Origin of the sequence: Gilliamella sp. Pas-s25 (genome assembly GCF_009795885.1) — a bacterium.
Classification (GTDB): Bacteria; Pseudomonadota; Gammaproteobacteria; order Enterobacterales; family Orbaceae; genus Gilliamella.
Map to the genome: position 1 here is coordinate 1 of NZ_WTEV01000004.1, position 115,343 is coordinate 115,343.

General features: G+C 35.9%; 112 protein-coding genes and 1 riboswitch. Of the genes, 50 read left to right on the plus strand and 62 right to left on the minus strand.

Features of this window, described 5'->3' with window-relative positions:
• The first annotated feature begins 620 nt into the window (after positions 1-620).
• On the plus strand, positions 621-2,741 hold the full coding sequence (gene rlmKL, locus GQ593_RS02780) for a bifunctional 23S rRNA (guanine(2069)-N(7))-methyltransferase RlmK/23S rRNA (guanine(2445)-N(2))-methyltransferase RlmL (protein ID WP_160430522.1): 2,121 nt from the start codon (positions 621-623) through the stop codon (positions 2,739-2,741).
• 230 nt (positions 2,742-2,971) lie between these two features.
• Here rlmKL and GQ593_RS02785 read toward each other — a convergent pair whose 3' ends face one another.
• Entirely contained in the window at positions 2,972-3,400 is a 429-nt protein-coding gene (locus tag GQ593_RS02785; RefSeq protein ID WP_091346196.1) for a universal stress protein, read from the minus strand.
• A gap of 133 nt (positions 3,401-3,533) precedes the next feature.
• On the opposite strand from GQ593_RS02785, the gene GQ593_RS02790 reads away from it, so the two are divergent.
• Positions 3,534-3,938: a GNAT family N-acetyltransferase gene (locus GQ593_RS02790; RefSeq protein WP_091346198.1), complete on the plus strand. Its 405-nt coding sequence runs from the start codon at positions 3,534-3,536 to the stop codon at positions 3,936-3,938.
• A 1-nt stretch (position 3,939) separates the two neighbouring features.
• The gene (locus tag GQ593_RS02795) at positions 3,940-4,521 is read left to right on the plus strand and encodes a Maf family protein (protein WP_160430523.1); all 582 of its coding nucleotides are present in this window, start codon (positions 3,940-3,942) and stop codon (positions 4,519-4,521) included.
• A gap of 24 nt (positions 4,522-4,545) precedes the next feature.
• On the opposite strand, the gene GQ593_RS02800 is transcribed toward GQ593_RS02795, so the two are convergent.
• The 10 genes from GQ593_RS02800 to GQ593_RS02845 form a co-directional block, all read right to left on the minus strand.
• Positions 4,546-5,211, minus strand: a complete 666-nt coding sequence (locus GQ593_RS02800; protein ID WP_091346202.1) for an ABC transporter ATP-binding protein — start codon at positions 5,209-5,211, stop codon at positions 4,546-4,548.
• 2 nt (positions 5,212-5,213) lie between these two features.
• A complete protein-coding gene (locus GQ593_RS02805) occupies positions 5,214-6,425 on the minus strand; it encodes an ABC transporter permease (protein WP_160430524.1) in 1,212 nt (403 codons plus the stop codon).
• An 85-nt stretch (positions 6,426-6,510) separates the two neighbouring features.
• Positions 6,511-7,044: a DUF4418 family protein gene (locus tag GQ593_RS02810; RefSeq protein ID WP_160430525.1), complete on the minus strand. Its 534-nt coding sequence runs from the start codon at positions 7,042-7,044 to the stop codon at positions 6,511-6,513.
• 20 nt (positions 7,045-7,064) lie between these two features.
• Positions 7,065-7,724 (minus strand): ABC transporter ATP-binding protein, encoded by a 660-nt coding sequence (locus tag GQ593_RS02815; protein ID WP_091346207.1) that lies wholly within the window; start codon positions 7,722-7,724, stop codon positions 7,065-7,067.
• 10 nt (positions 7,725-7,734) lie between these two features.
• Positions 7,735-8,877 carry an ABC transporter permease gene (locus tag GQ593_RS02820; RefSeq protein WP_160430526.1) on the minus strand — a complete coding sequence of 381 codons (1,143 nt, stop codon included), beginning with the start codon at positions 8,875-8,877 and terminating at the stop codon, positions 7,735-7,737.
• Between the two features lie 17 nt (positions 8,878-8,894).
• Complete coding sequence (locus GQ593_RS02825) at positions 8,895-10,181, minus strand: ABC transporter permease (RefSeq protein WP_160430527.1); 1,287 nt, start codon at positions 10,179-10,181, stop codon at positions 8,895-8,897.
• 22 nt (positions 10,182-10,203) lie between these two features.
• Positions 10,204-11,463 carry a Fe-S-containing protein gene (locus GQ593_RS02830; RefSeq protein ID WP_160430528.1) on the minus strand — a complete coding sequence of 420 codons (1,260 nt, stop codon included), beginning with the start codon at positions 11,461-11,463 and terminating at the stop codon, positions 10,204-10,206.
• A gap of 102 nt (positions 11,464-11,565) precedes the next feature.
• Positions 11,566-12,129, minus strand: a complete 564-nt coding sequence (locus GQ593_RS02835) for an iron transporter (protein ID WP_091346214.1) — start codon at positions 12,127-12,129, stop codon at positions 11,566-11,568.
• Positions 12,130-12,251: 122 nt separating this feature from the next.
• The gene (locus GQ593_RS02840) at positions 12,252-13,454 is read right to left on the minus strand and encodes an FTR1 family iron permease (RefSeq protein ID WP_202115358.1); all 1,203 of its coding nucleotides are present in this window, start codon (positions 13,452-13,454) and stop codon (positions 12,252-12,254) included.
• Positions 13,455-13,470: 16 nt separating this feature from the next.
• Positions 13,471-14,103, minus strand: coding sequence for a nitroreductase family protein (locus tag GQ593_RS02845; RefSeq protein WP_160430529.1), 633 nt, complete (start codon positions 14,101-14,103; stop codon positions 13,471-13,473).
• 207 nt (positions 14,104-14,310) lie between these two features.
• On the opposite strand from GQ593_RS02845, the gene GQ593_RS02850 reads away from it, so the two are divergent.
• The 13 genes from GQ593_RS02850 (at position 14,311) to thiD (ending at position 26,374) form a co-directional block, all read left to right on the plus strand.
• Complete coding sequence (locus GQ593_RS02850) at positions 14,311-15,753, plus strand: LTA synthase family protein (RefSeq protein WP_160430530.1); 1,443 nt, start codon at positions 14,311-14,313, stop codon at positions 15,751-15,753.
• A 9-nt stretch (positions 15,754-15,762) separates the two neighbouring features.
• Positions 15,763-16,386 carry a LysE family translocator gene (locus GQ593_RS02855; RefSeq protein WP_160430531.1) on the plus strand — a complete coding sequence of 208 codons (624 nt, stop codon included), beginning with the start codon at positions 15,763-15,765 and terminating at the stop codon, positions 16,384-16,386.
• 201 nt (positions 16,387-16,587) lie between these two features.
• Complete coding sequence (gene gutQ, locus GQ593_RS02860) at positions 16,588-17,550, plus strand: arabinose-5-phosphate isomerase GutQ (RefSeq protein WP_160430532.1); 963 nt, start codon at positions 16,588-16,590, stop codon at positions 17,548-17,550.
• Positions 17,551-17,738: 188 nt separating this feature from the next.
• Entirely contained in the window at positions 17,739-18,260 is a 522-nt protein-coding gene (aroK, locus tag GQ593_RS02865; RefSeq protein ID WP_065638066.1) for a shikimate kinase AroK, read from the plus strand.
• Positions 18,261-18,327: 67 nt separating this feature from the next.
• Entirely contained in the window at positions 18,328-19,170 is an 843-nt protein-coding gene (locus tag GQ593_RS02870; RefSeq protein WP_160430533.1) for an SPOR domain-containing protein, read from the plus strand.
• Between the two features lie 48 nt (positions 19,171-19,218).
• Complete coding sequence (locus GQ593_RS02875) at positions 19,219-20,040, plus strand: Dam family site-specific DNA-(adenine-N6)-methyltransferase (RefSeq protein WP_160430534.1); 822 nt, start codon at positions 19,219-19,221, stop codon at positions 20,038-20,040.
• Between the two features lie 38 nt (positions 20,041-20,078).
• Entirely contained in the window at positions 20,079-20,756 is a 678-nt protein-coding gene (gene rpe, locus GQ593_RS02880; RefSeq protein WP_160430535.1) for a ribulose-phosphate 3-epimerase, read from the plus strand.
• A complete protein-coding gene (locus GQ593_RS02885; protein WP_160430536.1) occupies positions 20,749-21,444 on the plus strand; it encodes a phosphoglycolate phosphatase in 696 nt (231 codons plus the stop codon). Before rpe ends, GQ593_RS02885 begins: the two co-directional genes overlap by 8 nt.
• A gap of 23 nt (positions 21,445-21,467) precedes the next feature.
• A complete protein-coding gene (gene trpS, locus GQ593_RS02890; RefSeq protein WP_160430537.1) occupies positions 21,468-22,463 on the plus strand; it encodes a tryptophan--tRNA ligase in 996 nt (331 codons plus the stop codon).
• 108 nt (positions 22,464-22,571) lie between these two features.
• On the plus strand, positions 22,572-23,933 hold the full coding sequence (gene trkA / locus GQ593_RS02895; protein ID WP_160430538.1) for a Trk system potassium transporter TrkA: 1,362 nt from the start codon (positions 22,572-22,574) through the stop codon (positions 23,931-23,933).
• A gap of 39 nt (positions 23,934-23,972) precedes the next feature.
• Positions 23,973-24,074, plus strand: a riboswitch (TPP riboswitch).
• A 54-nt stretch (positions 24,075-24,128) separates the two neighbouring features.
• On the plus strand, positions 24,129-24,914 hold the full coding sequence (thiM, locus tag GQ593_RS02900) for a hydroxyethylthiazole kinase (protein ID WP_160430539.1): 786 nt from the start codon (positions 24,129-24,131) through the stop codon (positions 24,912-24,914).
• Positions 24,915-24,926: 12 nt separating this feature from the next.
• Positions 24,927-25,583 carry a thiamine phosphate synthase gene (gene thiE / locus GQ593_RS02905; protein WP_160430540.1) on the plus strand — a complete coding sequence of 219 codons (657 nt, stop codon included), beginning with the start codon at positions 24,927-24,929 and terminating at the stop codon, positions 25,581-25,583.
• Complete coding sequence (gene thiD, locus GQ593_RS02910; RefSeq protein ID WP_160430541.1) at positions 25,580-26,374, plus strand: bifunctional hydroxymethylpyrimidine kinase/phosphomethylpyrimidine kinase; 795 nt, start codon at positions 25,580-25,582, stop codon at positions 26,372-26,374. Before thiE ends, thiD begins: the two co-directional genes overlap by 4 nt.
• Before the next feature lie 71 nt (positions 26,375-26,445).
• On the opposite strand, the gene GQ593_RS02915 is transcribed toward thiD, so the two are convergent.
• The 3 genes from GQ593_RS02915 to GQ593_RS02925 all read right to left on the minus strand — a co-directional run bounded on the left by GQ593_RS02915 (position 26,446) and on the right by GQ593_RS02925 (position 28,372).
• Positions 26,446-26,901, minus strand: coding sequence for an STY0301 family protein (locus GQ593_RS02915; protein WP_160430542.1), 456 nt, complete (start codon positions 26,899-26,901; stop codon positions 26,446-26,448).
• A 630-nt stretch (positions 26,902-27,531) separates the two neighbouring features.
• Positions 27,532-27,990: an STY0301 family protein gene (locus tag GQ593_RS02920; RefSeq protein WP_160430543.1), complete on the minus strand. Its 459-nt coding sequence runs from the start codon at positions 27,988-27,990 to the stop codon at positions 27,532-27,534.
• 178 nt (positions 27,991-28,168) lie between these two features.
• Entirely contained in the window at positions 28,169-28,372 is a 204-nt protein-coding gene (locus GQ593_RS02925; RefSeq protein WP_160430544.1) for a heavy-metal-associated domain-containing protein, read from the minus strand.
• A 143-nt stretch (positions 28,373-28,515) separates the two neighbouring features.
• Between GQ593_RS02925 and GQ593_RS02930 the strand changes: the two genes are divergently transcribed.
• The 4 genes from GQ593_RS02930 (at position 28,516) to GQ593_RS02945 (ending at position 33,336) form a co-directional block, all read left to right on the plus strand.
• Complete coding sequence (locus tag GQ593_RS02930) at positions 28,516-29,454, plus strand: hypothetical protein (RefSeq protein WP_160430545.1); 939 nt, start codon at positions 28,516-28,518, stop codon at positions 29,452-29,454.
• Between the two features lie 594 nt (positions 29,455-30,048).
• Positions 30,049-31,137, plus strand: coding sequence for an RNA ligase RtcB family protein (locus GQ593_RS02935; RefSeq protein ID WP_160430546.1), 1,089 nt, complete (start codon positions 30,049-30,051; stop codon positions 31,135-31,137).
• Entirely contained in the window at positions 31,137-31,757 is a 621-nt protein-coding gene (gene prfH / locus GQ593_RS02940; protein WP_160430547.1) for a peptide chain release factor H, read from the plus strand. Before GQ593_RS02935 ends, prfH begins: the two co-directional genes overlap by 1 nt.
• 547 nt (positions 31,758-32,304) lie before the next feature.
• Positions 32,305-33,336, plus strand: a complete 1,032-nt coding sequence (locus GQ593_RS02945) for an AI-2E family transporter (RefSeq protein ID WP_160430548.1) — start codon at positions 32,305-32,307, stop codon at positions 33,334-33,336.
• A 277-nt stretch (positions 33,337-33,613) separates the two neighbouring features.
• Here the strand turns inward: GQ593_RS02945 and GQ593_RS02950 are convergent, their stop codons facing one another.
• Complete coding sequence (locus tag GQ593_RS02950) at positions 33,614-34,042, minus strand: four helix bundle protein (protein ID WP_160430549.1); 429 nt, start codon at positions 34,040-34,042, stop codon at positions 33,614-33,616.
• On the opposite strand from GQ593_RS02950, the gene GQ593_RS02955 reads away from it, so the two are divergent.
• Positions 34,037-34,372: a hypothetical protein gene (locus GQ593_RS02955; RefSeq protein WP_160430550.1), complete on the plus strand. Its 336-nt coding sequence runs from the start codon at positions 34,037-34,039 to the stop codon at positions 34,370-34,372. The genes GQ593_RS02950 and GQ593_RS02955 overlap by 6 nt on opposite strands.
• 105 nt (positions 34,373-34,477) lie before the next feature.
• Here GQ593_RS02955 and GQ593_RS02960 read toward each other — a convergent pair whose 3' ends face one another.
• The 5 genes from GQ593_RS02960 to GQ593_RS02980 all read right to left on the minus strand — a co-directional run bounded on the left by GQ593_RS02960 (position 34,478) and on the right by GQ593_RS02980 (position 40,659).
• Positions 34,478-35,383 carry a hypothetical protein gene (locus tag GQ593_RS02960; RefSeq protein ID WP_160430551.1) on the minus strand — a complete coding sequence of 302 codons (906 nt, stop codon included), beginning with the start codon at positions 35,381-35,383 and terminating at the stop codon, positions 34,478-34,480.
• An 883-nt stretch (positions 35,384-36,266) separates the two neighbouring features.
• Positions 36,267-37,340 (minus strand): hypothetical protein, encoded by a 1,074-nt coding sequence (locus GQ593_RS02965; protein WP_160430552.1) that lies wholly within the window; start codon positions 37,338-37,340, stop codon positions 36,267-36,269.
• Between the two features lie 646 nt (positions 37,341-37,986).
• On the minus strand, positions 37,987-39,348 hold the full coding sequence (gene mnmE / locus GQ593_RS02970; protein ID WP_160430553.1) for a tRNA uridine-5-carboxymethylaminomethyl(34) synthesis GTPase MnmE: 1,362 nt from the start codon (positions 39,346-39,348) through the stop codon (positions 37,987-37,989).
• 146 nt (positions 39,349-39,494) lie between these two features.
• A complete protein-coding gene (locus tag GQ593_RS02975) occupies positions 39,495-40,085 on the minus strand; it encodes a YdcF family protein (protein WP_160430554.1) in 591 nt (196 codons plus the stop codon).
• 4 nt (positions 40,086-40,089) lie between these two features.
• Positions 40,090-40,659 (minus strand): DNA-3-methyladenine glycosylase I, encoded by a 570-nt coding sequence (locus GQ593_RS02980; protein WP_160430555.1) that lies wholly within the window; start codon positions 40,657-40,659, stop codon positions 40,090-40,092.
• Positions 40,660-40,903: 244 nt separating this feature from the next.
• Here GQ593_RS02980 and GQ593_RS02985 point away from each other — a divergent pair, with 244 nt between their 5' ends.
• The gene (locus GQ593_RS02985; protein WP_160430556.1) at positions 40,904-42,256 is read left to right on the plus strand and encodes an MFS transporter; all 1,353 of its coding nucleotides are present in this window, start codon (positions 40,904-40,906) and stop codon (positions 42,254-42,256) included.
• A 98-nt stretch (positions 42,257-42,354) separates the two neighbouring features.
• Here the strand turns inward: GQ593_RS02985 and gorA are convergent, their stop codons facing one another.
• The 11 genes from gorA to ribH all read right to left on the minus strand — a co-directional run bounded on the left by gorA (position 42,355) and on the right by ribH (position 52,279).
• Complete coding sequence (gorA, locus tag GQ593_RS02990) at positions 42,355-43,707, minus strand: glutathione-disulfide reductase (RefSeq protein ID WP_160430557.1); 1,353 nt, start codon at positions 43,705-43,707, stop codon at positions 42,355-42,357.
• A gap of 289 nt (positions 43,708-43,996) precedes the next feature.
• A complete protein-coding gene (hldE, locus tag GQ593_RS02995; protein ID WP_160430558.1) occupies positions 43,997-45,421 on the minus strand; it encodes a bifunctional D-glycero-beta-D-manno-heptose-7-phosphate kinase/D-glycero-beta-D-manno-heptose 1-phosphate adenylyltransferase HldE in 1,425 nt (474 codons plus the stop codon).
• Between the two features lie 54 nt (positions 45,422-45,475).
• Positions 45,476-46,237, minus strand: coding sequence for a twin-arginine translocase subunit TatC (gene tatC / locus GQ593_RS03000; RefSeq protein WP_160430559.1), 762 nt, complete (start codon positions 46,235-46,237; stop codon positions 45,476-45,478).
• Positions 46,234-46,572, minus strand: a complete 339-nt coding sequence (gene tatB / locus GQ593_RS03005) for a Sec-independent protein translocase protein TatB (protein WP_160430560.1) — start codon at positions 46,570-46,572, stop codon at positions 46,234-46,236. Before tatB ends, tatC begins: the two co-directional genes overlap by 4 nt.
• A gap of 3 nt (positions 46,573-46,575) precedes the next feature.
• The gene (tatA, locus tag GQ593_RS03010; RefSeq protein WP_085248606.1) at positions 46,576-46,797 is read right to left on the minus strand and encodes a twin-arginine translocase TatA/TatE family subunit; all 222 of its coding nucleotides are present in this window, start codon (positions 46,795-46,797) and stop codon (positions 46,576-46,578) included.
• 72 nt (positions 46,798-46,869) lie between these two features.
• Complete coding sequence (gene ubiB / locus GQ593_RS03015; protein ID WP_160430561.1) at positions 46,870-48,411, minus strand: ubiquinone biosynthesis regulatory protein kinase UbiB; 1,542 nt, start codon at positions 48,409-48,411, stop codon at positions 46,870-46,872.
• A 14-nt stretch (positions 48,412-48,425) separates the two neighbouring features.
• Entirely contained in the window at positions 48,426-49,202 is a 777-nt protein-coding gene (ubiE, locus tag GQ593_RS03020) for a bifunctional demethylmenaquinone methyltransferase/2-methoxy-6-polyprenyl-1,4-benzoquinol methylase UbiE (RefSeq protein WP_160430562.1), read from the minus strand.
• 61 nt (positions 49,203-49,263) lie between these two features.
• Positions 49,264-50,193 carry a multifunctional transcriptional regulator/nicotinamide-nucleotide adenylyltransferase/ribosylnicotinamide kinase NadR gene (nadR, locus tag GQ593_RS03025; protein ID WP_160430563.1) on the minus strand — a complete coding sequence of 310 codons (930 nt, stop codon included), beginning with the start codon at positions 50,191-50,193 and terminating at the stop codon, positions 49,264-49,266.
• A gap of 114 nt (positions 50,194-50,307) precedes the next feature.
• Positions 50,308-51,363 (minus strand): TrmH family RNA methyltransferase, encoded by a 1,056-nt coding sequence (locus tag GQ593_RS03030; protein WP_160430564.1) that lies wholly within the window; start codon positions 51,361-51,363, stop codon positions 50,308-50,310.
• A gap of 21 nt (positions 51,364-51,384) precedes the next feature.
• A complete protein-coding gene (gene nusB / locus GQ593_RS03035) occupies positions 51,385-51,804 on the minus strand; it encodes a transcription antitermination factor NusB (RefSeq protein ID WP_160430565.1) in 420 nt (139 codons plus the stop codon).
• A 4-nt stretch (positions 51,805-51,808) separates the two neighbouring features.
• Positions 51,809-52,279, minus strand: coding sequence for a 6,7-dimethyl-8-ribityllumazine synthase (gene ribH / locus GQ593_RS03040; protein ID WP_160430566.1), 471 nt, complete (start codon positions 52,277-52,279; stop codon positions 51,809-51,811).
• A 390-nt stretch (positions 52,280-52,669) separates the two neighbouring features.
• Here ribH and lpcA point away from each other — a divergent pair, with 390 nt between their 5' ends.
• Together lpcA and GQ593_RS03050 are read left to right on the plus strand one after the other, a co-directional pair.
• On the plus strand, positions 52,670-53,248 hold the full coding sequence (gene lpcA / locus GQ593_RS03045) for a D-sedoheptulose 7-phosphate isomerase (RefSeq protein ID WP_160430567.1): 579 nt from the start codon (positions 52,670-52,672) through the stop codon (positions 53,246-53,248).
• Between the two features lies 1 nt (position 53,249).
• Positions 53,250-54,029 carry a class II glutamine amidotransferase gene (locus tag GQ593_RS03050; protein WP_160430568.1) on the plus strand — a complete coding sequence of 260 codons (780 nt, stop codon included), beginning with the start codon at positions 53,250-53,252 and terminating at the stop codon, positions 54,027-54,029.
• Here the strand turns inward: GQ593_RS03050 and mdtH are convergent.
• The 6 genes from mdtH to pncB form a co-directional block, all read right to left on the minus strand.
• A complete protein-coding gene (gene mdtH, locus GQ593_RS03055) occupies positions 54,007-55,218 on the minus strand; it encodes a multidrug efflux MFS transporter MdtH (RefSeq protein WP_160430569.1) in 1,212 nt (403 codons plus the stop codon). The genes GQ593_RS03050 and mdtH overlap by 23 nt on opposite strands.
• Positions 55,219-55,677, minus strand: a complete 459-nt coding sequence (locus tag GQ593_RS03060) for a methylglyoxal synthase (RefSeq protein WP_160430570.1) — start codon at positions 55,675-55,677, stop codon at positions 55,219-55,221. It abuts the gene before it with no gap.
• A 133-nt stretch (positions 55,678-55,810) separates the two neighbouring features.
• Positions 55,811-56,953 carry a porin gene (locus tag GQ593_RS03065; RefSeq protein WP_160430571.1) on the minus strand — a complete coding sequence of 381 codons (1,143 nt, stop codon included), beginning with the start codon at positions 56,951-56,953 and terminating at the stop codon, positions 55,811-55,813.
• A gap of 306 nt (positions 56,954-57,259) precedes the next feature.
• Positions 57,260-58,459, minus strand: coding sequence for a porin (locus GQ593_RS03070; protein WP_160430572.1), 1,200 nt, complete (start codon positions 58,457-58,459; stop codon positions 57,260-57,262).
• A 287-nt stretch (positions 58,460-58,746) separates the two neighbouring features.
• On the minus strand, positions 58,747-60,150 hold the full coding sequence (gene asnS / locus GQ593_RS03075; protein WP_160430573.1) for an asparagine--tRNA ligase: 1,404 nt from the start codon (positions 60,148-60,150) through the stop codon (positions 58,747-58,749).
• A gap of 162 nt (positions 60,151-60,312) precedes the next feature.
• Positions 60,313-61,506: a nicotinate phosphoribosyltransferase gene (pncB, locus tag GQ593_RS03080; protein WP_160430574.1), complete on the minus strand. Its 1,194-nt coding sequence runs from the start codon at positions 61,504-61,506 to the stop codon at positions 60,313-60,315.
• A gap of 157 nt (positions 61,507-61,663) precedes the next feature.
• Between pncB and pepN the strand changes: the two genes are divergently transcribed.
• The 15 genes from pepN (at position 61,664) to citG (ending at position 77,994) form a co-directional block, all read left to right on the plus strand.
• Entirely contained in the window at positions 61,664-64,297 is a 2,634-nt protein-coding gene (gene pepN / locus GQ593_RS03085; RefSeq protein WP_160430575.1) for an aminopeptidase N, read from the plus strand.
• A 125-nt stretch (positions 64,298-64,422) separates the two neighbouring features.
• Positions 64,423-64,752, plus strand: coding sequence for a rhodanese-like domain-containing protein (locus GQ593_RS03090; RefSeq protein WP_160403266.1), 330 nt, complete (start codon positions 64,423-64,425; stop codon positions 64,750-64,752).
• A gap of 214 nt (positions 64,753-64,966) precedes the next feature.
• Positions 64,967-65,785: a phospholipid ABC transporter ATP-binding protein MlaF gene (mlaF, locus tag GQ593_RS03095; RefSeq protein ID WP_085248644.1), complete on the plus strand. Its 819-nt coding sequence runs from the start codon at positions 64,967-64,969 to the stop codon at positions 65,783-65,785.
• Positions 65,785-66,564 carry a lipid asymmetry maintenance ABC transporter permease subunit MlaE gene (gene mlaE / locus GQ593_RS03100; protein ID WP_194240573.1) on the plus strand — a complete coding sequence of 260 codons (780 nt, stop codon included), beginning with the start codon at positions 65,785-65,787 and terminating at the stop codon, positions 66,562-66,564. The genes mlaF and mlaE overlap by 1 nt, the downstream gene beginning before the upstream one ends.
• An 11-nt stretch (positions 66,565-66,575) precedes the next feature.
• Positions 66,576-67,166, plus strand: coding sequence for an outer membrane lipid asymmetry maintenance protein MlaD (gene mlaD / locus GQ593_RS03105; protein ID WP_160430576.1), 591 nt, complete (start codon positions 66,576-66,578; stop codon positions 67,164-67,166).
• A 9-nt stretch (positions 67,167-67,175) separates the two neighbouring features.
• Positions 67,176-67,820 carry a phospholipid-binding protein MlaC gene (gene mlaC / locus GQ593_RS03110; protein WP_160430577.1) on the plus strand — a complete coding sequence of 215 codons (645 nt, stop codon included), beginning with the start codon at positions 67,176-67,178 and terminating at the stop codon, positions 67,818-67,820.
• Positions 67,821-67,826: 6 nt separating this feature from the next.
• Positions 67,827-68,099 carry an STAS domain-containing protein gene (locus tag GQ593_RS03115; RefSeq protein WP_160430578.1) on the plus strand — a complete coding sequence of 91 codons (273 nt, stop codon included), beginning with the start codon at positions 67,827-67,829 and terminating at the stop codon, positions 68,097-68,099.
• Positions 68,100-68,191: 92 nt separating this feature from the next.
• Entirely contained in the window at positions 68,192-68,449 is a 258-nt protein-coding gene (locus GQ593_RS03120; protein WP_160430579.1) for a BolA family protein, read from the plus strand.
• Between the two features lie 95 nt (positions 68,450-68,544).
• Entirely contained in the window at positions 68,545-70,572 is a 2,028-nt protein-coding gene (prlC, locus tag GQ593_RS03125) for an oligopeptidase A (protein ID WP_160430580.1), read from the plus strand.
• Positions 70,559-71,290, plus strand: coding sequence for a class I SAM-dependent methyltransferase (locus GQ593_RS03130; protein ID WP_160430581.1), 732 nt, complete (start codon positions 70,559-70,561; stop codon positions 71,288-71,290). Before prlC ends, GQ593_RS03130 begins: the two co-directional genes overlap by 14 nt.
• Positions 71,291-71,311: 21 nt before the next feature.
• The gene (gene rsuA, locus GQ593_RS03135) at positions 71,312-72,001 is read left to right on the plus strand and encodes a 16S rRNA pseudouridine(516) synthase RsuA (RefSeq protein WP_085248661.1); all 690 of its coding nucleotides are present in this window, start codon (positions 71,312-71,314) and stop codon (positions 71,999-72,001) included.
• 133 nt (positions 72,002-72,134) lie between these two features.
• Positions 72,135-73,376 (plus strand): Bcr/CflA family multidrug efflux MFS transporter, encoded by a 1,242-nt coding sequence (locus GQ593_RS03140; protein WP_202115359.1) that lies wholly within the window; start codon positions 72,135-72,137, stop codon positions 73,374-73,376.
• 5 nt (positions 73,377-73,381) lie between these two features.
• Entirely contained in the window at positions 73,382-73,903 is a 522-nt protein-coding gene (locus GQ593_RS03145; RefSeq protein WP_160430582.1) for a gamma carbonic anhydrase family protein, read from the plus strand.
• A 105-nt stretch (positions 73,904-74,008) separates the two neighbouring features.
• A complete protein-coding gene (locus tag GQ593_RS14165; RefSeq protein ID WP_160430583.1) occupies positions 74,009-76,999 on the plus strand; it encodes a DNA translocase FtsK 4TM domain-containing protein in 2,991 nt (996 codons plus the stop codon).
• Positions 77,000-77,100: 101 nt separating this feature from the next.
• The gene (gene citG / locus GQ593_RS03155; RefSeq protein WP_160430584.1) at positions 77,101-77,994 is read left to right on the plus strand and encodes a triphosphoribosyl-dephospho-CoA synthase CitG; all 894 of its coding nucleotides are present in this window, start codon (positions 77,101-77,103) and stop codon (positions 77,992-77,994) included.
• A 142-nt stretch (positions 77,995-78,136) separates the two neighbouring features.
• Here citG and GQ593_RS03160 read toward each other — a convergent pair whose 3' ends face one another.
• The 11 genes from GQ593_RS03160 to GQ593_RS03210 form a co-directional block, all read right to left on the minus strand.
• Entirely contained in the window at positions 78,137-79,279 is a 1,143-nt protein-coding gene (locus tag GQ593_RS03160) for an AAA family ATPase (RefSeq protein WP_160430585.1), read from the minus strand.
• The gene (locus GQ593_RS03165) at positions 79,276-80,139 is read right to left on the minus strand and encodes an RNA ligase family protein (RefSeq protein ID WP_202115360.1); all 864 of its coding nucleotides are present in this window, start codon (positions 80,137-80,139) and stop codon (positions 79,276-79,278) included. Before GQ593_RS03165 ends, GQ593_RS03160 begins: the two co-directional genes overlap by 4 nt.
• Before the next feature lie 814 nt (positions 80,140-80,953).
• Complete coding sequence (locus GQ593_RS03170) at positions 80,954-81,901, minus strand: hypothetical protein (protein ID WP_160430586.1); 948 nt, start codon at positions 81,899-81,901, stop codon at positions 80,954-80,956.
• Positions 81,902-82,565: 664 nt separating this feature from the next.
• Positions 82,566-83,144, minus strand: a complete 579-nt coding sequence (locus GQ593_RS03175; protein ID WP_160430587.1) for a hypothetical protein — start codon at positions 83,142-83,144, stop codon at positions 82,566-82,568.
• A gap of 391 nt (positions 83,145-83,535) precedes the next feature.
• Positions 83,536-84,357, minus strand: a complete 822-nt coding sequence (locus GQ593_RS03180; protein WP_160430588.1) for a transporter substrate-binding domain-containing protein — start codon at positions 84,355-84,357, stop codon at positions 83,536-83,538.
• A 68-nt stretch (positions 84,358-84,425) separates the two neighbouring features.
• Complete coding sequence (locus GQ593_RS03185) at positions 84,426-84,851, minus strand: GNAT family N-acetyltransferase (protein ID WP_160430589.1); 426 nt, start codon at positions 84,849-84,851, stop codon at positions 84,426-84,428.
• A gap of 14 nt (positions 84,852-84,865) precedes the next feature.
• Positions 84,866-85,624, minus strand: a complete 759-nt coding sequence (locus GQ593_RS03190) for an amino acid ABC transporter ATP-binding protein (RefSeq protein ID WP_160430590.1) — start codon at positions 85,622-85,624, stop codon at positions 84,866-84,868.
• Positions 85,621-86,361 (minus strand): amino acid ABC transporter permease, encoded by a 741-nt coding sequence (locus GQ593_RS03195; protein ID WP_160430591.1) that lies wholly within the window; start codon positions 86,359-86,361, stop codon positions 85,621-85,623. The genes GQ593_RS03190 and GQ593_RS03195 overlap by 4 nt, the downstream gene beginning before the upstream one ends.
• A 22-nt stretch (positions 86,362-86,383) precedes the next feature.
• Positions 86,384-87,355: a glutathione S-transferase family protein gene (locus GQ593_RS03200; protein WP_160430592.1), complete on the minus strand. Its 972-nt coding sequence runs from the start codon at positions 87,353-87,355 to the stop codon at positions 86,384-86,386.
• 166 nt (positions 87,356-87,521) lie between these two features.
• Entirely contained in the window at positions 87,522-88,223 is a 702-nt protein-coding gene (locus GQ593_RS03205; RefSeq protein ID WP_085248290.1) for a response regulator, read from the minus strand.
• A gap of 15 nt (positions 88,224-88,238) precedes the next feature.
• Positions 88,239-89,828 carry an ATP-binding protein gene (locus tag GQ593_RS03210; protein ID WP_160430593.1) on the minus strand — a complete coding sequence of 530 codons (1,590 nt, stop codon included), beginning with the start codon at positions 89,826-89,828 and terminating at the stop codon, positions 88,239-88,241.
• 184 nt (positions 89,829-90,012) lie between these two features.
• On the opposite strand from GQ593_RS03210, the gene GQ593_RS03215 reads away from it, so the two are divergent.
• From GQ593_RS03215 to citX, 7 genes are all read left to right on the plus strand, one after another.
• Positions 90,013-91,398, plus strand: coding sequence for a 2-hydroxycarboxylate transporter family protein (locus GQ593_RS03215; protein WP_160430594.1), 1,386 nt, complete (start codon positions 90,013-90,015; stop codon positions 91,396-91,398).
• Positions 91,399-91,493: 95 nt separating this feature from the next.
• Complete coding sequence (locus GQ593_RS03220) at positions 91,494-92,339, plus strand: fumarylacetoacetate hydrolase family protein (RefSeq protein WP_160430595.1); 846 nt, start codon at positions 91,494-91,496, stop codon at positions 92,337-92,339.
• A 4-nt stretch (positions 92,340-92,343) separates the two neighbouring features.
• The gene (gene citC, locus GQ593_RS03225) at positions 92,344-93,378 is read left to right on the plus strand and encodes a [citrate (pro-3S)-lyase] ligase (RefSeq protein ID WP_160430596.1); all 1,035 of its coding nucleotides are present in this window, start codon (positions 92,344-92,346) and stop codon (positions 93,376-93,378) included.
• Positions 93,379-93,399: 21 nt separating this feature from the next.
• A complete protein-coding gene (gene citD / locus GQ593_RS03230) occupies positions 93,400-93,690 on the plus strand; it encodes a citrate lyase acyl carrier protein (RefSeq protein WP_085248300.1) in 291 nt (96 codons plus the stop codon).
• Positions 93,687-94,574, plus strand: coding sequence for a citrate (pro-3S)-lyase subunit beta (gene citE, locus GQ593_RS03235; protein WP_160430597.1), 888 nt, complete (start codon positions 93,687-93,689; stop codon positions 94,572-94,574). The genes citD and citE overlap by 4 nt, the downstream gene beginning before the upstream one ends.
• 12 nt (positions 94,575-94,586) lie before the next feature.
• Positions 94,587-96,116 carry a citrate lyase subunit alpha gene (citF, locus tag GQ593_RS03240; RefSeq protein ID WP_160430598.1) on the plus strand — a complete coding sequence of 510 codons (1,530 nt, stop codon included), beginning with the start codon at positions 94,587-94,589 and terminating at the stop codon, positions 96,114-96,116.
• A gap of 77 nt (positions 96,117-96,193) precedes the next feature.
• Positions 96,194-96,733, plus strand: coding sequence for a citrate lyase holo-[acyl-carrier protein] synthase (citX, locus tag GQ593_RS03245; RefSeq protein WP_160430599.1), 540 nt, complete (start codon positions 96,194-96,196; stop codon positions 96,731-96,733).
• An 88-nt stretch (positions 96,734-96,821) separates the two neighbouring features.
• Here citX and metB read toward each other — a convergent pair whose 3' ends face one another.
• Positions 96,822-97,988: a cystathionine gamma-synthase gene (gene metB, locus GQ593_RS03250; RefSeq protein ID WP_160430600.1), complete on the minus strand. Its 1,167-nt coding sequence runs from the start codon at positions 97,986-97,988 to the stop codon at positions 96,822-96,824.
• A 177-nt stretch (positions 97,989-98,165) separates the two neighbouring features.
• On the opposite strand from metB, the gene metJ reads away from it, so the two are divergent.
• Entirely contained in the window at positions 98,166-98,477 is a 312-nt protein-coding gene (gene metJ, locus GQ593_RS03255) for a met regulon transcriptional regulator MetJ (protein WP_085248311.1), read from the plus strand.
• Positions 98,478-98,570: 93 nt separating this feature from the next.
• On the opposite strand, the gene rpmE is transcribed toward metJ, so the two are convergent.
• From rpmE to GQ593_RS03300, 9 genes are all read right to left on the minus strand, one after another.
• Positions 98,571-98,786, minus strand: coding sequence for a 50S ribosomal protein L31 (gene rpmE / locus GQ593_RS03260; RefSeq protein ID WP_065636780.1), 216 nt, complete (start codon positions 98,784-98,786; stop codon positions 98,571-98,573).
• Between the two features lie 140 nt (positions 98,787-98,926).
• Positions 98,927-99,979, minus strand: coding sequence for an outer membrane-stress sensor serine endopeptidase DegS (degS, locus tag GQ593_RS03265; protein ID WP_160430601.1), 1,053 nt, complete (start codon positions 99,977-99,979; stop codon positions 98,927-98,929).
• Positions 99,980-100,108: 129 nt separating this feature from the next.
• Positions 100,109-101,482, minus strand: coding sequence for a Do family serine endopeptidase (locus GQ593_RS03270; RefSeq protein WP_160430602.1), 1,374 nt, complete (start codon positions 101,480-101,482; stop codon positions 100,109-100,111).
• A gap of 81 nt (positions 101,483-101,563) precedes the next feature.
• The gene (locus GQ593_RS03275; protein WP_160430603.1) at positions 101,564-101,968 is read right to left on the minus strand and encodes a YhcB family protein; all 405 of its coding nucleotides are present in this window, start codon (positions 101,966-101,968) and stop codon (positions 101,564-101,566) included.
• 62 nt (positions 101,969-102,030) lie between these two features.
• On the minus strand, positions 102,031-102,492 hold the full coding sequence (locus GQ593_RS03280) for a DUF721 domain-containing protein (RefSeq protein ID WP_160430604.1): 462 nt from the start codon (positions 102,490-102,492) through the stop codon (positions 102,031-102,033).
• A gap of 215 nt (positions 102,493-102,707) precedes the next feature.
• Positions 102,708-104,051, minus strand: coding sequence for a gluconate permease GntP (gene gntP / locus GQ593_RS03285; protein WP_160430605.1), 1,344 nt, complete (start codon positions 104,049-104,051; stop codon positions 102,708-102,710).
• 188 nt (positions 104,052-104,239) lie between these two features.
• Complete coding sequence (locus GQ593_RS03290; RefSeq protein ID WP_160430606.1) at positions 104,240-105,520, minus strand: MFS transporter; 1,281 nt, start codon at positions 105,518-105,520, stop codon at positions 104,240-104,242.
• Positions 105,521-105,565: 45 nt separating this feature from the next.
• Positions 105,566-106,972, minus strand: coding sequence for a glucuronate isomerase (uxaC, locus tag GQ593_RS03295; protein WP_160430607.1), 1,407 nt, complete (start codon positions 106,970-106,972; stop codon positions 105,566-105,568).
• 16 nt (positions 106,973-106,988) lie between these two features.
• Positions 106,989-108,458, minus strand: a complete 1,470-nt coding sequence (locus tag GQ593_RS03300; protein ID WP_160430608.1) for a mannitol dehydrogenase family protein — start codon at positions 108,456-108,458, stop codon at positions 106,989-106,991.
• A gap of 278 nt (positions 108,459-108,736) precedes the next feature.
• Here GQ593_RS03300 and GQ593_RS03305 point away from each other — a divergent pair, with 278 nt between their 5' ends.
• The 3 genes from GQ593_RS03305 (at position 108,737) to GQ593_RS03315 (ending at position 111,512) form a co-directional block, all read left to right on the plus strand.
• Complete coding sequence (locus tag GQ593_RS03305) at positions 108,737-109,498, plus strand: GntR family transcriptional regulator (protein ID WP_160430609.1); 762 nt, start codon at positions 108,737-108,739, stop codon at positions 109,496-109,498.
• A 79-nt stretch (positions 109,499-109,577) separates the two neighbouring features.
• Positions 109,578-110,759 carry a mannonate dehydratase gene (uxuA, locus tag GQ593_RS03310; RefSeq protein WP_160430610.1) on the plus strand — a complete coding sequence of 394 codons (1,182 nt, stop codon included), beginning with the start codon at positions 109,578-109,580 and terminating at the stop codon, positions 110,757-110,759.
• A 327-nt stretch (positions 110,760-111,086) separates the two neighbouring features.
• Positions 111,087-111,512 carry a DUF3597 domain-containing protein gene (locus tag GQ593_RS03315; RefSeq protein WP_160430611.1) on the plus strand — a complete coding sequence of 142 codons (426 nt, stop codon included), beginning with the start codon at positions 111,087-111,089 and terminating at the stop codon, positions 111,510-111,512.
• Between the two features lie 99 nt (positions 111,513-111,611).
• Here the strand turns inward: GQ593_RS03315 and pth are convergent, their stop codons facing one another.
• From pth to GQ593_RS03335, 4 genes are all read right to left on the minus strand, one after another.
• Positions 111,612-112,196, minus strand: coding sequence for an aminoacyl-tRNA hydrolase (pth, locus tag GQ593_RS03320; protein ID WP_160430612.1), 585 nt, complete (start codon positions 112,194-112,196; stop codon positions 111,612-111,614).
• Positions 112,197-112,269: 73 nt separating this feature from the next.
• Positions 112,270-113,217 (minus strand): ribose-phosphate pyrophosphokinase, encoded by a 948-nt coding sequence (locus GQ593_RS03325; protein WP_160430613.1) that lies wholly within the window; start codon positions 113,215-113,217, stop codon positions 112,270-112,272.
• 255 nt (positions 113,218-113,472) lie between these two features.
• Positions 113,473-113,850, minus strand: a complete 378-nt coding sequence (locus GQ593_RS03330; protein WP_160430614.1) for a hypothetical protein — start codon at positions 113,848-113,850, stop codon at positions 113,473-113,475.
• A gap of 213 nt (positions 113,851-114,063) precedes the next feature.
• On the minus strand, positions 114,064-114,732 hold the full coding sequence (locus GQ593_RS03335; protein WP_160430615.1) for an SMI1/KNR4 family protein: 669 nt from the start codon (positions 114,730-114,732) through the stop codon (positions 114,064-114,066).
• Positions 114,733-115,343 lie beyond the last annotated feature (611 nt).

The following is a 115,343-nucleotide window of genomic DNA, read 5'->3' on the forward strand; positions in this document are numbered from 1 at the left end:
AAAATAATGCATTGGTTTATTTAAAATAAGATTATTTTTTATTCTGTGCAATCTTTTTTTACCTTATTTTTTCTAATTTTTTAAATATCAAACAATTAAAAATACATTTTTTTACAAAAATTTGATAAATTTTGGTCATGAATATACATAAAAATAAAACTAATTTTTTTATATTAGTTTTGTAATCATTGTGGGGTATTACCTCAGTATTTACTTTTTCGGTTATATTTTGTAAAAAATATTCAGGATTCTATACCGTTTGATGATGAATTGAGACTTCGCAGTCTCTTTTTATTAAAAAAGTTAAAAGATATGATAACTAATGTATCAATCAAACATTCACAAAATCTGCCAGCCAACTAAATTACAAGATGATTCCTTTATTATTTCAGTACTAAATGCCGTCATTAACAAACATTTATGCTAGATCTTACCCATACATTTTAAACCGATGGGATATTACAAATTTTATCTGTACTTAAATGTATAAATTTCATTAAACTTCCTTACAAAATTATTATCACTTATTAAACAATATTCTTGTTAAATTCAGCCTTTATTTCCCACTATTGCAATTAGTCGGTATAATGCCAGCAATTTTATTGTAAAGTGGATTATGCATGAAAACGCTATTTGCCAGCACATCTCGCGGGCTTGAAGAGTTATTAAAAAAAGAGTTAGAACACATTGGTTCAACCAATTGTAAGATTACGCAAGGCGGTGTCTATTTTGATGCTGACGAAACAACTTTATATCAATCACTATTGTGGTCACGTTTAGCGTCACGCATTTTATTGCCAATAGCCGAATTTGATATCTATAGCGATTTAGATCTGTATTCTTGCGTATTTAATATTAAATGGACAGATATTTTTGCTGTCGATAACGCTTTTGTGATCAACTTTGTTGGTGTTAATGAGTTTATTCGTAATAGCCAATATGGTGCGCTAAAGATCAAAGATGCCATTGTCGATCATTTTTTACGTAATACCAACCAAAGGCCCAATGTAGCAAAGCAAGATCCGGATATTCGGCTTCATGCTTATTTAAATAAAAACCGTGTCACACTGTCTTTAGATTTGAGTGGTAACAGCTTACATGAGCGTGGTTATCGCCAGCAAACAGGGCAAGCACCATTAAAAGAGACCCTTGCTGCTGCCATTATTATGCGTTCAGGTTGGCAAAGTGATGAACCACTGCTTGACCCGATGTGTGGCTCGGGCACGCTACTGATTGAAGCCGCTATGATTGCATCAAAAATCCCACCGGGATTACAACGCAAACAATGGGGATTTTTTGCTTGGAAAGGCTTTAATCCAACTTTATGGAATGAGCTATTATTTTCAGCTAAACAAAATGTTGGCAAACCCAATACCCCTTTTATTGGTTACGATAATAACTCAGCAGTACTTGAACGAGCCAAACAAAATGCCATCCAAGCAGGCGTGGGTGATTTAATTACGTTTTCGATGCAAGATGTAACACAATTAAGTAATCCATTACTAGCACAAACAACAGGTATGATTATTAGTAATCCACCTTATGGCGAACGCTTAGAAAGTGAGCCAGCACTTATTGCTTTGCATACGGCACTTGGTCGACAAATTAAACAAAATTTTGGTGGGTGGAAATTATCACTATTTAGCGGCGCTCCGCAGTTATTAGATTGTTTACAAATGCGAGCAGATAGACAATTCAAAGCCAAAAATGGTCCACTGGACTGTATACAAAAAAATTATGTCATTGCTCAGCGTAACACTGAACATCCAATCAATAATCCAACGTTGCCAGCTACAGACTTTGCTAATCGATTACGCAAAAATAGACAAAAGCTAGAAAAATGGGCTGCTCAAGAGCAGCTAGAATGCTATCGACTTTATGATGCGGATTTACCTGAATACAACGTTGCTATCGATCGTTATAAAGATAAAATAGTGATGCAAGAATATGCCGCACCTAAAAATATTGATCCACAAAAAACACGCCAGCGACTTTTTGATATTATCAATGCAACCATGTCAGTACTTGAACTTACTGCCGATCAGCTAGTATTAAAAACGCGTGAAAAGCAAAAAGGTAAACAGCAATACCAAAAGCTTGGACAAAAGCAGGACTACTTTTTAGTACATGAATACCCAATTAATCAACGCAAAACCGCATTTTGGGTTAATGTAACCGATTATTTAGATACAGGATTGTTTTTAGATCATCGCTTAGCGCGAAAAATGATAGGTGAAATAAGTGCCGGCAAGGATTTTTTAAATCTATTTGCCTATACAGGTAGTGCAACAGTTTATGCTGGACTTGGCGGAGCAAAATCGACCACCACGGTCGATATGTCACGCACCTATTTGGAATGGGCTGATCGCAATTTAAAACAAAACGGTTTAACGGGTAAAAAACATCGATTAATTCAGGCTGATTGTTTGCTCTATTTATCTCAGGCTGATGAGCAATTCGATTTAATTTTTATCGATCCGCCGACATTTTCGAATTCAAAACGTATGCACGATACCTTTGATGTTCAGCGTGATCATCTAAAATTAATGACGGATTTAAAACGTCTGTTAAGACCTAATGGTACTATCATTTTCTCCAACAATAAGCGTGGTTTTAAAATGGATAGTAGTAGTATGCAAAAGCTAGGACTAACCTATCAAGAAATTACCAATAAAACGCTATCGCTTGATTTTAAACGCAACAAACAGATCCATTGCTGTTTTATTGTAAAACATCAATAAATAAAACCGCCTACATGGCGGTTGATTTGTTAAAAACAAGCCAAATAGAAAATTAAATAAAATCAACATCTTTCCTGAACAGTTTTGGTTTGGGTTTATTTAGCTAAAATATCATTGATTGTTATAATTATGATCACAATAAACAAAGGGGAGAATACCGCGCTTAAAGGCGCTCGTTTTATATCTCCCTCCCCTTTTTTAGCTATATACGTCAATATATAATGCTAAACCTACCGAATCACAAGCACCGCCGTTTTAGCTCCACGCACCACTCCTGACGCATTCGATCCTAAAAGATGCGTTGAGATATTGGGACGACGCGAGCCTAAAATTATTAAGTCTGGTTTGATTTCGTCAGCTAATGCAAGGATTTCATCTCTTGGATGACCAAATGCGATAGAAAACGATACATGCTCATGCGGTAAATTAATCGAATCCATTAATTGATGAAGGTATTGTTCCGTTTGTACTGTTGCATGATCTTTAAATTCATCAAATCCAAAAGAGTAAGCATTGATAATAGCCGATGAAACAGGCAAGGCATGAAAAAAGATGACTTGCGCATTAGACAATCTGGCTAAGCACTCTACATGTGGAATGACTTTTTTAGTTAATTCATCTTCAAGCACATCGATAGGAACTAAAATTTTTTTGTACATAACTCCCTCCTTGCTTTGTTATAGATTAGATTATATATTCAGCGAAACTAAAATAGGTTTTACCTTGCTAGTATGATACTAATTTTAAATGTAATCCCTAATTATTTTTATTCGTTTTATGATAGAGATCAACATGAATTGCATTATTTATCGTTCTGATGTCAAACCGACACTAGAACAAGCCACCACCCTTTATCGTCATTGTTCATTAGGCAAACGTCGTCCACTTACCGATACCGTACGCTTTCAAGCTATGTTAGATAATGCGAATTTGGTGGTAACTGCTTGGCATGATGATAAATTGATTGGCATTGCGCGTTGTTTAACGGATTTTGTTTATATCACCTATTTGGCAGATCTCGCGGTGGATGAAAATTATCAACGACAAGGCATCGGAAAGCAATTAATTAAAGAAGTGAAAAACAATACTGACAAATCATGTTCAATTACTCTACTAGCTGCACCACAGGCAGTTGATTATTATGCTCATATCGGTTTTAATGCGCATCCTTCAGCTTGGATTTTAAGAGATAATTAAAATGAGAATCATATTAGCCTCGACTTCACCATCACGTAAAAAGATACTTGAAAAATTAGCTATCCCTTTTGAGTGTGTGCCACCTGTATGCGATGAAACACCGCTAGTCGGCGAATCAGCTCAGCAATTGGTGGTTCGGCTAGCTAAGCTTAAAGCGCAGTCATTAGCTGCACAATTTACTGATAGTTTAATTATCGGCTCGGATCAAGTCGGCGTATTAGACGGTAATATTGTTTGCAAACCGCATACGGTTGATAATGCCCGCAAACAACTTCGACAAAGCAGCGGTAAAGCCTTCTATTTTTATACGGGAATGACAGTAATTAATACCAAAACTCAACAACAAACTACCATTTGCGAACCATTTAAAGTGACCTTTCGGCACTTAACTGATTCAGAAATTGATGCCTACATTAGCAAAGAGATGCCTTTACAATGTGCTGGCAGTTTTAAATGTGATGAACTGGGCATTACCCTGTTTGATAAACTAGAAGGCGATGATATTAATTCATTGGTTGGATTGCCATTACTAAAACTCAATAAAATTATGATCGAAATGGGCTGTAATCCACTTTTAATATAACAATTGAGCTAATAAATAAACCCATTAATCAATAAATCGCCCTGCTGACATTTTCATAACTTTCTGACTATAATGGGCAACATCGTGATCATGAGTAACAATCAATAACGCTGTACCTTGTTGATGAATTTGAGTAAGTAATTGCATAATCTCGGTTGCACTCTCTTCATCAAGATCACTGGTTGGCTCATCGGCAATAATTATTTGAGGTCTACAAATTAGTGCTCGCAATATCGCAATACGACGCATTTCACCACCAGACATATTAGCTGGATACGCATCTTGTAAGTGGCTTATTTTGGCTTTTTCAAGCAAACTCTTGGCTTCATTTAAGGGATTTTGGTTTTCTCGTTTGGTTAAATAAAAAGGCAGTCGAATATTATCAATTGCCGTTAAATTAGGTAGTAAACTGCTACCTTGAGGAATATAACCAATATGCTGATTGCGAAAGGCAGAAACTTGCTGATCATTAAGCTCAAACAAATTAGTATCATTAATAGTGATTTTGCCTTGTGTTGGCGTCAGTAAACCAGCAATCATATTAAGTAACGTGGTTTTTCCACTGCCCGATTTACCCATAATGCAAATAAAGTCATCTTTTGTCATTGAAAAACTAACATTATTCACTGCTGAAAAGGTTTGTTGCCCTCTTGTGTAATCTTTACGTAGATTTTTAACATTCAGTAACATTATTATTCGCCCTCTCTAAGAGTACTATAAGTATCAAATTTAGTCATTGATAAGGCACCATAAATGCTTGATAAAGGACCAATAATTAGCGTCAAAATAAAAACAACAATTGCATACAACACGGCATCAAATAGCGAAATATTCATACATGGCAAACCAATAGATTGGCAGATTAATAAACTAAATGCATAAAGTAATACTGCCGCAATGAAAATGCCTGCAACTCCACCTAATGCACTGATAATTAATGATTCACGCAACAACATGTTAACTAAATCTCGACGTGAAGCGCCCAGTATTCGTAATAAACTAATTTCACGCTTGCGTTCATTTAAGGTTGAAGAAAATATCACAAAAATCACAATAATGGCTAACACCCAAAAAATAGCCGATAAGCTATAGACAATGGTTGAAAAGCCTGTTAACCATTTAGCGATATTGCTTAGCATTCCTTTGGTCATAACAAAATCGATATTATAGTCCATGGCATATCTGGGCATAATTTGATTAACAATATCTTTAGGTTGATAATCTGAATTGACCTTAATAAAAATCGACGAAGCATAATCAGCAAAATGGTCAACATCCCCTTCCACTAATTTTGCATTTTTCATTAATGATTGTGCTGCAGACATAGTCATAAAGACAGAGGTATCAAATCCCATCCCTGTACTATCCATTTTAGCGGCAATTTTGAAGGGATGATTAAAAAATATGATTTCATCCCCGACTTGTGAGTTAATTTTGGAACCCACAACCACTTGATTGTCGGTTAACGGTTGTGTCAGTTGCGATTGTAGCCAAGGTTTTATCACAAAGTCGCTCTGCTGTTCAAACCCGATTAACTGTACTTTTGTTGTGCAACATCCCGCATTTAATGAAGCTATAAATAGCTGGGGTGAAATAGCATCAATGCCTTTGATATCTTTTATTTTATCAATCAAATCGACTTTTAAATAAAAGCTACTTGGTTCACCACGCAATAGAGCAACTTCCATATTTTTTTCATAACCATAAGGTACAATAAGAATATCAGCACCCAATCGGTTAGCCATGCCCGAAATACCAAGACTAAGATTTTTCATCAGCACGCTACCACCAAATAGCGTTGCTGCAAAAAGCATAATGATAATAATCAAACAACAACTTCGAAATGGTCGTCGCTGAATGTTTCGCCACGCTAAATTTGCCATGGTGAGCGGTTTTTCTTGCATGATGACTTCCTGCTTGTTTTATTAAAAGGCTATCTTTGCCTATATCAAACAAAGATGAGTATGGTTGATGTTTGCTAACAATTAGCTATCGATTTTTAGTCTTTTTATTTAAGTAATAAGTGTTAACTACAGCTACAATAAATAATAAGCTAGATAACAACACCAAAGCTGGTTTAGAGCCCATATTACATCGCATCATCTCGTTTGAGCAGACACCAATTAAAATGGTTGGAATAGCCATAGCTAATAAAGAAATACAGGCAAGAGCCATGCTTAATCCCATTCGAACAAAAACAGTACGACTAATCAGTAGTAATACGCCAATGGCAATGACTAAACAACCGACACCAATTTCAGCTCTTGCTGTCCAAAAACACTTCATGATTTTCCCTGCACCAGCAGCATGCATGTGTCCGCTATGGGCAAGCTCACTACTCGTTCTATCCATAGCATTACTTACCGTGCCACCTATTGAATCATTCATGGTATGACTCATTGTATCAACTGGCATCACAGCATTTTCAGGCGGTGGGCAAACAGGTAAGATATATAATGGAAATAAAATAATTAATACACCAAGGACAATAAAGATACTTGACGAAATAATACGGTTTTTCATATACGACAACCTTTTGTTGGTTAATTATTAATGATACGCGCGACTTTGCCGTGCTCCAGTACTACTGTGGTTTGAGCATGTTTTGATACTTCTGGTGAGTGAGTAACCACAATGATTGTACTGCCTTCTTCGTGCAGTTGATGTAGTAAGTTCATAACCATCGCTTCATTGCTTTCATCTAAATTACCAGTTGGTTCATCGGCTAATATTAACTTAGGATAATTAATTAATGCCCTAGCAATACAAACTCGTTGCTGTTCTCCCCCCGATAACTGTCGCGGTAAGTGCTTAGCACGGGCGGCAAGCCCTACCCGCTCAAGTGCTTGCATGGCTTCTTTTTCGTCAACCATACTATGATAATACTGGGCGACCATAACATTTTCTAGTGCAGTTAAATACGGTACTAGATGGAATTGTTGAAAAATCAAGCCTATCTTATCTCGGCGAATTTCTGTCAATTGGGACAAAGAAAGCTGAGTAATATCTTGTCCATCGAGAATAACCGAACCAAGTGAAGGTTTATCCATACAACCAATGATATTCATCAAAGTCGTTTTACCGCTACCAGATGGTCCCATGATCGATAACCAATTCCCTTCCTCAACCGTTAGATTCACCTCAGACAATGCATGCAGTGAACCATAAATCTTAGACACATTTTTTACTTCGAGTATATTCATACTTTATATCCTATTCACCACGTAAAACTAACGCTGGTTCAACCTCAAGTGCACGTTTTACCGGAATTAAACACGCAATCACCGTAACTATCGCCGAAATAATAATGGTGACCGGGATTAGATAAAACTCAATAATAATTGAACGACCAAACACATTGGTACTGATGATTTGCGCAAAAATAAACCCACAAATAGCACCAATCATGCCACCAACGATACCTAAAACTAATCCTTCGGCTAAAAACTCTTTTGCGATACTTTGGTTAGTTGCCCCGATTGCTTTTTTAAGACCAATCTCTTTGCGGCGCTCCATGACCACAGTCATCATGGTGGTGGCCACACAAATCATAGTTAGTATTAATACAACAAAAGTGACTAAATAAAGTAACGAGGATAATTTACCAAGTACTAGAGTTTCGGATTTTGTCACCCATTTAATCAAATGAGGATCGATTGTGCTGGATTGTTGTTTGAGTGTCTCAATATACTGCTGTAACTCAAGTTCAGTTGCCGTAATACTCACTTCGACTACTTCGGCTTGTTCTCTTTCTTCAAATAACTGTTCTAAATCATGTAAGTCAATAAAAATAAAACCATCTTCAGAGCGACCCGTTTTGACAATGCCGGTGACTTTCAGGTCCTCATCAAAACGTGAGTCTTGTTTAGATTTACCCGAAATGGTCACAGGGCTACCAATGGTTAACTTAGCGAAATTAGCAATATCGGTACCAATCATTATTTCATGTGGATTTTGTGGCAACGTACCTTCAATGTGCCAATAAGGACTAGTTTTAGTTACTTGCTTAAAGTCTGTTCCCACAATAGTATAAGGGTGCTGATTACTACGAATGGACTCATAACGAAACGGGGTCACGCCAAGTAATTTATCTTTTGGCAAAAAACTCACCGCATTATTAACATCCGTCATTGCCACAGTTGGCTGATTATTAGCGGGTAACAATAGAAGATTAGCCCCATAAGAACGGAACTCTTGCCCCATTTGCCGTGGTATATCATAACAAAGCGTGATCATACCAAGGAGCACAGTTGCCCCAATTGCAACACCAAGCAAGGCAATAGCAATGCGAGAACGGCGGCGGATAAGTGAACTAAACACCGTTTTAACAATAAAGCGTCTATTTTTATTCATCATGATAGTGACCTTTCACCTTATCGACCATGCAGCACATTTGTTGGACGTAAAAACATCATAATACGCAATGCTGGTAAGCTACCTAGCAAGGTGATCAAGCTAACCATAATTAGGACTAAAGGCACAATGATCATTTTAGGCTGAACAAACGATCCAAATACGGTATGACCAATGATTTGCGCAAAGCCAAGCCCAATAAAGTAACCCAAAAAACCACCAAGCAAGGCAATAATTAAGATCTCAGTTAATATTAACATCGCAACCGCTGTATTGGTTGCGCCAAGCGCTTTTAATAAACCAATTTCGGTACTACGCTCAATAACATTAGCTGTCACCAAATTCGAAATCGCCAATGCCGAACAAATCAACGATAAGATAGTCAGCAATAACATTAATAATTGTGTTTTTTGTAATATTGCACCTTCAGATTCAGCCACTTGCATAATAGCTTTGACTCTAACATCAGGCATTAATTCTTCAAGTTGATAAGCTATTGAACTGATATAAGCGGTACAATACCATGTGTCCCACTCGGTTCTAGATAAGCTATTCGGATCTTGCGCCGCTTTGCGCGCTAATTCGTTTTCGGGGGTGGTTAATGCACTCACCTCAACACGCTCAACCAGCCCTTTTTTATTGGCAAGATCTTGTGCAACTGGTAATGATACATAAATTTGAGCATCTTCTACGCCCCCACTATGAAAAATATTATTCACTGTCAGAGTAAGCTTTTTGTTGTTTTGCATTGAGATAATATCTATCGTATCACCTAGCTTTAAATTCCACTGTTTCGCAACAGTTTCACCTACCATCACACCTTGCAAATTGTCATCGATCATGGGCTTACCGTCAATTGTCCACCACGATTTCATAGCTAACATGCCCGTATCAACCTGATCGCCAGTTGGTATGTTAAGATGTTTATTAAACCAAGTGCCCACCACCGTAATTGGCTTATCATTAAAGTCTGCTTTAGTCGTTAGGAATGGCGCAAAATCAACGATATTATAGGCCCAAAATATCATCTTAATTTTGACAAGTTCATCTTGCTTAATATACTGCACAGCTTGCCCTTTATCATTGTTATCAAGTTGATACATTTCACTAATTACAGAACTACCACGAGGAACGATATTAAGATTAGCGCCATAGGCTTTTAATTCTTGGTTCACTTTATCCCCCACGTCAAACATCACATTTAACATGGCGGTAGCAAGCGAAACGCCCAAAGCAACCGTTAGGGCAATAAGAAAGAGTTTCTTTTTTTGGTGAACTAATACACTACATAACATTCTGCGAAACATAACCTATTCCTTTTAATACGCTTTATTTGAAACGACTTTTTTCTGCTTCAAGATTCGCAGGGCGAATCACCATATTGCCGTCAATAATTTCGTATTTAAGTGGGACAGGGTTACACCCACCCGAAAATCCAATCGTTGCAATATTCATAACTACATCACACAAACTACATACCACTTGATTACCGCGTTGGTAGTAACCACTTGCACCACAAATATCACAAGCATCAAATCCAACACCATAAGCATTTTCGCTTTTTTTGATAATAATAAAGCGAACTAGAGTACCATCCGTTGTTTTATAACCATAACGATGTAAATTACCATCGTTCACTTGATCAAGGGGAATAACAATTAAGCCATGGGCATTAGGGGTCACTGGCTCAGCTGGTGTAAGCTCTACCCCTTTTTCAAAAATATAACGCGCACGCGTTACAGTATAAGCAGTGATTGCGGTACCCGCCATAATCATTAAGGCACTTCTTCTATTGCTGTGTAATTGCGCTTTTAGTTTGCGAATTTGAGCTGGATTACTACCCACTAACGAGGTTGTTTTAGACTTGATGTATAAAGCAATGGCTAAACAAAGCACAATAGCCATAAAAATAAAGATAAAAAAGTTAACATGTCCAAGAATGAAAATAACCAACTTCATCATCCAAGGCTGTGTTGAAATAAAACGTCTAACAATTAATATTTGTAAAATATTAATGCTATTTTGAATAGCAAAAATAATAATCGACAATGCAGTAATGGTAAAAACAAATTTAGTCGACAATCGACCACAAGCACGATAAACAAACAGCCCCGTTAACAAAATAACCAGCAGAGCAAACCCATAGCCTACCCACTTAAATAAGTAGTCATGATTAAAGATAGAATCCATACCAACTGCAAATTCGAACGGGTAAAGCATTAAATTAGGTAAATATTGAGCACTGATCGAGCCAATACCTACTACAAATAGCACTATCAATACAGCATTGCCAACACGTCCAATGCAATTATCAGTAGATTTTTGTAAACAAATACCTATTACAACGGGTATAGCAATAATAACCCAAGGTATAATTACCCCAAGATCATAAAATTCACGAACAGCAAAACCCGTATTGCGTTTTAAAACGACATAGACTAAGGCAGCAACAAATCCCACTATAAAACCGAATAAAATAATTTTTTTACTATGATTAGGTATTGATTTCACAACTACTGCACTAAGTAGTGCCATCATCATGGCCGGAACGAAAGTATTATCGGTAATATTGATAAGGTATTGAAGCATATTCATTGCCTAGTGATTACAAATGTTATTGGTGAGCATAATGCTCACCAATAACTGACTATTAATTATCAAATATAATTATATTTAGTGTTTAAAACACAATTACCATGCACGTGGAATATAATCAAAGTCCCAAGAAACTTCAATCGGTTTAGTCCAGAAGCGACCTTCTACCCCTGTTTCTTTATCAACGTGTAATAAATAACCTTGTTTTTCAGGATTTTCAATCGTAAACGTGACTTTATATTTACCTGCACCATCAAGTTTAATATTATTACCATAGTGAGGGCCATCCGATGCGTTCATTGGCATAAAGTTACCTTCGATCGCTTTATCGCTACCTTCTTTTTGTATTTTATACTTAACGGTCAAATAAGGGACAAAATCACCAACGCCATAACCTAATTTGTTACCTTCTGCAGCAGAGATATCTGCTTCAATATGCATATCTGATTTTGAAGCTGGCAAACCACCCATTCCAGCCGGTTCCATATCAACAGGTTGGAAATAAACTGCGCCAATATGTAATGGACCAACAGTGACTTCATCACCGATTGGGAACTCTTCAAAACCTTTTTGTTCACCTGGCGCTGGCGCTGCTGCGTGAGCAAACGAAGATAACGCAAGTATTGAAGCAATACCCGCCGATAATACTAATTTTTTCATTGAAAACTCCTTCACTTTCTTTTTAACAACTTTTTTAACGAATATTCCTAAAGGCTTGTCTCTATTTTATTGGTGGCAAATCCGTTCACTCTTCAAACCATTCTTTTAAATGAATTATATTATTAACTCTTATAATTTTTATGACTAGGCTTAAATATGTAATATATAACTGCAAACGCCACAATAAACACCATAATGACTTGTGGAATTAATGTCTCTAGTGTTGGATAAATACCTAAAATCTCAACAGAATGAACAAAATCAACAGGAGAAACCGAAATAATATCAGCCTCTTGCAACTCTTTCACTCCACCACCAGCAAAAGCAATTGCCATAACATACATTAATATACTAGTACCAATAAAGAATGGTTTAATAGGCAGTTTCATTGAGCCAAAACGAATCACCATAAAAATCACTGCTAGCACAATTGTCCCAAAGGCTAGTCCATACCAAACCTTATCCATATGATCTTGAGCATCAACTAACATGGCTTGATAAAATAAGATCGTTTCAGCACCTTCTCGAAAAACAGCTAAAAAAGCGGCAAAACCTAATGCAAAACGACTTCCTGATGAAATTGCTGTTTGCACTTTACCTTGGACATAACTCTTCCACGCTTCAGCTTCGGCTTTAGAAAACATCCAGTTACTAATAAAAAACAACACCACTGTTGCAAGTAACATTGCCGAACCTTCTATAATTTCTTGATTAGCGCCACTGATTGTAATTGCAGATCGGAGTGCTATCGCAGCAAGTACACTGGCAAAAACAGCAGCAAGTGAACTCATATAAACTACTTTCACCATTGGCATATTCCCAGAACGAACAAGATAAGCTGAAATTGCTGCAATGACTAAAATCGCTTCTAAGCCTTCTCGGAATATAATAATAAATGAAGCAAAGAAAACGCCCCAACCACTCTCTTTTTTGCCATCCAATTCGTTAGCGTCTTCATGCAACATTTTTAAAATTGTATCTATCTCAACACGAACAGCTTTATTTGGTGCACCATCACTCATCAACCGCTTAATTTTAGCAAATTGATATTCAGTATCAGTGCCACGCTTACCCGAAATATAAGACATAACAGCACGCTCTACCCCGTGCTTTTCATAAAAGCCAAAATAGGCATTATTAACACGAGCTTTGGCACGCTCAACATCTTTCATAAAATAGATATCATAAGCGTCATTTAAAATGACATCCATTTCACTAATAATGGCATTCCAACTTTCATATTTTTTTTCTACCGCATAAGACGATGGTGCAAAGGACATCAAGCTTGCAATAAGGAGCAAAGCAAGTGTAATAAATCTTTTCATATCCCGTTATTACCTCTTATTTTCCTAATAAAAGCATACCAAGTGGTTTACTGCCTTCGGGTAATTCTAGCTCTTGGATGATGACGTCTGGTTTAATAGAATGAATATAACGGGTGCTTAATTTCAACGCTGTCGCAGCTAGATAGGCATTTTGACTCATTGCACCAACAGCTGTGTAACTAAAGTTAGTAATTTGTTCTGGATTGATATCCGTAAATGCACGCGCATCTGACACAAAAATCAACGAATAAGCCGCTCGCTTAGTAAAATTTTGTAAACCAATATCAGCACGAATATCTTTATTATTAATTTCTTTTAAATAATGTCCTTCCCACTCATATAAAAAAGTGCCCTTTTCACCGGCAACATAAATTCGTACGTAAGGAGAATTACCATTAGCCATTGGCACAGTCCAACCATTTTTGCCTCGGTTTAAACCACTTGCCGCCCAAAGCACAGTTGAAAGTTCATCATCAGCCACTTGACCAACAGGGAAACCGCCTCCGGGCGTTGAAGAGCGCTTTTTCAAACTTGCAAACAAACTCATGCCATCTCTAGTTTGTGGTGTTGGTAATGTAATATCGGCATAACAACAAGAAAAGCAAAATAAAGATAAAATGGCAATGACTTTCCGTATAAAACACGGCATAGCAACCCCTGACATTATAATAATGGAATAGGGATATCTTATTGCGAATGACATCAATTATCAACATCAAATAGTAACAATTATCATTAGTAACACTATTTTTGTTGGTATTTTATAATACGAAATTAACCGATATTTTTATTTTTTTGCGCATTAAGTATATACTTAAGCAAAATTGATTTTTGAATAAATTGAGTAATAGATCTTATGCCATTATCGACATTAATTGTTTTACCCCTTTTTATTATTACAATTGTTTTTGCCTCGCTTTTTAAACAGAAAAAATGGCAACTTTTAACCATAACTTTGCTGACGGTATTTATCGTAATGGAGCTCACTTCTATCTACTTTAGTGGTGGCTTTATTGATTATCAGTTTTATGTGAATTTAAACGTTAATGACATTATTGAAGGGCTATTTATCTTTAAATTACAAGCTGCTTTGGTTATTGTCGTCTTTTTTACCCTTATTTTTTTGCTATCAAAACTAGCGAATTGGTGCAAACACAAATGCCCTTTAATTGTTCGTTTATTATTAGCCGTTGTAGCAATTGTATCAATTAGTTATCACAATGGACCACTAAGCCGTTTATACGAAATTTATCAAGTGACAAGTGCCCCTCGTAAGCCATTTGATCAAGCGTTACAATCACTCAACATGACTAACTATACTAATAAAAATCAGCTTGTTAGCCATCAGGGTAAAAATATTATTGTGCTATCTTTAGAATCGTTTGAACAAGGCTTTTTTGATTTTGACAACATAACGCCTAATTTACGACAACTTCGCCAAGATTATACCTTTTTTGCCAATATGCCAATGAGCCCTGGTAGCAGTTGGACTACCGCATCGATGTATACTTATATGACTGGTATGCCTTTTTTAATTGGCGGCTACACCACATCGCCATTAATGCGTGCAGATAAAACAAACTTAGTCAGTTTGGGAGATGTGCTTAAACAAGCGGGGTATCAAACCCGTTATGTAATGGCAAGCCCCGATTTTGCTGGCATTGGTCATACTGCTGAGCTATTTGGTATGCAAGTTATTTCCGAAAAAAACTATGTTGGGCAATATCCACCAGCACCTTTTGGATTGTATGACAAAGATATTTTTGATGTTGCGCAAAAACAAATTAGCGAAATGCGCCAAGCAAACAAGCCCTTTGCTTTGTTTGTTTCAACTGTATCAACCCATGCACCAAATGGTTTTGATGATGAAAGAATGCGATCGGTTATTTCCCCCAAAGCAGATAACATGTCGTTTGTTGCAGCATCGTTAGATCATAACTTAGGACTTTTCATCCAACATTTAAAAGATGCTGGTATTTTAGAAGATACGGTATTTTACATTTTTCCAGATCATTTAATGATGGGATCTGGCACACCAACAATTAATCGTCTTTCACAAAAAGAGCGCAAACTTTATTTATTAACAAATGCACGCACACAAGATCTACAAAAAACGCCTGATCAGACCATTTATCAAATAGATTTGCCGCGTTTAATTTTAAACGGCGCACAAATTGAAAGTAATGCCAAATTTTTGACTGACTATTTAACCAAGCCTAATTTTGATAAAAAACAGTTTATTGAACAAAATAAATCCAATATTGCAACGATCAATAATTCAGCACAAGTGTTCAAATAGGCGTACAAAATGGCTTTTGATACATTAATTTTAGTCGCTACGATTAGTTTTCTAGGTATGATATCACCTGGTCCTGATTTCTTTTTGGTTTTAAAAAACAGCTTGAGTTATAACCGCAAAATGGCATTGCTCACCTGTTTAGGCGTAATTATAGCCATCTTGGTTCATATGAGCTATTGTGTTGCAGGCATTGCAGTGCTTATCACCACCACCCCACTACTTTATAATGCTTTACGTTACGCCGGTGCCACTTATCTAATATGGCTTGGTGTAAAGGCACTAATTGCCCCAAAACCAAATACAATCTATATAGGTAAGCAACAGACCCAAAAGTTAATTTCAGAAAAATCAGCCTTTATGCAAGGATTTTTATGTAATTTACTAAATCCTAAAGCAACGTTATTTTTTCTAGCAATTTTTACTCAAGTACTTGATGCTGAATCATCAATGACAGATAAACTTATCGTCGCAGTTGTTATATGGATTGAAGCCATTTTTTGGTGGCCTTTTGTAGTAGTTATTTTTCAAACACAAAGCGTACAACGCCGTTATTTTAAAATTCAATTTATAATTGATAAATTACTAGGTATAATTTTAATTACACTAGGAATTAAAGTTGCTTTGGGGATTTAAATTGTTAACGTTTTGTAAGTAAATATTTATACTAAAATGTATACTTTCCTGAAAGTTTTTTACAAATAGATGTTCTTCTTTGAATATTCAAACTTTAATTGCTAGACTAATAACAATGTAGTCGTTTTTATAATTGTTCCATCTTGGTTTACCGATTATAAATCCACCGATCACTCATTTTTATTCAATAGGCTAATTGAAATGGATAAATTATTACAATATGGTCGAGAGCTTCTTGAATTAGAGATACACGAAGCGCAAAAATTACCTAATCGACTAGGCAACGATTTTGTTAATGCATGCCAACTTATTTTAAACACCAAAGGTAAAGTGGTTGTTTCAGGTATTGGAAAGTCTGGTCACATAGGTAAAAAAATTGCCGCTTCATTAGCAAGTACAGGTAGTCCAGCTTTTTTTATGCATCCATCGGAAGCCTTACATGGCGATTTAGGGATGGTTACACCAAACGATGTAGCTGTTTTAATTTCTTACTCAGGTCGAGCCAAGGAATTTAATTTAATTTTACCTATTCTTGCCGAAATGAATGTACCGGTTATTGCTATTACTGGGGGATTAGATTCGCCACTAGCAAAATCAGCCCAAGCCATTGTTGATATTTCAATTGAAAAAGAAGCTTGTCCAATGGGACTTGCGCCGACATCAAGTTCAACCAATACATTATTAATGGGCGATGCACTTGCGATCGCTGTAATGCGCGCACGGGGCTTTAAAGAGGAAGATTTTGCACGCTCTCACCCTGCTGGTAGCTTAGGAGCCAAATTACTTAACCATGTGAGAGATGTAATGCGAACCGGCGATCAAATTCCTAAAGTTTCACAAACGGCAACGGTGTTTGATGCTATGCTCGAATTAAGCCGTACAGGTGTAGGTTTAGTTGCAATCTGTCAGGATAATAATAAAATAACAGGTGTATTTACCGATGGTGATTTACGCCGATTATTATTAAAAAATGGTACATTACAAGATAGCATTATGGACGTTATGACCAGCCCAGGACATCGCATCCCTGAAAACTGGAAAGCGGTTGAAGCATTAAAATCATTTAATGATCATAATATTACCGCCGCTCCAGTCGTTAACAGTGAAGGGGAATTAGTAGGCGCGTTAAACATCCATGATTTGCATCAAGCGGGTATTAGCTAAAACTATTGATAAATACCTATTGCCAAAAGGTGCTATCTATTGAGATAATTACCGTCCTAAATTTTTGTCGTTAGACGGAGATCAAAGAAAAGTTACACAATTAAATTCTGGTTTGGTTTTTTTTGAATCACATCAAATTGATATTGTGTTGTATATTTTAACCAAAATTAATAGATGATGAAACTACAATGGCAGAAAAGCGAAATATCTTTCTAATTGGCCCTATGGGGGCAGGAAAAAGCACAATAGGCCGACAAATTGCACAACAACTAGGCATGGATTTTTTTGACTCGGATCAAGAGATTGAAAAACGTACTGGTGCTGATATTGCATGGATTTTTGACCTAGAAGGGGAAGACGGATTCCGTGCCAGAGAAGAAAAAGTCATTAATGAATTGACTGAAAAACAGGGCGTCGTTCTTGCAACTGGCGGGGGTTCTGTCTTGTCCAAAGAGACACGCAATCGATTATCCGCTCGAGGAATTGTTGTTTATCTTGAAACAACCATTGAAAAACAAATGGCAAGAACACAAAAAGATAAACGTCGACCTTTATTACAAGGCGGAAACACACCTCGAGAGCTTTATGAAGAGCTTGCTGGTGAGCGCGAACCACTTTACGAAGAAATTGCCGATATTACAATTAAAACCGATGAACAAAGTGCTAAAGGTGTTGCAAGTTATATTATTGATAAAATAGAACAGATTTAAGTCATTTATTTTAGGAATAATGGCTAATCATAAAGCAATAAATCTTTTGATAGGTTAAGGAGTAAGTATGCGTGTAGACAAAGATGACCGTTATATATCAGAACAACCTAGTAAGGACTCTACGCCCTCATTAAAATTGCCAAACCTTTTTAAAGATTTTCCAAAGAAAAAATTAATTATTTTCTGTTTAGCAATTGTGATTCTTTTATTGCTTAGCTTGATTATCTTTCATTCTGCTCGTAAAAAAGAAGCAACACCATTAACGCCACCAGAGGTTAATGGTGTCACTTCAACAGAAGAAACCAACAATACACAAAACAATGTTGGGATTAGTGAAAATCAAACTAGAATTGATGATTTGATAGAAGAAGCGCTTCCTGACAATGCGTTAAATCAATCGAATAGGCAACAGCCACTTGAATCCGATGATGAGACAAATAATAGCCTAACTTCATCAGCAAATAATCAAAACAGGGGTTATAGAGTAAGTGGTCATTCTTCGACAATATTAAATAGCAGAACTAATGCTAATAAATCTAGTAACACAAATATTACACAATCAACCAATACAAAAAAAAATAGCCATAATAAAAACTCAGCTAGTCGTAAAGATGAAAATAGTGATTTAGGAAAAAACATTAAGATAAAAAATGATCGTTATGTCATTCAGCTTAGTGCATCTAAATCAGTTGAAGGTTTAAAAAAATTCGTTAAACAAAACAATATAACGGATTACCATATTTATGAAACTAAACATAAATCTGGTTCATGGTTTATTTTAATCAAAGGCAACTATTCATCAGTAGATGAAGCACATAAGGCAATCAAGGCTTTACCAAGTGCACTACAAAAAGACAAACCATGGGTTAAATCGGGTGCAACGATTAACAAAGAAAAAGCATCAAAATAGCAAAGAATATCGTTTATTTATCCGATCAACGACAAATAGGAGCATCCGTTGAAGAAGCACCGAGCCTTTTTAAAATGGGCTGGAGGAAAATATGAGCTAGTGGAAACAATTAAACAATATCTGCCAGAAGGTGATCAACTAATTGAACCTTTTGTCGGCGCTGGTTCCGTATTTTTAAATACCAACTACAAAAGTTATATTTTAGCGGATATTAATCATGATCTAATTTCATTATACAAATTGTTAAAATCAAGTCCTGATCAATTTATCCATGACTTGAAATTGCTATTTGTCGCTCAAAATAATCAACCTGAAGCGTTTTATCAGCTTCGAGAAGTATTTAATCGCAGCCAAGATCAATATTTTAGATCACTATTATTTGTCTATCTAAATCGTCATGGTTATAACGGCTTATGTCGTTATAATAACAGTGGACTATTTAACGTACCATTTGGGCGTTACAAGACCGTTTATTTTCCTGAAAAAGAGCTCTATTTTTTTGCAGAAAAAGCGCAAAAAGCACAGTTTATTTGCGCTCCTTATCACGAGGTAATGAAAAAAGCGAAAAAAAATTCGGTCATTTATTGTGATCCGCCCTATATCTCTCCAAATGAATCAGCAGGTTTTACTGCTTATTATTCAAATATTTTTGGGTTTGAAGAACATAAAAACTTGTCACAATTGGCTGAAACCATGGCATATAAAAAAGATATACCGGTGCTAGTATCTAATCATTACACTGATTACACAATGAGCCTTTATAGTAAAGCAAGTCATCTTTATCAAGCAGAAATGCGACGTTCAATTAGCTGTGCTGGTGAAGGTCGTAAAAAAATCGACGAGATTTTAGCCTTATATAAAAAGTCATAAAAAGGCTTCAATTTAAGGTGAGTTATTAGAGGTAGGTTATGAAAAAATTTATTATTGCCCCATCAATATTATCAGCTGATTTTGCTCGTCTTGGTGAGGACACTCAAAAAGTGCTTGATGCTGGTGCTGATGTTATCCATTTTGATGTTATGGATAACCATTTTGTACCTAATCTCACCATGGGGGCAATGTTTTGTAAAGCACTGCGAGACTATGGAATTACCGCACCTATTGACGTGCATTTAATGGTATCACCTGTTGAAGAGTTAATAGTCTCATTTGCCAAAGCTGGCGCAACCAATATCTCTATCCACCCAGAAGCGACTGTTCATTTGGATCGTTCTTTACAGTTAATTAAAGATCATGGTTGCACGGCGGGTATTGTACTTAACCCCGCCACACCGCTTGATTATTTAGATTATATTATTGACAAAATTGATATTATTTTATTAATGAGTGTTAATCCTGGTTTTGGCGGACAATCTTTTATATCTTCCACTATTAAGAAATTACAACAAACCAAACAGCGTGTTATTGAATCTGGGCGCGATATTCGTTTAGAAGTTGATGGTGGCGTAAAAGTAGAAAATATCGCAGAAATTGCCAAAGCAGGGGCTGATATGTTTGTTGCCGGCTCAGCTATATTTAGCCAACCTGATTATAAAGCCGTTATTGATGCCATGCGTAAAGAGTTAGCAGGAGTTATATATGAATAAATTAAAAAATATTCAAGCAATAGCATTTGATTTAGATGGTACATTGGTTGATAGTGTGCCGGGGCTGGCACTAGCTACACAAAATATGTTAGCAGAGTTGAATCTACCAACAATTAGCAATGAACAAGTCAAAAATTTTGTCGGTAATGGTATTGATATCATGCTCGAGCGAGTATTTCAAGCAATTCAAGTTGATCCATCAACTGAGCTACTTGCAAAAGCTAAAAATCTATTTAACCAGCATTATGACAAAGTTATTGATGCAGAAACGAAACTATTTCCCAATGTTAAAGAAACCCTAAAAGTGCTTCATGATAATGATTATCCGCTGGCATTAGTGACCAATAAACCTGCACAATTTTTGCCCGCCTTGCTGACTTCCTTAGGTATAAAAGAGTACTTTTCGTTAGTACTTGGTGGGGGTGATGTGATTAAATTAAAACCACATCCAGCACCGTTGTATCAAGTAATGGCTACATTTGGATTATTTAGTGATCAGTTACTTTTCGTTGGCGATTCTAAAAATGATATTACCGCAGCGCAAAATGCCAACTGTCCAACCGTTGCATTAAGCTATGGCTATAACTATGGTATTTCAATTGCTACTAGCAATCCTGATTTTCTAGTAGATGATTTTAAAGACATATTAACATTATTACCTCAGCCAAAAGCTGATGCAAAAAAATAATTAGCATAAATTAGGAACAAATTATGAGTAAACCGATTGTATTTAGTGGCGCTCAGCCTTCAGGAGAATTAACACTTGGCAACTACTTAGGTGCGTTAAAAAATTGGGTGGCTCTGCAAGGCGAATATGATTGCGTTTATTGTATTGTCAATCAACATGCCATTACCGTACGCCAAGATCCAAATAAATTACGCAAAGCCACATTAGATACACTGGCCCTTTATTTGGCTTGTGGTATCGATCCGCAAAAAAGCACTATTTTTGTACAGTCACAAGTACCTGCGCATGCAGAACTGGGCTGGGCATTAAATTGTTACACCTATTTTGGTGAACTTAGTCGTATGACTCAATTTAAAGATAAATCGTCTCGTCATTCTGAAAACATTAATGCCGGTTTGTTTGATTATCCAGTGCTGATGGCTGCCGATATTTTGCTTTATCAAGCCAACTTAGTACCTGTGGGCGACGATCAAAAACAACATCTTGAATTATCGCGTGATATTGCTATGCGGTTTAATGCACTTTATGGCGATATATTTACTGTTCCTGAGCCATTTATTGCCAAAGTGGGCGCCCGCGTTATGTCACTGCAAGAGCCGACTAAAAAAATGTCTAAATCAGATGAAAACCGCAATAATGTGATTGGATTACTCGAAAATCCTAAAGATATTGAGAAAAAAATCAAACGTGCGATGACCGATTCTGACGAACCGCCAGTGGTACGTTACGATATAAAAAATAAAGCTGGTGTTTCAAACCTACTTGATATTTTAACTGGCGTGACAGGTAAACCGATTGCCGAGCTTGAAAAAGAATTTGAAGGCAAAATGTATGGTCATCTCAAAACCGAAGTTGCAACGCAAGTCATTGACATGCTAAGTGCTTTGCAAGCCAAGTATCATCAGTACCGGGATGACGAAAGTTATCTGTTTTCAATCATGCAAGAAGGTGCCGAAAAAGCACGTTCAAAGGCCGAACCAACTTTGAAAAAAGTCTATGATGCAATCGGCTTTGTATAATTACCAAATCAATAATTGATTATTACTACAAATAAAACAGTATGCAATGGCTTTAATAGACTAAATAAATCGGCAACAATTAAAGCCATTTAACTATACAGGTTAGTTATGAAGATTATTATTCTTGGTGCAGGACAAACAGGTAGTGCGCTTGCTGAATATCTCGTTACCGAAAAACAAAACGATGTGACTGTGGTTGATGAAAACCATGACAAATTACAATCTCTACAAGAACGTTTCGATTTACAGGTGATTTGTGGGAAATCATCCTATCCTCAAGTTTTAGAAAGCGCAGGCGCGGAATCAGCGGATATGCTTGTCGCTGTAACGAATTCTGACGAAGTCAATATGATGGCCTGCCAAATTGGTCATGTCATGTTTAACATTCCACAAAAAGTCGCACGCATTAGAGCACCTGAATACAATGACGAACATTACCCTTTGTTTAATAAAAATTGTATTAATATTGATCATATCATTGCCCCAGAAAACCTTATTACTAACCATATTAGTCAATTAGTACAATATCCTGGTTCGTTACAATTTGCGTCTTTTTATGACAATCGAGTCTGTTTGGTGGCTGTTACCGCCTATTATGGTGGTGCTTTAGTTGGCAGTGAACTTTCTGGACTTAAAGAGCACTTACCCCATGTTGAAGCACGGGTTGTCGCAATTTATCGCAAAAATCGCTTTATACGTCCACTATCATCAACCCTAATTGAAGCTGGTGATATGGTTTATTTCATCACCCCACCAGTTAATATCAAAGCTGTGACCAGTGAGTTACAACGGTTAGAAAAGCCTTATAAACGAATCATTATTAGTGGTGGTGGTGGCGTAGCTGTCACTTTAGCAAAGCGTTTAGAAAATGACTATCAAGTCAAGTTAATCGAACGCAATGCCGAACGTGCCGAATTAATTGCTGAGCAACTTACTAATACAACAGTTCTGCACGGAGAATCATCGGATCAAGAATTGCTCTCACAAGAACAAGTTGAACTTACTGATCTGTTTATTGCTGTCACCAGTGATGATGAATCCAATATCATGTCATCCATGCTAGCCAAAAGGATGGGGGCTAAAAAAGTGATTGTGTTGATTCAACGCCAAGCCTATCTTGAACTGATTAATGATAGTGTGATTGATATAGCAATTTCACCACAACATGCCACCATTTCAGAGCTTCTAAGTCATGTAAGACAAACAGGCGTTGTTAAAGTCGTTTCACTAAGACAAGGTGAATCTGAAATTGTCGAAATTGTTGCCAATGGTCGTAGTGAAACATCAAGACTGGTTGGCAAAAATATTAATGGCTTAAAACTACCTTCGGGCGCAACCATTGGCGCTGTAGTGCGTGGTGAAGATGTTATTATCGTTAATACTGATTTAACTATAGAAGATAATGATCATCTAATCATCTTTTTACCAGATAGAAAGGCAATTACCGACATTGAAAAATTATTACAATAACTTGTTAAAAATAGATAGTCAGTTCATACTAACCCAATAAATTTTGACTCGGGGTGTTTTTTGTTTTAACAAAAAACTGAGATTTTACCCGTTGAACCTGATCTGGATTATGCCAGCGTAGGGAAGTCTAAGCCATCAAGTTACAAAATTGGCAAATTCTTCCCTACATGCAAAGATAATAAGGAGGAAATAAATATGCCAGCAGTCAAATCATTCCCAACTAACCAAGCAACCTTTTTTATCCACCACATTAAACAACAACGCCCACTTGTGCATTGCATAACTAATGATGTAGTCCAAAATTTTACCGCCAATGTACTACTTGCCATTGGCGCATCACCGGCAATGGTTGTTGCCGAGCAAGAAGTTGCTGCATTTGTTTCCATTGCCGATAGTTTATTGATTAATATTGGTACCATTCACGGCAACATAGCCACAAGTATGTTATTAGCAGCAGCTAAAGCGCAGCAAACACAAACACCATGGGTACTTGATCCAGTCGCTGTAGGACCTATGCTTAGTTATCGTACAGAAATTGCATATCAATTATTGTCATTAAAACCAACGGTAATTCGAGGTAATGCCTCAGAAATATTAGCACTAAATGGTCAAAACGCATCGGCAAAAGGACCTGACGGTCAAAACTCAACTCAATCAGCTTTAAACGCTGCCAGAGAAATTGCGCAAAAATATCAAACAATCGTTGCAGTGACAGGTGATATCGACTATATCACTAATGGTAACAACGTATATAGCATAACTGGGGGCGATATTGCTTTAACTAAAGTGACGGGAACAGGATGTTCATTATCCGCCATGGTAGCAGCTTTTATAGCCAATTCACCTGACCCTTTATCTGCTACCGCCTCGGCATGTTTTATGATGAAAAAATCCGCTGAACTTGCCAATAAACAGCAAGGGTTAGGTACCTTCTCGGTATCCCTATTAGATCAACTCTCACTATTTAACCCATCGCTTTAATAAGGATATAAGATGAAAAAACAACTGGATTTAAGCCTTTATTTAGTGCTCGATCCACTACTCTGTGGTGGTATTAGTGGTATGGTCAATACAACAAAAATTGCTGTCAAAAACGGCGTAACCGCTATACAGTTAAGATCAGAAAAAGAAATGGCAGGTAAACAATGGTATCAAGCCGCATTAGCATTGAAAGAAGCGTTAAGTGATACAGCTGTGCCATTATTTATAAATGATCATGTGGATATTGCTTTAGCTGTTAATGCCGATGGCGTACATATTGGACAACTTGATTTACCTGCCGATGTCACTCGCCAACTCATTGGAGAAAACAAATGGTTAGGATTTTCAGTATCTAGTCGCCAACAACTTGATACCACTCCTTGGCAACTGATTGATTATATTGGTATTGGTCCTATCTTTCCAACAACAACCAAAAAAGATGCAACAGGCGCACTGGGAACTGAACAGTTAAGCAAGTTAGTAAAACTAAAGCTGTGCCCTGCTGTTGCCATTGGGGGTATTGATGAAAACAATGTAACTAATGTCATCCAAACAGGCATTGACGGTATTGCAGTGGTTTCGGCTATTTGTGGCAAAAAAGATATTCAACAAGCAACGTTATCGCTTATTAACAAAATCAAACAAGCTAAAGAGGAAATACTATTATGACAACAATTGCATTAACCATTGCTGGATCTGACCCTAGCGGTGGCGCAGGTATTCAAGCCGATTTAAAAACCTTTTCTGCACTCGGCGCTTATGGCATGTCAGTCATTACGGCCTTAACGGCACAAAGCACACAAGGGGTTGATGCGGTATTAGCGATCTCACCAGAATTTATTGAAGCCCAATTTAATACGCTTTATCAAGATATTCAAATTGATAGTGTAAAAATGGGCATGCTCATGAATAAAGAGATAGTCACAACCGTCCACCACCTACTAAAAAGTAACCCAATCCCGATCATCGTATTAGACACCGTCATGGTCGCCAAAGGGGGACATTCGCTCCTAAAACCTGACGCCATCACAGCCATTCGTGAACTTTTACTCCCCCTAGCAACCATCATCACACCCAACTTACCAGAAGCGGCTGCACTACTTGATTGTGACGAAGCAAAAAACGAAGATGATATGCAAAAGCAAGGGCATGAATTACTCAAGTTAGGCTGTAAAGCGGTCTTAATGAAAGGAGGACACTTACCAAGCAATGAAAGCCCTGATTATTTAATCACTCAAAATAACACAGTTAAAATAACCGCTCCACGCATTCAAACAAAAAACACCCACGGTACAGGCTGCACATTATCCGCAGCGATTGCCGCATTATTACCTAAAAACAGCTTGCCAGATGCAATAGCTCAAGCCAAAAATTACCTACACGGCGCAATTAGTCATGCTAACGATTTAAATATAGGGAAAGGGATTGGACCAACACACCATTTTTACCGCTGGTGGTAATCGCACAATAAACAGACTAAGTGGGATTTGAGCTATCTGCTAATGCATGTAATAAAAATCCCATACCTCAACTAATGCAGATCCTTTGCTTCACTTGTGCTACAAGTAAGTGTCCCTTTTTTTCCTTGTTCATTTTTAGAGTAGTCAGCCCAACAACTTTTCATTGATAAATCAATTTTTTTTATTAACTCAATTCTGCTTGTACTGTAAGCGCAACTAACATAATAAGGTTCAACGTCCGTATAGTGATTAACTTCCCATATTAACTCATGTTTCTTACCATCAACCGTTCCTTTTGCTGGTTTTAAAACCGCCATTCTAGAAGGATGATCATAATAAACAATCATGCTATGAAAAGCGCTACTCAGACTATCTTTCTCAAAAACCTCCCATCCTTCGGGCATGTTTTCTACTTTTTCTTTAACGTCGATTTTTTGTGGGCACTCAATCTGATAAGCATTAACAAAAAAAACCGCACCAAACCAAGCCATAATAGCCACAGTAATACTCAATATTTTACCTTTCATAATATATCCTTCTAACAATAGCTTTTTAATAAACAGATAAAAGCATTCTAAAATTTCAAAAATCATGCCAATATATTAAATAAAAACAATTATAATTAATTAGTTATAAGTAATTAAGCTTTTTTCACCATGTTAACTAAATTAAACAATTTTTTTATTATTTCTGTTTTGGGGGTGCAATTTCAATAATGTGGCATAACGAAGGTGTCGCCAAAAAAAGCCCTGTACCATAAAATAAGACTCATCACTACCATACGCAATTCAAACTCAAAATATCTACGGAACGGATTGCACACACCCTACCGCAATTGCGCATTATAACCGAAATATTACAACCTAGATGAAGCCATAAAGCAGCTAAAAGCTATTTGCAAGGTGTAATTAACCATGCCGATAATTTAACCATTGGCAAAAGCATTGGTCCTACACATCATTTTTATCAATGGTGGTAACAAGTAAATGATTAGAATTAATTTGATTTAAGACGTTTTATATAATTCTATGAAAAGTATCGCTAAAGCATTAAACCTTAAATTAAAATAATGTATTGAAAAAATAAACTATGGTTCAAAATTTTAGTGGGATTTGAGTTATCGGCTATTACATATAACAACAAATCCCATATTTTAACTAATACAAGTCCTTTGCTTCACTTGTGCTACAGGTAAGTGTTCCTTTTTTTCCTTGTTCATTTTTAGAGTAGTCAGCCCAACAACTTTTCATTGATAAATCAATTTTTTTTATTAACTCAATTCTGCTTACATTATAAGAGCAAACAACATAATAAGGTTCAACATCTGCTTTAAAATCGACTTCCCATATTAACTCATGTTTCTTACCATTAACCATTCCTTTTGCTGGTTTTAAACTCACCTTTTTAGAAGGCTTACCGTGATAAACAATCATGCTGCTAAACGATACAGTCAAACTATTTATATCGTCAGAAACCTCCCATCCTTCGGGCATGTTTTCTACTTTTTCTTTAACGTCGATTTTTTGTGGGCACTCAATCTGATAAGCATTAACAAAAAAAACCGCACCAAACCAAGCCATAATAGCCACAGTAATACTCAATATTTTACCTTTCATAATATATCCTTCTAACAATAGCTTTTTAATAAACAGATAAAAGCATTCTAGCATTCCCAAAAATATGCCAATATCTTAAACAAATTTTTTGTTATTTCTGTTTTAAAGTGAAATTTCAACAAGATAGCATAACAAAGAGGTCCCCAAAAAACCTAGTGTCATCAAATATAGATGATAGTCAGTATGCAGTCCTAACAAACTCATAACCAGCCTCATTAACAGCAGTGATAGCAGCTTCTTGCGAAATAGAACTATTTTCGATATCAACCTCGCGTTTGGTTAAATCAACGGTCACTTTTGCATTTGGGTCAATATCATTAATCGCTTTTGTTATCATTTTCACACAATGCTGACAACTCATATTATCGACTATTAATTTCATAAAAATCTCTCTATTTCTAACGTATATTTAATAAACAACCAAGTAATATGCCTATTTATAACACTATTTTATTTGATTACATTTAATTTTTTTTCACAAACATGATAATATTTACTTCCTTTTTATACTTATAACAAAATATTATGATGAAAAAAATAAAATATTCTTTATTGTGGGTTTGCAGTTTAATCCTTGTTGGCTGTTCTGAACCTAGTTCTATCGACCGTTGGATTGACAACCCTACCGCTAACGAAATAAAAGTCACAATTGATGGCAATGAATTAACTATTCCAGCTAAATCAGGTGTTAATTATACATTTGAATACGGCAAACATACTTTATCGTATAATAATGACAACTTCAATTTTGTCGTAAAACCGGCTCAATTTGGAGAATCAGGTCTGATTAACCCAACACAAAGCAACTACTATTTATACACAGTCATCTATTCAACGTCTGAGATGAATAATGAACAATACGAAAAGATCTTAAGAGAAAACAGAGAAATCAATAACATTCCAGCCATTATTGATGGTAAAGAGCAAGAAATAGAGATGCCAGCAAAATTAATCAATGATGTATTTATTGAAAAAAGCCAATATCATTGGGATTATTCTTATGATCAGCCTTTCCCAAAAGAAATAACTCAAGAACTAGGATTAAAGAAAAACCAATCTTATCAAGAACGATTAAGAAAATTATATCGTGAAAGTGACTTTATTGAGTTATTAAAAGAAGATGAGCAAGGCGACATTAATTTCCCTTACCAACCTAAAAAGTTCAGTGAAATAAGCCAATATGTTATTCCTAAGATTGACTTAAATAGCATAAAATGCGAAGAAGGTCGCCAATATATGGAAAGTCTGTTAAATGATTGGAATCACCTTATGACATTAAAAGGTAGTGATTTTACAAAACCGTACGACAATTTGGCATCAAATGATGCAATGGCTAAAAGCTATGGTTCAGAAGACAAATGTACAGAAGAAAACGATCCTGAGCAAAGTTACAGTAAAGAATTAAGGCAATTTGTTGATGCCCTCCGAAATACTCGCGATGTGAACTTTTATGTGATCAAATAATAGTCCTTGATCATTTTCAAAAAATCGAAAAAGAGGTTATTAAATAACCTCTTTTAAAAAGAATAAAATCATTTTAAACGGATTTTATGCCTCAATAGCTCACAGACAAGTGTTATTCCTATTTTTATCTTAAGGTTAAAAAAACTAAAATTTTACTTTTTATGTTTTTCTTAATTAAAATTTTTAACCAACTATTTACATCGTATAAAAAAATTACTATGATACACGCCGTTATTAACTGCGAAGGAGAATTGATTATGATTTGTGTAACTAACCTTTGCAGGCTTATCGCAAAATAATTAAGTAATTACTCTTCCCGCTTTTACTTCAATTCATTCTGCTGATCCTTGCCTGCCAATTAACATATACCCAATGTTTAAAGACAACTTAATATAGATAAAGTAAATACTATTTTCGATTAACAACCCATCTATTGTGATCAAGTACGGGTTAATTATTGCTAAATACAATTGCATAAATAGGCGTTTTACTTTCAGCATGTGTTTTTCTAACGAGTGATGCTTTCAAAACAATTGTCTTTATAACTCATCAGGGTAAATCAAAAACAATAATATTTATTAAATGGATTGATATATGGACAATTCTATACAGATGTTATCAGACAAAGCGTCATATATAGCATCAAAAAATACATGGATCGAAGGTTTGGCTATTGAGCAATTACTGACAACCGCTAATTTACCCAATATGGTAAAAGTAGTAGGTATGCCAGATCTTCATCCCGGAAAAGGCTATCCTATTGGAGCTGCCTATTTAAGTCGTGAAATCATCTACCCTGCTTTAATTGGCAGTGATATCGGTTGTGGTATGGGATTTTGGCAAACTGAAATCAATATAGCAAAATTAAGTATTGATAAACTAGAACGACAAATCGGCAATATTGATGAGCCAGATATACGGCATAAATACAATCTTGGCACAATTGGTGGTGGCAACCATTTTGCTGAATTACAAAAAGTCAGTAAAATTTTTGATGAACAGCTATTTAATCGCTATCAACTTAATGCCAAAAAACTGTTTTTATTGGTACATAGTGGATCAAGAGGATTAGGGCATGCGATTTTACAAAACCAATTATCATGTTTTGGTTATCAAGGTTTATCAGAAAACAGCCCTGAGGCCTTAAACTATCTAGCTAAACACGATAATGCGATAGCGTTTGCAAAATTAAATCGACAAGTTGTTGCCGAAAGATTAATGACCAATATTAATACGCAAGGATTTGAAGTACTCAATGTCTGTCATAATTTTCTAGAAAAAGTGACGCTAGATAAGCAAGATTATTGGTTACATCGTAAAGGCGCCTCTTCGGCAAACGATGAGCTAGTAATAGTACCGGGGTCGCGTGGAGATTATAGCTATTTAGTCCAACCAGTAAAGAGTGAAAACCTCCTCATGTCTCTAGCGCATGGCGCTGGGCGTAAATGGCGACGAGCAGACTGTAAAGGCAAATTAGATAATCGTTATTCAATGCAAGAATTAAAGCGAACGAAATTGGGTAGCCGAGTCATTTGTGAAGATAGTCGCTTAATTTTTGAAGAGGCACCACAAGCTTATAAATCAATCGATAGTGTGATTGAGTCGATGCAACAAGTCAATATCGTTAAAGTGATTGCACAGCTTACCCCTATATTGAATTATAAAACGCAAGGAGCTCATTAATGGCATTACTCTTTTTTTCATCTGCCAGAGGGCCTGCCGAGTGCACTTTAGCTGTTGCCAAAGCAGTAACAAAATTTTTAGATGAGGCAAGTAAATTATCGGTAACAACCGAAATTGTCGAAAACGTATTGGGTGATAACCCCAATACTTTTCGATCAGTGCTTATTTCGATTGAGGGTTTACAGAGTCAACAATTAATTCAACGTTGGCTTGGAACCATACAATGGATTTGCCAAAGCCCGTATCGACCGGCGCATAAACGTAAAAATTGGTTTATCGGTGTTACCTGTTTACAAAATCCTTCACACATAATGGATAATGCTATTGAATTTACCACAATGAAATCATCGGGTGCTGGCGGTCAACATGTCAACAAAACCGAATCTGCTGTTCGTGCAATGCATATTGCAACGGGTATTAGTGTTAAAGTACAAACCGAACGCAGCCAACACGCCAATAAGCGGTTAGCCAAATTATTACTAGCCCATAAACTTGCCGAATACCAAGCAAATACACATCAGCAACATAAAACTGTGCGTCAACAATTTCATTACTCGGTGCCAAGAGGTAACAGTAGCTTGGTATTTTATGGCGAAAAGTTTTGTGAAAAATTACGTTAACCATGTTACTTAGATAACATTTTTATTATCGATATTAATATAAGATTTCCCCAAAATTTTACATTGCTGGCCATCTTAAATGATGGTTATGCTAGAATAAAAAATTTATATAATATCAAAACATTATAAAAGAAAAAGAGTAAATCTTTTTTTTATCGTTATAACAAGCCATTCTATCAAGAATGGTTTGTTTAACAACTAGCAAAAATCGGAAGAACAGTTCATCATATGTTATAATCTCATCTATTTGTTAACTTAATGCAATGCCTTTATAATTGGGCTGTAGACTTATTCTAAATAGTCTTTATCTTATCGATTCTTTTAGAGATGCAAACTGCAATAAAGCTAATAAGTTATTTTTTACTAAGTAACAAATAATAACAGGTAATGCATACTTAAATTATTTCATAGTTTTGAAAATATGTTTATCTTACAAAAGAGTATCGATATCAATCAGAATTTGTATTGGATTAGGTTTTAAGACGACACTAAAAAATACCTATTTATTTTGCTTTAATCGCTTATTTATTGAAAGGAATTAGTTACCATGTTACTTAATAATAATCAAAAATTAGGTCTATTTTGCCTCACGCTGTTTTCCGTTTTTTTTATTATTTTAATGCAAGTTCATCTAATGCCAGCTGTGATTGCCGGTTTATTAACCTATACATTAACGCAAAAATTAGATGAATTTTTATCACGAAAAATGATACGTTTTAGCCATCAATCAAAATTAGTTTCGGTACTAGTACTCACAACACTGATTATGAGTATTTTTATTGGTGGATTTTGGTATTTATTTGCTTGGTTTGTTGATATGGCGAAGCACCCTACCGAAACATTAACAAATATGAAATTAGTAGTAAACAACGTAGTAAACAGTCTACCGTCAGGCGTCACTCATTATTTACCTGATGATATTGATGAAATTGAATCAACTATAATGGTTTATTTTAAAGATCATGTCTTTTATCTACAATCTATCATCAAAAAAGTATTCCATGATTTAGTTATATTAATTGTGGGAATGATTATTGGATTAATCTTAGGTTATAAAGAAAATCAACGCAGTAGCAATGATAATCGAATTAAACAAAGAGCATTAACTAAAGCCCTAAAAACCAGTTTAAATCGATTAGTGGTAGTATTCCAATATGTAGCGATGTCTCAAGTTGTGATTGCATTGTTTAACACTATCATGACCGCCATTTTGTTATTTATTATTTTGCCTGTGTTTGGTATTCATTTACCATTTAGTAAAAGTTTAGTGCTAGCAACATTTATTTTTGGCCTTATTCCAATTATTGGCAATCTAATTGTCAATGTCTTAATCTTTTTTGTTGCATTTACAGTATCATTCACCGTTGCAATGGTAATTATTGTTTATTTAATTTTAATTCATAAAATGGAATATGTACTTAACGCTAAAATAGTAGGAACAAAAATTCACGCTGGTATCTGTGAATTATTAATTGCGATGCTATTTTTAGAGACTCTTTTTGGCGTTATTGGTTTAATTTTTGCGCCTATTTTTTATGCTTTTATTAAATTATCTTTAAAAGAACTACGGATTATTTAAATCTATTCAAATTAAAATCGGGTTATTATGTTTGGCTAAAAAGATCCAACAAATCCATCAAACTTAGCGAATATATCAAAAAACAGTATTGATACCATAAGGCACGTTATTGATAGGGTTAGTTTTGGTTGATGGGGTAGGTGCTTTTTAAAGGCATAAAATCGCTCCGATAGACTATTGATTTTATTTATGTTTTACTTCTATTTTTTCAATAGTGCTATTTACCACCAAAACCTAAAGCATTCAAAATGTTGTTCTTGATGTAAGTTAAAAATACTTATTTAACTTGACCCAAATCCTCATCATCCACCTGCGCCATAAACCAACGTTGCCAGCCAGTAGTCTGTTTTTGGATGTTGTCGATGGATTGGTTGAATGAAGCAAAAGCACCGTGCGAAATCATTTTCATCTTCCAACCCACACACAACAACCCTTTAATCACATCTAACGAAGCACGAATAAGTTGTAACTGTTTAACGGCTGATTGACATTCTTCGATGTTATCTCGGTCAACGATATTAGACAATACCGCAAAGCGTATTGCCCCTGTAAGCTCGGTTAAAATCGCTTCGCCGGTGGTAAATTTAAACGATTTAGGTAAATGACAATGCGTTTGCCAATAGCATTGGTATAATGTCACTAAATCATTAAATATTTTAGGTTGAACAAAAGTTGATTTAACAGTGTTGAGCAATTCATCATGCATAATAACCTCACAAAACAATTATTAAATGCAGCCACACAAACCGCACAAAGTTTACAAAAATCGTTATCACTATTGAACATTGCTGAACTCTGTAACGAGTTAGCAAGCGATGTACTAAACCCAAAGTACCAACCAAGCACCTATACACGTTTTGCCGTTTGCGACCCAAAGCTACGCGAAATCTATGCACCAGCTTATCGTGACCGATTATTGCAATGTTGGTTAGTAAACCAAGCTGAGCCTATAATTAGCCCTCACTTTATTGAAGACTCTTTGGATCGGCGGCGGGGGTTGCGCTATTGTGGCTTTGCCACAATAGCGCAACCCTAAGGAAAACGCCCCAACTTACGCGGGGGCTTTATTCTTTGTTATATTATCCTCTCAAGCACCATAACCACCCCCGCGACCTAAGGATTAAGAAATAAACGCTAAAAGCTAAGGTGCGGTGCAAAGGAAATAGCGGGAGTCGCTGACACTGAAGCTGTCGACGCTGCCGGCGCCGCCGCTCGAGTGGACAATGAACTGGTTGCTACCTGTCGCGTCGCTCGTCCAGTAGCCGTAGAAGACGCCGAAGCCCGCATCAGTGTAGTAGGGCATGTCGCCCCACTCCGTGAATAATCCAGAACCAATTCGTCTCTGGTAATGATTACCACTTGATGATGGTGTAGCACCAAAACGTCCTGCTCTAGCATTAGTCAGATCCCTGACCTGTGGCATTCGATAACCCAAACTATTACACCATGCTTCTGTATTAGGATAGTTATCTATTTTATTTCCGCGGTTGACGAACCACTGCTTTAACACAAATCCATATTTTACTACCTCACCGCCATATATATCTCTACCCACTAACTCAAACGTCTGCGGTAACCTTGGCTTAGCAATTAAACTCGGATGAGGATTGTTTATTTGAGCTCTTGCCTCTGGACCTGTTAGCGTCACACGAAACTCAACATCACATTCGCGATTACATTCTGTTTTCCTCGTTACTGTTGCAGTGATTCCTTCATGCGTGACTGGTGTCCATGTCAATCCACTTGCTTCCCCCATTATGATTAAATCAAAATATAATCCATCAGCTCCCGTAGTTGGAAAATTAAGTGCGTATGATGCCGGATCAGTTGATTGAACTAGGAATCCATCTTTGGGGTTCCATATGTCAGCGGGGCCCGCGAAGGAATTCCTGCCGAAATCAAGAATAGGTTTTACGGATTTGAGGATCCCCCATTGTAACGATGGCAGTATTATGGCATCACTGCGATCACCTCCTTGACTATTTTGACCCGATAATGCTTGTGAATTCAACGAAGACAACAATAATGATAGGAGTATCAACGCCAACGAAATTTTTTGGGATAATGTTGATAGTAATTTGAGAGATAACTTCGAAGATATAAACGAGGTTAAAGTAAAAACTCGTCTAACGTGGTTATTTGATAAATTTAAGACATAGGTTTGCCAGTGCTTGTGCCTTGTGCCTTGTGCCTAAAATGATAATGCATTATGGTTCACCTGTCAAGTAAATTGTTGTTTTATTTATCCTTTTTATGTTCTTTCGCTTATTAAATAATCCTTTTTTTAAGTTGATGAAAGTATAACCATAAAAAAAAAACTTGGCTAGTTTTTTGGCTGACTTTTTTTATAAAGAAATGTAAAAAGAAAAACGGTCCAGTTTTATTGATAGTTAAATTTTTAATTAAAATATGGTGTTATGTTTCTAAATATCCTTCTACAATAAGTAGTGAGATAAAAAGAAATTCAAACGTAAACAAGCCTATCAAGCGCATGAGGCGGTGACACTTGCTCGGAAAAGGCGAAAAAACAGCGGTAATGATAAGCCCATAGAGGATCGGTATGACATCAAATTGAAAAATACCTGATACATTATTACAGCCAGAGCAGATTGCCGCATGTTTAAACAAACGTCAGCGACTATTTCATTCGTTGACGACGAACAAATAAAGAAAATACAATATTTATTGAACTCACGCCCAAGAAAACGGCCTTAGAATAAAAGCCCTGCTCCTTTTATTCTAAGGAGTTAAGACGAATTGCACTTCATGGTGTAATCTAGTTTTTTTGTTATTTTATTATTTCATTGAAAGCGCTTAACGCTTGCTTCATTGCTTAGATTCACTTACGCTGAGCGTTATTCTTTAACTGCTTTACTTTTGATTAATCCCAAGCTCAATATCTATCTTATATAAAAATTAAGAAATTAGTATTAAGGATAAACGCAAATGCCATAATTAGAGCTAGAAACCCAATTTGAGTTTAGGTTTTTAACACGGCCATTGTCCGATTCTACGAAGAAATCGCTATCGCTCGTCCAATATTCACTACGGCGGGCAAAGTCTGCACTTCTATACATAGTCAAGGTGCCCCATTCCGTTACGAATCCTGCTCCTATATTGCGTTGTAGGCTATTTTTGCGTGACTGTGGTGAAGCGCCGTCTATTCCGTTTCTACAAGGAAAATCGTCGTATCGAGGGTTACCTACGCCACACTTCGCATTGGTCAGATCTTTTACTCTTGGCGTATGATAACCTATCGCATTACACCATGCGGCTTGCTCAGATTGGTTACCCGTTTTATCACCACGATGGACAAACCACTGCTTCAACACAAAACCATACTTTACCACCTCAGCACCATGTCTATTTCTACCCACTAATTCAAATGGTTGCGGCAAATGTGGCCTATGAACTAAATTTGGGTTATTGGAGTTTTTTTGAGTATAATTCGCTGATGGACCTGTTAAAATAACGCGTATAAATGTACTTTTTTCTAAAATAGTTCTTGTACTACAGGAAGGAATAAAACTTTCCAGAGTACTGCAAGCCTCATAAAACCAAGAATCACTCCTTGGTATACTTGTCACTGTGGCAGTAATTCCTTCGTGTGCATCTGACTGCCATGTTAAATCATTTGCATTTTCCTCTAAGACTAAATCAAAAAATACCCCATCAGCACCTGTGGTAGGGAAATTAAAAGCGTATAAAGGATGTGGTTGAGCGAAAAATCCTGTATTGTAAACAAATTCAGGAGCCGTGGGTTCAGGTTTAAGATCGTTCACACCTTCATTATAAATATAGTAAGGGGAAAGAGTAGGGGTAGCAAATAAGACAATTGGATCAGCAGGTATCATTATTATATCACTACGATTACCCGCTTGAGCTTGTACATTCCATGAAGAAGATAATAATAACAGCCCCAACACCAATAAGCTTTTTCGGGATAATTTCGACGATATAAATAAGTTTCGTGTAAAAACTCGTCGAATAAGATTATTCTGCATTATGTCCCTCACATCAAGTAATATTTTATTCTGTTTGAATTTTTACAGATTCTTGCTTATTTAATAAGCTTACTTTTCTAACGCTATGAAAGTATAGTCGTAAAAAAAATAGTTGGCTAGTTTTTTAGCGGACTTTTGATAAATAAATGTAAAGATGAAAATAATTTGACTTTAGATATAGGTAATTTTTTAATTAAAATATGATGTTATATTTCTGACATTTTGGTCTTTGCTGGGATTATTAATATCTATGACCACGCTCTCATCAAACCTCCCCTTCTGGCGTACTAACTTTACTTAATTATCGATGCATTTTAACGCCGTGATAAGCTAGATATATTGATTTTACAATATCGTGAGATTTTTTTAAACCATTCAGGTAGACTATTTATTTTATTTGTTTTTTATTTTGTTTTTTTAATGAAATTAATTCGCTATAAAGCATCTTCGGGGATTTTATGTTTTGTTTAAAGTCATTTGGATGGGTTTAAGTATTACACACCAGCTTTAATTTGTTCATGATAAAAAATTCTTACTTGAGATGCAGATTTCCTCAGTTGTCAGCATATTCTGATATCGGAATGTACCAACAACTAGGTAATGTTTTGCTTAATAGACTTTATTTAGCGTAGAATTAAAGTTTGACCTACTTACCAATACAAAACGAACTGAATATACGACCTAATAAATCATCAGAGGTAAATTCTCCTGTAATTTCGCTCAGGGCTTCTTGTGCTAGTCTTAGCTCTTCAGCTAGCAATTCGCCAGCATGGAAAGTAATGAGTTGGTACTTACCATTATTTAAGTGTTCTGCTGCTTTTTCTAATGCTTGTAGATGACGTCGGCGTGCTAAAAATCCACCTTCGGTGCTACTGGAAAAGCCCATGACTTGTTTAAGATGATCACGCAATAAAGTCATTCCCTCTCCTGTTCGTGCTGAAAGCTGAATCAGTGAGTAGCCGTTTACTTCACTGTATCCTAGTGCTTCGCCAGTTAAATCGGCTTTGTTGCGGATGACAGTGACGGGCATCTGTTTTGGTAAGCGTTCAATAAATTCTGGCCATAGTTTTTCTGGATTGGTTTCTATTGTCGTTGTGCTGTCGACCATAAATAATACACGATCAGCTTGCTCTATTTCTTGCCAAGCGCGTTCAATGCCAATGCGTTCTACTTCGTCACTCGCTTCACGTAGTCCGGCTGTGTCGATAATATGTAGTGGCATGCCGTCGATATGGATATGCTCGCGTAAAACATCTCGGGTTGTGCCTGCTATATCAGTCACAATAGCAGCATCACGACCAGCTAAGGCATTAAGTAAGCTTGATTTTCCTGCATTAGGACGCCCAGCTATAACGACTTTCATGCCTTCTCGTAACAGTGATCCTTGTTTCGCTTCTTGCCGAACTTCGCTTAAACGAGCTATGACTTCGTTAAGCTGTGCTTCGATTTTACCGTCAGATAAAAAGTCAATTTCTTCTTCGGGGAAATCAATTGCTGCCTCGGTAAATATGCGTAAATGAATTAAGGATTCAACCAATGCATTGACTTTTTTAGAAAATACTCCTTGCAAGGATGATATTGCCGATTTTGCCGCTTGTTCTGAGCTAGCATCAATCAAATCAGCAATAGCTTCGGCTTGAGCAAGATCTAATTTGTCATTTAAAAATGCCCGTTCTGAAAATTCACCCGGACGAGCAATACGGACATGCGGGACTTCAAGAACACGTTTTAACAGTAAATCTAAAATAACAGGTCCACCATGTCCTTGTAGTTCCAGCACATCTTCGCCAGTAAATGAATAAGGATTTGGGAAGAATAAAGCAATTCCCTCATCTAAGGTTGAACCATCTGAGGCTAAAAAAGGCAAATAATCAGCATGTCGAGGCTTAGGTAATTTGCCTAATACAGCTTGGGCAACAGCCTGAACCTTTGGTCCTGAAATACGTAAAATACCGACACCACCACGACCGGGTGGGGTTGCTTGTGCGACAATAGTATCTGAATTCATATGTATCAATTTCTAAATTAAACAGCAATACATCATAATACCATGGACAAGACGCAAAAACAGCTGTTGCTTATTTATCTAATCATGCAAATATACGCCATTTTAAAAATCAAGCGGTTTAAATAAATAGTCAAAAAAGAGCCTGTCTAAATCTCATTTTTAGGATGATCAAATAACCACGAATTAGCTAATGCTAAAGGCTCTCTTATCATTGCAATATATTTATCAAAATTAGAAAAACGTAATGGCGCCGATAATCCCGATACATCCGTAACTCCTGAACGTTTAGCTAGCATTACCGAGCGTAATAAATGAAAATCATTAGTAACAACAACCGTTTTCCCTAATGGTAATACCTCATTGGCATATATAAATTGTTGGGCTGTTCGGGTTGATTTGTCTTCAATATAGATTCGCGAAGCGTCTATTCCTTGATTTACCAAGTAATTAAACATCACGCTAGCTTCAGTGGCTGATTCGTCTTTGCCTTGTCCACCACAAACAACCGCTTTCGTATTGGGATTATTTTGCAAATAAGTGGCAGCTACATCTAAGCGAATTTGTAAGGTTAAAGGCGCCATTGCTGGCGTGCCAACAACTTGTGAACCCAACACAACTAATGTATCAGCGTTATCAATGGGCTTTTGTTGAGCATAGATAAAAATAATAATATTACAAACAATAAAATAACCTAAAATGGCGATAACAGCATAATTGAATAATTTTAAAATTTTCATTAAATCAATATCCTTTTTTAAAACAATCGTCAAAATGGTCATTGATTAGTCCCATTGATTGCATAAATGCATAACAAATCGTTGAGCCAACAAAACTAAAGCCCCTCTTTTTTAACGCCTTTGACATCTGGTCAGATAGTTCGGTGCTCACGGGGACTTCACTTTTGTCTTTATAGTGGTTGATCATCGGTTTACCCTTAACAAAAGACCAAATAAGTTGTGAAAAATCTTCACCATTATTTTGCATAGCTAAATAAGCTTGTGCATTTTTTACAATACTATTAAGTTTTAATCGATTACGAATTAATCCTTTATTTTCAAGTAATTTTTCGATATCTTCAGGCGATAATTTTATAATTTTTTGAGGATCAAAATTGAAAAAACAACGCCGATACTCATCTCGCTTTTTTAATACGGTAATCCACGACAAGCCAGCTTGTTGTCCTTCTAAACAAATTTTTTCAAATAGCTTAAGACTATCATATTGGGCTATGCCCCACTCGTTGTCATGATAAGCAATATACAGTGGATCGTTTGTCACCCAACTGCAACGCTTTACTTTTTGGTCTATCATTAAATCATCCTTTTAGATTAACCACCATGGTATGGTAAATGATGATATCTTTTATCCAATAAAATATAAATATATTAAGATTATAAATTAAATACACAGTTTAATCTCATTCATTAAATTTTTTTATGATAGGAAAAAAGGCATCTTTTTGTGGCAGAATGAGGATTCTTTATAAGATTTGGTCAAAAAAGATAAATTTTCTTGATTTTTTATCTCTATTTAACAATAAGAATAAGGTTAGTTCATGAATCAGTCTGAAATCAATGTTCGGTTACAACCCAATGCACGACCATTAAATAGTAAAGATCTAAAAACGTTAGTGTTATCTTCTTTAGGCGGTACGCTAGAGTTTTATGATTTTGTTATTTATGCGCTTTATATCGATACCATCGTTAAACCGCTATTTTTACCTCATACATTATCCCCTTTGACGTTAGATCTGTTTGCGTGGGGAATTTTTGCTGCTGGTTATTTAGTCCGTCCTGTGGGCGGTATTATTATGGCACATTTTGGCGATAAAATGGGCCGTAAAAAGATGTTTACCCTAAGTGTCGCAATGATGGCGCTACCGACTTTCATCATTGGGGTTTTACCCACTTACGAAATGATCGGTATTTTTGCACCACTATTGCTTTTGATTATGCGCATGTTGCAAGGTGCAGCGATCGGTGGCGAAATGCCAGGTGCTTGGGTATTTATTGCAGAGCATGTGCCAAAACAACGTTATGGACTTGGTGTTGGCACATTAACTTCTGGTATTACTGGCGGGATTTTGCTTGGTTTTATTGTCACAATTATTATTGATATCTGTTTTACCACACAAAATATTTTAGATTATGCATGGCGTATCCCGTTTATTATTGGCGGTATTTTTGGGGTTATTTCAGTTTATTTGCGCCGTTTTTTATCTGAAACACCTATTTTTAAGGAGTTAGCGGCACGTAAAGCGATTGAAAAAAATATCCCTATTGTTACTGTGCTTCAAAAACACAAAACAGCGTGTTTAATTGTTGCATTGTTAACTTGGTCATTGTCTACTGCAATTATGGTGGGGATTTTAATTACCCCGGGTCGTATTGTTGGTGGAATGTATCATTTTGCCAACCTTGATTGGCGGATCGGTGGTTGTATTGCGGCTTTGACCTTAACATTAGGTTGTATTATTTTTGGTTGGTTAGATGATAAGCTTGGTTCAACAAAAACTGGGATGATTTGTTGGGGTGGACTTGCTGTTTCTGGTCTCTATTTTTATGGTTCTTTATCGCCTGATATGTCAATCACTAAACTTTATTTGATTTGGGCGGTGTTTGGGCTTTTTATCGGCTCTGTCGCCATGACACCAATTATTGGAACAAGAACATTTCCACCAGCAATCCGCTATTCAGGTTTGTCGTTTTCTTATAATTTAGCTTATGCGTTATTTAGCGCTATTACGCCAACGTTAACGATTTATCTATTAAGTCCTGAACACTTATTAGGAGAATATAGTTATTTGGGTGCGGGTATTTATATCTCTTTTGTGGCATTAATTGCAATTGGAGTTGGTTTCTATCCTTTAGCAAAAAAGGGCTGGAGCAGTAACTCAACTAATTATTAGCCAGTAATGATTTTAGCAATAACAAAGCAGGGCGAGTTCCCTGCTTTGTTATTTAACTGTGTGCTATATACTAATATGATATACAAATAGCTATCATATTAACGCATGGTAACAAACTCTTCAGCAGCAGTTGGGTGAATCGCAACGGTGTTATCAAAATCCTTTTTCGTTGCACCCATATTTAGTGCTACAGCAAAGCCTTGTAACATTTCGTCCATACCATATCCAATACCATGAATACCCACAATTTTTTCTTCTTTACCAGCGCACACTAACTTCATCCGACACGGTTGACGATGTTGCGTAACTGCGGTGTACATGGCCGTAAAGGTGGATTTATAGACTTTGACGTTTTCTTCACCATATTGCAGTATCGCTTCTGGCTCAGTTAAGCCTACTGTACCAATTGCTGGGTGTGTAAAGACGACGGTTGGAATATTACTATAATCTAAATGTTCATCAGGTTTATTGTTAAAAAGCCTTTCTGATAAGCGACGACCCGCGGCAACCGCAACCGGCGTTAATGCCATGGCGCCTGTATCATCACCGACTGAATAAATACCCTGTACATTGGTATTTTGATATTTATCCACTATCACAAAGCCTTTATTATCAATGTCAATGCCTGCTGCCTGTAAATTCATGTCATTTGTAGCAGGTTCACGACCAATTGCCCAAATTAAACAATCGACAGTATAACTTTCGCCATTTTCTAGTGTTAAAGTTAATGACTCATCACTGTTTTTAGTAACGGATTTTGGCACTGCAAAAGTATGAAGTTGTTGCCCTTCTGTTTTTATCACTTCCATTAATGTTTCGACAATTAATGGATCAAAAGTGCGTAATGGTGTGGCATTGCGAACAAATTGATGAGTTTGTGCGCCAAGTGCATGTAATACACTTGCGATTTCGCAAGCAATATAACCAGCGCCCACAACTGCCACACGCTTAGGTAAGGCTTTTAGCGCAAAAAATCCATCAGATGTAATACCATATTGCGCCCCCGGGATATTCGGAATCGTTGGTTTTCCCCCCACAGCTATCAGAATATGATCGGCACTATAATGTTCACCATTTACCTCAACTGTATGAGAATCAACAAACTTAGCATATCCATGAATCACATCAACGTTGTTATTATTCAGAACCCGATCATAAGATTGATGGATTCGATCAATATAAACGCTTCGGCTAGCAATTAATTTATCCCAACTGAATTGATTAATAGTAGTATCAAAACCGTAATCGGGACCATAGTGATTGATGGCTTCAGCAATTTGTGCACCATACCACATCACTTTTTTAGGCACACAACCAACATTCACACAGGTTCCACCTAATAATTTCGCTTCAATAATGGCACACTTTTTTCCATAGGACGCAGCTCGGTTGACTGATGCTATCCCACCACTACCGCCACCAATGGCAATATAATCATAATGTTTGGTCATAAAATATCCTTAATACTCTTTTTCATAATTTGGTCATTAGCTTTGCATAAAGCGCGTAATAAAAAAAGTATTAATTTTGAAATTTAACAATAGTTATTAACTATTAATTTTCAATAACTGTTAATAATTTTTTTATTAAAGACTTGGTCAACATTGCTAGTGTTTTTTGATGATTTTTTTAAAGTTTGTCTTAAGGCGTAATTAAAATAAGAAAATAAATAGTTGTTTTTTCCCATTCTAAAGCAAATCGGTTACTCCAATGAGTAACCGATTTGCTTGACAATAAGATTTAGCGATTTTTTATTGCATTAATAATATTAGTTGTGGAACAACCATCTTCAAAGTTAAGCACTTTAACCGTTCCACCTGCGGCAATTACTTCCTTTCCACCGGCAATATCCTCAGGTTTATAATCGCCACCTTTGACTAAGACATCGGGCAAGACATTAGCAATGAGTCGTTGAGGAGTTTCTTCTTCAAATGGCACAACCCAATCAACCGAATCAAGTGCACCTAGTACAATCATTCGTTGCATAAGTGGGTTTATTGGTCTTGATTCGCCTTTTAGTTTTTTTACCGAGGCATCGCTGTTTACAGCAACAATTAGGCGATCGCCAAGTTTCCGAGCATTTGCCAAATAAGAAACATGCCCTGCATGTAAAATATCAAAACAGCCATTGGTCATGACAATTTTTTCTCCACGCATGCGCGCCTTTAGGACCTCTTCTTTTAGTTCGTCTTCGCTCATGACGCCAAAACCATCATCAGCACGTGCGCGTATAGCGTTTTCTAGTTCGACTTGTGAAACAGTCGATGTACCTAGTTTGCCAACAACCACACCAGCTGCAGCATTGGCTAAAAAGCAGCTTTCTTCTAAAGATTGTCCAGCAGCTAAAGAAGCGGCTAATGTCGCAATTACAGTATCGCCTGCGCCGGTGACATCAAAGACTTCTTTGGCTTGGGTTGGCAGGTGGTAAATTGGTTTGTCTAATTGTAGTAGTGTCATACCTTTTTCACTACGCGTGACCAGCAAGGCTTTAAGATCATACTTTTTGATAAGCTGATAACCTTTTTCGACAATGTCTTCTTCGTTTTGGCAGTGTCCAACCACGGCTTCAAATTCAGTCATATTTGGCGTTAATAATGTTGCACCACGATAACGCTCAAAATCCGTACCTTTGGGATCAACTAAAATCGGTACATTAGCTTGATTAGCAAGCTTAATCATTGCTTGAACTGCCGATAATGCGCCCTTAGCATAATCCGATAAAACCAACACTTTATGAGTCGTTAATGCTGTTTGAATGCGTTCAAGAATAGGGGTTGCATCAATATTACCAAATCCTTCTTCAAAATCGATACGAATTAATTGTTGATTGCGTGATAGAACTCGCAATTTGGTGATGGTTGGGTGCGTTGAAACGGATACAAAATCACAGTAAACATTATGTTTACTGAGTTGTTTATCAAGAATTTTAGCTGGCTCATCAATGCCTGTTAAGCCAATAAGTCGCGCGTTACCACAAAGTGAAGTTATATTCATGGCAACATTGGCTGCACCGCCTGGGCGTTCTTCTAAAGAGTCAATTTTAACGACAGGAACCGGGGCTTCAGGTGATATTCGATTAGTCCCCCCATACCAGTAGCGATCTAACATAATATCGCCCACAACTAATACATTGGCACAATTAAAATCAGGTAATGATGTTTTCATTATGACAGGTTATCCTTACTTGTTCAGTTTAATTCATTGGTTATCTGTTTATGTCTATTGTTCAGAATCTTGGCTCTCATCTTCTATATTGTCATGTTGACGCGGTTGGTAAAAACGGGCAAAAAAGGTGCCAATTTCAAACAGTAAACAGATAGGTACAGCTAATAATATTTGTGAAAAAACATCTGGTGGTGTAACAAACATTGCAACGGCAAACACACCAACAATAATATAAGGGCGTTTGTTACGTAGGCTTTTGGGTGTGGTGATTCCAGTCCAGCAGAGCAAAATAATTGCCACAGGCACTTCAAAAGCAAAACCAAATACTACAAAAAGGGTCATGACAAAATCGAGGTATTTGGTAATGTCAGTGTTGATTGCAACATCAACCGGTGCCGTATGAATAAAAAAGTAAAACGCTAATGGAAACACCACAAAATAAGCAAACGCTATCCCCATATAAAATAGGATTGTGCTTGATACAATTAAAGGCATCACCAAACGTCTTTCGTGTTGGTATAGTGCTGGCGCAATAAAGCCCCAAACTTGGTATAACACATACGGAATAGAAATGAATATCGCTACCACCGCAGTCAGTTTAATCGGTGTAAAAAATGGCGCGGCAATATCGGTTGCTATCATGCTACTACCTTGAGGTAATTGGCTGATGAGCGGATTTGCTACAATATGATAAATATCATTAGAAAAATAAAATAAACAAATTAATACCAATAAAATACAGATAATACAACGTAAAAGCCGTGTTCTGAGTTCAACAAGATGTCCAATTAATGGTTGAGTAGCATCGTCTGTCATGATTTTTTATCTGAATGTGTTTGTGGATCGATTTGCGTTGCTGAGTCGATTTCGTTTTGTAATGATTCAGTTACACGCTTTAAGTCGTCAATAGATTCTTGAATTTCAGGCGTAAGAGTTGTTAAACCACTTTTTTCAGCCTTTTTTAAACTGTCTTGTAATTCTTGCAGTTTAAGTTCTTTATTTAACTCTAACTGTACAGTGGCTGACATTCGGCGTAGCACCTTTATCCAACCTGCAACTGTTTTTATCGCAACAGGTAACCGTTCTGGCCCTAATACCACCAGACCAATAATTAATACTAATAGTAATTGACCAAAGCTGATATCAAACACGGGTTACTCTTTCTTGTCATTATTGGTGTTAGTATCAGATGAATCGGTATTTTCGATTTTTTGTGAATTATTGCTATCTTTTTTACCGTCATCATCATTCATTGCTTTTTTAAAGCCTTTAATTGACTCACCAAGATCTGAACCCAATGAACGTAATTTTTTTGTTCCAAATAATAGTACAACAACAGCAATTAAGATGAGAAGTTGAGGCAAGCTTGGCATCATGATAATTATCTCCAGTGGGGGTGTTAATAGCAAAATTATACACGCAAATTAGAATATTCCCAAATAATCAGCTCAACGCACTATCAATATCATAAGACATAAAGCGCAAACTAATCCAAGCATGCCATATAGCGTTCGTTCACGCTTTTTACTATGCTGTAATTCTTGATTAATTTGTTTTAATTGAACATTCATCTGTTTGGCGGTTCGTTCAAAATCATTTAATTTTTCTGGTAACTGTGGCAATAGAGTGCGCCACTCGGGCAACGATTCCCAAGCTTGTTGCAGTATTTTTTTTGCACTATATTTATCTTGATACCATTTTTCTAAAAATGGCTTTGCTGTTTGCCATAAATCAAGTTCAGGATAAAGCTGACGACCAAGTCCTTCAATATAAAATAGCGTTTTTTCAAGAAGGGTTAATTGAGGTTGAATATCCATATCAAATTGACGAGCAACTTGAAATAATTGCAGTAAAATCTGTGAAAATGAGATTTCAGCTAGAGGTTTTGCAAATGCTGGTTCACACACATTGCGCATTGCCATTTCAAGTGCGATAGCATCGGTAGTTTCTGGTACCCAACCTGATGCGATATAAGTTTCGGCTATTTTTCGATAATCTCGATTAAAAAAAGCCAAGAAATTCTCAGCAAGATAGCGCTGATCATCATTACTTAATATGCCAACAATGGCACAATCAATACCAATATAACGCGGATTTTGTGGATCGGTAATATCGACAAAAATATTCCCCGGGTGCATATCAGCATGGAAAAAGTTATCACGAAATACTTGGGTAAAAAAAGCTTGAACACCGCGCTCTGCAAGTAATTTCATGTTGACATTATTCTGCTTGAGTTGCTCGATATCGGAGATGGGAATGCCTTTAATACGCTCTTCAACAATTACATTTTTTCGACAAAGATCTTGATAAACATAAGGGATATATAAAGTATCACTATTGATAAAATTATCACGCAATCTAACAGTATTGTAAGCCTCTTTTTGTAAATCTAACTCTTTTAATAGCGTCATTTCATAATCATGCACTATTTCAACAGCTCGTAATTTTTCGCCTGATTTGATACGTTTAGTAAATTGTTTAGCCACCCAATACATTAAACCGATATCAGCTTGAATAACTGGTAGAATATTAGGTCTTAAAACTTTTATGACAACTTCGGCTTGGCTACGTTTTAATACTGCGGTATGGACCTGTGCTATTGATGCTGCCGCTAATGGCTTTTCATCAAAATCGGAAAAATAATGATCTATCGGTTGCTCTAATGCAGACTCAATCAATTGTCTAGCCATTTTTCCATCGAAAGAAATCACTTGGTCTTGCAATCTAGCCAAAGCTTCGGCTATATGTTTTGGTAACACATCACGCCGAGTTGAAATCATTTGTCCAAACTTTATCCAGACTGGTCCTAATTCTTGCAGCGCTTGTCGTAAACGTTCACCAATTTCTTGATGTTTTGCCTTAGGTCTAACCCAAAATAGGCAGAATAATAAAGTACGAAGCCATTTTGATGAACGATGTTTCGGCAATAGTTCATTCAACTGGTAGGCTCGAAATACAGTTAAGATTTTAAACAGTCTAAAAAATGTCATTATTATTCATCACATCAAAATTTAAAGCCAATATGTAACGCAACAATACCACCGGTCATATTGTGATATTTCACATCAACAAATCCTGCATCTTGCATCATTTTTTTCAATGTGTTTTGATCGGGATGCATACGAATTGATTCGGCTAAATAACGATAACTTTCAGAATCATTTGCCACAATTTTTCCCATTAATGGTAACATGGAAAATGAATACAAATCATACGCTTTATTTAGTATTTGATATTGTGGTTTAGAAAACTCAAGAATTAATAAGCGTCCACCAGGTTTCAGTACCCGCCACATGGATCGTAAAGCCTTTTCTTTATCGGTGACATTGCGTAAACCAAATGAGATAGTGATACAATCAAAATAGTTATCAGTAAAAGGTAATTCTTCTGCATTGGCTTGTACATATTCGATATTCTTAAATAAGCCTTTATCACGGAGTTTATCTCGTCCAACTTTTAACATTGATTCGTTAATGTCAGCTAAAACAACTAATCCATCATCACCGACCAGTTGTGAGAATTTTGCCGTTAAGTCACCAGTTCCCCCAGCAAGATCTAGAACTTTTTGGCCTTTACGTACACTGCTATATTCAATGGTGATTTTTTTCCAAATACGATGAATACCAAATGACATAAGATCATTCATAACATCATATTTATCAGCAACAGAGTGAAAGACTTCGGCAACACGTTTGACTTTTTCTTGTTTTGGAACTTGCGTGTAACCAAAATCAATTTTTTCTTGATTTGTATTGTCTTTATTATCAAAAGATTGAGACATAAAATTTACCTATCACAAAGATTTGCCTTATTTTAGCATAAGCCATAATAAATGTGATGAACTAAATCAATAATGCTTCAACCTTCTTTGAGACTGTTTCAAAATACTCCTGCTGTGAACATTGTGGGTTTAAATCTTTTTCGTGAATAACTAAATCAAAATGGTAGCTGTCTTTAAAGGCTTTTAAAACATCATTATCTTTTTGGAAGATTTGACTGTAATATTGCATTAGTGTAGCAAAATCAATTGAGGTAAAAACAAGTTTATTAGCAGTTTCAACAGCTTTTGAAACTCGTTCGACATGTAACATCGCAATTTTAATATAATCAGATTCACTTAAATAGTTATGATGGGTCGAGATTTCTCGCTCGATATAATTAATATAGCCATTAGGCACATATTGCGTATTATAAATATTAGCCAGCTGAATAGGTAATTCACAAAATCTACCTTGACCAATAATAGCCACTTTTTTAACAAAAAAAGGTTTTGCTGCTTGCGCAATAAAAGACCAGTTCTTATAAGGATTTTCGCGGATTTGTGTGGCACTGATGTTCATAAAATGTCGATCAGCATCAACAATGGCAACCGAACAACCAAAATAGTGCTCATGATTTTTGACATCTTGAGGTTCACTGGTAAAAACAACATTTGGGATAACTTTATGCTCTGCAAGGAGCTGCTTAACACGATCACTCCAATCTTGCCAACCGTTAGGATAAAATTCAATACCTGCTTCGTTAAGTACATGGATATGAATATTATGGCGATCTTTAAACGTCTCTTTTAACCACGAAAAACGGTCGCTTACTTGAGGTTGTTTTGGTAAATGGCTTTTATCAAAGAGTTGCTTATCGCGTGAGGCTTCGCAACCAAGAAGAATATGTAATTCATCAACTTGGCTCATAGCTTTTTCAATCAAATAAATATGACCACAATGTAAAGGATAAAACTTCCCAAAAATTAAACCAACTTTATGCTTAAAAGCCATGACAATTACCAAAACACTCAAAAATTAATAACAATTTACAGAAAAAAAAAGCAATTTCTAATCAAATTATGCTTTATCATCTAACTTATTAATAATAAATAAAATAACATGTACTTATTTTTGTAAGTTAGATAATAAAATACCTGTTGCGACCGAAATATTCAATGCAGGCATGTTATCGTTGCCTTTTAAATGCACAACAACATTAGCACAGTTGATAAGTTTCATATTAATTTGTTGGAATATGACTAATGCAACTTTTTTATTAAAACGAATTTTATGCAATTCACTTGATGCAATGGACTTTGCTTGGCAAGGTAATAGTGCGACAATTTGGTAACCGCGTTGTTTAAGCATATCAAGTGAAGCAACAAAATCATCACTTTTAATTGCTTCAACAGCCTCTATTCCGCCTTCGGCCACACGCATAGCTGCACCACTATCAAGTAAATTTGTTTGGCGCAACATCACCCCATTAACGCCATAAAATGCAGCACTACGTATTAATCCACCTAGATTATGAGGATTGTTAACATCGTCAATGGCTAACACACAATCATGATCTCTATCACTTTGCTCTTCTAAATAATCTAATAAGGTAAGCGGAACACGCTTTTTAACAATTAAACAGACACCACCATGGTGTTGAGTTTGGGTTATTTTGCTAATTTGTTCACTAGAGACAACATCATAACCTAACCGCTGTTTAACCAACCAGTCGATTATATCTTTAAACTGATAAGCCATCTCTTGGGTAATAAATAGTTTGACAATCGCTGTACGTCGATGTTTGAAAACAGCCTTACAACTATTTTCACTATAAACCAAAGTTTCTTCTTTTTGTTGACGATATCCATCATAACCAAATGTAGGTGTTTGTTGATTAGTACGGACTCTTTTTTGCCATGGCGAATCGTTAGCGATGAAAGATTGAGATTGATTAAGTTCAACACTAAACTTATTTTTTATAAAATCTGATTTATCATTTCGAGGTTTGAATGTTTCAATACGGTCTTGACGATCGCGTTTAGGTTTCGACTGAAATGAATCATCTTTACGCTTACTTTTCCATCCGGTAGACTTTTCTGTAGCTGAGCGAGAAGATTTCTTTGGTGCACTATTTTTAGCGTAAAAAATAGTGGGTTTGCTTTTTTCGGTATTGTCGTTCATATCAATCTCACAATTAATCGGTTATCGCGTACGAATGGTTGGGGCTATTTTATCTAATACGCCATTAACAAATTTATGGCTGTCAGCAGCACCAAATGTTTTAGTTAATTCAATAGCTTCATTAATGACCACTTTATAAGGTACATCTTGACGTTTCATTAATTCATATAGTGCAATTCTAAGTACCGCTAATTCAATTTGCCCTAATTCATCAACCGAGCGCTCAGTGAGATAAGGCGCCATTTTATCATCTAATTCAGCAGTATTTTTGGCTACTCCATTCAACAATTCACGAAAATACTTAGCATCAACGCCTTTCATATCTTGTTCTGCAATAAAACTTGTCTCAACATCAGCAAGATCGTTTCTGGAAACTTGCCAAGAGTAAATGGCTTGTACTGCACATTCTCTTGCTCGACGACGAGGATTTACTAATGCCACTAAATTACTCCTTAATTGCTTTAATAATATTTAGCATTTCCAGCGCAGTTAATGCAGCTTCAGCACCTTTATTGCCAGCCTTAGTGCCTGCACGTTCAATAGCTTGTTCTATACTTTCAGTAGTTAAAATACCAAATCCGACAGGAATGGTATTATCTAAGCTTGCGCTTAATAAGCCAGAGCTTGATTCACCCGCGACAAAATCAAAATGCGCCGTACTCCCCCGAATGACAGTGCCTAACGCTACAATTGCATCATATTTTTTCGACTGTGCTACAACTTTGGCAGCAAGTGGAATTTCATAAGCACCTGGAACCCAGATAACCGTGATATTTTTATCATCGACTTGACCAATACGTGTTAATGCGTCAATTGCACCATTTACTAGGCTATCATTAATAAAATGATTAAAACGTGCCACCACAATTGCAACTTTCGCTTTTGGCGCAGCCACTTTACCTTCAATTGTTTGCATATTAATTCCTTACCAATTCTATTATGAATGTCATTTCACTCTCTATTTAAGTGAACAGATACTTAATAAATTGTATCACGAAAGAAAAACTTATCCTATTGGCAAATAACGCTACGACCAAGTTCTGTCCAAGATATTATTTAAAATAAATGCAAAGAATTTTGCTATTGCAAATATATTATTTGTTAAATTTAAAATTAATTTAAATTTTGTCGTTATTTCAACTGTCATTATTAAAAATAACCTTAATTTATTTTTATTTTAATGTTTATTTTTACACTTAACGGCATACATTCCTGAAAGTTTTTGACAAGATAGGAAATTTTATCGCTTGCAAGCTATTTTGAAAAAATTACAATAGAGAATAAATTTATCGATGGAGAAATATCCGTGTACATTAACAATATTCGTAATGAGTTAAACCAAGCTATTGACGTATTAACTAATTTTGTCTCAGATGATAAAAATCTGCAACAAATTCAACAAGCCGCAATCTTAATTGCCGATTCGTTTAAACAAGGCGGCAAAGTGTTATCATGCGGTAATGGTGGTTCTCATTGCGATGCGATGCATTTTGCTGAGGAGCTAACTGGCCGCTTTCGTGATAATCGTCCGGCTTACCCAGCCATTGCCATATCAGATGTAAGTCACATTTCCTGTGTTGGTAACGATTATGGATTTGATTATATCTTTTCTCGTTATGTTGAAGGTGTTGGACAAAAAGGCGATGTGCTTTTAGGTATTTCAACTTCAGGCAATTCAGCTAACGTACTTAAAGCAATTGAAGCAGCAAAACAAAAGGACATGAAAATCATTACATTAACCGGTAAAGATGGTGGTAAGATGAATGGACTTGCTGATGTTGATATTCGTGTTCCGCACTTTGGTTATGCCGATCGCGTACAAGAAATCCATATCAAAGTTATTCATATTCTAATCCTACTTATTGAAAAAGAGATGGCTAAATAATATGTGTGAATTATTAGGTATGAGTGCTAATGTGCCAACTGATATTTGCTTTAGTTTTACTAGCCTAATTAAACGAGGTGGGGACAAAGGTCCCCATAAAGATGGCTGGGGAATTACTTTTTATGAAGGCAAAGGCTGCCGTACATTTAAAGATCCCGAGCCATGCAGTTATTCACCTATTGCTAAAATGGTGAAAGAATATCCCATCAAATCTAAAGCCGTAATTGCCCATATTCGACAAGCAAATCGAGGCGGTGTCGCCCTAGAAAATACCCACCCATTTACTCGTGAACTGTGGGGTAAAAACTGGACTTTTGCGCACAATGGACAATTAACCGATTACCAACATTTAGATACAGGGCTATTTCAACCCATTGGTGAAACCGATAGCGAATATGCTTTCTGTTACTTAATAAATCAACTACATCAAAAGTATTCGCAAAAACCGACTAATGATCTTGAGCTGTTTAATTTTATTCAACAATGTGCCAATCAGTTAAGCCAACTTGGTATATTTAATATGCTATTGTCTGATGGGCAATATGTATTTGCTTACTGCACAACCAACTTACATTGGATAACCCGTAAAGCGCCATTTGGCAAAGCAAAATTGCTGGATGAAGATGTCGAAATTGACTTTCAACAACATACTACACCGAATGATGTCGTTACCATTATTTCTACATTACCATTAACTTCAAATGAAATATGGCATAAGCTTAATACGGGCGAGGCGATCTTATTTAAAGATGGTAAAATTAACCAATTTTCCGCATTTTAACGTGTGGCATTGGTGGCTCATTTTTAAATTGATATTGTAGATAACTTAAAGTTAATAGCCCAATTGTGGTCAGCACTATCCATGGTAGGTGTGGAAATCCCATTTGCTTGGCTATATCATATAACCAACCCGCACCGGTATAACCTAGAAACCCACCTAGAGCAAGCCCTAAACGGCTAAATCCCATATAACTACCTTTTGCCTTAGGATTACTTAGTACTGTAGATAAAGTTTCACGAGCGGGTTCGGCAATAATTGCCCCTAAATAAAATAACGCAATCAGTGATAATAGCACTGTTAATTGTGATGTAAAACCTATGATAATAAAAGCAAATGACATTAAAAATAGACCAAATTTAAGGCGCTGATCTAATCTAAAATATTTTTCACTCCAACGAGCTAGTGGATAAAGCAGTACCAGGGAAATACCTGCTTGAATAGCATACATCCATTTCACATAACTTGGGCTACCTGATACGCTTGTGATTGTTAAAGGTAACATCAACATAATTTGCACCCATAGTACATAATAACCGGTTAACGTAAGTACATAGCGAGTAAATTTTTTATCTTTTACAACCATTTTCATGCCATTAATAATAGGCGCTTTACCAATGGCAATGTGATAAGCTGGCAGGAAGAAAATATTAAAAATCCCACATAAGAAAAAAATAAAAGCGCCACACCAACATACTAAATGGAAGTCATAATCAATTAAAATTCCACCAATAAGAGCACCAATCACAGCACCAGCATTATCTTGTATCATTAACAGTGATATGAACTTACCTCGCTCATGTGGACGGGTAAACTTAATGGTTAGTCCCATACGAGGAGGATCAAATAATAGTCCTCCTAATGCTGAAAGTAAGCAAGAAAGTAATAATAACCAAGGCTCGCTAGCAATCGCCATTGAGATAAAACCAACGCAACGTAAAAACATACCCGCCACAATCATAGGCTTTGCACCAAAGCGATCAGCAATAGCACCACCAACAATACCAAAACCTTGTTGAACAAATTGCCGAAATCCTAACGCAAAACCAACAAATAGAGCGCTCCAACCAACTTGGTTAACAAAGTGGGTTGAAACCAGCGGAAACACCACATAAAACCCTAATACAATAAACAAATTATCAAGCAGAAGTATTTGCCGACCTGTTTTACGAATTTGGGATGGTATTGGCATTTATTTGACTCTTTGCGCTAAATAGTTTTGATAATCAGGTATTTCAATGTCAACTTCTTGCGTAAAAATAGAAGATTGGATCAATGCATTGGCTGTAGCTTGATTAGTTGCAACTGGAATGTTCCAAACCGTAGATAATCGTAACAACGCTTTAACATCGGGATCATGAGGTACGGCATTAAGTGGATCCCAAAAAAAGATTAAGATATCAATTTTACCTTCTGCAATTAATGCACCAATTTGCTGATCACCCCCCATAGGGCCACTTAGCATTGGAGTGATATTGAGTCCCGTTGCTTGTTTTATTAATGTGCTTGTCGTCCCTGTACCACATAAATTATGTCTAGACAGCTCCTCACGATTTTTTTTACACCAATTTAATAAAGAATCCTTTAAATGATCGTGAGCAACTAAAGCAATGTTTTTTTGAGCCGATAATTTACGTGTGGTATAAAGCATCATTGTTATCCTAATTTATTATTATCTTTCTAGATTTTTTAACAGAGTATTAATTAAAGTGCAAGGGATATTTAATCAGTAACGGATAATAAAAAAGGCACCGAGGTGCCTTTTTATACAATATCAAAAGAGATTAGAATTGGTAGATTAAACCAAGTGCCACTGTGTCTTTTGTTGTGCCATTGATTTGTGATTTAGTAAATGAGCCATCTTCATATAAAGCACGACGTGCACCGATGTCATCTTTATCTAACAAGTTGATTTTATAATCGATAATAGCTTGTAAGTTTTTGTTAAAGTCATAAGTTAAACCAACATCAACATATTTAGCTACATCATTACCTTTAAGCCCTGCATCATTTGAATAATGAGATGCATCTTTAACTTTATGTTGGATATAAGCAACAGATGGGGTTAAACGACCCACTTCAAAATCAATACCGTATTGCGCAACAAACTCATAACCTTTGGTTTTTAAATCATCAGCACTACGAGTGGTTGATGCATTATCCCAACCATATTTTTGTTTACCTTGAATATATAACGCAGCTAAATAAAGGTTGTCGTTATCATATTTGATACCAGCTGACCATGCTTTAGCATCCTTATGACCACCCGTTTGTGCATAACCAGCACCAACCGATAAACCTGTATCAAGTACATCCCAATCAACAACAGAACCCCATGCTTCAGCACTATCATGTTTTGCATTACTATTCTGTTTGTTGAAATGATTTGTTGAGCTGTTATCGCCATTATCCGCGTATTGAACAGCGAAACGCAAACCATTTACTAAGCCAAAGAAATCTGAATTACGGTAAGTCGCAACGGCTTTAGTACGAGCTGTTAATGCATAAAGATTATTATCTGAAGCATCACCACCAAATTCTGGTAAAACATCAGTATAAGACGTTAACGTTTTTAACACACCATCATTGCGACCATAATCGAATGAACCAAAATCACCAAAGTTTAAACCAGCAAATGCATAACGCGTTTCATTATCTGCATTTTTACCAGTATTGGCTTCGTACTCCCAACGACCATAGCCAGTTACGCTGTCTGTCACTTGTGTTTGACCTGACATACCTAAACGCGCAGTGGTTTTGTCACCTTCACCAGTTTGGTTATTACGATCGGTAATATAATTTAAAGCATAAACTCGACCATAAAAGTCCACTTTATTACCGTCTTTATTCCACACTTCAATAGAAGCGTTTGCCGTACCTGCAATTAAAAGCGCAGGAATAGCGATTGCTAATAGATTACGTTTCATTTTGTTACCCTCGTAGGTATTTTATATTATTAAAGATGCAAATTATTTTGCTCTTGTTTTAATAAATAATTGTCAATAAATAACAATTATATTATTACTGTGATATCTATTTTTATTAGATAACGAATAGATTTTATTGCACTCATTGCCTATTTAACAATGTTAACCAGATTATTTCTGCGAATTTACGAATATTTTAATATTAAATATGGATTTTTTTAGGCATAAAATGTGTTTTTAGCAGGAAAGGTATTTAGCAGACGAAAAAAAAGGCACCTAAGTGCCTTTTTATAAGATATTAAGAGATTAGAATTGGTAAATTAAACCAACACCTAACACGTCTTTAGTACCTGGTTTATTTTCGTGACGGTCACGTTGTTTTTCTGTGTTATTTGCTGCACCAAAATCTTTACGATCAAGAAGATTGAATTTATATTCAACAATCGCACTGAAGTTTTTGTTTAAATCGTAAGTTGCACCTACAGATACATACTTAACTTCTGGTGAACTAAAACCTCGATGCTTCCAACGGTAACCATATCTAGAAAAATTTTCATAATCAGAAGATTTAACTTTGTGCTGAACATAAGCTAAAGAAGGAGTTAAACGACCAACTTCAAGATCAATGCCATATTGAGCAACTAATTCAAAACCTCTGATTTTTAAATCTGTATCTCTTATATGAAGGACATAATCATTAATTACTCCATAAGTACCAACCGCATTCTTATGTTTGCTTTGGAAATAGTTAGCACCTAAATATAAATTATAGTTATCATATTTAAGACCAGTTGCCCAAGTATTTTGACGACTATCACTTTTTGAAGTTTGAGCATAACCCGCACCAGCTGTTAAACCAGTGTCAAAAATATTCCATTGAACATTCGCACCCCAAGCTTCTTTCGATTTCTTGTTAATACGATCTTTAGTAGTACCAACTACAGGTTCAAACCATTGTTTTTTCTTAATATCTTTAACTGCATCACCATTATCGGCATATTGTAATGCAAAGCTGATATCATCAGTTAAACCAAAGAAATTATTGTTACGGTAAGTTGCAACAGCTTTAGTACGTTCTGAAAGAACATGCCATGCATTGTTTGCTGCGTCACCACCAAATTGAGGTAATACATCAGTATAAGCAGTGATTGCTTTTAACACACCGTCATTACGACCATAGTCGAATGAACCTGCATCACCAAAATTTAAACCAGCAAATGCATAGCGCACTTCGTTATCAGAATTTTTACCCGCTTTCGCTTCGTATTCCCAACGACCATAGCCTGTTACACTATCAGTAATTTGAGTTTGACCAGACATACCTAAACGAGCTGAAGTATCATCACCTTCGCCTTTTTGTGCGCGATCAGTGATGTTGTTAGCTGCTTTTACTCGGCCATAAAAGTCAACTTTATTACCATCTTTGTTCCAAACTTCGATAGATGCATTTGCGCTAGCTGCTGCTAAAAGCGCAGGAATAGCGATTGCTAATAGATTACGTTTCATTTTTTACCCTCATGGTTATTTTTTTAAAAAAGACACTTTCCATAAGTTTAGTGTCAATTTTCGTACAATAATTATTCATCCAAAAAATAATATTTTTATCTATTATTTTTATCTACTTTTTACAGTATCGTAAATTATGTATAAATTTTTTATAAAATCAAGTGAACTTTTCATTAAATATGATGCCTAAGGCTAAAAATGAGCCTGTTTGATTGTTTTTTATACATATAAAAACTAAGATTTTTACTTTTTATTCCCAACCAAATTTTGGTTGGGATTTAATCAACTTAAAAATTTGCATTACGTGGTGTCCTCGGAAATGGTATCACATCACGTACATTTTGCACGCCGGTGACATAAACAATCAGGCGTTCAAAACCAAGACCAAATCCAGAATGAGGCACTGTACCATAACGGCGTAAATCTCGATACCACCAATAATCTTCTTTTTTCAGTCCCATTTCTTCCATACGTTTATCCAACATATCTAAACGCTCTTCACGCTGAGAACCACCAATAATTTCACCAATCCCCGGTGCTAAAACGTCCATTGCTGCAACGGTTTTACCATCATCATTCATACGCATATAAAACGCTTTAATGTCTTTAGGATAGTTTTTGACAACCACTGGCGCTTTAAAATGTTGTTCTGCTAAGTAACGTTCATGCTCTGAGGCTAAATCGATTCCCCAACTGACAGGATTTTCAAACTGAGCATCACAATTTTGCAAAATAGTGATAGCATCGGTGTAGTCAACTTGCGCGAAATCAGCATTAATAAAGTTTTCAAGACGTTTAATTGCTTCTTTATCAACATGCTGGGCAAAAAATTGCATATCATCAGCCCGTTTTTCTAATACGGCTTTAAACACATATTTCAACATGTCTTCGGCAAGCTTAGCATTGTCGTTAAGATCAGCAAACGCCACTTCAGGCTCCATCATCCAAAACTCAGCTAAATGACGAGTTGTATTTGAGTTTTCAGCTCTAAATGTTGGGCCAAAAGTATAAACTTTAGAAAGTGCACAAGCATAAGTTTCGGCATTTAATTGCCCAGAAACAGTTAAAAACGCTTCTTTTCCAAAAAAGTCTTTATCAAAATCAACCTTACCACTATCCGATTTAGGCAGATTTAACATATCTAGTGTCGAAACACGGAACATTTCGCCCGCCCCTTCGGTATCTGATGCAGTAATAATAGGTGTTGATAACCAATAAAAGCCACGCTCATCAAAAAATTGGTGAATGGCTTGTGCAAGCGTATGGCGTACACGCGTTATCGCACCAACAATATTGGTTCTTGCTCGTAAATGAGCCACTTCTCGCAAATATTCAATAGAGTGACGTTTAGCTGCCATTGGGTAAGTTTCAGGATCGTCAACAAAGCCATATACTTCAACTTGTGTTGCTTGTAATTCATATTTCTGACCTTGACCTGGTGATTCTACTACTTTACCAGTAACTTTAACCGAACAACCAGCTGTTAAACGTAAGATCTCTTGTTCATAATTAGGTAAATTCTTTTCAATAACCGCTTGAATAGGATCAAAGCAAGAGCCATCATAAACGGCTAAAAATGAAATACCGGCTTTAGAATCACGCCGCGTTCTTACCCAACCTTGAACAGAAATTGTGCTACCAACAGCAATTTTGCCTTGTAACACATCAACAATAGGTGCAACTGAAGTCATTTTAATTATCCATCTCTACATTAATTTGTTTAAGTGATATTTGAAGTAATACAGATCTATTCTAACGGTTATTCCATAGCAAAATGGAATTTTTGAATAATAAAATCTTGATTACTGATCTCTATTTTCTAATATGAACGATAGGTTAAATATTAATTATTATCAAATTTTAACACTAAAAGTTCGTTTTAATTCATCAATAAAATCTAAATCCTGAGATATCGTTTTCCCTGGACTATCTGATAGTTTTGCAACGGATTGATCATTGCATTCCGTTAATTTAAGTACAATATTTAAAGCCTTAGTATTAGCCTCTTTAGAAGGAATATCGCAAGCCAAAAAACCACCTACGCCAAAAGATAATTTTACGCGATGATTAAAATGCTGATAAATATTAAGTGCCTTATCAAAATTCAAACTGTCTGAAAATACCAATAACTTTGTTTTAGGATCAATGCCTAATTGCTGGTAATGCGCGATAGCTTTTTCGCCCCACTCAATTGAATCGCCCGAATCATGGCGAAGTCCTTGATAGTGAGACGCAAAGTGCAGGTCAAAATCACGTAAAAACGCATCCATTGTAATACAATCGGTCAATGCCACTCCCAAGTCATGAGGATATTCATCTAACCAAACCTGAAGCGCATCTGTTTGGCAATCCTGAAGATTATGGCTTAAACGCTGATGAGCTTGAAACCACTCATGTGCTTGCGTTCCAACAGGCGTAAGCCCTAAACGATAGGCAAGTAAATAATTACTAGTGCTATGAAAGTTATTAAAATGCGATTTCAAATAACTAACAACAGCCTCTTGCACCGCAAACGAATAACGCCTACGAGTACCAAAATCCATTAAATTAAAACCGGACATATCCATATTAGCTGTTTTTTCATTAAATAAGGCTAATTTATCTTTTAGCCTTGCCAATGCTTCATTAACGCCAATATTTGGCGAACGATCTTTATGGACAACCTCACTAATAACAGCAAGTAATGGCACTTCCCATAAAATGACATCTAACCATTTTCCTTTAATGGTAATGGAAAGCTTCCCATCTTCATTTTTTATAGTAAGCAAATTACTATTGAAACGCCATTTTTTAAGCCAATTTAAATAATCAGATTTAAAAAAGGAGATATTTGACAAATAGTTAAATTCATCATCAGACAAAACTAATGATTCCATTAATTTTACTTGATATATTATTTCATCAGCATATTGCCCTAGTAAATCATCACTACGACAACGAAACTGCGCAACCACGGTTGCTTCAGGATAGCGATGAAATACAGCCTGCTGCATATGCAACTTATAAGCATCAGTATCTAATATTGATGTAATGATTGCTGGTAACATGTAAATTTAGTGTTATTACTTTAAATAAAATTCCGAAGATTATAGCAGAATAATAATGAAGATATAGATTAATTATGTAATAAGATTGTTTTTAATCAGCTATAATATTTGCTAGCACAACGTATAAATTGAGTCTAAACCCAAAGGTCATAACAACATGAATACAAAAACACCTGAATCGCAACCTATTGCAAAAAACCGTCTTGATTATAAAGCGCCTAATTTTACTATTACCGACATTGATCTTGATTTTGATTTAGCGCCCGAAATAACAACAGTAACAGCTCATAGCCGCGTTGTTCAAAAAAACCAGCAAGCGAGCGATTTAATTTTAGATGGCGAAGACCTTAAATTGATCTCCATTAATATCGACGAGCAACCATGGCATGATTATCAAATCACAAAAACAGGACTAATTATTCACAACGTGCCTACCGAGTTTACTTTAACGATTGTTAACGAAATCAAACCAATTAATAATACCGCACTGGAAGGATTATACGTATCAGGCGAAGCGCTTTGTACGCAATGTGAAGCGGAAGGATTCCGACATATCACCTATTACCTTGACAGACCCGATGTACTTGCACGTTTTTCAACACGCATCACTGCGAATAAACAACGCTATCCTTACCTACTCTCAAATGGTAATCGTATCGCACAAGGTGAACTTGCTGATGGACGTCATTGGGTACAATGGCAAGATCCTTTTCCTAAACCAGCCTACTTATTTGCCTTAGTTGCTGGTGATTTTGATATTTTAAAAGATCAGTTTATTACTCAATCCAAACGTAAAGTTGATTTAGAAATTTATGTTGATAAAGGTAATTTAGATCGTTCGCACTGGGCAATGACAAGCTTGAAAAATGCCATGCGTTGGGACGAAACACGTTTTGACCTTGAATACGACTTAGATATTTTTATGATCGTTGCGGTTGATTTTTTCAATATGGGGGCAATGGAAAACAAAGGTTTAAATATCTTTAACTCAAAATATGTGCTGGCCAAACCACAAACAGCGACAGATGATGACTACCTAGGTATTGAAGGTGTAATTGGTCATGAATATTTTCACAACTGGACAGGTAATCGAGTCACCTGTCGTGACTGGTTTCAACTCAGTTTAAAAGAAGGGTTAACAGTGTTTCGTGATCAAGAATTTAGCGCCGATATGGGATCTCGTGCAGTCAAACGGATTGAAGATGTAAAACTTTTGCGTACCGTTCAATTTGCCGAAGATGCCAGCCCAATGTCTCACCCTATTCGCCCAGAACAAGTCATTGAAATGAATAACTTTTATACAGTAACCGTATACGAAAAAGGCGCTGAAGTTATTCGTATGATGCATACCTTGTTAGGTGAAGATAAATTCCAAGCAGGCATGAAACTCTATTTCAAACGCCATGATGGTAGTGCCGCAACGTGTGATGATTTTGTTGCTGCCATGCAAGATGCCTCTGGCATCGATTTAACTCAGTTTAAATTATGGTATAGTCAATCAGGTACACCGGAACTAACCGTTACTGATAAGTACGATGCAACAAATCAACAATATACTTTAATAGTGGAACAATATACACCACCGACACAAGATCAAAATCAAAAACAAGCATTACATATCCCGCTTGATATTGAATTATATCAACCTAACGGCGAAGTCATTACACTGCAATACCAAGGCAAAGCTATTCACCATGTGTTAAATTTAACGCAAAGCACACAACAATTTATCTTTGATAAGGTAACTGAAAAGCCGATCATTTCATTATTACGTGATTTTTCAGCCCCCGTTAAGTTAACTTATGATTATCAAGATAATGATCTCATTTTCCTAATGCAACACGCGACTAACGCATTTAGCCGCTACGATGCAGCGCAAATGCTATTGGCAAAATATGTTCGTTTAAATGTAAAAAATCATAAAGAAAATCAAAAGTTAACACTACCTGATTCAGTATTAGATGCATTTAGAGCTGTATTGTTATCAGAAAATACAGATCCTTCCCTTATCGCGCAAATATTGACCTTGCCATCTGAAAACGAATTAGCTAATTTATTTACTGTGGTTGATCCAATTGCTATTCATGAAGTCCGTCTGTTTTTACTAACTCAATTTGCAAACGAACTTTATGATGAATTATTAGCCGTTTATCACCACAATAACACTTTACAATATCAAATTAAACATAATGATATTGCTAAGCGATCACTTAAAAACTGCTGTTTAACTTTATTAGCTTATGCTGATGACAATTCGCGCGCCAATACATTAGTGAGCCAACAATATCATCAAGCCAATAATATGACTGATTGTTTAGCCGCCTTAAATGTAGCGGTAAAAGCTCAACTTGATTGTCGAACAGAGCTATTAGTAGACTTTGATGATAAATGGCATCAAGATGGACTGGTTATGGACAAATGGTTAGCATTGAACGCAACAAGCCCTGATAAGAACGCCCTTGCTACAGTGAAAAAATTATTAACTCACCGCTCATTTACGCTCAGTAATCCAAATCGCATCCGCGCATTAATTGGTGCCTTTGTAAATAATAACCCTGTGGCATTTCATGCTAAAGATGGTAGTGGTTATCAATTCTTAGTTGAAATCCTCACTGAGTTAAACCAAAAAAATCCGCAAGTTGCCGCAAGACTCATCGATCCGCTGATTCGATTAAAACGTTATGACGAAAAACGTCAACAACAGATGCGAAAAGCACTTGAAGCCTTGCTAAAAATTGAAAATTTATCTAAAGATTTATTTGAAAAAATTAGCAAAGCATTAGCTGTATAGGTGGTAAAAATATCATCCGGCAATATCATTGCCAGATGATATTAATTAAATTAAAATTTAAGTTTTATACTGAAACACATACCTACCTGAAACTTTTTGACAATTATTCTAATGAGCTTTACATAATGACAATAAAAGAAATCACACCAACAGAACTGGCAGAAAAACTAAACCAGTTTGATAACATTTTCTTACTTGATGTACGCGAAGCTAACGAGGTCGCTATTTGCAATATTAATGGTGCAACGCATATTCCAATGAACCTAATTCCACTGTATTTAGACAAAATCCCTGATGAAATCGATATTATTATTTACTGTCATCACGGCATAAGAAGCCTTAATGTCGCTAACTATTTAGCTGAAAATGGTTTTGATACCGATTACCTTTACAACCTAACAGGGGGAATTGATGCTTGGGCATGCATAATTGATCAACAAATGCCAAGATATTAAAATGCCCGTTATCAAACGGGCTTTATTTTTTCTCGTTTATTCTTTAGGCATTACCCAATAGCCATTTTGGTTATGTGTTTTCATATAATATTTAAAGTATAAAAATTATTTATTTACAAACTATTCGCAAAATGACAATGCGTTTAATTGATTTCTTTATTCACAAATATCAAGTAAAATAGATTTAATTATAATTTTAGTAGTATAGGAAATAATGGTGGAAGAGGCATTACAGCAAAATTTGGTTGAAATCCATGATATGTCTTTTTATCGTGGAACAAGACCTATTTATAAAAATATGAGTCTGAATGTCCCAAAAGGAAAAGTCACGGCAATTATGGGACCTTCTGGTATTGGTAAAACCACCTTATTACGTCTGATTGGTGGACAATTAAAACCGCAATCAGGAAAAATTCTATTTGATGGTGAAGATATACCCAGCATGTCGCGTTCAAGATTGTATGAAGTACGTAAACGCATGAGCATGTTATTTCAATCAGGTGCCTTATTTACTGATCTAACGGTATTTGACAATGTGGCCTATCCATTACGCGAACACCTAAACTTACCTGAACCTATATTGCACAATTTAGTGCTAATGAAATTACAAGCGGTTGGCTTACGTGGCGCGGCGCAAATGATGCCTTCTGAATTATCTGGTGGTATGGCAAGACGCGCCGCTTTAGCTAGAGCTATAGCGCTGGATCCCGATTTAATCATGTTTGACGAACCGTTTGCTGGGCAAGATCCTATCTCAATGGGCGTGATTGTTAAACTGATATCTGAAATTAACCAATCATTAGGATTAACTTGCATTGTTGTCAGCCATGATGTGAGTGAAGTACTCAGTATTGCAGACTATGCTTATATTGTAGCTGAACAACATATTATTGCAGGTGGTACACCGCAGCAATTGCGTGATAATGACGATTCACGGGTTAAACAGTTCCTTGACGGTTTGGCTGATGGACCAGTCCCTTTTCATTATCCTGCTGATGATTATAAATTAGACCTAAGCAGAGGTATAAAATAATGTTAAATTTATTGGCAAAATTAGGGCAATGGTTTATCAATATCATTGCGATGATTGGTCGTTCTGGTGTTATGCTGTTTGGGGCATTGATTGGTAAGCCACAATTTAACAAACAATTTCCATTACTCGTTAAGCAATTTTATTTTGTTGGAGTACAATCTCTCACTATTATTATTGTTTCTGGTCTTTTTATAGGCATGGTTTTGGCTCTGCAAGGTTATTTTATTCTAACCACTTTTGGTGCCGAAGCAAGCCTTGGAATGATGGTTGCGCTAGCCCTACTTCGCGAATTAGGACCTGTTGTTGCAGGTCTACTGTTTGCTGGACGTGCAGGCTCTGCTTTAACAGCCGAAATCGGCTTAATGAAAGCAACTGAACAGTTATCAAGTATGGAGATGATGGCAATTGATCCACTACGACGTATTATCGCTCCGCGTTTTTGGGCAGGTTTTTTTAGTATGCCGTTTTTAACTGCAATTTTTGTCACCGTTGGCATTTTAGGTGGTGCGCTTGTTGGCGTTGATTGGAAAGGTATTGATGCAGGCTTTTTTTGGTCATCGATTCAAAGTAATGTTGATTGGTGGCATGATTTAGGCAACTGTTTTGTCAAAAGCTTTGCATTTGCCATCGCTAGCACTTGGATTGCACTTTTTAATGGTTATGATTGTGTACCAACATCAGAAGGAATTAGTCGAGCAACAACAAGCACTGTTGTTTATTCATCATTAGTTATTTTGGGGTTAGATTTTATTTTAACCGCATTAATGTTTAGTCATTGAGGTCATTAAACATGAGTCGTAAAATCGAAATTACAGTAGGATTATTTATGGTGCTGGTCATTTGTTCAGTGCTATTTTTATGTTTTAGAGTAACCGATCCAACATCATTTGCTAGCCATAATTCCTATCGAGTTTATGCTGTATTTGATAATATTGGGGGGTTAAAAGCACGTTCTCCTATCAAAATTGGTGGGGTAGTCATTGGTCGCGTCAGTAATATTTCGCTAAATTCGTCGAATGGCAACCAATACAAACCTTATGTAGCAATGGATATTGATGCACAATATAACAAAATTCCAAGTTCAAGTTCACTTTCAATTAAGACTTCTGGAATACTTGGAGAACAATTTATTGATATCAATATAGGCGTTGATAGAGAAACAGAATTTAGTATTGACGCATCAGGCGTTGATCCAGCTATTGTAGCTGAAGCAGAAAAAAATAAAACTCCGCCATACTTACTCGAAGGTTTTGTTGTGCAAAACACCACACCTGCTATCGTTTTAGAAGATCTCATTGGTAAATTCCTTTACAGCATAGGTGGCTCATCAGATAAAGACAAAACCAACAAAGATAACAAAGAAGATACAACTGAAAACTAAGGAGTTAACATGTTAAACAAATTTAAAACAACCATTCTTTTAGTATTAGCTTTATTGTTTAGTTCTACAGCCTTTGCTGAAAACGATCCCTATAAAGAAATGCAAGTTTCTGCTGATAAGATTTTTAGCACCATGAATGCACAATCCGCAGCATTAAAATCAAACCCTAACAAACTAAAAGAGATTGTAAGATCGGATTTATTGCCTTATGTACAAGTCAAATATGCTGGTGCATTAATTCTAGGTAATTATTATAAAAGTGCAACGGAAGCGCAGCGCACAGCTTATTTTGCGGCTTTTGAAAACTATCTGGTACAAGCTTTTGCTCAAGCTTTATCTATGTATAATGGACAAACATATCAAGTTGAATCGCCTAAAGATTTAACTGGTAAAACACTTATTTCTATTCGTGTTTTATTAAATCAACCAGATAAAAATCAACAACCATTGCGTATTGATTTTCAATGGCGTAAAAACTCTGTCACTGGTGAATGGAAAGCTTATGATTTAGTTGCTGAAGGTGTAAGCATGATCACCACAAAACAAAATGAATGGTCAACCATTTTACGTCAAAACGGAATTGATGCATTAACTAAACAATTAACTGATCTTTCAAACCGCAATATTGATCCAAATGCTAAACAAAAAGGTTAGTCGATAATGTCGCGAATCAAAACAGAACAACAACAAGATATATTATGTTTACAGGGTGAACTTGATGTTCACTCTTTAAACGATTTATGGTCAACACAAAGCTCCCTTTTAAACGCTGTAAAATCCATTGATGTAGAACAACTTACTCGGGTTGATTCTTCAGGTCTCGCGACTTTAATTTATTTTTGCAATAAATATGATGTAAAGCTCAAAGGTATTAATCCTCAGCTACAAACATTAATTACCTTGTATGATCTACAACCTGTTATCAATAGTTAAAAAGGTAAATTTTATACTAAGACGCATAGTTACCTGAAACTTTTTGACAAAACATAATACCCATAATTTATATTAATAATGAGTAATAAGTAATGAATAAACAAGAAATTATAGATAAATTAAACAGTTCACTTAAACTTGATGATGTACATGTACTGACTGATGATGGCAGCCATTTTCAAATTATTGCCGTTGGTGAATTATTTGCCGATTTAAATCGAGTAAAAAAACAACAAGCGATCTACGCCCCTTTGGCAGAATTTATTCATGATAACCGCATCCATGCACTTTCGATAAAAACCTATACCCCCTCTGAATGGCAACGCGAACGCAAATTGATGGGATTATAATGCTTCCTAAGTATGATATTCTCTTGAATTAACTGAATTTGCCACCATATTATGTTCTATCAATAGACAACCCATGAGTATAAAGGTATCGCTACATGACTAATCCATTATTAACAGATGCATCATTACCACTCTTTTCACAAATTAAGCCCGAGCATGTTTTGCCTGCTATACAAGAAACTTTAAAAAACTGCAGAAATACAATTGAAACAGTACTAAAACAAAATAGCCAATACACTTGGGATAACTTAATCCAACCAATTGATGAAGTGGACGAAAAATTTGGTCGAGCTTGGTCGCCAGTTAGCCATCTTAATTCAGTTAAAAATAGCCCAGAACTACGCGAAGCTTATGAAGCGTGTCTGCCATTATTATCCGAATACAGCACATGGGTTGGACAACATAAACCTTTATATCAAGCCTATAAACAACTCAAAGAAAGCGAACAATATGCGACGTTAAGCAAAGCACAGAAAAAAGTTATTGATAATGCATTACGCGATTTTGAATTATCTGGAATTGGTTTACCTGATGATCAACAAAAACGCTACGGTGAAATTGTCGCAAAACTATCAGAATTATCCTCAAAATATAGCAATAATGTACTTGATGCGACTATGGGTTGGTCAAAATTAATTACCGATATCAAAGAACTCTCTGGCATGCCTGAAAGTGCGCTTGCTGCCGCAAAAGAACAAGCCAAAATAAAAGGTAAAGAGGGTTGGTTACTGACTTTAGATATACCAAGTTATCTTCCAGTCATGACTTATTGTGATAATCGTGATTTACGTTTTGAACTTTATCAAGCCTATACTACTCGTGCATCAGATCAAGGCCCTCATGCAGGTAAGTGGGATAATACAGAAATCATCAAACAAATCTTAACGCTACGTAATGAGCTTGCACAATTACTAGGCTTTAATACCTATGCAGATAAATCACTGGCAACAAAAATGGCTGAGTCCACCCCGCAAGTCATCGAGTTTTTAACTAATTTAGCAATTAAAGCTAAACCTCAAGGTGAAAAGGAGCTTGCTGAACTTAAACGTTATGCTTATGAGTTTTTTGGCGCTAGTGATATCAAACCATGGGATGTGGCGTATTATAGTGAAAAACAAAAGCAATATTTATACAGCATTAACGATGAAGAGTTGCGTCCTTATTTTCCTCAGCAACGAGTGATTAATGGCTTATTTGAGGTGGTACACCGTATCTTTGGTATTACAGCCAAAGAGCGACAAGGCGTTGAAGTTTGGGATCCCGAAGTGAAATTTTATGATCTATTTGCTGCTAACGGTGAATTAAAAGGTAGCTTCTATCTTGATTTATATGCGCGCGAACACAAGCGTGGTGGCGCTTGGATGGATGATTGTATTGGTCGTATGCGTTTTGCTGACGGTCATGTACAAAAACCGGTTGCCTATTTAACCTGTAACTTTAATCGCCCTGTTGGCGACAAACCAGCGCTATTTACGCATGATGAAGTCACCACCCTATTCCATGAGTTTGGTCATGGTTTACACCACATGTTAACCGAAATTGATACTTCATCTGTCGCAGGTATTAATGGTGTACCTTGGGATGCGGTTGAATTACCTAGTCAATTCTTAGAAAACTGGTGTTGGCAACCCGAAGCACTTGCATTTATATCAGGACATTATCAAACTGGCGAACCACTGCCGGCAGAAATGTTAGAAAAGATGTTAGATGCTAAAAACTACCAAGCCGCGCTATTTATTTTACGCCAATTGGAATTTGGTCTATTTGACTTTAAATTACATACACAAAAAGATCCTGATATTTTAAACACATTAGCCGAAGTAAGACAGCAAGTCGCTGTTGTGCCTACCGTTGAATGGGGTCGATTCCCACATGCATTTAGTCATATTTTTGCTGGAGGTTATGCTGCTGGTTATTACAGCTATTTATGGGCAGAAGTATTATCCGCTGATGCATTTTCACGTTTTGAAGAAGAAGGCATCTTCAACGCTAAAACCGGTAATGCCTTTCTTGATAATATCTTGTCGCAAGGCGGTAGCGATGAACCAATGACACTATTTAAAAACTTCCGAGGTCGTGAACCTCAACTTGAAGCATTACTTCGACATTATGGTATCCACTAGTCCTAACTTAGCTCAGCTAAAATTATTAGCTGAGCAGTGGTTATCGGCAAATGCCGATCTACCGTTCACTCTGGTTACCCAAAACAATCAACTTGAGTTACAAAAGACAGACGAAGCAAAATTAGGTTCGATATGTGTTAATTTCGTTTCAGGAACAATGGCTCATCGTCGTCAATTTGGTGGTGGTCGCGGCGAAGCGATTGCGAAAGCGGTCGGTGTAAAAGGTGAGTATTTACCTACCGTTGTTGATACCACAGCTGGGCTTGGTCGAGATGCCTTTGTTTTAGCATCTATCGGTTGTCATGTCACTATGTTTGAGCGGCACCCTGTCGTTGCTGCATTATTAGAAGATGGTTTACAGCGTGCCTATCAAGATCCCCATATTGGTAGTTGGCTTGAGCAGCATTTACGTTTAATTTATCATTCAAGCATTGAGGGATTAAGTACTTACCCAGATAAACCCGATGTGATTTATCTCGACCCCATGTTTCCACATCGTCAAAAAAGTGCACTTGTCAAAAAAGAGATGCGCATATTCCAACAACTAGTTGGTAGTGATAATGATGCTGATAGTTTATTAGAACCAGCAAGAAAATTAGCAAAAAAACGAGTGGTAGTAAAAAGGCCAGATTATGCGCCGTTTTTAGCCAATCAAAAACCGACGGCCGAAATTAAAACAAAAAATCACCGTTTTGATATATATACACCTTTAAAGTAATACAGGAATACGTTTTAAATTATGCGATTAGATAAATTTCTTGCTCATCACTTAGGCGCCAGTCGCACGATTGTCACCAAAGAACTCAAAGCTAAAAAAGTGACTGTCGATGGTGAGATTATAAAGTCAGGCGCTTATCAATTATCGCCAAAACAGATTGTTCATTATGATGGTTATCAAATCGAACAAGTTACCAGCCAGCGCTATTTCATGCTCAATAAGCCCCAAGGCTATGTTTGTTCAACCGATGATCCTGACCATCCCACTATTCTTTATTTTATTGATGAGCCGATGCCTGAAAAATTACATGCAGCTGGCAGGCTTGATCTTGATACGACTGGGCTGGTATTACTGACCGATGATGGTAAATGGTCACACCGAATTACATCACCCAAGCATCATTGTGAAAAAGTCTATGCCGTTACAGTTGAACAACCACTAGGCATTGAACTGATTGATATATTTAATAATGGCATCCAATTAAAAAGTGAGAAATCACTCACTAAACCAGCTAAATTACATATTATCGATGATTTTCACGCTGAATTAACCATTAGTGAAGGGCGATATCATCAAGTTAAACGCATGTTTGCTGCAGTCAATAATCATGTTGTTGCGTTGCATCGCAAACAGATCGGCAAAGTAATCCTTGATATACCTGAAGGGGAATATCGACCACTTACACAAGATGAAATTGACTCGTTTAATTGATACGTACAATTTATAAAGCTCTCAACCACAACTTTCCATTTAAATAATTAAGAATTTTTTAAATGATTTTGTGTCATTTATTGTCGCGCATTTTGTAATGCGCATCTTGAATAAAATTTGAAGGAAGTACGACGTGCCAACTCAAAATACGTTAGTTGATCTTAAAATTTCGAAACAAGCACTGATTTTTATTCTTGGATTACTCTCTATGCTAATGCCGCTATCGATAGATATGTATTTACCAAGTATGCCAACTATTGCTCGTGATTTTAATGTAGCCGATTCGGCTGTACAACTAACAATTAGCTACTATTTATTAGGATTTTCTCTAGGACAACTTTTATTTGGACCACTCACTGATAGTTATGGACGACGTAACATCCTAATTTTTGGGCTAATTGTTTTTATGTTCGCAACATTAAGTTGTGCTATTGCAGCCAATATTAATCAATTAATCACGGCTCGCTTTTTTCATGGCATTGCGGCAGCAGCAGCAACAATTGTAATAAATGCGCTAATGAAAGATATTTATCGTGACCGTGATGAATTTTCTAAAATGATGTCATTTGTAATGCTGATATCCAATGTTGCACCATTACTAGCGCCAATTATTGGTGGGTTTATTTTATATTGGTTTAATTGGCAAGCCAATTTCTACACTATAGGCCTAATTGCTTTGGTCTGCTTTGGTCTAGTCATTACATTGATTCCTGAAACATTAGCCAAAGCAAAACGAGATAAATTCAGTTTAATGCGTATATTAAGTAATTTCATTACACTATTTCGCCATAGACAAGTGTTAACTTATATGATGATAGGTGCATTTTCTGGTGCAGGATTGTTTTCATTTTTAAGCTTAGGACCTTTTGTTTATATGAACCTGCACGGTGTTGCATCAATTAATTTTGGTTACTACTTTGCGTTCAATATCATAGTTATGGTTCTCATGAATACATTAAATAGCCGTTTTGTTAAACATGTTGGCGCGATAAAAATGATGCGGTTTGGTCTTTTGCTCCAATTTATTATGGCAATAGCACTAATGCTTGTCACAGTATTTAATTTTGGATTTGCCTATCTTGTTGCCTGTGTTGCAGGTTATATCGGTTGTATGTCAACTATTGGTGGCAATAGTATGGCAGTTGTTTTAGATTTTTACCCCCATATTGCTGGCACAGCGTCTTCTCTTGCTGGCACAATTCGCTTCGCAATCGCTGGTGCATTAGGTATATTATTATCAATATTAGTCTCAACGCATACTGCTGCAACTATAACGATCGACAATACAACAGAATGGCTAATGGTTGGCTCTATGGTGTTATGTAATTTCCTTTCTGTTAGCTTATTTTTGAGTATCAAAAAAATCAAAAGGTGATCATTATGATTTATCAACTAGGCGATTTATATCCACAAATTCATCCAAATTGTTTTATTGCAAAATCTGCCGATATCATTGGTGATGTTGATTTACAAGAAGGTGTTTCTATTTGGTTTAATGCTGTTTTACGCGGTGATATTGCCCCCATACGTATAGGAAAAAATAGTAACGTACAAGATAACTGCACAATCCATCTTGAAACCGACATCCCTTGCATTGTTGGCGAAAACGTCACTATCGGTCACAATGTCATTCTTCATAGCTGTACGATTGAAGATAATGTGCTGATTGGCATGGGCAGTACAATTCTCAATAACGCCAGAATCGCAAAAAACTGCTTAGTAGGGGCTAACTCACTAGTTACCCATTCGCTTCCTTATGAAGAAGGATGTCTTATTATGGGATCACCCGCTAAAATTATCCGCAAATTGACCGAGACAGAAATTACTGCAAATATCACAAACGCACAACGATATGTACAAAATGGTATCAGATTTAATACGACCCTATTTCCCATTACATAATAACCCAACAATAAATTGTGTTTTCGATGGTATTGCCTCTGTGAGTAGGCACAATTTATGATAAAATGCCAGCAATTTTATTAGCAATAGTTTTTAGGTACTTGTTTGAAAAAGCCCAAAATTACAAGAAAACAGATTATTAATCAATTTATTCTATTTATAATAATCGGTTTATCTGTTTGTTTATTTTTATCACAGTTCAGTTACGATCCGTCTGATCCTGGTTGGTCTCGTACTGCTTGGCACTCTCCTATTAGTAATTTTGGTGGTTATATTGGCGCATATGCCAGCGATATTCTTTTTCAATTTTTAGGTTTTATTGCTTATAGCTTACCTTTCATTGCTGTTTTTATCTGTTTACAATTAATCGTTTATTTTTATAAACATGCGAATGCGCCTATTAACTACTTTAGTCTTTCATTTCGGATTATTGGGATTTTAGCGTTCATATTTAGTGCGACTGGTTTTTTTGCTTTAAATATCCGTGATTCTGAACAGTTTGAAGCGGGTGGTTATCTTGGTGCGATAGTTATTGAAAGCCTTTTACCTATTATAAATAGTTTAGCTTTATCATTGATTCTGCTTGCAACTTGCTTAGCCTGTGTCACATTATTAACTGGATTATCATGGCTCAATCTAATTGAAAAATTAGGTGCTTTTGTCATGCTTTTACTGTTACCTATTAGGTGGTTAATTAAACCTCGCATCACAAATAAACTTGAACAACCTAATTCAAAGCATGAAAAACCTATAGCGCCGTCCAATGAGGAAACAAAAGAGCCTCAATTTACCATACCTTTTGATACCAAAGATGATAATCTCCATATCGTTCAAACATCAACCACTATCCCAAGCAATGACGCATCACAAGAGCAGTCATCAAATACTACCGAATCGACTGACAATGAAGAAATTTCAATCAAAACTACCGCTGAATTAATTGAATCATCGCACGAAGATGCCCAATTACCACCGTCAAGTACAACCTCACAAACAATTGACAATCCGTCAAGAAAAGAACTCAATCCAGACGAAATTTTATCTCGCCTTGAATCGATTATTCAAAACATAAATGCGGACAAAGCCACACCAGATCAAGAACAAGCATTGTCTTCATCAATGGAGCAAATAAAACAGGTAATACAAACGCAAAAATCAGCAGAAAAATTATCATTTGAAGAGCCAGATAAATACACTATTTCTGATGCGCCAAGTAAACCCTTGTTTACTTTGGTGCATAACGAGCCTGAAATTAAATTTACTCATGAACAAACACCCTTGGAACCAGCTATAGACGTTGCAAAAGTTGAAATAATTGAATCTAAGCAGTCAGTTATCCAAGAGCCTGAGATTATTACAGATACAGAAAACCTAGCTAACATTGCAAACATAGCTGATACAGAAACTGAAACCGAAGTAAAAGTAGCAGATGTAGAACAGCTAGAATATATTGATACCGAAGCGCTAAAAAAAGCCAATCCAATCATTGACGATATCTATCCAGAAGAAGATCGCGTTGAAGATATTCAAACTTATTCAAATGAAAGCGACGAAGAAAGCTTAATTCATCCATTATTACGACGTAATGATAAGCCATTACCTAAACCAACTACACCTTTGCCGTCGCTAAACTTGCTAACCGCGCCACCGACAGCTCGAATCGAAGTCGATCATGCTGCCTTAAATGCGAGATCTGAACTAATTGAAAAAAGTTTGTCAGATTACCGAGTTAAAGCAAAAGTAGTTGATTATTTACCCGGACCTGTGATTACTCGTTTTGAAATAGAACTGGCGCCGGGTATTAAAGCCGCACGAATCTCAACGCTAGACCGTGACTTAGCGCGTTCACTATCCATGCCATCGGTACGTGTGGTTGAAGTTATTCCAGGTAAACCTTATGTTGGCATTGAATTACCTAATAAGAACCGCCAAACGGTCTATTTTAGGGAGGTTTTAGATAGTCCTCAGTTTAAAGATGCGCAATCACCACTGACGATAGTATTAGGGAAAGATATCTCTGGACAATCGGTGGTTGCTGATTTGGCGAAGATGCCGCATCTATTAGTTGCCGGCACGACAGGTTCAGGTAAATCTGTCGGCGTTAATGCAATGATTTTAAGTATTTTATATAAATCGCAACCTGAAGATGTCAGGTTTATTATGATTGACCCGAAAATGCTTGAGTTATCTATTTATGAAGGGATCCCACACTTATTAACCCAAGTAGTAACCGATATGAAAGATGCTGCCAATGCGCTTAATTGGTGTGTTAACGAAATGGAACGACGCTATCGGCTCATGTCGGCGTTAGGTGTACGTAATATTGCCGGTTATAACGAAAAAATCAAACTGGCAGAACAAATGGGACGACCGATTCCCGATCCGCTATGGAAACCAACCGATAGCATGGATCTTAACATGCCGACACTAGAAAAATTACCATACATTGTAGTTATGGTTGATGAGTTTGCCGATCTTATTATGGCAGTCGGTAAAAAAGTAGAAGAGTTAATTGCACGACTTGCTCAAAAAGCACGGGCGGCTGGTATTCACTTGGTATTAGCCACCCAGCGCCCCTCAGTTGATGTCATTACTGGCTTAATCAAAGCAAATATTCCAACACGCATTGCCTTTACAGTATCAAGTAAAATTGACTCGCGTACCATTTTAGATCAAATGGGCGCTGAATCACTGCTTGGTATGGGGGATATGCTTTATTTAGCCCCTAATAGTTCCATTCCAATTCGCGTTCACGGCGCCTTTGTCCGTGATGAAGAAGTGCACGCTGTTGTACAAGATTGGAAAGCACGTGGCACACCAAAATATATCGAAAATGTCACTGTAGCAACCGACGAAAGTGAAAACGGTAACGCAGATACGTTAGGCGAAGAGCTCGATCCATTATTCGATCAAGTTGTCGCTTTTGTTGTAGAAACGCGAAGAGCATCTATTTCTAGCGTACAACGCAAATTTAGAATTGGCTATAATCGAGCAGCCCGCATTGTAGAACAAATGGAAGTAGAAGGCATTATTAGCGCCCCAAGCCACAGCGGTAATCGGGAAGTACTCGCGGTATCTACACATAGCGATTATTAATTATTGTCATAAACCAATCAATTTCAATCGCAAGATTGGTTTATGACACACTAGCATCACACAACATGATAATTATCATCCCCAATAGGTAATTAATAATAATGAACAATTATTATCAACAAATCGCATTATTAGAATTAAAACTCAATAATGATCCCAATCAATGCTTACCTGCACAATTAGCAACCCAAGCATTAATTAAAGAAATTTGCCTATCACCTAAGCCCGGATTAGTTGACATGAATAATAGTGGTGCCCACCGCGACATGGATTTCCAAACCTTTGTCCACAGCATCAGCGCCATTAGCAACTGGTTTGCACGTTTTTATCAATATGGCAAAACATCCGCTTTACACGATAACAATCTATTTTTAGCGGGGATTAGACCGATTGGTATTGAATGCGAACAAGCCATGTTCCAAGCCACCAATCAAGTCAACACCCATAAAGGTGGCATATTTGCTTTTGGATTGCTATTGGGTGCAATTGGCCGATTAGAACAACTTGGCTTACCCACCCATGCACAAAACATCTGTAAGCAAGTTTCAGCAATTTGCCAAGGTATAGTTCAAAGCGAACTACAGCAAAATAACCAAGCTAATTCGATAGGCGAAAAGCTATTTAAACGTCATCACTTATCTGGCGCACGTGGCGAAGCAGAATCAGGTTATGCAACAGTTCGAAACATTTCACTACCTATCTATCAAGAAATGCAAAACAGTGGCTATGATGAAGAAACTTGCTTATTACAGGCGATGTTATATTTACTTGCTTTTAATCAAGATACTAATCTGGTTTCACGAGGTGGCCTTGATGGCTTGGCTTTTGTGCAAGAACAAGCGAAAAAACTCATCAAACAAGGTGGCATAATCAATCCCAAAGTACGGGAAAATTTGTATCAACTTGATACCGAATTAATAAAACGCAATTTAAGCCCCGGTGGTTCGGCCGATTTAATTGCGATCACTTGGTTTTTGTCTCAATATAATAAATAAGATAAACCAATAAAAAAATCGCCTTTATGGATATCGAAAAGTCATAAACATAATTAGAATTGAATAGTTAATGTAGCTATTCGACAAATCAAGGGGCTTTGATATCAAGCCCCAATTTAATATTAACAAAGATGACTAACAATTATTGATTGATTAAATAGCTCACCTTATGGGCTTCAGTCGGTAATGGAACTTCCCATTTACTTAATAACCGCTGAATCGTTTTATTTGGCAAGGTAGTATCGCGTGCTGAATTACGACGATACAACTCCTTTTCAGGTTGCTCAAGATAAACAATTTCCACATCCGCATGATAAGCATAAAGCAAATCGAGTGCTTTTTGACGCATCTCCTGCGATAAGTGGGTCGCATTCCAAATAAAAGATTGCTTGGTTCTTAACCACTGCTTTACCTTTGCTAAAACAAATTGTATGACTAAGCCTTCATTTTCACCATGCTTTAGCTTTAATTCAGCTCTAGCATCATCATAAGAAGCAATCGGCCATGTTGGATAGTGTTTATTTACCCAACTATTTTTACCGGATGCAGGTAACCCAGCCAGCATAATCACCTTAGATCCTACTTGGGGATATAACGCATAATCGGGTAATACATTACTACCTCGAAAATATTGAACCCGAGTATAATCATCAACAAATTGGCGAGGGTGATATAAACACCCCTCTTCAAGCGCCAATTGCTTAAAGAGTTCAACTTCATCAAGCGCTCGGCGTTTATCAGCACAAATACGACCTTCCATATCGGCTTTAGCTTGCAGACATAACATCCAAATAGGCAGTTGCCACGATAAGCGGTGAATTAAATATTCGGGTGATTTATTTCTTCCGCTATCACTTAAAGCAAAAAAAGGCACTTGATGTACACTAATGATTCGGCAGATTTGTTCCCGCAAATCAAATGGCACCCCCATTCGCCATAATAATATACGACTACGAATTTCGCCTTTTTTGGAATGCCTTGGTTGTGTGATTTTACCTGTCAACTCATCTATGACGGTGGTTTCTGGCTTCGCAATATCATGCAATAAAGCAGTCATAAATAATACAAACTGCTCATCTTCTGTTGCATTGGTAAACTCTTCTTGCGTTAATAATGCACGCACAACCATTTGCGTATGCACCCAAACATTCCCCTCACCATGATGCAAAGGATCTTGTGGCGTTATTATCAAACTATTCAATTCAGGAATACAGGTTAACCATGGGCTAAAATCATCAGTTGCCAACGTACTTGCTATTTGTTGTTTTAGTACTTGGTAATTCATAATTTACCTCCGTTTAGGCATCCATTATTCCAATTCACTGTTAATTGAGGTGTATATAACTCAACACCTTGAGCTAATTGGTTTGGAATAAAAGGCTGTTCACTATGATGTTGCCCTGCATCTAAAATCGCCTGAACAAAATCCTGCCTAACCCATTTTAAGCGGTCAATGGTTTGTTCTTCCGATTCGATTTTAAGATATAACCCTTCCATCAAGTCAGAGTTATCGCATTGTTGCCAAGCTTTGCTTAAGTCAAGCTTTTCACGCATCACGATTTGTTCAAAGCAAGTACGCCAATTAGCGGTTTTAGCCAAAGATGGTTTGACTAACGCCAATAAATCGCTCAATTTAGAAGGTGCAATCCCTGCAAATAACACAGGCACCGATAAAACTGGACCACCTGCTAATAATTGATGTCGCTTTAGAGTAGATAAAAAACAGTTTTGTTGTCTATCCCAAATATCAAACTCACAAAAATAGTGCGGTAAAGCATCATAAAAAATAGCATGTTTTTTATGTAACCATTCACCATAAAGGATATAGCGATCTTCTAAACGCTCAAGTAACCAATATTCATGCACGCAAGCCCAGTGCTTTAAAAGGTTAAATTGGCGTTCTCGTGAACCACCTATTAAGTAATGTCCTCGAGATTGAAGCAACAGCTCACCACTAGCTGAAAAACTAATAGCACAGTTTGCACCGTCAAGTTTTTCTTCAATAACGATATATTGACCAGTTAATTGCTTATAAGGACGTTGTCCATGTTCACTATCACCAACCTGTAGGCGTGAGCTTTCTAGATGCGGTGTCCGTGGATATTTAATTAATTCTAAATTTTGAATATAAGATTCCATTGTCATAATGTTTTCTCCAAAAAATAAGGGAAAACCGACAAGGCAAAAATCTATAGATTGAATTGCAACGAAGGGGCTTAGATAATACTAAGCAAAAGACAATATAATAGAAGATACCAAGTCGGCATTAAGATAAAGTGTTAACTACAGGCATTTTGCCACCTCGCTATAACAAAAAATTCAGGTTAAAAAAACGGCGCTATTATCAACAGTTGCTCATGCTTTGTCAAGTTTAATTATAATAAATAATCATTTATGGAAATAACTAATTATAAATTATTTGTTTTTGCAAAAAATACAAATAAAATCAAAACTCTAACCGACTATTTTTGCTACAGCCCTTTATCAGCTCTGGGCTCATTCTAATGCCAGATTAATGACTATATCCACCTTTAGGTATTGTGAAAAATTAGAATGTTTTTCTATAAAACAGTTTAGATATTTAATTGATTTTATTAAATTTTTATTGATTGTTTTTAATGTAATCAAATACTTATAGTCCGTTTTTTTGGGGATTTTGTATTTAAGTAAAGACTATGGGGATACGGTTAAGTTTCGGACGTTTTAACCTTTGGGAAAATAAATAACGCTAGAGTAAACATCAGAAACATTACCGAACAAAATACCTTTAAAACTTACCCTTTTAATGCCAACCATGCCTATGCGTAGTCGGTCGGGAGCGTTTTTTGACTTTCAGTCATTAACGCAGTCATACCTGCTCAGCGTCCAACTGAGCGGAGGCTGGGTTCTTTGTTAGATTACCTCTATTTGCACCATAACCACCCCCGCGACCTAAGGATTAAGAAATAAACGCTAAAAGCTAAGGTGCGGTGCAAATGACTGCGCGGACGGCGTCGGCAATGTCGCCGCCGTCGTTGCGGGCGCGGTGGCCGCCGCCGGCGCTCGAGTCGACACCGAACTTGGCGCCGCCGTAGTGCGGGTCGCTCGTCCAGAAGCCGTCGTTGGCGAAGCCCGCATCAGTGTAGTCGTACATGCTGCCCCACTCCGCGAAAAAGCCAGCGCCTATGTGACGCGTGTAATGATTACCATAGTCAGAGGATGTGCAAGAAGGTGTTGCACCTAAATTACTACAGATTGAATTGGTTAAATCTCTTACCCGTGGAATTCGATAACCCAAACTATTACACCATGCTAACTGGTCACTATAAGTTTTCTCTTGACTACTACGATGGTGACTAGTTATCAATGGACCACTACGATGGACGAACCACTGCCTTAATACAAATCCATATTTTACTACCTCACCGCCATATATATCTCTACCCACTAACTCAAACGTCTGCGGTAACCTTGGTACAGTAATTCGTCTAGGATTCGGATTATCCCATTGATTGCTTGCCTCTGGACCTGTTAGCCTAACACGTGTTACAACTTGTCCCCTATCTTCACGAGGAACCCCAACATCATTAGCTACAACATTTGTCACTGTTGCAGTGATTCCCTCATGCGTGACTGGTTCCCATGTCAATTCTTCTATATCTCCAGTTATGAGTAAATCAAAATATAAATTATGCGCACCCGTGGTCGGGAAATTTAGGTTGTATGATTCAGGATTGGTTGATTGAATTAAGAAGCCTTTATTAGGATTCCATATGTCAACTGGGCCTGCATATTTGCCGTTACCCCAATATAGAGTCGGCCTTACATAATCAATAACTGCAACTAACGTTGAAGGTAAAATTATCGCATCACTACGATTATCCGCTCGAGCTATTTTACCATTCAATGCCTGTAAAAATAATAACAATGCTAATACTAGCAAAGCTGTTTTAGGTGATTTGAGCAATAATTTCGAAGATATAAATAAGTTTTGTGTAAAAACTCGTCGAATAGGATTATTTGATAAATTTAAGACATAGGTTTGCCAGTGCTGGTGTCTGGTGTCTGGTGTCTAAAATGATAATGCATTATGGTTCACCTGTCAAGTAATATTTTGTTTTATTTATGTTTTTTATGATTATTCGCTTGTTTAATAAGCTTGTTGTACTATAGCGATAAAAGTATAACCGCTTAAAAAACATCTGGCTAGTTTTTAAGCGCATTTTTTTGTAAAGAAATGTGAAGATGGAAACGATTCAACTTTAAAGCGATGGTAATTTTTTAATTAAAATATGGTATTAAGTTTCGTGCCTTTTAACCTTTGGTGGAATTATTAATATCGGTGATAACGTTGAGCCAAACATCCCAGTTTGACGTGCTAACCTATCTCCGTTGCTGTCACATTCTGACGCCAGATTAATGACTGTATTGACTTTTGAATGTTGTGAAATATAGGTGTATTTTTATCTGCAAAATTGCCGAGATAGAAAATTGATTTTATTAAACTTTTTACTTGATGTTTTTTTAATAAAATCAATTGTTTGTTATATTGCCTCTATTTGCACCATAACTACCCCAGTGGTCTAAGGAAGCTAAGGAGCAATGCAGACAACACTATGGAGGCGGGGCTGATGGTGGGCGACGTCACCGCTGACCGAGTAAACAACGAACTGATTGCCACTTGCTACCTCATCGCTCGTCCAATATTCTAGAGGGAAAAATTCTCCGCCTTCGTAATAGGGCATATTACCCCATTCCGTGAAAAATCCTGCTCCTATTCTACGCTGGTAATAATCTCCACTTGATGACGGAGTAGCGCCGTCTACTCCTATGCATGGAAAATAATATTGCTCTACACCACATTTTGAGTTGGTCAGATCCTTCACGCGCGGCATACTATAACCTAAACGACTACACCACGATGCTTGCTCAGGATATCCTTTCGATACATTTCCTCGGTTCACGAACCACTTCTGCAATACAAATCCATATTTTACTACCTCATTACCCACACTATCTCTACCCACTAACTCAAATGTCTGCGGTAAATTTAGCTTTGCAAATTGACTAGGATTGTCATTGTTCTTGTCAGCTCTTGGTCCCGTTAGTGTAACGCGCGTTACTACTTCAGGATTGGGGATCCACCAATCGTTTGCTGTTGTCCTTGTCACTGTAGCGGTTATTCCACTGTGAGTAACAGGATACCAAGTCAACTGACTTGTATCTACTCCGCCTATGTCTAAATCAAAATATAATCCATTAGCACCCGTTGTCGGAAAATTTCTGTCATATGATGCGGGGTTGGTTGATTGAACTAGAAATCCCTTAATAACAATATTGACCTTTGGGTGTTATAAAAATTGGAATGTTTTTCTATAAAAATCCATCAGTTAGCGTATTGATTTTAATAAAATTAATTTATTAATTACCGGCTAGATACTTTGCTTCGATTTTTCATTATGTCAATGTTGGCTTAAATATTCCACCTGATAAGAGGATAACCGATGCTTATCCACTATGAGATAAAAGAATCGATTATCAATTAAAAGAATAAAAAATTGCTTATTTAGGTGAATAATCAGCACTAAAATAGTGCTCGCTTATTTTCGATAATTCACCATTACTAATGAGCTTTTTGATCCCCTCATTAATATCTTTGGTTAGCTGTTCGCCTTTACTCCCTTTACTGATTAATAAGTAACTGTATGGCGAACCAATACGATCAGCATCTTCTTTGCTTAATTCTATTATTTTAAGATTAAGATTATGTTCGTTAATCAATTGTGATAGCATCACTTTATCGATTAATTGAAAATCATATTGTCCTGTTTCAACATGTTGCAGTACTGGCAATAAATCAGCTTCACTATACACAATTTTAACAGGATTATTGGGATGCTGTTCATTATAAAGCTCTAATGCGGTAGCATAATTCAGTCCCGGTGTCACTTCGGTTGATTTGCCATTTAGATCAGCAAAGTGTTTAATGTCGTTATTGTTTTTTGCCACCGCAATGGCGTATTGGTTTTTAAAAATAGGATCAGAATAAAAATATTTTTCTTTGCGCTTTTCATTCATGGCATAATTATTGGCGCCTACCTGATAACGCTGCGCATCAAGCCCAGCTAAAACAGAAGGAAATTCTGTAATTTCAAAGCTAATCTCATATTGCGGTAATTTTGCAAATATTGCTTTTACCACATCAATATCATACCCCATTAACTCTCCTTTCTCATCTACTGTGGTGAAAGGGCTCGGTGCACCCGATGTTGCAATAATAATTGTTTCTTTACCTTTTGCTTCTGTGCCATTATTTTGGTTATCACAGCCAATTAATAATAAAGTTCCTACAGCTAAAATACTTAACCATTTTTTGTAATTCATAAGCTATTCCCCCGTAAATTTAGCTCAATACTGCCAACGGATTGTTTGCACTATTTTTTAGCAATATTTTAAATAAAACCCATGTTTCTCATGTCAGTTATATGATCGGCTTGATAACGTGCCATACCTGTTTTCATTACTTCAAAACCTAAATTTTTATAAAATTCGACGGTTTGTGGATGGGTGTAAAGGATGATATTGCACTGTTTTACTTGATCAACAAGTTTATCAACAATCAGCCGTCCATACTGCTGGCCATGTAGATGTTGTGCCAATGCAATGTTATATATAGCTGCCTGACAAACACCATCAGATAACGCACGTCCAACACCCACTACTCGTTTTTTTTCCAGTAAAAATACAACAGCATAGCTATTACGAAACACTAGTTCTTGTGTTTTAGCATCCAATGAACTAAGTCCATAAAAAGCAAGTAAATCAGCAACATCTTGCCAATTAATTTCATCGCAATGTTGTTGAATAATAATATTCATTCATACTCCATTTATTAAATTTCATAATCTATTTGCCCAGCAGAGTAATATCTGGCCAAAAAATCTTTCGTTCTTGATTGAGTTGGATTTGAAAACACCTGCTGCGGTGAACCATCTTCAATGATTTGCCCTTTATCTAAAAATAACACCCGAGTAGCAATATCATGTACAAAACTCATTTCATGAGAAACTAAAATCATAGTAATACCTGATTTAGCGGCTATTTTGATGGTTGCTAACACTTCACCCACCAGTTCAGGATCAAGTGCCGAGGTGGGCTCATCAAGCAACAACACTTTCGGTTCCATAGCTAACGCCCTAGCAATTGCAACTCTTTGCTGTTGCCCACCTGATAACTGTTTTGGATAATGATAAATTCGCTCCGCAAGTCCAACCTGAGCCAATTTTTCATAGGCTATCTGCTGCGCTTTATCCTTTGGATATTTTTTCACAATCATTAATCCTTCCATAACATTTTCTAAAGCATTTTTTTGTTGAAATAAATTGAATTGTTGAAATACCATTGCTGTTTGCTGACGAAATGCGACAATTTTATGCTTTTTTCTACAACTAACATTAAATTCAAAATGATCAATACGGATCTGACCTTGTTGTGGTTTTTCTAATAAATTTAAACACCGTAAAAGTGTTGATTTACCGGCACCCGATGCCCCAATAATTGCGACAATTTCATGGGGACGAATATGAAAGTTAAGTTGATTCAATATCAGATTATGATGAAAAGATAATGTTAAATTTTGCACATTAATCATAATAATTTTCCTCGGCGATAACTTGGAGTGTTAACACTGTCAGAAATGGTTAAACGCTTTTCCAAATATTTCATAATCAGTTCAATAATAATGGTTAATGCCCAATAAATTAATGCCAATGAAATATAAACTTCAAAATAACGATAACTATGCCCAGCTAAAGTTTTTCCTCGACCAGTCATTTCGGTTACCGAACAGACAAATGCTAATGATGTACCTTTTAGTAAACCAATTAACGCATTACCTAAATTAGGTAAGGCCACAATAACAGCTTCAGGAATGATAATTCTTCGTAACAATTGGCTATAGGTCATGCCCAATGATTGTGCGGCTTCAATCTGCCCTTTGTTCACAGACTGTAATGCTGCGCGGATTGTCTCTGAATTATAGGCTGCCTCGTTAAACGAAAAGGCAATTAACACAAACAACATTGGAGATATGCCATTAATATTGTAGTGAGTGTCATAAAAATAATTGATATAACGTAATAAGATAGGAATACCATAAAAGCTTAAATAGAGCTGTACTAATAATGGCGTTCCTCTTATAAAAGAGACAAATACCACTGCTATTTGCGATAATATCGGTATTTTATTCATTTTGATGATAGCAATAATCAATCCCAATATTACCCCAAGTAGCATCGAGAAAAAGGTAATAAAAAGCGTTACAGGCAGATAAGCAAGTAACATTGGGATTTGAGTAAAAATCAATCCAACATCTAATATATTTGGCATTGTAATTATCCCATTAATAAAATTAGTGAGTTGAACTAAACTGCTTATCTCGGTTGTGGGGGGTATGCCAATGGCTTACATCTGGTCCTAAAGGTAAGATATCATAAGGATTATGCGCATTGTCGCCCAAAAAATAGCCTTTCTTTATTGCTTCAAAATCAGTTGTTTCACCAAAAGCAGGTATTTGATAAAGATCTCGAGCATAGGCCCATAAGTTAGGATAGTCGATAATTCGATTACGATTGGTTTTAAAAGCGCCATAGTAAGCAACATCAAATCGAGCTAATGTCACATAGAGGCGAATGTCAGAATCAGTTATCTTATCACCAAATAGATAACGTGATTGACTCAAACGCTGTTCTAGCTTATCTAATCTATTAAAAACAAGATGATAAGCATGTTCATAAGCTTTTTGCGAACGTGCAAAACCTGCTTTATACACGCCATTATTTACTTCATGGAATATTACATCGTTTAACGCATCAATATCCGCACGTAATTTTTCAGGATAAAGATCAGGCGCACCCTTTTTATGGAAAGGTTTAAATGCGGTTTCCCAATAATAGGTCAGTTTAAAATAATCATTATTGACAACTTTGCCCGTTTTTACATCGACAACCGTTGGCACTGTCGCCCTGCCGTCATACTCAGAATCAGTTGAAGCATAGATTTCTGGTAGATAACGAATACCCAGTACAGGATCGACACCCCCAGCATCGAGCGAAAATTCCCAGCCATTAGAGGTTCTAATCGGGCTTACTTTACCTACACTAATTACATCGTCTAATCCCAATAATTTGATAGCTATCATTGAACGATGTGCCCAAGGGCAAATAGCTGCCCAAATTAAACGATAACGGTCGGCTTCAACAGGTAATTGTTCGGGTTTATCGCCAAATGGCGTATCAAAACGGTTAGCTTGGCGGACAAATGCTCCATTTTTGTCAATTTCATTATTTTCATTAGTAACAACCTTTCCTATAGCAAAAGACATATGCTTACTCCTTATTATTTTGGTACTGCAAAATTTAACTATCTAATATCTTAGTCCAATCTAGCATCAAATATTTTGCAGTTAAAATAACAAATAAGCATATTTATATAATTATCAATTATATAGAAATTAAACTACTATATGAAAATAGTCTTAAGTTAAATATTTATTTTCCTAAACGTCTATATAATCTTTCTGGACGACCAATCTTTCCGTGATTAAGTTCGACTGTTAATAATTTAATTTGGACACAATACTCTAAATATCGCCTAGCAGTTGTTTTGCTAATATTGGCTTTTTCTACTATTTCATCAACAGTAAGTGCGTTCTCACTCTGCATAAAAATATCTTTCACTTTTTGTAATGTGATTTCCTCAATGCCTTTTGAGTGACGGTTCATATTAACAAAGTCTTTAGTTTGCAAATTGAAAAGCTCATCAATTTTTCGTTGATTGACGTGTTTTTGTAGGCTTTGTCGATATAAAAAGAGTTCAAAACGCTCAAGTGAATGCTTTAATCGTTGATAAGAGACTGGTTTAATCAAATAATCAAATGCTCCATAACGAATTGCTTTACTACAAGTATCCATATCACTTGCTGCGGTAATAAAAATAACATAACAATCTAGATGATTATTGATGATGTATTCAAATAATTCTATTCCTTTTCCATCAGGCAAATAGTTATCAAGTAATATTAAGGTTGGTTTTAATTTTTCTACCATTTTTTTAGCTTCAGATAAATTCGAAGCAATACCTACTACTTTGACTTTTGTATCTTTTTGAATAAACTCTGCATTGAGTTCTGCTAAAATAGGCTCATCTTCAACAATAAGCACTTTAATGTTATCTTCTTGAAATTCTTTCATATAATTGCCTTTCTACTATTTAGGTATAAATACAGAAAAAATTGTTCCATAAGGGGTATTATCTTCAAATGTAATATAACCATTGGCCTTTTTTATATAGGTGGAAACAAGGTGTAAACCAATGCCATGTTCTTTCCCCTCTTGAGATGTAACGCCGGGTTCAAAAATTGAATCACGAATATTTTCATCAATGCCACAACCTTGATCACTAATCTCAAGTACAATTTCATCTGTTGCATCACTCAGATATAAATAAATTGTTTTATCACCATGATCATTTTTTAAACTGGCATTAAAGGCATTATCAAGCAAATTACCTAAAATTGACATAAATTCTGTTTCGGTGATAAGTGAAGGTAGTGCACTTAATTGGCATGCAGGATCAAATAGTAGATTTAAACCTATTTCATGTGATTTTGCATATTTACCAATTAACAATCCACATACAGCTGGCACTTTAAAATGTGCGGTAATAAAATCTAAATTACTTTGATTATCAGCAGAATGCAATGCGATAAAAGACTGCGCTTCTTCATACCGTTTCATATAAATTAAACCCGATAACGTTGCCAACCAGTTTAGATGCTCATGCCTTAATGCTCGTAAATTATCAACATATTGTGTTACTTGCGTTAATTGCATACTTAATATATTAATATCATCAAAGTTACGAAATGTAATGACCCAACCTTGAGTTTTATCATCAATGACCACCCGAACTTTGCTGGCAATGACAATAATGTTGTTGAAATAACAAATATGATCATGTATGTCTTCAGTTTGGTTATCATTTTTATAAATAAAATCGCTTGATTTAACAAATGTCCTTAAATCATGTTTATGTAATTCATCATCACTTATTTTAATATCTAACATCGTACGAGCAGATTGGTTAATATTGATAATTTTATAGTTAAGATCAATTGCAATAACCCCTTCAAAAATCGACTCCATGATCGACTTTTGGCTTTTTACCAATAATGCAATTGCTTTAGGCTCTAAATTAAACATCTGTTTTTTAATTGCTTTTGAAAAACAATATGAAAAAATAAATAATGCTAAAAACAATAAGGAGCAAAAAAAGATAAATGGTATAAATTGCTTTATATGCAATGCATAAATACCATCAATCATGTAACCGACCGAAACTATACCGATAATTTTACCATGATCGATAATTGGAGCTTTCCCCCTTAATGCTAAGCCAAGAGAGCCTTCACTAATAGAGATGCTACTATTACCGTTAAGAACCTCTTGGTTATCGCCACCAACCATGGGAGAGTGTAAAGGACTATTCGCGGTATGAAATAAACGGTTAGCATTCGCATCGCCAATAACAATATAACTTGCGTCGCTTTGTTCAAATATCTCTGTGATTAAATTAGCAATTTTATTTGTATCTTTTTCTTTGACATATTCAATTAAACTTGGTAAAACAGATAACTCTTTTGCTTGAATTTGCGCCTTTTCGCCCAAACTTCTATATAAGTTCGTTTCGGTGGTGTTCCAAATATAGCTCTGTAATAGCGCAAGAACAATCAATGAAAACAACAAAAGCGACAAAAAAAGCTTTGTTGTAAACGATAACGGGATTTTTTTTCGCATCTTTGCTTTTACTTTTCAAATGAAATTCTCATAAGTGTAACACAGCATTAAAAAACATTTAGCCTTTAAAACCATAAAAACCACAGTTAATTTATGATTTATATCACAAAAATTTCATTAATTTTTTGTAAAGATACACACCAACAATTTCAAATAAATTAAGACATTTTGGAGAAAAAAATAAATGGTGAATTTTAACTCATCTGAAAAAAATATTAATGGAAAAGAATCAATAGGTAAGCCTTTTGAAGAGAAGCTATATGGCTGGCCATATAATTGGTGGCGCCTTATGGATAACTATAAAATTGGTGTAATTCCACTTCCATTATTTATTATTGCCGGTATCCTTATTTGTGCTGAAGTGTTAGTAACTGGCAAGTTACCTAGCGAAATCGTTGTCATGGTGGTTACTTGTGCTTTCTTTGGTTTCCTATGTGGTGAAATTGGTAAACGTTTACCAATCGTAGGTAAAATGGGTGCGGCAGCAATTTGTGCAACTTTTATTCCATCTGCACTTGTTTATTATGGTATTTTGCCTACACCAATTGTTGAAGCAACGACAAAATTCTATAAAGATACGCATATCCTTTATTTATATATCTGCTGCATTATCGTTGGTAGTATTATGAATATGGATAAGAGAACACTTATTCAAGGCTTCTTAAGAATCTTTGCGCCAATGCTTTGCGGTGAAATTGTTGGTATGATTGTTGGTGTTGGTGTTGGTTATTTACTTGGTTTAACACCATTTGAAACTTTCTTCTTCTTAGTATTACCAATTATGGCAGGTGGCGTTGGTGAAGGCGCAATTCCACTTTCAATTGGTTATGCTACAATTTTAGGTATGGAACAAGGTGATGCACTTGGTCGAGTATTACCAATAGTTATGCTTGGTGGTTTAACTGGTATTATTTGTGGTGGTATTCTTAATCGTATTGGTAAAATTTATCCTCACTTAACAGGTAACGGTCGATTATTACCCGCATCTAAAGATGATGATTCAATGGACAAAAAATCAGCTAAACCTGAAATGGCAATAGATGTTACAACATTTGCTTCAGGTGTTTTATTAGCGGCGATCCTTTATATGGTAGGTATGATTGGACACAAATTAATTGGTCTTCCTGCTCCAGTAGGTATGTTATTTGCGGCAGTTTTTGTTAAATTAGTATCAGGCGTTTCACCAAAAGTATTAAGTGGTTCACAAGTTGTTTACAAATTCTTCCAAACATCAGTAACTTATCCAATTCTATTCGCAGTAGGTGTGGCAATTACTCCATGGGAAAGAATTGTTGATGCTTTCACTATTACGAACTTAATTGTTATTGTTTGTACTGTCGTGAGCTTAGTGACCACCGGTTTCTTTGTGTCAAAAGCACTTGGTATGTATCCTGTTGATGCTGCTGTTATTTCTTGTTGTCAAAGTGGCCAAGGCGGAACTGGTGACGTGGCAATCTTAACTGCCGCAGAACGTATGGAGCTAATGCCGTTTGCACAAATTGCAACTCGTATTGGTGGTGCAATTAATGTATCAGTATCATTACTTATTCTCGGCAATTTCTTAGTATAGATTTTACATTTCAAAGAGCGACCTTAGTTTATACTAAGGTTGTTCATTTTTATTTCGTATTTATAATTAACATAAACAGCTTTTAAGGAGTTTTCATGAAGCTTGTCAGTTATCTTGTCTCTGGTAGAGCAAGTTTTGGTCTTCTTACTCACAACGGTATTGTTGATTTAAAGCAAAAATTAGGCGATAAATATGCCGATTTAAAATCACTACTTGCCGATAAAGAAGGACTATCTGTTGCCAAAACCTATCTTGATGCCCCAAGTGACATTGATGAACAAGACATTACTTATTTACCTGTAATCCCAAATCCAAACAAAATTTTATGTGTTGGCATGAATTATGCTGAAAAACGAGCAGAATTTAATGAAACCAGTTCAGCGCCAACTCTATTTGTTCGCTTTCCTGATTCTCAAACAGGAAATAAGACTAATATTATTAAACCAGCTATCACTAATGAATTAGATTATGAAGGCGAGTTAGCCATTATCATTGGTAAAGCAGGTTTTCGCATTAGCCAAGAAGAGGCTTTATCATATGTGGCAGGATATAGTTGCTACATGGATGGCTCTATTCGCGATTGGCAGTATACTTGGTTTACCGCAGGTAAAAACTGGCCAAATACAGGCGCATTTGGTCCATGTTTAACTACCACGGATGAAATTCCAGATCCTAAAGTTTTAACATTAACAACTTATTTAAACGGTCAAGAAATGCAACATGATTCTATCAAAAATCTTGTGCATACAGTACCTGAATTAATTTCATATATTAGTACATTTACTCATTTATCACCTGGGGATGTCATTCTTACTGGTTCACCTGGTGGAGTGGGTAAAAAACGTCACCCTCCTGTGTTTATGCAAGATGGGGATATTATTGAAGTTGAAATTACCAAAATTGGGCGTTTAACTAACTCTGTTGTTGCAGAAAAAAGGTAACATTATGTATGATTTAGCTGATTACACTGTTGTTGATATTTCCAAATCAAAACAAGATTATCAAGAAATTGAGCAACTATTATCTCGCTCTGATCTCAATTTAGATTCACAAGTCACCATTTTTATGGTCGTAAAAATTGATGCTAAAATTATAGCTTGTGCAGGGATTGATCGCGATATTATAAAGTGCGTTGCTATTGATCCCGATTACCGTGGCAATCAACTAAATCTCACTTTAATGGATCACACCATAAAATATGCTAACGAAAGTGGCTATTTTCACCTTTTTTTATATACAAAGCCTGAAAATATAGATTTTTTTAAAGGATGTGGCTTTTACCCTATTGTTGAAATAACCGATCTTGCTGTCCTAATGGAAAATAATCCTGTTGGCATTAAACAGTACTGTAAGCAACTGCACGCACAACAAAAAGACGGAAAAAAGATTGGCAGTATTGTTATGAATGCCAATCCTTTTACTAAAGGTCATCAATATCTTGTGCAATACGCTGCCAGTCAATGTGACTGGTTGCATGTTTTTGTCGTCAATGAAAATGCATCACAATTTTCATTTGATACACGTTTAAAATTAGTTCAAGATGGTACTAAACACATAAAAAATGTTACTGTGCATGCTAGCTCACCTTATATTATTTCGAGGGCAACATTTCCGACTTATTTTCTAAAAGATAAGGCAAAAATTGATCGAGCCTATATGGGTATCGACCTGCTTATATTCCGAAATTATATTGCACCAACACTTAATATTACCTATCGATTTGTTGGTACTGAACCTTTTGATGAAGTCACTAAAGCTTATAATGAAGCAATGTCTTATTGGCTTACAGATAAAACAGTCAGTGAACAATCAGCAATTACTGTTGTTGAAGTTCCACGGATAACCGAAGACAACACTATTGTATCGGCCTCATTAGTGAGAAAATTATTGGCATCGGGGCAATATGAAGAGGTAATAAAACTAGTTCCATCTACTACATGGGATTACCTTTCAGCTAATTTGGATAAATTTAAAATTTAATACGTTTTTAAAGGTAAAAAAATGAAAATACAAAAAGAAGCCATGGCAGGGACTCTTGAATCTAGCGATTTGTTAGTCAAAGCCATACCAAACACGGGAATTGAAATTGTTATTAATAGTGATGTTAATAAACAATTCGGCGATCAAATTCGTGCAGTTGTTGAGCAAACTTTAAATGAGCTTAATGTAACCGACGGTTTAATCATTATTGATGATAAAGGTGCACTTGATTGTGCTATTAAAGCAAGAGTTCAATGTGCGGTATTACGTGGCGCAGAAGAAGAAAACTTAGATTGGAGTAAATTATTATGAAAAAATTACGTCGAAGTATGCTATTTCTTCCAGGTGCAAACGCGGCAATGTTATCAACCTCTTTTGTTTATAAACCCGATTCAATCATGTTTGACCTTGAAGATGCTGTTTCCATTAAAGAAAAAGATTCAGCACGTTTATTAGTAGCACAAACATTGCTTCTTCCTGTTTATAAAGAGCACGGAATTGAAACAGTAGTACGAATCAACTCACTTGATACTCCATTTGGTTTAAAAGACCTTGAAGCAGTAGTAAGAGCAGGTGTTGACGTAGTACGTTTACCGATGACTAATTGCGCAGAAGATATTCATGAGTTAGAAGCACACGTTGCAAGAATTGAAAAAGAGTGTGGACGTGAAGTGGGCAGCACTAAATTAATGGCGGCAATTGAATCGGCTCAAGGCGTTGTTAATGCTGTTTCTATTGCTCAATCTTCTCCACGCTTAATCGGTATTGCACTAGCTGCATTTGACTATCTTGTTGATATGCAAACAGAGCGTGGCGATGGTACTGAGTTATTTTATGCTCGCTGTGCTGTTTTACATGCAGCACGTGTAGCTGGCATTGATGCCTTTGATGTGGTGTATTCAAATGTTAATGATGATGAAGGTTTCTTAAAAGAAGTTAGCCTAATTAAAAAACTCGGATATAACGGTAAATCACTTATCAATCCAAGACAAATTGAACTATTACATAATGCATATGCGCCAACAGCCGCTGAAGTGGAAAATGCTCAAAAAGTGGTTGAAGCAGCAGAAGAAGGTGAAAGAAAAGGCCTTGGCGTTATTTCCCTAAACGGCAAAATGATTGATGCACCGATTATAGCTCGTGCTAGAAAAGTTATCGAGTTGGCTAAATATTCTGGTGTTCGTAAAGAAATTTGATAGGATTGAAAAATGACTACTTCTATAAATAAAAAAATTGATGATTTGCTTAAACAGCATCCAGATCTCAAAAATATCACGCCATTTATTGACGCTAACGCTACGACTCCTTATTTAAAAGATGAGTCTAAATACACGCGTAAATTGTGTGATTCTATTGAACAGGCAATCAAAAAATGTGAATTACGTGATGGTATGACTATCTCTTTTCACCACGCATTTCGTGAAGGTGATAAGGTTATCAACAAAGTTGTTGAAACTATCAGTAAATTAGGTATTAAAAACTTAACACTAGCTTCAAGTTCGTTATTAAGCTGTAACTCAGCATTAATACCTCATATCGAATCAGGTGTAATTACTAAAATTTATACCTCTGGTCTACGTGGTAAATTAGCCGATGCAATTTCACACGGTTTAATGGAAAACCCAGTCCATATCCATTCTCATGGCGGACGAGTAAAACTTATCCAAAGCGGTGAAATTAACATTGATATCGCATTTTTAGCTGTATCAACAGCTGATGAGCAAGGTAACGCGAATGGTGTATCAGGTAAATCACAATGTGGTGCACTTGGTTATGCCATGGTTGATGCGCAATTTGCAAAGAAAGTAGTATTACTTACTGAAGATATCGTTGGTTATCCTAACCATCCAGCAAGTATTCGCCAAGATCAAGTTGACTATATTGTTAAAGTTGATGAAGTCGGTGATCCAACTAAAATCAGTGTGGGGGCAGCACGTATCACTAGCAATCCACGCGAACTGATGATCGCGCGTTATGCTGCTGATGTTATTGAACACTCAGGCTATTTCAAGGATGGTTTCTCAATCCAAACAGGTTCTGGTGCATCATCAACTGCGGCAACGCGTTTCCTTGAAAATCGTATGCGTGCGAAAAATATTACTGCATCATTTGCATTAGGTGGTATTACAGCAAGTATTGTTGATCTTCATGAAAAAGGCTTGGTTAAACGCTTATTAGATACTCAAAGCTTTGATGGCACCGCCGGACAATCTTTAGGTAAAAATAAAGATCATATTGAAGTATCAACCAATGTTTATGCAAACCCAGCATCAAAAGGTGCGAGCGTTGATGAACTTGATATTGTTATTTTAAGTGCTTTAGAAATTGACCTTGATTACAATGTTAATGTATTAACGGGTTCTGACGGCGTTATGCGTGGTGCATCAGGTGGTCACTGTGATACAGCTGCTGGTGCAAACTTAACAATCGTTGTTGCCCCACTAATTCGTAGCCGTATTCCAACTGTAATTAAAAAGGTAACAACACTAGTCACTCCTGGTGAAAGCGTTGATGTACTTGTGACTGACCATGGTATTGCGGTTAATCCTAATCGTCCAGAAATTGCTGAACGTTTAAAAGCTGCTAATTTGCCAATTATGAGCATTGAAGAGCTTTATCAACGTGCTGTATCTTTAACTGGTGAACCAAAACCAATCGAGTTTAAAGATAAAATTGTTGGTATCGTACATTTCCGCGACGGTTCAGTTATTGATGTCGTACGTCAAGTTAAAGACTAATTTTAGTCTTAATTAATAGAGTAATAGCCTAACATGTAAAAATGTTATGCTATTACTATTCTTATCTAATGGAAAAAATGCTAATTAAATTTGATGATGGCACTCCAATTAACCTTGAGCAAATGCTATTAGCCAAGGAAAAGAGAGTGGAAAACCAAAAACAGGCAATGCTATGTTATAAACATCCGATCATATCATTAAGCCTAGTTATTCCCGGTGCTATAAAAAACAGCAGCGGTGCTCGTTATCTTTTTGATGAAGCTATCAAAGCTTTACAGCATTGTTTTTTACAAAATGACATCACGATAATCAATGAAGATCATTATCACTACATCACCGGTTCAGAAGCCATTATAGCAGTAAAATGTTCAGCTAAAACGCTTAAAAAATACTGTATGGATATTGAAAATAATCACCCTTTAGGGCGTTTGTGGGATATTGATGTTATTGACATTGTTACACAACAAAGCCTGTCACGCTCACAATTTGATAACCAACCAAGGCAATGCCTGGTCTGTCATGAAGCGGCAAAAGTTTGCGGTAGAGCCAAACGGCATTCAATCAATGAAATTTTTATAGCGATTGAAAAAAAGATAGAAAAATTTCAGCAAATATAAACAATAATCATCATTACAAATAGCGCGGATTGATGAAATAACGCAACTACCATATATCATCAACCCTAATTATAATCTATAAAACCAGTTAAATTGTTTCAAGTGCCTGCTGTAAATCAGCCAGTAAATCTGTAATATCTTCCAAACCAACTGAAATACGCAATAATTGATCTGAAATACCAGCCGTTTTTCGTGCTTCAGCACTAATACCTGAATGTGTCATTGTCGCTGGATGACACACAAGACTTTCAACTCCACCAAGTGATTGAGCCAATGTAAAAATATTAAGTGCCTTTAAAAATTTCGGCATCACATCGGCATCGCCAGCCAATTCAAAACTGAGTAATGAACCAAAACCTTTCTGTTGTTTTTTAGCGATATCATGCCCAAGGTTAGTTGGTAAAGAGGGATGAAATACTTTGGCTATTTTCGGATGGCTAGCAAGGAACGCAACGACTTTTTGTGCATTGTCTTGTTGCAAATTCACACGTGCAGCAAGGGTTCGTAACCCACGTAATAAAAGATAACTATCAAATGATGAGGTCAATGTACCAATGTTATTTGCCCACCATAAAACATCTGTAGCAAGTTGTTGGTCTTTAAAGACTAAAATCCCTGCTAATAAATCTGAATGCCCGTTTAAAAATTTAGTACAAGAATGAGTAACAATATCAGCACCAAGCTCTAATGGTTTTTGCAAAATAGGCGTCATAAACGTATTATCGACTAAAACTAAAGCACCTACGTCATGTGCTTGCTGCGCAATTTTTTTAATATCAACAACACGCAGTAATGGATTACTTGGTGTTTCAATCAAGACTAATTTAGGATGTAAGCTTAATGCTTCTTGCAATGCGACCAAGTCAGACTGATCAACAAATTTTACTTTAAAATAGCCCTTCTGACTCAAACTATTAAACAGCCGATAACTACCGCCATAACAATCATGAGGGGCAACAACTAAGTCATTTGGCGCTAATAAAGCAACACTAATAAGGTGAATTGCTGACATGCCACAGTTAGTTAAAATAGCATCGACACCACCTTCTAATTTTGCAACAGTCTCTTCCACCAATCGTCGACTTGGATTGGCTTTGCGCGCATAATCAAATTCTCTTGGTTTCGCAAATTCTTCATAACGATAACACGTAGATGGTGTGATAACAGGTACAACACTGCCATATTGATCATCAGTATTGAGCCCACCACGAACAGCAATTGTTCCTTGGTTTAAATTGTTAGCTTGACTAGTCATAATAACATTCCTCTAAATAATGCTTTGCTTACTTCAAGAATAGATTGTATAAGAATAACATACTAAATATAGACGTCAACATGTCTAGATGTCTAACTGTCTTGGTGTATAGATTGCAGAAAGATAAAAAAACCGTTAGAATTGCCCACATTATTTGTGATGTAATTTGGTGAAAATATGATGGAATGGAATGGCGAATATATAAGCCCTTATGCTGAGCACGGTAAAAAAAGCGAGCAAGTAAAAAAAATTACAGTATCAATTCCGTTAAAAGTATTAAAAATCTTGACTGATGAGCGTACTCGCAGGCAAGTTAATAATTTACGTCACGCAACAAATAGTGAATTATTGTGTGAAGCCTTTCTTCATGCTTATACTGGCCAACCTTTACCTTGTGATGAAGATTTACAAAGAGATCGCGAAGATGGTATTCCGAAACAAGCTCAAAAAATGATGCAACAATTAGGAATCAACCCTGAATTTGATTGATTATTAACTAAAAATATTAATTTAAAAAAGCAAAAAGGCGCATAATGCGCCTTTTCAACTACTATTGATTCTAAGATACGGTTTTTCGGAAAATTATTTCTTACCGCCAACCATAGCAAAACGTTGTTTGAACTTATCTACACGTCCGCCAGTTGCAACATCACGTTGTTTACCAGTATAGAACGGGTGACACTCACCACATACGTCAAGATGAATATCATGACCAATAGTAGAATGAGTTTTAATAACATTACCACAAGAACAAGTTGCATTAATTGCAGTATATTCTGGATGGATACCTTCTTTCATAATAAACCTCTAAAGTTTGTTCGTATCGCTATATAAATGGCTAAAAGCAAAATCTATACACCATACGAGTGTTAAAAAACATGATAAGGTTGCGAATTATATGCCTTAAAGGTTAAATAATCAAGCCATAAAAAGACAAATTAAACGGATAATTGCCCTATTGTCACTTGTAGTTCAACCTTTTCACCATTCCGCAATACAATAATGGGGACAATTGTACCCGGTTTCAACTCGGCAATTTGATCCATGGTTTCAACAATGGATTTAACAGGCTTATTATCCACCATAATCAAGATATCATTAGCTTGTATGCCCGCTTGTAAAGAAGGTCCTTCAACATTGGTGACTAAAATACCTAACACCACTGGCATATCGCTTGGATTTTGAGTTGGCGCAAATTCTAATCCATCAATACCGATATAACCACGAATAATTTTTCCATCCTGAATCAACTTATGCATGATCTTAACAGCTAAAGAAGCTGGAATCGCAAATCCAATCCCTTCGGGAACATCATTACCCAAATTTTTTGCAAAGGTAAGCGTATTAATTCCCATTAATTCGCCTTTAGTATTAACTAGTGCTCCCCCAGAATTACCGTGATTTATTGATGCATCAGTTTGAATAAAATTCTGTCTTCTATATGGGCTTAGCCCATCGCGACCTGTAGCACTGATAATACCTTGTGTGATGGTTTGCCCTATATTGTAAGGATTACCTATGGCTAAAACAACATCACCAATCTTGGGCTCACGCTGAGGATTAATGGCAATAGTTGGAATATTAGAGGCTTCTATTTTTAATACGGCAAGATCAACAAGTTTATCAGAACCTACCGATAAGGCCTCAAAAATTCGTCCATCTTGCAGTGCAACAATAATTTGCTCTGCATCTTCAACAACGTGATAATTAGTAACAATATATCCCTGTTCACTCATTATTACCCCTGAACCAAGTGGAGTAATTGGGCTATCTTGTGATTCTTGAGAAACAGAATTAATTGAGCGACTATAGATATTAACTACTGCAGGCGCAGCAGTTTTTACAGCATCAGAATAACTTAGAGGCTCGTTACTGAAAATAGAAGCAAAAAAATGCAATTGCTTTCCGTTTCGTAATGAAGGAAAAATAATTAATAACGCAACGGCTAAAACTACACCGATTAATATTGGCCATAAAAATTTTTTAAGCATTGCCGTCAGATGATAGTGATTAGATATGGCAACGATTTTAGCATATATACAAAAGTGTTAACATCACTGTTTCTCGCCGATGCCAAAGCATCGACGAAATAGAGTTTAATTACCTCTAGTTTGAAAAAATTATCTTAAAATGAGATAAATTCGGCTATCTCCTCGAACTATATTAAGCGCAATAACAGACGGATTACTATCAATGATTTTGCGAAGTTCTGCAATATTAGTTACTCGCCCTTTGTTAACACCAGTAATCAGATCTCCCTCTTGCAAGCTAAGTCGAGAAGCAGGTGAATTTTTAGCAATCTTTTCAATTAAAACACCTTTTTGACCTTTAATTTCACCATTACTAAGTGTTGCACCATCAAGAGCAGTATGCAATGATTTAGCTTCAGTTGTCACCTCATCACTGTTTTTCAGTTTGACCTCGACAGACATTTCTTTGCCATCTCGAATTAAACCTAATTTTACAGTTCTCCCAGCACCAGTTGTGGCAATTTTTGCACGTAATTCAGCAAAACTATCAACAGGTTTACCGTCCATTGAAATAATAATATCGCCAGATTTAATGCCCGCAGCTTGCGCGGCTGAATTTTCAATCACTTCACTAACGAAAGCACCTTTTTGAACATCAACATCAAACGCTTTTGCTATATCTGATGTTAATTCATTACCTTTAATGCCAAGCACACCACGTTTGACTTCACCAAACTCAATAAGCTGCGATGTTAAACTTTTTACCATATTACTAGGAATTGCAAAGCCAATCCCAACATTACCACCACTTGGCGCAATAATCGCTGTATTAATACCAACGAGTTCACCATTTAAATTGACAAGTGCCCCTCCAGAGTTTCCTTGGTTTATTGAGGCATCAGTTTGAATAAAATTTTCAAAACCATTCATATTAAGCCCACTGCGAGCCAAAGCTGAAATAATCCCCGAAGTAACAGTTTGACCAATACCAAATGGGTTACCAATAGCAACAGCATAATCACCAACACGCAAATTATCAGAATCAGCCAATTTAATCGCCGTTAATTTTTTGGCATCTTCCACTTTAAGCAAAGCTATATCGCTTTGAGGATCTTTACCAATGAGTTTTGCTTTAAATTCATGTCCATCATTAAGAGCAACCGTGATTTTATCGGCGCCATCAATAACATGATTATTCGTCACCACATAACCTTTTTCGGCATCAACAATCACACCTGAGCCTAGACCTGTAAACGCTCTTGATTGACTATCAGGGTAACCAAAAAAACGTCTAAATTCTTCTGGCATATTATTTTGCATTTGCGCAGTGCCCTCAACCTTAATGCTAACAACTGAAGGTAATACCGTTTCGAGCATAGGAGCCAAACTTGGCTGCTGTGTATTACTATCGGTTGCGGTAGGAGGAAAAGAAGCATAAGCATTGGGATATGATGTTAAACTTAACCCTAAACTTAACGCTACAATGCTTAATAATTTTTTTTGTTGTTTTAATGAATTAATCATCTTCTAACTCTCGCTTTCATAAAAATTTAATCTCTATAAAATTGCTTGACCATTAAGTAACGGCGAATAAAACCATCGTAGTTAAGATTTGTTTTCATCCGCTTTAAATAAACCAGAAGAATTATCTGAATAATCTCTAGGCTGCTTATCAAGTATCATTTCTTTTTTTTCATCTGAATCAGAGTTGGAATCAAAATCCAAAGATGTGGCTTTATCGCCATCAATAAATTGACCAGAATTTTCAGCCATATGTTGATAAAGGCGACGAAACTCTTTAGCCATACTATCCAATATCTCAGCACTATGAGAAAAATGTTTAGCAATCATTTGTTTTTGTGCTATTAATTCGTCTTTTGCTTGTTCTAGCTCATGTTTAACTTTGGCATATTTACGGGCCTTAGGACTAATAACACTTACAAAAATAAAACCAATAATAAAACCAATTACTAATCCAATCATAAGATAAGTAAGCATATCTTTATCCATTATTCACTCCTTATATCGTTAAGATATATAATTTTATAAAATTGAAATCCAATTATCAGCACTTATTTTGCATGGTTAGCAAGTTTTATCAATTGTTTTTTTAACTTATCTGGTGCATTTTCCGCTAATGCATATAAAAACATTGCACTTTTAGCTGTCATCACACTCGATACTAAAGATGATTTAACAGTATGAGAATGACGCTGTGACAACTTTACTAAAATATCTGGATTAATCTGATATTGGATAGACGATAGAGACGGTAAAATACTTCTCCGTATCTCAGATATTAAATGACTCTGTTCATATTTCAATCTAGTTAACCAACCAGCTGTACTTACTTCTAAAATCAATACCCCTTCGCGATAATTAGCCACTCGGCATTGTTGATTCAATGGGGATGGCAATAAATCGTTAACTACTTTAGCCAATGTTTTTAAAGCATTAGTTCTTTCTTGAATCTTAGAAAAACAAGAGGCTTGCGTCATTATTGACGTCAAGACTTGTGGCTCATTAAAACGCATACCTTGACTTCCTCTCCTTTCTTAATCAATAAAAAAGTAAATTTTCTTCTAAAAACTAAAAAGAAGTATTAGTTTAATAATTTACCCTATTTATCGTCAAAAGTCTTATTGAAAAAATTTATTTACAGTTTGATAAAAATTTCTTTATTAAAAAGAATAAAAATAAAAAAGATTAACTGCTACATTTTGCAGTTAATCTTTTTAAGAAAGGACAATCAAGCAATAATACCTATGATAAGTACAACAATTAAGCCAACAATTGAATTAACTAATTCTAATAAGCCCCATGTTTTTAAAGTATCTTTAATCGATAAATCAAAGTAACCTTTAAATAACCAAAATGAAGCATCATTGATATGAGTTAACGTATTAGAGCCAGCAGCAGTTGCAAGTACGAGTAGTGCTGGGTTAACGCCATTCATAACGCCTGTTGTTGGATCGATAACAGCTGCGCCAATGATTCCCGCTGCTGTCATTGCAGAGACAACACCTTGCCCTGTAGCTAAACGAATTAACACTGTAATTAACCATGCCATAATATATGGCGATACGCCCCCTGTTGACATTAATTGTCCAATAACATCACCAATTCCTGTATCAATAATAATCTGTTTTAGTGCACCACCAGCCCCAATAATTAATACCACCATTGCAATACCTTTTACCGCATTATCAAAAGAATGCATAACCCATTCCATTGAGTGATTAAGTTTTTTTCCAAATAATATAAATGCGGCGATCATTGCAATAAACATAGCAATTTGAGATGAACCGATAAAATTAAGAACAGAATAAGTAGTTGTTCCTTTTTCTAGCCATATATTTGCTATTGTCGTTGCAATCATGATGTAAGCTGGGATCAGGGGAACAGTAATTGATGTAAAAAAGGAAGGAAGATTATTTTCATCAACAGAATTTTCAGATTGTAAAAATTGAGGTGTTGGTCTTTCCAGATTACCTAAAAATTTAGGGAGAATCAGTCCAGCAAACATGACAGAAGGAATCGCAACAATTAACCCATAAATATAGACCATTCCCATATCAGCATTATATGCATTCACTAGTGCAACAGGTCCTGGTTGTGGTGGAAATAAAGAATGAGCTGTTGTTGCCGCCGCAACGCCAGGTATAGCTAATTTTAAAAATGGAATTTTAGCCTCTTTGGCTAATGCGATCACCAACGGTGCTAAAATTATGAATGCCGCTTCATAAAACATCGCTAAACCAAATATAAGCCCCATAATAATAATGGCTATTTTTACATATTTAATGCCTAATTTTTTCAATAGCGTTTGAGCAATCTGATGAGCTGCGCCAGAATCAACCATTAGTTTACCAATCACAGCACCAAATACGACAATAATAGCTAATTCGCCAAGTGTTCCACCAAACCCTGATTTAATGGTTTTAAGAATGCTCAATAAATCCATCTTAGCCATCAAACCGACGAATATTGCAGCAGCTAATAATGCAACCATTGAGTTTATTTTAAAACGAATATTTAAAACTAACATTAATCCTATTCCAAGGCCAACCCAAAGAATATTTAAAAGTTCCATGAATAAAAAAACCCTATTCTTAATTTTATTGGTTAACATTAAGTTGGTATATAGATTTCTTCTTTAAAGAAGTTAATTAGATCTCACAATAAAAGCTTTTAGTAAATAGTAAAACAAAAAACTAATAAAATAATGACAAATACAATTTAGGTATTGTATTTGTCTGTTTAAAAATATAAGAAAGATAACTAACTTTTTTCTAATTGAAAGTTACTGTGCTGAATTTTGTTTTCTCTGATAAAAATCCATAAAACAACTGCACCTATTACATCAAAGAAAGCTAACGCAATAAAAAATGGACCAAAACCAATAATCCCAACGAATGCTCCAATAAATAGATTAAAAATTAGCTGACCTGTCCATGCACATGCTCCAGCCATTCCAACTGCCGTAGCAACTTGATTTTTCTTAAACAAATCACCACCTAATGTTGACGCAACTGTAGATAATAGTTGATGAGAAAAACCACCTAAACTAATTAAGAACACGGCTAGATAAGGGTTTTGAACAATACTTACAAAACCAATGGTCATCATAAGTACAGCGCCTATAGAAAAAGTAATTAATCTTGATTTGATTAATGATATACCTTTATCATTGAAATATTTAGCTACAAATCCACTAGCTAAACATCCTAAATCAGCCATTAAAAAAGGTAACCAAACAAACATAGCAATTTCTTTTAGGCTAAAATGTAGCGTTTCAACAAAAAATATTGGTACCCAAAAATTAATAGTACCCCAAGCAGGATCGGCAAGAAAACGAGCAATACCAATTCCCCAAAAGTTTCGTTGAGAAAGAATTGATGGAATAGAAACTTTTTCTTCTTTATCAATATCTAAATATTTCTCTTGTCCAGCCTCAATATATGCACGTTCTTCAGCCGATAACATTTTAGAATCTTTAGGATCTCGATAAAAAGTAAACCAAGCAAGTGCTGCAATCAATGCTAAAGATCCAGAAACGACAAAAGCAAATTGCCAACCTTGAAATAAAATACACCAGGCAATTAAAGGTGGAGCTAACATTGCACCAAATGAAGTTCCCATATTAAATATCCCTGAAGCAATACCTCGCTCTTTTGCAGGAAACCATATAGATGCTGTTTTTATACCAGCAGGTATTGCGGAAGCTTCACTGAAACCCATAATTCCACGCATGAAAGCTAATCCTTGCCATGTGCCAGTTAATGCATGTCCCATGGTTGCTAGCCCCCAAACTATAGCACAAATAGCAAAGCCAAGCCTTAATCCTATTGTATCAATAAAAAAGCCCATAATTGGTTGACCAATTGTATAAGCTAATTGGAAGGCACTTACTACCCAAGAATATTGCTCTTTAGTAATACCCGTTGTTTCTAAGATAGTAGGGGCAGCAACACCCAAAGCTGTTCTGTCAAGGTAATTAACGATGGTAATTGCACAAATAAGTAATATCATGTACCACCTAAATTTTCGTACTGTTTTCATTATTACTCCTTATTATTCCATCTAAACATTAATTATTTATTGTTACTATTTAGAAAAGTAAAAATTAGCATTATTGAAGCAAATATTTCTGATCATATTTCCTACTAAATTAAAATCAGCAGGAACTTCGCCATTTTCGATCCAATTTCCAACCATATTGCACAAAATTCGTCTAAAATACTCGTGTCTTGTAAATGAAAGAAAACTACGTGAATCTGTTAACATTCCAACAAATTGGCTTAATAATCCCATTTGTGAAAGCTGCATAAGTTGACGCTCCATACCATCTTTTTGGTCGTTGAACCACCACCCTGATCCAAATTGAATTTTGCCTGCGATACCTGAACCTTGGAAATTACCAGCCATCGTAGCTAAGACTTCGTTATCTCTAGGATTTAAGCAATATAGTATTGTCTTAGGTAGCTCATCAGTCAGATCTAAAGTTCCCAACAATGAAGATAAAGGTTCTGCGATTGGTCTATCACCAATTGAATCAAATCCTGCATCTGGACCCAGCAATTTAAACATCCTTTGATTATTATTGCGTAAAGCACCTAAGTGTAATTGCATAACCCAATTACGTTTATGGTATTGCTTACCTAACCAAACAAGAACTGCTGTACTAAATTGTGCTATTTCTAATTCAGATAAAGATTGATTACTTAGACGTTTATTGAGTATTAAATCGAGTTGTTTCTCTGAAGGGATATCTGCATAGCGTAATATTTCAATACCATGGTCAGATGCTTCACAGCCATGCAGTTCAAAATGATCAAGCCTTGTTAATAATGCAGTGAGTAGTTCTGAAAAAGTGTTTATTTCAATATCACAAACCTGACCTAATTGAGAAATATAGTCAGTAAATCCAGATAGTTCAATTTTAAATACTTTATCAGGCCGCCAACTAGGTCTTACTTTAGTTTCAAAGGAATCATCCAAGCTTATTTGTTTATGGTATTGAAGTGAATCAATTGGGTCGTCAGTAGTACCCACTGCCCTAACATTCATTTGTTTCAAAATACCTTTTGTCGAAAATTCTTCTGTAGCTAATTGCTCATTAGCCTGAAGCCAAATTTTTTCAGCTGTTTTTTCATTAAAAAGAATATTTTTTATACCAAACGGACGCCTTAGCTCTAAATGAGTCCAATGATAAATTGGATTGCCTAATGTTAAAGGAACCACTTTTGCCCAAGCTAAGTATTTTTCGTAATCTGATGCACTACCAGTAATAAATTTTTCATCTACACCGGCGGTACGAAGTACTCTCCATTTATAGTGATCACCGGCAAGCCAAATCTCTGCTAAATTACAGAATTTTTTATTGTCCGCAATATCTTTTGGAGATAAATGACAATGATAATCATATATTGGTTGATCTTCTGCATAATCAAAATAGAGTCTTTGCGCCGTTTCGGTTTGTAACAAAAAGTTCTCATCCAAAAAATTTTTCATTATATTTAATCCACCTTTAGCTTGATAAATTGCTGATAGTTTGTTTTGCCCCATAGTTCATTAAAGAAAGGTAATGTATCGTCACTTTTTCTTTAAATAATGCATTGTTCGGCAAATCTAAACCAAAGACAGCCTCTAAGCGTAATAAAGCATTTACTCGTTCAATGCCATCCGTGCTAGTTTTAACAATAGTTTGTAGTTGTTCAGACATTGGATCTCGTAAATCTATTGACTGGTTATTATCATCAATGCCGCCAACATAGCGCATCCACCCCGCAACACCTAAAGCTAGCAATGAAAAATCTGAACCATTTTTGATATGCCAACGGATTGAATCCAACATTCTTTGAGGTAACTTTTGAGTACCATCCATCGCAATTTGCCATGTTTTATGTTTTAACGATGGATTACTAAAACGTTCAATAAGTTTGTCTGCATAATCTTGCAAATTAACATGATCAGGAACGTGAAGTGTTGGTGCTTGTTGCAGCATCATCAATGCTAAAGTTGTTTTTTTATAATTAACATCATTCATGCAATCATTAATGTGCTCGTAACCGGCCAAATAACCTAAGTAGGCTAAAAAAGAATGGCTACCATTTAGCATACGAAGTTTCATCTCTTCATATGGAACAACATTATCAACAAATTCAGCACCAACTTCATTCCAATTAGGGCGGTTAGTCACAAAATTATCTTCTATAACCCACTGAATAAAAGGTTCACAAGCAATACCACATGGATCAAACATACCGCCTAATGTATCTTCAATTTCAGTTAATGTTTCGGATGTTGCGGCTGGGACAATACGGTCAACCATAGTACATGGGAATGTTGTATTAGACTCAATCCAATTTGCTAATTGTGGATCTCGAGCGTTAGCTAATCCTAATATTGCTTTTTTTAAGACTAACCCATTTTCAGGAATATTATCGCATGATAAAGCAGTAAAAGATTTTAATCCTCGTTGCATTCTTCTATAAAGCGCCTCGACAATAACTCCTGGGGCAGACATAGGCTTTGTTGGATTCGCTAAGTCAGCTTTAATTAATGTATTATTTAAATCTAATCCAGCTCCACTAGGTAACATGCAATAACCCTTTTCTGTTACTGTTAATGAAACAATTTCAACGACTGGATCAGTCATCTTTTCTAAAATTACATCTATGCCATCTGTTGGTGCTAACAATGATTCTTTCACGCTACCAATAATAAATGCTTCTTTTGATGTCGCACCTTTTTCTAACACAGTATACAAATGGTCTTGTTTACGAATTTCATTAATTAATTCTTCACCACCAACAATATTAACTTCACAAATACCCCAATCACTGTTTCCCTTGTTAAGGAGGCGATCGGTCAATAACGCTTGATGAGCGCGGTGGAAAGCACCGAATCCCAAATGAACAATTCGTGAGATTATTTTTTGCCGGTCATATAAAGGTCTATGTTGGATTGATTTAGGAAGATTTAATAAATTTAACATTCTATTCACCGTAATTATCTATTTAACCATCTTATTGGTTAGACATATTTTCATTTGTCGGCAAAATTTTCACCCCAATTTTTTCTTTTTTGTGATATAAATCACGTTTTTTGGTTTATCTTATATGTGATACTCAAAAAAAATCTATAATACAAAACCACATTGGCATTCCAATTATGAAATTAAATGAATTTATCCCATAATTGACTTATAGTACTTATAATAATTAGCGTATAATTATCCTAATTAGACCAAAATTAGAATGAGGATTATAAATAATGCTAACGGTTAATCGGCTATACCAAAAAATTGGTAATGAACTGAAATCATTATTAAAAAGTGGTACCTATAAAATTGGTGAGCGGTTACCGCCAGAAAGAGATATTGCTGACGCGTTTAGTGTAAGTAGAACTGTTGTCCGTGAAGCTCTAATCATGCTGGAGCTCGAAAATTTAGTCACAGTCAAAAAAGGTTCTGGCGTATATGTAATTGGTTTACCAAATGAAATATTATCAGAAACAGATAAAAAAATTGAAGAAGAAGATTTTGGTCCTTTTGAACTATTACAGGCTAGACAATTAATTGAAAGTAATATCGCCGCTTTTGCCGCTTCACAAATTGTAAAATCCGATATTATTGAATTAAGAGCTATCTTAGAGCAAGAACGGCAAATTTTAGAACAGGATATTTTAGACGATTACAGTGCAGATGAAATGTTTCATATTGCAATAGCAAGAGCGACCAAAAACTCAATACTTGAAAGTTTGCTAGATGATTTATGGCAAAAACGTTCTGCTAGCAAAATGTGGAATCAATTACACTGTAGAATTACCGATCATAGTTATCGAAAAAAATGGCTTTATGATCACGAAAAAATTCTACAAGCATTACAAGTGAAAGATGCAATGGCTGCACGCCACGCTATGTGGCAACATTTAGAAAATGTTAAGCAAACATTAATGACAGTTTCTGATAGTGAAGATCCAAATTTTGATGGTTATTTATTTGATTCTATTCCTGTTAACATTGTTAACCAATAGGCAACATAAAATTAGCGCTATTTATAGCTGTTTTAATTTCAGAAATAAAATAAATTAAAATTTTTTAAGGAGAATTTAAATGGAACAAACAATGCGTTGGTTTGGTCCTAGCGATCCAGTATCATTAGATGATATTAAGCAAGCTGGGGCAACGGGAATTGTTACAGCTTTGCACCATATTCCAAATGGCGAAGTATGGACAATAGACGAAATTCAAAAACGAAAAAAAATTATCGAAGAAAAAGGTTTAACTTGGTCCGTTGTTGAAAGTATTCCTGTACACGAAGAAATTAAAACCCACTCAGGTAATGTTAAACAACATATCGCAAATTATCAGCAATCAATTAGAAATTTAGCTGCTTGTGGAATTGACACTGTTTGTTACAATTTTATGCCAGTTTTAGATTGGACTCGAACAGATCTTTCTTATGAATTACCTGATGGTTCAAGGGCATTACGGTTTGATCAAGTTGCCTTTGCCGCATTCGATATTTATCTATTAAAACGACCTAATGCAGAAAAAGATTATTCACAGCAAGATGCCATTTTAGCAAAAACATATTTTGAACAAATGACACAAGCAGATAAAGATAAACTTGTTGCAAATATCATTGCAGGTTTACCGGGTGCTGAAGAAGGTTATTCACTTGATCAATTTCGTGCTCATCTCGCAACTTATGATAATATTGATAAAGAAAAATTACGTGAAAATTATGCCTATTTTTTAAAAGCTATTGTCCCTGTAGCTGAAGAAGTTGGTGTTGTTTTAACTGTTCATCCGGACGATCCTCCGCGCCCAATATTAGGCCTACCTCGTATTGTTTCAACGATCGAAGATATGCAATGGATTAAAGATACAGTTGATAGTATTCATAATGGCTTTTGTTTTTGTACGGGTTCTTATGGCGTTCGTAGCGATAATGATTTAGCTATCATGGCTGAAAAATTTGCCGACCGTGTCCACTTTATTCACTTACGAGCAACAGTTCGTGAAGAAAACCCTCTATCTTTTCATGAAGGTGATCATTTAGCTGGTGATGTTGACATGTATTCTGTAATGAAAGCACTGATTACAGAAGAACAACGACGTAAAAAGACCGGGATCAAACGCCCTATTCCTGTTCGCCCAGATCATGGACATCAAATGCTAGATGATCTGAAGAAAAAGACCAATCCTGGCTACTCAGCTATAGGCCGCTTGCGAGGTTTAGCTGAAATTCGTGGTGTTGAATATGCAATCCTTCGCGCTTTTTTTAATTAGTTGAACTCAGTTCAATCAATTATAATTATTACAGTCATTAATCCTAACAATTTCAATGCCCTATTAAGGGCATTTTTTATAAAAATTTTATAAAGTTGCAGATCGATAATCCTTTTTTTGATTGTAATTAATTCGCTTAATATTAGAATAATATTTAAAATCATTGATTAACATCTTGGTAAACATTGTATCGTAATACATAAAATGCTATTAAAGCATAACTCTTTTGACATTCTATCCTGTTAAGCGTTATATTAATTTTGATATTTTCTACATCTATATCATTAAGCAGTTTTTTATAAGCAGTTTAAACTTAAGAGGTGTAATATGGGTATCTTAAATAACATTTTTTCTAAAGTATTTCCTAGTGCTCAAGCAACAGTAGAAAATGCCGTTGATACAGTGAAAGATAAAGTTGAAAATATCACTGCATCAGTCAAAGATACGGTATCAAGTGGTTCACAACAAGTTCAAGAAAAGGTGGAGCAAAGCACATCTAATGTTGATGTCACGTCAATCCTTGATAATTTAGCTAAAAAGCATCCTGAAGCACTTAACTGGAAAACGTCTATCGTCGATTTATTAAAATTACTCGGTATAGATAGTAGCTTGGATGCACGTAAAAAATTAGCACAAGAACTAAATTATACTGGCAGTACTGATGATACTGCAGCAATGAATACATGGTTAATTAAAGAAGTCATGAAGAAAATCGCTGAAAAAGGCGGTAACATTACTCATCTGTTTTCTTAATCAAACAATCTAAGATAATGACAATCCACCCAATCTTGGGTGGATTTTTTATAATATTCAATCAGCTATCCATTAACCATTTGTTATTAAATCAATAAACTAAGCCTTAAAAGCGTGTAATTGATTCATCGCAGCATCGATACTTTGAGATAATAAAATATCCGTGCAGCGCACCGATTCATCAATAGCTTTATCAATCAATGCTTGTTCAGGTTTAGAGGGTTTGTTAAGAACGTAGCCAACCACTTTATTTTTATCACCAGGATGACCAATACCAATCCTTAATCGATGAAAATTTAAATTATTACCCAATTTGCTGGCAATATCTTTTAGCCCATTATGCCCACCATGACTACCACCAAACTTAAGTTTAGCTATACCAGGGTTCAAGTCGAGTTCATCATGGGCAACTAATATTTCTTCTGGCTTTATTTGGTAAAATGACGCCATCGCTTGCACCGCTTTACCACTTAAATTCATAAATGTAGTTGGAACTAATAAACGCACATCATGACCAGAAATATTGATTCGTGATGTGTAACCAAAAAATTTTGGTTCATTTTTTAATGATTGATTATAACGCTGAGCTAATTGTTCAACAAACCATGCACCAGCGTTGTGCCTTGTTGCTGCATATTCATTGCCGGGATTGGCAAGTCCTACTATCAGTTTTATCGTTGTCATAATATTTTTATTGTCACTGATTTTATTGTGAAAAATGCCCCAAAAGGGGCATTTAACTCAATGATAAAATAGATTATTGATGGAACATAGCTGAAATCGATTCTTCATTACTGATTCGACGAATTGCTTCAGCAAGCATACCTGACAATGTTAATTGGCGAACATTTTTCAATGCTTTTACTTCAGCCGTTAATGGAATTGTGTCGCAAACAACAATTTCATCAATAGCACTGCTTTTAATGTTACTCACTGCTTTACCTGAAAAAATTGGATGCGTTGCATAAGCAAACACTCTTTTTGCTCCTCGCGCTTTTAAAGCGTCGGCTGCTTTACAAAGTGTTCCTGCTGTATCAATCATATCATCAACTAAGATACAATCTCTATCCGCAACATCACCAATAATATTCATCACTTCAGCTTCATTTGCACGTTGACGGCGTTTATCAATAATCGCCATATCAGTATCATTAAGCAGTTTAGCTATCGCACGAGCACGCACCACACCACCAATATCTGGAGATACCACAATTGGACGTTCAAACTGACGTTGTAACATATCTTCTAAAATAACTGGGCTAGCAAATACGTTATCCACAGGCACATCAAAAAAACCTTGAATTTGCTCTGCATGAAGATCAACGGTTAATACCCTATCAACACCAACAGTTGATAAAAAATCAGCGACAACTTTAGCAGTAATAGGTACACGAGCCGAACGAACTCGACGATCTTGCCTTGCATAACCAAAATAAGGAATAACCGCAGTAATACGACCAGCAGATGCGCGACGCATTGCATCGATCATAACCAGTAATTCCATTAAATTGTCATTGGTTGGAGCACAAGTTGATTGAATAATAAAAACATCTTCACCACGGACATTTTCATTGATTTGGACATTAACTTCACCATCACTAAAACGGCTTACAACAATGTCACCAAGAGAAGTATAAAGACGATTAGCTATACGTTTTGCTAGTTCGGGTGTGGCATTACCAGCAAAAAGCTTCATATCAGGCACGAGAAATCCTCAAGCATGTATTCATGATTACTTAATTCGTAATCGGTTAAATCGGGGCTACAATTATATAATCATTTATCTATCATGCTCAACCACAATATAAAAATAAATCAAAAATATTTGATAACAGATTATAAACAACATAACTACTTTTTACAGATAACTGCAACAAGTTATAAGCAAGGTATGATCCAATAAGCAAGATAATGTCATTTGAAGCAATTAGACGAGTTTAGTTATTCTTCTATTTAAACCTTAAAGTTCTATAGGGTATAACATAACATTATCTGGAGTAGTAAAAAATGATACATAGCTACCTATTTCACAGCTGTCAGATGCTTCTATAAAAATAATATCTTTTCCAAGTGACAAAACTAAAATACCTTGTTCTTCACAAGATATCACTTTTGCATTAAAAACTATGTAGTTATCAATTAAATTGATACTACAATTATGTTTTTCTGCAAGGACTATATTTTTATCCCACTCAAAAAAATCATTGATTTCTAATTCAATATGATAAGAAGTATTAGATAATGGTTTATTATCTTGCCAATGAGCAGCACCATGACCTAAATCAGATTTGAATGTGACTAAATGCTCGCCTATTTTACCGTTTAAAGTAATTTTCATTTTGTAATACTATATTCTAACTTAGATAAAATACACTAATTCATACAAATTTTTAGGAAATAGCTACACCCTAAGCTTATCGATAAAAGTAGCAACGCATTACGTTCAATACATTACCTAGTTACATTCACGACTATTTTCAGGTTTGCTATTTCAGATTCTTTTACTTGTCCACTTTTTTGACTAAGATTGATGTAGCTAGCTTGGTCATTGTTACAGAAAACCTTCCTCTTTCAATTTGGCAAGTACTTCGCGCCCTTTTTCAGATAACTCCATTTTTTTTAAATAAATAATAAGCCTGTTTTGTGGAGTCATTGATATACTTTTTGGATACTTTATGAAAGAATCTAATGCTTCATCAGGGAAAGGAATATTAGGATTATTATATTCATCTTCATCAGGATTATAATCATCTTCAATTTCTGTTTTGGTAATCATTGATAAAAATGCATCAAAGGAATTTGCAACAAGCTTTAAATTAGTATTTTGTTCTAGGTAACCATTTTTTACAGACAAGTCAAAATAGAGATCATTAACTTCATGATCCCAATAATAAACTTGGCCATTTGGGCTTAAGCAAAGTAGATCACCATAATTAAGCGTGGCTATGGCAAAATAATTTTCGGGTATTCTATCTAAATAAGTATCATTAATCTCAATGAGATCTTCATAATATTTCTTTGAAAAACCCAAAATGACCTCTAAGGGCAATAATTCTCCGTCACAATCAATACAGTAGTCAAAATTAACCTCAGTATTAAAAACAACTACATTATATTTTTTCAAGAAATCAATATAAGTATTGTTTGAATCTATTTTTAACTTTAACTTTGAAATACGTTTATCAATGTTTTTAGGAACATTGTATTTTGATTTAAACATGTTAACTCCTAATATTTTCATGAATAAAAATAAATGCGTTACTGGTATGAAGAAAGCTATTATGAAATTTTACAGCCAAAATAATCATATAATTTTTATCAACATGATACCAGTAAAATGGAACGTTATAAAACTATCTGTTACAGCATTAAGCCTTTGGTTAAATTTGAAAATATATTGACAATAAGTTAAGACAGCAAGCGGAATATTTACTTTTAGGCTGCATTTTTTGTAAAAAATATTCAGGATTCTATACCGTTTCGTGATTAATTGAGATTTAAACAGATTCCATTTATTAAAACGTTGAATAACCTTGCATCAATCAAATATTCACGAAACTCGCCAGCCCTTCAATGAATGAAGAAGTGCAAAAAATAGAACGTTAATAAAGATGTAATGTTCACTTTTCAGGCTGTATTTTTTGTAAAAAATATTCAGGATTCTATACCGTTTCGTGATTAATTGAGATTTAAACAGATTCCCTTTGTTAGATTCACAAGATAGCAAATTATTTATTCAATATTATCATACGGTAAACAACATAAAACGATTTCTTGAAAGGCGTCTTATGCGTTTTTAGAGAATTATTTTAATCATGAAGTGTCAACAAC

Coding starts and splice junctions, on each gene's coding strand:
- GQ593_RS03300 (WP_160430608.1), bottom strand. CDS start 108,458: ATGTTAAATTTATTAAATCTTCCTAAATCAATCCAACATAGACCTTTA.
- GQ593_RS02830 (WP_160430528.1), bottom strand. CDS start 11,463: ATGCTTCAATACCTTATCAATATTACCGATAATACTTTCGTTCCGGCC.
- GQ593_RS03190 (WP_160430590.1), bottom strand. CDS start 85,624: ATGATTAATGTGCAAAATTTAACATTATCTTTTCATCATAATCTGATA.
- GQ593_RS03185 (WP_160430589.1), bottom strand. CDS start 84,851: ATGAATATTATTATTCAACAACATTGCGATGAAATTAATTGGCAAGAT.
- GQ593_RS02920 (WP_160430543.1), bottom strand. CDS start 27,990: ATGAAAGGTAAAATATTGAGTATTACTGTGGCTATTATGGCTTGGTTT.
- hldE (WP_160430558.1), bottom strand. CDS start 45,421: ATGAAAACATCATTACCTGATTTTAATTGTGCCAATGTATTAGTTGTG.
- pncB (WP_160430574.1), bottom strand. CDS start 61,506: ATGTTACCAGCAATCATTACATCAATATTAGATACTGATGCTTATAAG.
- asnS (WP_160430573.1), bottom strand. CDS start 60,150: ATGACTTCAGTTGCACCTATTGTTGATGTGTTACAAGGCAAAATTGCT.
- GQ593_RS02930 (WP_160430545.1), top strand. CDS start 28,516: ATGATGAAAAAAATAAAATATTCTTTATTGTGGGTTTGCAGTTTAATC.
- mnmE (WP_160430553.1), bottom strand. CDS start 39,348: ATGAATTCAGATACTATTGTCGCACAAGCAACCCCACCCGGTCGTGGT.
- trkA (WP_160430538.1), top strand. CDS start 22,572: ATGAAGATTATTATTCTTGGTGCAGGACAAACAGGTAGTGCGCTTGCT.
- metB (WP_160430600.1), bottom strand. CDS start 97,988: ATGACTAGTCAAGCTAACAATTTAAACCAAGGAACAATTGCTGTTCGT.
- mlaE (WP_194240573.1), top strand. CDS start 65,785: ATGTTAAATTTATTGGCAAAATTAGGGCAATGGTTTATCAATATCATT.
- GQ593_RS03030 (WP_160430564.1), bottom strand. CDS start 51,363: ATGAACGACAATACCGAAAAAAGCAAACCCACTATTTTTTACGCTAAA.
- citE (WP_160430597.1), top strand. CDS start 93,687: ATGAAAAAATTACGTCGAAGTATGCTATTTCTTCCAGGTGCAAACGCG.
- thiD (WP_160430541.1), top strand. CDS start 25,580: ATGACAACAATTGCATTAACCATTGCTGGATCTGACCCTAGCGGTGGC.
- GQ593_RS03065 (WP_160430571.1), bottom strand. CDS start 56,953: ATGAAACGTAATCTATTAGCAATCGCTATTCCTGCGCTTTTAATTGCA.
- GQ593_RS03210 (WP_160430593.1), bottom strand. CDS start 89,828: ATGCGAAAAAAAATCCCGTTATCGTTTACAACAAAGCTTTTTTTGTCG.
- thiM (WP_160430539.1), top strand. CDS start 24,129: ATGCCAGCAGTCAAATCATTCCCAACTAACCAAGCAACCTTTTTTATC.
- GQ593_RS02915 (WP_160430542.1), bottom strand. CDS start 26,901: ATGAAAGGTAAAATATTGAGTATTACTGTGGCTATTATGGCTTGGTTT.
- citX (WP_160430599.1), top strand. CDS start 96,194: ATGCTAATTAAATTTGATGATGGCACTCCAATTAACCTTGAGCAAATG.
- GQ593_RS03090 (WP_160403266.1), top strand. CDS start 64,423: ATGACAATAAAAGAAATCACACCAACAGAACTGGCAGAAAAACTAAAC.
- GQ593_RS03145 (WP_160430582.1), top strand. CDS start 73,382: ATGATTTATCAACTAGGCGATTTATATCCACAAATTCATCCAAATTGT.
- gntP (WP_160430605.1), bottom strand. CDS start 104,051: ATGGAACTTTTAAATATTCTTTGGGTTGGCCTTGGAATAGGATTAATG.
- GQ593_RS02855 (WP_160430531.1), top strand. CDS start 15,763: ATGGCTTTTGATACATTAATTTTAGTCGCTACGATTAGTTTTCTAGGT.
- GQ593_RS03315 (WP_160430611.1), top strand. CDS start 111,087: ATGGGTATCTTAAATAACATTTTTTCTAAAGTATTTCCTAGTGCTCAA.
- GQ593_RS03195 (WP_160430591.1), bottom strand. CDS start 86,361: ATGCCAAATATATTAGATGTTGGATTGATTTTTACTCAAATCCCAATG.
- prfH (WP_160430547.1), top strand. CDS start 31,137: ATGGCATTACTCTTTTTTTCATCTGCCAGAGGGCCTGCCGAGTGCACT.
- citC (WP_160430596.1), top strand. CDS start 92,344: ATGTATGATTTAGCTGATTACACTGTTGTTGATATTTCCAAATCAAAA.
- GQ593_RS02975 (WP_160430554.1), bottom strand. CDS start 40,085: ATGAAAATTTTAAAATTATTCAATTATGCTGTTATCGCCATTTTAGGT.
- GQ593_RS02805 (WP_160430524.1), bottom strand. CDS start 6,425: ATGCAAGAAAAACCGCTCACCATGGCAAATTTAGCGTGGCGAAACATT.
- GQ593_RS02785 (WP_091346196.1), bottom strand. CDS start 3,400: ATGTACAAAAAAATTTTAGTTCCTATCGATGTGCTTGAAGATGAATTA.
- GQ593_RS02820 (WP_160430526.1), bottom strand. CDS start 8,877: ATGATGAATAAAAATAGACGCTTTATTGTTAAAACGGTGTTTAGTTCA.
- GQ593_RS02825 (WP_160430527.1), bottom strand. CDS start 10,181: ATGTTTCGCAGAATGTTATGTAGTGTATTAGTTCACCAAAAAAAGAAA.
- aroK (WP_065638066.1), top strand. CDS start 17,739: ATGGCAGAAAAGCGAAATATCTTTCTAATTGGCCCTATGGGGGCAGGA.
- GQ593_RS02935 (WP_160430546.1), top strand. CDS start 30,049: ATGGACAATTCTATACAGATGTTATCAGACAAAGCGTCATATATAGCA.
- citF (WP_160430598.1), top strand. CDS start 94,587: ATGACTACTTCTATAAATAAAAAAATTGATGATTTGCTTAAACAGCAT.
- GQ593_RS02985 (WP_160430556.1), top strand. CDS start 40,904: ATGAATCAGTCTGAAATCAATGTTCGGTTACAACCCAATGCACGACCA.
- GQ593_RS03215 (WP_160430594.1), top strand. CDS start 90,013: ATGGTGAATTTTAACTCATCTGAAAAAAATATTAATGGAAAAGAATCA.
- GQ593_RS02945 (WP_160430548.1), top strand. CDS start 32,305: ATGTTACTTAATAATAATCAAAAATTAGGTCTATTTTGCCTCACGCTG.
- rlmKL (WP_160430522.1), top strand. CDS start 621: ATGAAAACGCTATTTGCCAGCACATCTCGCGGGCTTGAAGAGTTATTA.
- trpS (WP_160430537.1), top strand. CDS start 21,468: ATGAGTAAACCGATTGTATTTAGTGGCGCTCAGCCTTCAGGAGAATTA.
- GQ593_RS02955 (WP_160430550.1), top strand. CDS start 34,037: ATGCATAATAACCTCACAAAACAATTATTAAATGCAGCCACACAAACC.
- GQ593_RS02800 (WP_091346202.1), bottom strand. CDS start 5,211: ATGTTACTGAATGTTAAAAATCTACGTAAAGATTACACAAGAGGGCAA.
- GQ593_RS03060 (WP_160430570.1), bottom strand. CDS start 55,677: ATGCTTTATACCACACGTAAATTATCGGCTCAAAAAAACATTGCTTTA.
- GQ593_RS02980 (WP_160430555.1), bottom strand. CDS start 40,659: ATGATAGACCAAAAAGTAAAGCGTTGCAGTTGGGTGACAAACGATCCA.
- nadR (WP_160430563.1), bottom strand. CDS start 50,193: ATGGCTTTTAAGCATAAAGTTGGTTTAATTTTTGGGAAGTTTTATCCT.
- prlC (WP_160430580.1), top strand. CDS start 68,545: ATGACTAATCCATTATTAACAGATGCATCATTACCACTCTTTTCACAA.
- ribH (WP_160430566.1), bottom strand. CDS start 52,279: ATGCAAACAATTGAAGGTAAAGTGGCTGCGCCAAAAGCGAAAGTTGCA.
- GQ593_RS03220 (WP_160430595.1), top strand. CDS start 91,494: ATGAAGCTTGTCAGTTATCTTGTCTCTGGTAGAGCAAGTTTTGGTCTT.
- GQ593_RS02835 (WP_091346214.1), bottom strand. CDS start 12,129: ATGAAAAAATTAGTATTATCGGCGGGTATTGCTTCAATACTTGCGTTA.
- GQ593_RS02950 (WP_160430549.1), bottom strand. CDS start 34,042: ATGCATGATGAATTGCTCAACACTGTTAAATCAACTTTTGTTCAACCT.
- GQ593_RS02965 (WP_160430552.1), bottom strand. CDS start 37,340: ATGCAGAATAATCTTATTCGACGAGTTTTTACACGAAACTTATTTATA.
- citD (WP_085248300.1), top strand. CDS start 93,400: ATGAAAATACAAAAAGAAGCCATGGCAGGGACTCTTGAATCTAGCGAT.
- rpe (WP_160430535.1), top strand. CDS start 20,079: ATGAAAAAATTTATTATTGCCCCATCAATATTATCAGCTGATTTTGCT.
- ubiE (WP_160430562.1), bottom strand. CDS start 49,202: ATGTCTCAATCTTTTGATAATAAAGACAATACAAATCAAGAAAAAATT.
- GQ593_RS03115 (WP_160430578.1), top strand. CDS start 67,827: ATGTCGCGAATCAAAACAGAACAACAACAAGATATATTATGTTTACAG.
- uxaC (WP_160430607.1), bottom strand. CDS start 106,972: ATGAAAAATTTTTTGGATGAGAACTTTTTGTTACAAACCGAAACGGCG.
- rpmE (WP_065636780.1), bottom strand. CDS start 98,786: ATGAAAGAAGGTATCCATCCAGAATATACTGCAATTAATGCAACTTGT.
- GQ593_RS03205 (WP_085248290.1), bottom strand. CDS start 88,223: ATGAAAGAATTTCAAGAAGATAACATTAAAGTGCTTATTGTTGAAGAT.
- GQ593_RS03130 (WP_160430581.1), top strand. CDS start 70,559: ATGGTATCCACTAGTCCTAACTTAGCTCAGCTAAAATTATTAGCTGAG.
- tatC (WP_160430559.1), bottom strand. CDS start 46,237: ATGACAGACGATGCTACTCAACCATTAATTGGACATCTTGTTGAACTC.
- GQ593_RS03070 (WP_160430572.1), bottom strand. CDS start 58,459: ATGAAACGTAATCTATTAGCAATCGCTATTCCTGCGCTTTTAGCAGCA.
- mlaD (WP_160430576.1), top strand. CDS start 66,576: ATGAGTCGTAAAATCGAAATTACAGTAGGATTATTTATGGTGCTGGTC.
- GQ593_RS02815 (WP_091346207.1), bottom strand. CDS start 7,724: ATGAATATACTCGAAGTAAAAAATGTGTCTAAGATTTATGGTTCACTG.
- GQ593_RS02810 (WP_160430525.1), bottom strand. CDS start 7,044: ATGAAAAACCGTATTATTTCGTCAAGTATCTTTATTGTCCTTGGTGTA.
- ubiB (WP_160430561.1), bottom strand. CDS start 48,411: ATGACATTTTTTAGACTGTTTAAAATCTTAACTGTATTTCGAGCCTAC.
- gutQ (WP_160430532.1), top strand. CDS start 16,588: ATGGATAAATTATTACAATATGGTCGAGAGCTTCTTGAATTAGAGATA.
- GQ593_RS02790 (WP_091346198.1), top strand. CDS start 3,534: ATGAATTGCATTATTTATCGTTCTGATGTCAAACCGACACTAGAACAA.
- degS (WP_160430601.1), bottom strand. CDS start 99,979: ATGCTTAAAAAATTTTTATGGCCAATATTAATCGGTGTAGTTTTAGCC.
- GQ593_RS03330 (WP_160430614.1), bottom strand. CDS start 113,850: ATGAAAATTACTTTAAACGGTAAAATAGGCGAGCATTTAGTCACATTC.
- GQ593_RS03200 (WP_160430592.1), bottom strand. CDS start 87,355: ATGTCTTTTGCTATAGGAAAGGTTGTTACTAATGAAAATAATGAAATT.
- mlaF (WP_085248644.1), top strand. CDS start 64,967: ATGGTGGAAGAGGCATTACAGCAAAATTTGGTTGAAATCCATGATATG.
- GQ593_RS03160 (WP_160430585.1), bottom strand. CDS start 79,279: ATGAATTACCAAGTACTAAAACAACAAATAGCAAGTACGTTGGCAACT.
- GQ593_RS02840 (WP_202115358.1), bottom strand. CDS start 13,454: ATGAAAAGATTTATTACACTTGCTTTGCTCCTTATTGCAAGCTTGATG.
- GQ593_RS02925 (WP_160430544.1), bottom strand. CDS start 28,372: ATGAAATTAATAGTCGATAATATGAGTTGTCAGCATTGTGTGAAAATG.
- GQ593_RS02845 (WP_160430529.1), bottom strand. CDS start 14,103: ATGCCGTGTTTTATACGGAAAGTCATTGCCATTTTATCTTTATTTTGC.
- thiE (WP_160430540.1), top strand. CDS start 24,927: ATGAAAAAACAACTGGATTTAAGCCTTTATTTAGTGCTCGATCCACTA.
- pepN (WP_160430575.1), top strand. CDS start 61,664: ATGAATACAAAAACACCTGAATCGCAACCTATTGCAAAAAACCGTCTT.
- GQ593_RS03275 (WP_160430603.1), bottom strand. CDS start 101,968: ATGGATAAAGATATGCTTACTTATCTTATGATTGGATTAGTAATTGGT.
- GQ593_RS03120 (WP_160430579.1), top strand. CDS start 68,192: ATGAATAAACAAGAAATTATAGATAAATTAAACAGTTCACTTAAACTT.
- mlaC (WP_160430577.1), top strand. CDS start 67,176: ATGTTAAACAAATTTAAAACAACCATTCTTTTAGTATTAGCTTTATTG.
- GQ593_RS02795 (WP_160430523.1), top strand. CDS start 3,940: ATGAGAATCATATTAGCCTCGACTTCACCATCACGTAAAAAGATACTT.
- mdtH (WP_160430569.1), bottom strand. CDS start 55,218: ATGCCAATACCATCCCAAATTCGTAAAACAGGTCGGCAAATACTTCTG.
- citG (WP_160430584.1), top strand. CDS start 77,101: ATGAACAATTATTATCAACAAATCGCATTATTAGAATTAAAACTCAAT.
- uxuA (WP_160430610.1), top strand. CDS start 109,578: ATGGAACAAACAATGCGTTGGTTTGGTCCTAGCGATCCAGTATCATTA.
- GQ593_RS02870 (WP_160430533.1), top strand. CDS start 18,328: ATGCGTGTAGACAAAGATGACCGTTATATATCAGAACAACCTAGTAAG.
- GQ593_RS03335 (WP_160430615.1), bottom strand. CDS start 114,732: ATGTTTAAATCAAAATACAATGTTCCTAAAAACATTGATAAACGTATT.
- rsuA (WP_085248661.1), top strand. CDS start 71,312: ATGCGATTAGATAAATTTCTTGCTCATCACTTAGGCGCCAGTCGCACG.
- GQ593_RS03050 (WP_160430568.1), top strand. CDS start 53,250: ATGTGTGAATTATTAGGTATGAGTGCTAATGTGCCAACTGATATTTGC.
- GQ593_RS03180 (WP_160430588.1), bottom strand. CDS start 84,357: ATGAATTACAAAAAATGGTTAAGTATTTTAGCTGTAGGAACTTTATTA.
- GQ593_RS02885 (WP_160430536.1), top strand. CDS start 20,749: ATGAATAAATTAAAAAATATTCAAGCAATAGCATTTGATTTAGATGGT.
- GQ593_RS03305 (WP_160430609.1), top strand. CDS start 108,737: ATGCTAACGGTTAATCGGCTATACCAAAAAATTGGTAATGAACTGAAA.
- tatA (WP_085248606.1), bottom strand. CDS start 46,797: ATGATGCCAAGCTTGCCTCAACTTCTCATCTTAATTGCTGTTGTTGTA.
- GQ593_RS03270 (WP_160430602.1), bottom strand. CDS start 101,482: ATGATTAATTCATTAAAACAACAAAAAAAATTATTAAGCATTGTAGCG.
- pth (WP_160430612.1), bottom strand. CDS start 112,196: ATGACAACGATAAAACTGATAGTAGGACTTGCCAATCCCGGCAATGAA.
- GQ593_RS03280 (WP_160430604.1), bottom strand. CDS start 102,492: ATGCGTTTTAATGAGCCACAAGTCTTGACGTCAATAATGACGCAAGCC.
- gorA (WP_160430557.1), bottom strand. CDS start 43,707: ATGACCAAACATTATGATTATATTGCCATTGGTGGCGGTAGTGGTGGG.
- GQ593_RS03165 (WP_202115360.1), bottom strand. CDS start 80,139: ATGACAATGGAATCTTATATTCAAAATTTAGAATTAATTAAATATCCA.
- metJ (WP_085248311.1), top strand. CDS start 98,166: ATGATGGAATGGAATGGCGAATATATAAGCCCTTATGCTGAGCACGGT.
- GQ593_RS03290 (WP_160430606.1), bottom strand. CDS start 105,520: ATGAAAACAGTACGAAAATTTAGGTGGTACATGATATTACTTATTTGT.
- GQ593_RS02850 (WP_160430530.1), top strand. CDS start 14,311: ATGCCATTATCGACATTAATTGTTTTACCCCTTTTTATTATTACAATT.